Origin of the sequence: Nocardia sp. NPDC051321, from assembly GCF_044455225.1 — a bacterium.
Classification (GTDB): Bacteria; Actinomycetota; Actinomycetes; order Mycobacteriales; family Mycobacteriaceae; genus Nocardia.
The window spans coordinates 1-113630 of the sequence record NZ_JBITEM010000016.1 but is presented as its reverse complement, the minus strand read 5'-3'; the positions used below and the strand labels follow the sequence as shown (position 1 = coordinate 113630).

General features: G+C 66.1%; 108 protein-coding genes (1 of these 108 running past the window's edge). 59 read left to right on the top strand and 49 right to left on the bottom strand.

From position 1 onward, the window contains the following. From ACIA8C_RS34115 to ACIA8C_RS34105, 3 genes are all read right to left on the bottom strand, one after another. Positions 1-234, bottom strand: partial view of a germacradienol/geosmin synthase gene (locus ACIA8C_RS34115; protein ID WP_397141915.1) — the 5' portion only. Its footprint begins 2076 nt before the window's first position; only the first 234 of its 2310 coding nucleotides appear in the window; it begins with the start codon at positions 232-234; its stop codon lies off the left edge, out of view. 29 nt (positions 235-263) lie between these two features. After that, positions 264-1286 carry a polyprenyl synthetase family protein gene (locus tag ACIA8C_RS34110; protein ID WP_397141913.1) on the bottom strand — a complete coding sequence of 341 codons (1023 nt, stop codon included), beginning with the start codon at positions 1284-1286 and terminating at the stop codon, positions 264-266. A 131-nt stretch (positions 1287-1417) separates the two neighbouring features. Continuing rightward, the gene (locus ACIA8C_RS34105) at positions 1418-2854 is read right to left on the bottom strand and encodes a family 2B encapsulin nanocompartment shell protein (protein WP_397141911.1); all 1437 of its coding nucleotides are present in this window, start codon (positions 2852-2854) and stop codon (positions 1418-1420) included. A 400-nt stretch (positions 2855-3254) separates the two neighbouring features. On the opposite strand from ACIA8C_RS34105, the gene ACIA8C_RS34100 reads away from it, so the two are divergent. The 8 genes from ACIA8C_RS34100 to ACIA8C_RS34065 all read left to right on the top strand — a co-directional run bounded on the left by ACIA8C_RS34100 (position 3255) and on the right by ACIA8C_RS34065 (position 10436). Continuing rightward, the gene (locus ACIA8C_RS34100; protein WP_397141909.1) at positions 3255-3536 is read left to right on the top strand and encodes a DUF2277 domain-containing protein; all 282 of its coding nucleotides are present in this window, start codon (positions 3255-3257) and stop codon (positions 3534-3536) included. A gap of 86 nt (positions 3537-3622) precedes the next feature. Further along, a complete protein-coding gene (locus ACIA8C_RS34095; protein WP_397142151.1) occupies positions 3623-4207 on the top strand; it encodes a biotin transporter BioY in 585 nt (194 codons plus the stop codon). Beyond that, positions 4200-5315: a class I adenylate-forming enzyme family protein gene (locus ACIA8C_RS34090; RefSeq protein WP_397141907.1), complete on the top strand. Its 1116-nt coding sequence runs from the start codon at positions 4200-4202 to the stop codon at positions 5313-5315. The genes ACIA8C_RS34095 and ACIA8C_RS34090 overlap by 8 nt, the downstream gene beginning before the upstream one ends. After that, positions 5312-6439, top strand: coding sequence for a thiolase family protein (locus ACIA8C_RS34085; protein ID WP_397141905.1), 1128 nt, complete (start codon positions 5312-5314; stop codon positions 6437-6439). Before ACIA8C_RS34090 ends, ACIA8C_RS34085 begins: the two co-directional genes overlap by 4 nt. Before the next feature lie 76 nt (positions 6440-6515). Beyond that, entirely contained in the window at positions 6516-7196 is a 681-nt protein-coding gene (locus tag ACIA8C_RS34080; RefSeq protein WP_397141903.1) for an energy-coupling factor ABC transporter ATP-binding protein, read from the top strand. After that, positions 7193-7795, top strand: coding sequence for an energy-coupling factor transporter transmembrane component T family protein (locus tag ACIA8C_RS34075; RefSeq protein ID WP_397141901.1), 603 nt, complete (start codon positions 7193-7195; stop codon positions 7793-7795). The genes ACIA8C_RS34080 and ACIA8C_RS34075 overlap by 4 nt, the downstream gene beginning before the upstream one ends. Continuing rightward, positions 7788-9209, top strand: coding sequence for a class I adenylate-forming enzyme family protein (locus ACIA8C_RS34070; RefSeq protein ID WP_397141899.1), 1422 nt, complete (start codon positions 7788-7790; stop codon positions 9207-9209). The genes ACIA8C_RS34075 and ACIA8C_RS34070 overlap by 8 nt, the downstream gene beginning before the upstream one ends. Before the next feature lie 99 nt (positions 9210-9308). Next, entirely contained in the window at positions 9309-10436 is a 1128-nt protein-coding gene (locus ACIA8C_RS34065; RefSeq protein ID WP_397141897.1) for a serine hydrolase domain-containing protein, read from the top strand. A 26-nt stretch (positions 10437-10462) separates the two neighbouring features. Here the strand turns inward: ACIA8C_RS34065 and ACIA8C_RS34060 are convergent, their stop codons facing one another. After that, positions 10463-11689 carry a lipase family protein gene (locus tag ACIA8C_RS34060; protein ID WP_397141895.1) on the bottom strand — a complete coding sequence of 409 codons (1227 nt, stop codon included), beginning with the start codon at positions 11687-11689 and terminating at the stop codon, positions 10463-10465. Positions 11690-11821: 132 nt separating this feature from the next. Between ACIA8C_RS34060 and ACIA8C_RS34055 the strand changes: the two genes are divergently transcribed. The 4 genes from ACIA8C_RS34055 to ACIA8C_RS34040 all read left to right on the top strand — a co-directional run bounded on the left by ACIA8C_RS34055 (position 11822) and on the right by ACIA8C_RS34040 (position 16417). After that, positions 11822-12151: an ArsR/SmtB family transcription factor gene (locus ACIA8C_RS34055; RefSeq protein WP_397141893.1), complete on the top strand. Its 330-nt coding sequence runs from the start codon at positions 11822-11824 to the stop codon at positions 12149-12151. Then, positions 12151-12834, top strand: coding sequence for a cation transporter (locus ACIA8C_RS34050; protein ID WP_397141891.1), 684 nt, complete (start codon positions 12151-12153; stop codon positions 12832-12834). Before ACIA8C_RS34055 ends, ACIA8C_RS34050 begins: the two co-directional genes overlap by 1 nt. A gap of 116 nt (positions 12835-12950) precedes the next feature. Further along, entirely contained in the window at positions 12951-14657 is a 1707-nt protein-coding gene (gene ilvD / locus ACIA8C_RS34045) for a dihydroxy-acid dehydratase (protein WP_397141889.1), read from the top strand. Positions 14658-14716: 59 nt separating this feature from the next. Then, positions 14717-16417: a DUF885 domain-containing protein gene (locus ACIA8C_RS34040; protein ID WP_397141887.1), complete on the top strand. Its 1701-nt coding sequence runs from the start codon at positions 14717-14719 to the stop codon at positions 16415-16417. A gap of 36 nt (positions 16418-16453) precedes the next feature. Here ACIA8C_RS34040 and ACIA8C_RS34035 read toward each other — a convergent pair whose 3' ends face one another. From ACIA8C_RS34035 to ACIA8C_RS34025, 3 genes are all read right to left on the bottom strand, one after another. Then, positions 16454-17893 carry a wax ester/triacylglycerol synthase family O-acyltransferase gene (locus ACIA8C_RS34035; RefSeq protein WP_397141885.1) on the bottom strand — a complete coding sequence of 480 codons (1440 nt, stop codon included), beginning with the start codon at positions 17891-17893 and terminating at the stop codon, positions 16454-16456. 72 nt (positions 17894-17965) lie between these two features. Beyond that, positions 17966-19339 (bottom strand): DUF5933 domain-containing protein, encoded by a 1374-nt coding sequence (locus tag ACIA8C_RS34030; RefSeq protein WP_397141883.1) that lies wholly within the window; start codon positions 19337-19339, stop codon positions 17966-17968. An 83-nt stretch (positions 19340-19422) separates the two neighbouring features. Next, positions 19423-19593, bottom strand: coding sequence for a hypothetical protein (locus ACIA8C_RS34025; RefSeq protein ID WP_397141881.1), 171 nt, complete (start codon positions 19591-19593; stop codon positions 19423-19425). A gap of 292 nt (positions 19594-19885) precedes the next feature. On the opposite strand from ACIA8C_RS34025, the gene ACIA8C_RS34020 reads away from it, so the two are divergent. Further along, positions 19886-20398, top strand: coding sequence for a hypothetical protein (locus ACIA8C_RS34020; RefSeq protein ID WP_397141879.1), 513 nt, complete (start codon positions 19886-19888; stop codon positions 20396-20398). Between the two features lie 24 nt (positions 20399-20422). Here the strand turns inward: ACIA8C_RS34020 and ACIA8C_RS34015 are convergent, their stop codons facing one another. Continuing rightward, positions 20423-21181 (bottom strand): DeoR/GlpR family DNA-binding transcription regulator, encoded by a 759-nt coding sequence (locus tag ACIA8C_RS34015; protein WP_397141877.1) that lies wholly within the window; start codon positions 21179-21181, stop codon positions 20423-20425. Positions 21182-21255: 74 nt separating this feature from the next. On the opposite strand from ACIA8C_RS34015, the gene ACIA8C_RS34010 reads away from it, so the two are divergent. Continuing rightward, positions 21256-22458 (top strand): MFS transporter, encoded by a 1203-nt coding sequence (locus ACIA8C_RS34010; protein WP_397141875.1) that lies wholly within the window; start codon positions 21256-21258, stop codon positions 22456-22458. A 105-nt stretch (positions 22459-22563) separates the two neighbouring features. After that, entirely contained in the window at positions 22564-23448 is an 885-nt protein-coding gene (locus ACIA8C_RS34005; protein ID WP_397141873.1) for an SDR family NAD(P)-dependent oxidoreductase, read from the top strand. 7 nt (positions 23449-23455) lie between these two features. Here the strand turns inward: ACIA8C_RS34005 and murJ are convergent, their stop codons facing one another. Next, the gene (gene murJ / locus ACIA8C_RS34000) at positions 23456-25099 is read right to left on the bottom strand and encodes a murein biosynthesis integral membrane protein MurJ (RefSeq protein ID WP_397141871.1); all 1644 of its coding nucleotides are present in this window, start codon (positions 25097-25099) and stop codon (positions 23456-23458) included. Positions 25100-25414: 315 nt separating this feature from the next. Here murJ and ACIA8C_RS33995 point away from each other — a divergent pair, with 315 nt between their 5' ends. After that, positions 25415-25618 carry a cold-shock protein gene (locus tag ACIA8C_RS33995; RefSeq protein ID WP_107655522.1) on the top strand — a complete coding sequence of 68 codons (204 nt, stop codon included), beginning with the start codon at positions 25415-25417 and terminating at the stop codon, positions 25616-25618. A 68-nt stretch (positions 25619-25686) separates the two neighbouring features. Here ACIA8C_RS33995 and ACIA8C_RS33990 read toward each other — a convergent pair whose 3' ends face one another. After that, complete coding sequence (locus tag ACIA8C_RS33990) at positions 25687-26505, bottom strand: SDR family oxidoreductase (RefSeq protein WP_397141869.1); 819 nt, start codon at positions 26503-26505, stop codon at positions 25687-25689. Positions 26506-26680: 175 nt separating this feature from the next. On the opposite strand from ACIA8C_RS33990, the gene ACIA8C_RS33985 reads away from it, so the two are divergent. Together ACIA8C_RS33985 and ACIA8C_RS33980 are read left to right on the top strand one after the other, a co-directional pair. Continuing rightward, positions 26681-26875 (top strand): hypothetical protein, encoded by a 195-nt coding sequence (locus tag ACIA8C_RS33985; protein ID WP_397141867.1) that lies wholly within the window; start codon positions 26681-26683, stop codon positions 26873-26875. Positions 26876-27028: 153 nt separating this feature from the next. After that, positions 27029-28432 (top strand): amidase, encoded by a 1404-nt coding sequence (locus ACIA8C_RS33980; protein ID WP_397141865.1) that lies wholly within the window; start codon positions 27029-27031, stop codon positions 28430-28432. On the opposite strand, the gene ACIA8C_RS33975 is transcribed toward ACIA8C_RS33980, so the two are convergent. Continuing rightward, positions 28422-30473 (bottom strand): phosphocholine-specific phospholipase C, encoded by a 2052-nt coding sequence (locus tag ACIA8C_RS33975; protein WP_397141863.1) that lies wholly within the window; start codon positions 30471-30473, stop codon positions 28422-28424. The genes ACIA8C_RS33980 and ACIA8C_RS33975 overlap by 11 nt on opposite strands. 159 nt (positions 30474-30632) lie before the next feature. Next, positions 30633-31463 (bottom strand): LLM class F420-dependent oxidoreductase, encoded by an 831-nt coding sequence (locus ACIA8C_RS33970; RefSeq protein ID WP_397141861.1) that lies wholly within the window; start codon positions 31461-31463, stop codon positions 30633-30635. Positions 31464-31762: 299 nt separating this feature from the next. Between ACIA8C_RS33970 and ACIA8C_RS33965 the strand changes: the two genes are divergently transcribed. Then, the gene (locus tag ACIA8C_RS33965; RefSeq protein WP_397141859.1) at positions 31763-32470 is read left to right on the top strand and encodes a LuxR C-terminal-related transcriptional regulator; all 708 of its coding nucleotides are present in this window, start codon (positions 31763-31765) and stop codon (positions 32468-32470) included. A gap of 147 nt (positions 32471-32617) precedes the next feature. Next, a complete protein-coding gene (locus tag ACIA8C_RS33960; RefSeq protein WP_397141857.1) occupies positions 32618-32950 on the top strand; it encodes a hypothetical protein in 333 nt (110 codons plus the stop codon). A gap of 69 nt (positions 32951-33019) precedes the next feature. On the opposite strand, the gene ACIA8C_RS33955 is transcribed toward ACIA8C_RS33960, so the two are convergent. After that, entirely contained in the window at positions 33020-33355 is a 336-nt protein-coding gene (locus ACIA8C_RS33955; protein ID WP_397141855.1) for an Lsr2 family protein, read from the bottom strand. A gap of 135 nt (positions 33356-33490) precedes the next feature. Between ACIA8C_RS33955 and ACIA8C_RS33950 the strand changes: the two genes are divergently transcribed. After that, positions 33491-34552 (top strand): threonine aldolase family protein, encoded by a 1062-nt coding sequence (locus ACIA8C_RS33950; RefSeq protein ID WP_397142149.1) that lies wholly within the window; start codon positions 33491-33493, stop codon positions 34550-34552. A 4-nt stretch (positions 34553-34556) separates the two neighbouring features. On the opposite strand, the gene ACIA8C_RS33945 is transcribed toward ACIA8C_RS33950, so the two are convergent. Next, on the bottom strand, positions 34557-35021 hold the full coding sequence (locus ACIA8C_RS33945) for a DoxX family protein (protein ID WP_397141853.1): 465 nt from the start codon (positions 35019-35021) through the stop codon (positions 34557-34559). A 209-nt stretch (positions 35022-35230) separates the two neighbouring features. Between ACIA8C_RS33945 and ACIA8C_RS33940 the strand changes: the two genes are divergently transcribed. Together ACIA8C_RS33940 and ACIA8C_RS33935 are read left to right on the top strand one after the other, a co-directional pair. Further along, on the top strand, positions 35231-35842 hold the full coding sequence (locus ACIA8C_RS33940; RefSeq protein WP_397141851.1) for a GNAT family N-acetyltransferase: 612 nt from the start codon (positions 35231-35233) through the stop codon (positions 35840-35842). Positions 35843-35892: 50 nt separating this feature from the next. Next, the gene (locus ACIA8C_RS33935; protein ID WP_397141849.1) at positions 35893-37137 is read left to right on the top strand and encodes an FAD-dependent monooxygenase; all 1245 of its coding nucleotides are present in this window, start codon (positions 35893-35895) and stop codon (positions 37135-37137) included. Positions 37138-37147: 10 nt separating this feature from the next. Here ACIA8C_RS33935 and ACIA8C_RS33930 read toward each other — a convergent pair whose 3' ends face one another. The 5 genes from ACIA8C_RS33930 to ACIA8C_RS33910 all read right to left on the bottom strand — a co-directional run bounded on the left by ACIA8C_RS33930 (position 37148) and on the right by ACIA8C_RS33910 (position 42839). Further along, entirely contained in the window at positions 37148-38686 is a 1539-nt protein-coding gene (locus tag ACIA8C_RS33930; RefSeq protein WP_397141847.1) for a flavin monoamine oxidase family protein, read from the bottom strand. A 392-nt stretch (positions 38687-39078) separates the two neighbouring features. Continuing rightward, a complete protein-coding gene (locus ACIA8C_RS33925) occupies positions 39079-40305 on the bottom strand; it encodes a hypothetical protein (protein ID WP_397141845.1) in 1227 nt (408 codons plus the stop codon). A 256-nt stretch (positions 40306-40561) separates the two neighbouring features. Then, the gene (locus ACIA8C_RS33920) at positions 40562-41245 is read right to left on the bottom strand and encodes a hypothetical protein (protein WP_397141843.1); all 684 of its coding nucleotides are present in this window, start codon (positions 41243-41245) and stop codon (positions 40562-40564) included. Positions 41246-41392: 147 nt separating this feature from the next. Then, the gene (locus tag ACIA8C_RS33915; protein ID WP_397141841.1) at positions 41393-42286 is read right to left on the bottom strand and encodes an NADP-dependent oxidoreductase; all 894 of its coding nucleotides are present in this window, start codon (positions 42284-42286) and stop codon (positions 41393-41395) included. A gap of 115 nt (positions 42287-42401) precedes the next feature. Further along, positions 42402-42839 (bottom strand): hypothetical protein, encoded by a 438-nt coding sequence (locus ACIA8C_RS33910; RefSeq protein ID WP_397141839.1) that lies wholly within the window; start codon positions 42837-42839, stop codon positions 42402-42404. A gap of 118 nt (positions 42840-42957) precedes the next feature. Here ACIA8C_RS33910 and ACIA8C_RS33905 point away from each other — a divergent pair, with 118 nt between their 5' ends. After that, positions 42958-43653 carry a TetR/AcrR family transcriptional regulator gene (locus ACIA8C_RS33905; protein ID WP_397141837.1) on the top strand — a complete coding sequence of 232 codons (696 nt, stop codon included), beginning with the start codon at positions 42958-42960 and terminating at the stop codon, positions 43651-43653. Between the two features lie 6 nt (positions 43654-43659). Here ACIA8C_RS33905 and ACIA8C_RS33900 read toward each other — a convergent pair whose 3' ends face one another. Further along, complete coding sequence (locus tag ACIA8C_RS33900; protein WP_397141835.1) at positions 43660-44511, bottom strand: LysR family transcriptional regulator; 852 nt, start codon at positions 44509-44511, stop codon at positions 43660-43662. A gap of 103 nt (positions 44512-44614) precedes the next feature. Between ACIA8C_RS33900 and ACIA8C_RS33895 the strand changes: the two genes are divergently transcribed. Then, on the top strand, positions 44615-45382 hold the full coding sequence (locus ACIA8C_RS33895) for an NAD(P)H-dependent flavin oxidoreductase (RefSeq protein WP_397141833.1): 768 nt from the start codon (positions 44615-44617) through the stop codon (positions 45380-45382). Next, complete coding sequence (locus ACIA8C_RS33890; protein ID WP_397141831.1) at positions 45375-46049, top strand: pyridoxamine 5'-phosphate oxidase family protein; 675 nt, start codon at positions 45375-45377, stop codon at positions 46047-46049. Before ACIA8C_RS33895 ends, ACIA8C_RS33890 begins: the two co-directional genes overlap by 8 nt. Positions 46050-46057: 8 nt before the next feature. Here the strand turns inward: ACIA8C_RS33890 and ACIA8C_RS33885 are convergent, their stop codons facing one another. The 3 genes from ACIA8C_RS33885 to ACIA8C_RS33875 are packed head-to-tail and all read right to left on the bottom strand — an operon-like array spanning position 46058 to position 47373. After that, complete coding sequence (locus ACIA8C_RS33885) at positions 46058-46639, bottom strand: carboxymuconolactone decarboxylase family protein (RefSeq protein ID WP_397141829.1); 582 nt, start codon at positions 46637-46639, stop codon at positions 46058-46060. Next, positions 46639-46959, bottom strand: coding sequence for a hypothetical protein (locus tag ACIA8C_RS33880; protein ID WP_397141827.1), 321 nt, complete (start codon positions 46957-46959; stop codon positions 46639-46641). Before ACIA8C_RS33880 ends, ACIA8C_RS33885 begins: the two co-directional genes overlap by 1 nt. A gap of 15 nt (positions 46960-46974) precedes the next feature. After that, a complete protein-coding gene (locus tag ACIA8C_RS33875; protein WP_397141825.1) occupies positions 46975-47373 on the bottom strand; it encodes a DUF4440 domain-containing protein in 399 nt (132 codons plus the stop codon). Positions 47374-47522: 149 nt separating this feature from the next. On the opposite strand from ACIA8C_RS33875, the gene ACIA8C_RS33870 reads away from it, so the two are divergent. Then, positions 47523-48158 carry a hypothetical protein gene (locus ACIA8C_RS33870; RefSeq protein ID WP_397141823.1) on the top strand — a complete coding sequence of 212 codons (636 nt, stop codon included), beginning with the start codon at positions 47523-47525 and terminating at the stop codon, positions 48156-48158. 46 nt (positions 48159-48204) lie between these two features. On the opposite strand, the gene ACIA8C_RS33865 is transcribed toward ACIA8C_RS33870, so the two are convergent. After that, positions 48205-49140 (bottom strand): hypothetical protein, encoded by a 936-nt coding sequence (locus ACIA8C_RS33865; RefSeq protein WP_397141821.1) that lies wholly within the window; start codon positions 49138-49140, stop codon positions 48205-48207. Positions 49141-49533: 393 nt separating this feature from the next. On the opposite strand from ACIA8C_RS33865, the gene ACIA8C_RS33860 reads away from it, so the two are divergent. Further along, on the top strand, positions 49534-51036 hold the full coding sequence (locus ACIA8C_RS33860; protein WP_397141819.1) for a hypothetical protein: 1503 nt from the start codon (positions 49534-49536) through the stop codon (positions 51034-51036). Between the two features lie 25 nt (positions 51037-51061). Further along, positions 51062-52468, top strand: a complete 1407-nt coding sequence (locus tag ACIA8C_RS33855; RefSeq protein ID WP_397141817.1) for an FAD-binding protein — start codon at positions 51062-51064, stop codon at positions 52466-52468. Between the two features lie 49 nt (positions 52469-52517). Here ACIA8C_RS33855 and ACIA8C_RS33850 read toward each other — a convergent pair whose 3' ends face one another. From ACIA8C_RS33850 to ACIA8C_RS33840, 3 genes are all read right to left on the bottom strand, one after another. Next, positions 52518-52727: a hypothetical protein gene (locus ACIA8C_RS33850; RefSeq protein WP_397141816.1), complete on the bottom strand. Its 210-nt coding sequence runs from the start codon at positions 52725-52727 to the stop codon at positions 52518-52520. Between the two features lie 61 nt (positions 52728-52788). Further along, positions 52789-53331: a YaeQ family protein gene (locus ACIA8C_RS33845; protein ID WP_397141814.1), complete on the bottom strand. Its 543-nt coding sequence runs from the start codon at positions 53329-53331 to the stop codon at positions 52789-52791. A gap of 47 nt (positions 53332-53378) precedes the next feature. After that, positions 53379-54629 (bottom strand): alpha/beta hydrolase family protein, encoded by a 1251-nt coding sequence (locus tag ACIA8C_RS33840; RefSeq protein WP_397141812.1) that lies wholly within the window; start codon positions 54627-54629, stop codon positions 53379-53381. 199 nt (positions 54630-54828) lie between these two features. Here ACIA8C_RS33840 and ACIA8C_RS33835 point away from each other — a divergent pair, with 199 nt between their 5' ends. Next, on the top strand, positions 54829-54975 hold the full coding sequence (locus ACIA8C_RS33835; protein ID WP_396996290.1) for a DUF1059 domain-containing protein: 147 nt from the start codon (positions 54829-54831) through the stop codon (positions 54973-54975). 5 nt (positions 54976-54980) lie between these two features. On the opposite strand, the gene ACIA8C_RS33830 is transcribed toward ACIA8C_RS33835, so the two are convergent. Then, entirely contained in the window at positions 54981-55547 is a 567-nt protein-coding gene (locus ACIA8C_RS33830) for a hypothetical protein (protein WP_397141810.1), read from the bottom strand. A gap of 1052 nt (positions 55548-56599) precedes the next feature. On the opposite strand from ACIA8C_RS33830, the gene ACIA8C_RS33825 reads away from it, so the two are divergent. After that, positions 56600-57451 (top strand): ParB/RepB/Spo0J family partition protein, encoded by an 852-nt coding sequence (locus tag ACIA8C_RS33825; protein WP_397141808.1) that lies wholly within the window; start codon positions 56600-56602, stop codon positions 57449-57451. 425 nt (positions 57452-57876) lie between these two features. Here the strand turns inward: ACIA8C_RS33825 and ACIA8C_RS33820 are convergent, their stop codons facing one another. Continuing rightward, positions 57877-58275 carry a hypothetical protein gene (locus ACIA8C_RS33820; protein ID WP_397141806.1) on the bottom strand — a complete coding sequence of 133 codons (399 nt, stop codon included), beginning with the start codon at positions 58273-58275 and terminating at the stop codon, positions 57877-57879. Between ACIA8C_RS33820 and ACIA8C_RS33815 the strand changes: the two genes are divergently transcribed. The 5 genes from ACIA8C_RS33815 (at position 58274) to ACIA8C_RS33795 (ending at position 62944) form a co-directional block, all read left to right on the top strand. Then, the gene (locus tag ACIA8C_RS33815; RefSeq protein WP_397141804.1) at positions 58274-58870 is read left to right on the top strand and encodes a hypothetical protein; all 597 of its coding nucleotides are present in this window, start codon (positions 58274-58276) and stop codon (positions 58868-58870) included. The genes ACIA8C_RS33820 and ACIA8C_RS33815 overlap by 2 nt on opposite strands. Before the next feature lie 195 nt (positions 58871-59065). Beyond that, a complete protein-coding gene (locus ACIA8C_RS33810) occupies positions 59066-60622 on the top strand; it encodes a M1 family metallopeptidase (RefSeq protein WP_397141802.1) in 1557 nt (518 codons plus the stop codon). Next, positions 60619-60888, top strand: coding sequence for a hypothetical protein (locus ACIA8C_RS33805; protein ID WP_397141800.1), 270 nt, complete (start codon positions 60619-60621; stop codon positions 60886-60888). The genes ACIA8C_RS33810 and ACIA8C_RS33805 overlap by 4 nt, the downstream gene beginning before the upstream one ends. A gap of 406 nt (positions 60889-61294) precedes the next feature. Next, the gene (locus ACIA8C_RS33800; protein WP_397142147.1) at positions 61295-62041 is read left to right on the top strand and encodes a DUF1460 domain-containing protein; all 747 of its coding nucleotides are present in this window, start codon (positions 61295-61297) and stop codon (positions 62039-62041) included. Between the two features lie 66 nt (positions 62042-62107). Next, the gene (locus tag ACIA8C_RS33795) at positions 62108-62944 is read left to right on the top strand and encodes an SMP-30/gluconolactonase/LRE family protein (RefSeq protein ID WP_397141798.1); all 837 of its coding nucleotides are present in this window, start codon (positions 62108-62110) and stop codon (positions 62942-62944) included. 74 nt (positions 62945-63018) lie between these two features. On the opposite strand, the gene ACIA8C_RS33790 is transcribed toward ACIA8C_RS33795, so the two are convergent. From ACIA8C_RS33790 to ACIA8C_RS33780, 3 genes are all read right to left on the bottom strand, one after another. Beyond that, a complete protein-coding gene (locus tag ACIA8C_RS33790; protein ID WP_397141796.1) occupies positions 63019-63258 on the bottom strand; it encodes a hypothetical protein in 240 nt (79 codons plus the stop codon). Positions 63259-63409: 151 nt separating this feature from the next. Next, complete coding sequence (locus tag ACIA8C_RS33785) at positions 63410-64174, bottom strand: alpha/beta fold hydrolase (protein ID WP_397141794.1); 765 nt, start codon at positions 64172-64174, stop codon at positions 63410-63412. A gap of 88 nt (positions 64175-64262) precedes the next feature. Beyond that, a complete protein-coding gene (locus ACIA8C_RS33780; protein ID WP_397141792.1) occupies positions 64263-66032 on the bottom strand; it encodes a lytic transglycosylase domain-containing protein in 1770 nt (589 codons plus the stop codon). Between the two features lie 602 nt (positions 66033-66634). Here ACIA8C_RS33780 and ACIA8C_RS33775 point away from each other — a divergent pair. Together ACIA8C_RS33775 and ACIA8C_RS33770 are read left to right on the top strand one after the other, a co-directional pair. After that, a complete protein-coding gene (locus ACIA8C_RS33775; protein ID WP_397141790.1) occupies positions 66635-68158 on the top strand; it encodes a beta-N-acetylhexosaminidase in 1524 nt (507 codons plus the stop codon). Between the two features lie 73 nt (positions 68159-68231). Then, complete coding sequence (locus ACIA8C_RS33770; RefSeq protein ID WP_397141788.1) at positions 68232-69383, top strand: hypothetical protein; 1152 nt, start codon at positions 68232-68234, stop codon at positions 69381-69383. Between the two features lie 68 nt (positions 69384-69451). Here the strand turns inward: ACIA8C_RS33770 and ACIA8C_RS33765 are convergent, their stop codons facing one another. Both ACIA8C_RS33765 and ACIA8C_RS33760 read right to left on the bottom strand, forming a co-directional pair. After that, a complete protein-coding gene (locus ACIA8C_RS33765) occupies positions 69452-69733 on the bottom strand; it encodes a hypothetical protein (RefSeq protein ID WP_396996312.1) in 282 nt (93 codons plus the stop codon). 31 nt (positions 69734-69764) lie between these two features. Next, entirely contained in the window at positions 69765-70784 is a 1020-nt protein-coding gene (locus tag ACIA8C_RS33760; protein ID WP_397141786.1) for an LGFP repeat-containing protein, read from the bottom strand. A 577-nt stretch (positions 70785-71361) separates the two neighbouring features. Between ACIA8C_RS33760 and ACIA8C_RS33755 the strand changes: the two genes are divergently transcribed. The 3 genes from ACIA8C_RS33755 to ACIA8C_RS33745 all read left to right on the top strand — a co-directional run bounded on the left by ACIA8C_RS33755 (position 71362) and on the right by ACIA8C_RS33745 (position 74312). Next, a complete protein-coding gene (locus ACIA8C_RS33755; RefSeq protein ID WP_397141784.1) occupies positions 71362-71514 on the top strand; it encodes a hypothetical protein in 153 nt (50 codons plus the stop codon). A gap of 120 nt (positions 71515-71634) precedes the next feature. Continuing rightward, entirely contained in the window at positions 71635-72840 is a 1206-nt protein-coding gene (locus tag ACIA8C_RS33750; protein WP_397141782.1) for a PucR family transcriptional regulator, read from the top strand. 161 nt (positions 72841-73001) lie between these two features. Beyond that, positions 73002-74312 (top strand): lipase family protein, encoded by a 1311-nt coding sequence (locus ACIA8C_RS33745; protein ID WP_397141780.1) that lies wholly within the window; start codon positions 73002-73004, stop codon positions 74310-74312. A gap of 170 nt (positions 74313-74482) precedes the next feature. Here ACIA8C_RS33745 and ACIA8C_RS33740 read toward each other — a convergent pair whose 3' ends face one another. Further along, positions 74483-75361, bottom strand: a complete 879-nt coding sequence (locus ACIA8C_RS33740) for an esterase/lipase family protein (protein ID WP_397141778.1) — start codon at positions 75359-75361, stop codon at positions 74483-74485. Between the two features lie 327 nt (positions 75362-75688). Here ACIA8C_RS33740 and ACIA8C_RS33735 point away from each other — a divergent pair, with 327 nt between their 5' ends. After that, positions 75689-76117, top strand: a complete 429-nt coding sequence (locus ACIA8C_RS33735) for a TIGR03618 family F420-dependent PPOX class oxidoreductase (RefSeq protein WP_397141776.1) — start codon at positions 75689-75691, stop codon at positions 76115-76117. A 22-nt stretch (positions 76118-76139) separates the two neighbouring features. On the opposite strand, the gene ACIA8C_RS33730 is transcribed toward ACIA8C_RS33735, so the two are convergent. Continuing rightward, positions 76140-76304, bottom strand: a complete 165-nt coding sequence (locus tag ACIA8C_RS33730; RefSeq protein WP_397141775.1) for a hypothetical protein — start codon at positions 76302-76304, stop codon at positions 76140-76142. A 60-nt stretch (positions 76305-76364) separates the two neighbouring features. Here ACIA8C_RS33730 and ACIA8C_RS33725 point away from each other — a divergent pair, with 60 nt between their 5' ends. Next, entirely contained in the window at positions 76365-76625 is a 261-nt protein-coding gene (locus ACIA8C_RS33725) for a pentapeptide repeat-containing protein (protein ID WP_397141773.1), read from the top strand. 633 nt (positions 76626-77258) lie between these two features. On the opposite strand, the gene ACIA8C_RS33720 is transcribed toward ACIA8C_RS33725, so the two are convergent. Then, positions 77259-77678: a hypothetical protein gene (locus tag ACIA8C_RS33720; protein WP_397141771.1), complete on the bottom strand. Its 420-nt coding sequence runs from the start codon at positions 77676-77678 to the stop codon at positions 77259-77261. 330 nt (positions 77679-78008) lie between these two features. On the opposite strand from ACIA8C_RS33720, the gene ACIA8C_RS33715 reads away from it, so the two are divergent. Continuing rightward, complete coding sequence (locus ACIA8C_RS33715) at positions 78009-79202, top strand: MFS transporter (protein WP_397141769.1); 1194 nt, start codon at positions 78009-78011, stop codon at positions 79200-79202. 947 nt (positions 79203-80149) lie between these two features. Here ACIA8C_RS33715 and ACIA8C_RS33710 read toward each other — a convergent pair. After that, positions 80150-83299 (bottom strand): FAD-dependent oxidoreductase, encoded by a 3150-nt coding sequence (locus ACIA8C_RS33710; protein WP_397141767.1) that lies wholly within the window; start codon positions 83297-83299, stop codon positions 80150-80152. Positions 83300-84022: 723 nt separating this feature from the next. On the opposite strand from ACIA8C_RS33710, the gene ACIA8C_RS33705 reads away from it, so the two are divergent. Together ACIA8C_RS33705 and ACIA8C_RS33700 are read left to right on the top strand one after the other, a co-directional pair. After that, positions 84023-85963, top strand: a complete 1941-nt coding sequence (locus ACIA8C_RS33705) for a potassium transporter Kup (protein ID WP_397141765.1) — start codon at positions 84023-84025, stop codon at positions 85961-85963. 137 nt (positions 85964-86100) lie between these two features. Beyond that, the gene (locus ACIA8C_RS33700; protein WP_397141763.1) at positions 86101-87912 is read left to right on the top strand and encodes a CHAT domain-containing protein; all 1812 of its coding nucleotides are present in this window, start codon (positions 86101-86103) and stop codon (positions 87910-87912) included. A gap of 117 nt (positions 87913-88029) precedes the next feature. Here the strand turns inward: ACIA8C_RS33700 and katG are convergent, their stop codons facing one another. Together katG and ACIA8C_RS33690 are read right to left on the bottom strand one after the other, a co-directional pair. Further along, entirely contained in the window at positions 88030-90264 is a 2235-nt protein-coding gene (gene katG / locus ACIA8C_RS33695; RefSeq protein ID WP_397141761.1) for a catalase/peroxidase HPI, read from the bottom strand. Between the two features lie 37 nt (positions 90265-90301). Continuing rightward, a complete protein-coding gene (locus ACIA8C_RS33690; RefSeq protein WP_397142145.1) occupies positions 90302-90718 on the bottom strand; it encodes a Fur family transcriptional regulator in 417 nt (138 codons plus the stop codon). A gap of 148 nt (positions 90719-90866) precedes the next feature. Between ACIA8C_RS33690 and ACIA8C_RS33685 the strand changes: the two genes are divergently transcribed. The 3 genes from ACIA8C_RS33685 to ACIA8C_RS33675 all read left to right on the top strand — a co-directional run bounded on the left by ACIA8C_RS33685 (position 90867) and on the right by ACIA8C_RS33675 (position 93106). After that, complete coding sequence (locus ACIA8C_RS33685) at positions 90867-91436, top strand: TetR/AcrR family transcriptional regulator (protein ID WP_397141759.1); 570 nt, start codon at positions 90867-90869, stop codon at positions 91434-91436. Between the two features lie 165 nt (positions 91437-91601). Then, positions 91602-92603 (top strand): UDP-glucose 4-epimerase GalE, encoded by a 1002-nt coding sequence (gene galE / locus ACIA8C_RS33680; RefSeq protein WP_397141757.1) that lies wholly within the window; start codon positions 91602-91604, stop codon positions 92601-92603. Beyond that, positions 92600-93106: a hypothetical protein gene (locus ACIA8C_RS33675; RefSeq protein ID WP_397141755.1), complete on the top strand. Its 507-nt coding sequence runs from the start codon at positions 92600-92602 to the stop codon at positions 93104-93106. The genes galE and ACIA8C_RS33675 overlap by 4 nt, the downstream gene beginning before the upstream one ends. A gap of 46 nt (positions 93107-93152) precedes the next feature. Here the strand turns inward: ACIA8C_RS33675 and ACIA8C_RS33670 are convergent, their stop codons facing one another. Next, positions 93153-94313 (bottom strand): FAD-dependent oxidoreductase, encoded by a 1161-nt coding sequence (locus ACIA8C_RS33670; RefSeq protein ID WP_397141753.1) that lies wholly within the window; start codon positions 94311-94313, stop codon positions 93153-93155. A 373-nt stretch (positions 94314-94686) separates the two neighbouring features. On the opposite strand from ACIA8C_RS33670, the gene ACIA8C_RS33665 reads away from it, so the two are divergent. Continuing rightward, positions 94687-95622 carry an HNH endonuclease gene (locus ACIA8C_RS33665; RefSeq protein WP_397142143.1) on the top strand — a complete coding sequence of 312 codons (936 nt, stop codon included), beginning with the start codon at positions 94687-94689 and terminating at the stop codon, positions 95620-95622. Positions 95623-96160: 538 nt separating this feature from the next. After that, positions 96161-96895, top strand: coding sequence for an alpha/beta hydrolase (locus tag ACIA8C_RS33660; RefSeq protein ID WP_397141751.1), 735 nt, complete (start codon positions 96161-96163; stop codon positions 96893-96895). Positions 96896-97015: 120 nt separating this feature from the next. On the opposite strand, the gene ACIA8C_RS33655 is transcribed toward ACIA8C_RS33660, so the two are convergent. After that, positions 97016-97387 carry a hypothetical protein gene (locus ACIA8C_RS33655; RefSeq protein WP_397141749.1) on the bottom strand — a complete coding sequence of 124 codons (372 nt, stop codon included), beginning with the start codon at positions 97385-97387 and terminating at the stop codon, positions 97016-97018. Between the two features lie 127 nt (positions 97388-97514). On the opposite strand from ACIA8C_RS33655, the gene ACIA8C_RS33650 reads away from it, so the two are divergent. Then, complete coding sequence (locus ACIA8C_RS33650; RefSeq protein ID WP_397141747.1) at positions 97515-99239, top strand: MFS transporter; 1725 nt, start codon at positions 97515-97517, stop codon at positions 99237-99239. A gap of 95 nt (positions 99240-99334) precedes the next feature. On the opposite strand, the gene ACIA8C_RS33645 is transcribed toward ACIA8C_RS33650, so the two are convergent. Next, complete coding sequence (locus ACIA8C_RS33645) at positions 99335-100213, bottom strand: LysR family transcriptional regulator (RefSeq protein WP_397142141.1); 879 nt, start codon at positions 100211-100213, stop codon at positions 99335-99337. A 116-nt stretch (positions 100214-100329) separates the two neighbouring features. Here ACIA8C_RS33645 and ACIA8C_RS33640 point away from each other — a divergent pair, with 116 nt between their 5' ends. Then, complete coding sequence (locus ACIA8C_RS33640; protein ID WP_397141745.1) at positions 100330-101064, top strand: SDR family oxidoreductase; 735 nt, start codon at positions 100330-100332, stop codon at positions 101062-101064. 64 nt (positions 101065-101128) lie between these two features. On the opposite strand, the gene ACIA8C_RS33635 is transcribed toward ACIA8C_RS33640, so the two are convergent. Next, positions 101129-101875, bottom strand: a complete 747-nt coding sequence (locus tag ACIA8C_RS33635; RefSeq protein WP_397142139.1) for a GNAT family N-acetyltransferase — start codon at positions 101873-101875, stop codon at positions 101129-101131. A gap of 200 nt (positions 101876-102075) precedes the next feature. Here ACIA8C_RS33635 and ACIA8C_RS33630 point away from each other — a divergent pair, with 200 nt between their 5' ends. Further along, the gene (locus tag ACIA8C_RS33630; RefSeq protein ID WP_397141743.1) at positions 102076-102681 is read left to right on the top strand and encodes a dihydrofolate reductase family protein; all 606 of its coding nucleotides are present in this window, start codon (positions 102076-102078) and stop codon (positions 102679-102681) included. Between the two features lie 99 nt (positions 102682-102780). Here ACIA8C_RS33630 and ACIA8C_RS33625 read toward each other — a convergent pair whose 3' ends face one another. Beyond that, a complete protein-coding gene (locus ACIA8C_RS33625) occupies positions 102781-106416 on the bottom strand; it encodes a tetratricopeptide repeat protein (RefSeq protein WP_397141741.1) in 3636 nt (1211 codons plus the stop codon). Next, the gene (locus tag ACIA8C_RS33620; RefSeq protein WP_397141739.1) at positions 106413-106928 is read right to left on the bottom strand and encodes a hypothetical protein; all 516 of its coding nucleotides are present in this window, start codon (positions 106926-106928) and stop codon (positions 106413-106415) included. Before ACIA8C_RS33620 ends, ACIA8C_RS33625 begins: the two co-directional genes overlap by 4 nt. 164 nt (positions 106929-107092) lie before the next feature. Between ACIA8C_RS33620 and ACIA8C_RS33615 the strand changes: the two genes are divergently transcribed. The 4 genes from ACIA8C_RS33615 (at position 107093) to ACIA8C_RS33600 (ending at position 109663) form a co-directional block, all read left to right on the top strand. After that, positions 107093-107551, top strand: coding sequence for a hypothetical protein (locus ACIA8C_RS33615; protein WP_397141737.1), 459 nt, complete (start codon positions 107093-107095; stop codon positions 107549-107551). A 66-nt stretch (positions 107552-107617) separates the two neighbouring features. Continuing rightward, positions 107618-108145 (top strand): EF-hand domain-containing protein, encoded by a 528-nt coding sequence (locus ACIA8C_RS33610; RefSeq protein ID WP_397141735.1) that lies wholly within the window; start codon positions 107618-107620, stop codon positions 108143-108145. Then, positions 108142-109281: a 4-hydroxyphenylpyruvate dioxygenase gene (hppD, locus tag ACIA8C_RS33605; protein ID WP_397141733.1), complete on the top strand. Its 1140-nt coding sequence runs from the start codon at positions 108142-108144 to the stop codon at positions 109279-109281. The genes ACIA8C_RS33610 and hppD overlap by 4 nt, the downstream gene beginning before the upstream one ends. 55 nt (positions 109282-109336) lie before the next feature. Then, complete coding sequence (locus tag ACIA8C_RS33600) at positions 109337-109663, top strand: hypothetical protein (protein ID WP_397141731.1); 327 nt, start codon at positions 109337-109339, stop codon at positions 109661-109663. A gap of 51 nt (positions 109664-109714) precedes the next feature. Here the strand turns inward: ACIA8C_RS33600 and ACIA8C_RS33595 are convergent, their stop codons facing one another. Together ACIA8C_RS33595 and ACIA8C_RS33590 are read right to left on the bottom strand one after the other, a co-directional pair. Next, positions 109715-110089, bottom strand: a complete 375-nt coding sequence (locus tag ACIA8C_RS33595) for a hypothetical protein (RefSeq protein ID WP_397141729.1) — start codon at positions 110087-110089, stop codon at positions 109715-109717. A 111-nt stretch (positions 110090-110200) separates the two neighbouring features. Next, positions 110201-110512 carry an EthD family reductase gene (locus ACIA8C_RS33590; protein WP_397141727.1) on the bottom strand — a complete coding sequence of 104 codons (312 nt, stop codon included), beginning with the start codon at positions 110510-110512 and terminating at the stop codon, positions 110201-110203. Between the two features lie 150 nt (positions 110513-110662). Here ACIA8C_RS33590 and ACIA8C_RS33585 point away from each other — a divergent pair, with 150 nt between their 5' ends. Continuing rightward, positions 110663-111565 (top strand): LysR family transcriptional regulator, encoded by a 903-nt coding sequence (locus ACIA8C_RS33585; RefSeq protein WP_397141725.1) that lies wholly within the window; start codon positions 110663-110665, stop codon positions 111563-111565. Positions 111566-111739: 174 nt separating this feature from the next. Here the strand turns inward: ACIA8C_RS33585 and ACIA8C_RS33580 are convergent, their stop codons facing one another. Further along, complete coding sequence (locus ACIA8C_RS33580) at positions 111740-113347, bottom strand: SMI1/KNR4 family protein (RefSeq protein WP_397141723.1); 1608 nt, start codon at positions 113345-113347, stop codon at positions 111740-111742. Positions 113348-113630: the final 283 nt, after the last annotated feature.

Here is a 113630-nt window from a genome sequence, read left to right as displayed (position 1 = left end):
GTCGGTAATGAGAGACAATTCCGCGCTGTCACAGTCGGGATGGGTGTAAGCGCACAGTAGGCCGTAATCGTGCTTTTCGAGATCGCTCTCGTCCCAAATGTGGTGTCCCTGTTCTGGTTCGAAGAAACCCATCTCGTCGGCCCAGATCCTGGTGTGCGCCCGTGCGCTGTCCACGTGCGGATTGAGCCTGGCCGGGTAGGGCATGTAGAAATCGGGAAGTTCGAAGGGCTGCATGTCATCTCCTTACGGTCGACACTCGCGGCTCAGTGGTTCCGGCGCGACACCATGCCTGCCAGCACCACCAGGTCCGCGGCTGCGGCGGGATCGGCCAGCGCCGCGATGGCCGCACGCACCCGGCGGTCGGCGAGCTGCTGGGTGCACTCGCGCCCGCCCGCCGACTCGACAAGGGCGGTGGCCCGAGCGATATCCATCGAGTCCGGATCGCGGCCGTACATCGTCGCCAGCTCCGCGGCCGCCGCGGTGCCGGAGCCGAGGGCCGACACCACCGGCAGCGACATCGTCTGGCGGGCAAGGTCATTCGTTGGTTTGCCGCTGACCGACGGGTCTCCCCAGATGCCGATCAGATCGTCGACGAACTGGAAGGCCATGCCAAGTTCACGCCCGAACGTGTCCATCGCCGTCACGGTGGGCAGATCCGCCTGCGCGCACACGGCCCCGAGCGCGCAGGCACAGCCCATCAACGCCCCGGTCTTGCCCATGGCCATCCGCGCGTATTCCTCGACATCGACCGGCCCGACCGAGCGGAACCGGCAGTCCTTGTGCTGACCGTGGCACATCTCGATGACCGCCGATTCGAGCCTGGCGATCGCCGCTGTGGCGGTCCGACCCGGTAGACCGGTCACCAGCACCCGGGCCGCCAAGCTGTGCAACGCGTCCCCGAGCAGCATCGCGTCGGGCACGCCCCAGATCGTCCAGACGGCGGGCCTGCCCCGCCTGATCTGATCGACATCCATGATGTCGTCGTGCAGGAGCGTGAAATTGTGCACCAGCTCCACCGCGGCGGCCGCGGCGAGCGCGGCCCGCGGGGTGGCGCCGCACGCGACGGCCGAGCAGACGGTCAGCGCGGGCCGCAGCGCCTTCCCGCCCGGTTGCGGCGTCGCGGTGCCTTCGGCATCCCACCAGCCGAAGTGGTAGCCGCCCATCAGGCACAGCGGCTCGGGTAACGACGAAACCGCCTCGCGCAGCAGCGGATCACACATCGTGCGGGCGCTGGACAGGATCTCTCTTGCTCGGTGGCTGGTCGCCGCCGAGGTGCTCTCGACCATCAGCACATACACCTTCCCTTGCGGTGCCGCCGACGCCGGAATCTGGTCGCCGACGACCTGGGAACGCCGCGGCCGCTTGATGTTTCATGGCCGCCGCGGCGTCGAAGACATCGAGGTCGCTGATCGTCTCGTCAGTCGGTCTGGCGTGCGACAAGGACGTTGTCGAGGATGCCGAGCGCGTCGGGGACGAGGATCGCCGCCGAGTAATAACAACTCACCAGGTAGGAGATGATGGATTGGTCGTCGATGCCCTTGAAGCGGACGTTGAGACTCGGCTCGTATTCGTCGGGGAGCCCGACGGTGTGCAGGCCGATGACGCCCTGATCCTTCTCGCCGAGGCGCATGGCGAGAATGGACGTGGTCTGGGTGCCGCTGACCGCGATCTTGGCGCAGGGGAAGATCGGTACCCCGCGCCAGGCGGGTACCCGGTGGCCGTCGACGTCGACGGGATCCGGATACAGGCCGCGCTTGCTGCATTCGCGACCGAACGCGGCGATCGCTTTCGGGTGCGCGATAAAGAGATTGGTGCTGCGTCGCATGCTGAGCAGCTCATCCATGTCGTCCGGGGTGGGCGGGCCGGACTCGGTGTAGATGCGCTGCTTCAGATCACAGTTGTTCAGCAGTCCGAAGTCGGGGCTGTTGACGAGGTCGTACTCGCGGCGTTCGTAGAGCGCCTCGATGGTCAGCCGCAACTGCTGCTGGGTCTGGTTCATCGGATCGTTGAACAGATCGGCGACGCGGGTGTGCACCCGAAGGACGCTCTGCGCCAGGCTGAGTTCGTATTCGCGTGGGCTGGCGTCGTAGTCGACGAAGGTGCCGTCCAGGAGGGGTTCACCCTCGTGGCCGGAATGGATCTGGATCGCCGCCTCGCCCTGCTTGTTCTGTGGTTGCGCGGCGGCCGCCGCCACCTGCGAGAGTTGTTCCCGCAGCGCGGGAGCGTTGTCGAGTACTTCCTCGAACGCCTGCCGGGTCATCACCAGCATGGTGGTTTTGGTGACCGCCTTGACGGTGACCGGCCAAATGGCGGAGTCGTCGGTGATGCATTCGTCGCCGAAGAAGTTGCCGCCGGCGAGCATGCCGAGCTTGGTCTGCTCGCCGTATTCACCGGAACCTATCTTGGCCAATTTTCCGTGCACGATGAGCATGATCTGGTTCATCGGGTTGCCGAATTCGGCGACGACGGTGCCCGGTTCGAGGTCGCGCTGTTCGAATCGTTGCGCGAGTGCCCGCAGTACTTCCTCGTCGTCGACGTCGTGCAGCGCGCGCAGCTCGCGCAGTTCCTCGGGGATGACCTGGGCGTGTGAGCCGTCGATGACGAACTCGATCTCGCCGTTGCCCAGGGTGTGGGTGAGGCGGCGGTTCACCCGGTAGATACCGCCGTTGACCTGTGTCCATGGCAGCATGCGGGTCAGCCAGCGTGAGCTGATGCCCTGCATCTGGGGTTCGGATTTGGTGGTGGTCGCCAACTGGTGCGCGGCCGCGGTACTGAGACTCTTGCGGCCATTGCCATTGCCGTTGCCATTGCCGTTGCCATTGGTTTCGGTGGAAACTGGCATTTCGATTGTCATATTTGATCCTCACCTCGAAATGGTCGCCTCGGACGATGTGTTACGAATGTCCGAATAGGCGATCGTTCAGATTCGACGGTTGTGCGCGGCAGGTCGGCAGGCGCCGAGTTGCCCGCAGGAGCAGAACGCTAGAGTGAATGTTGGTATATGACAGTGCATTTCAACGATGTAGATCGTAAGCCGCGGAACCTGTTGGGCGCACGCAAACTTCGAATATTAGTCGTTATTATTCGGATGGTTACGACACGTGTTCGATTGGGACACCGGCGGATTACGCTTTGGCGCGAATCGTGAAAGTCCGGACAGATCGCCGATGAGTAGCTATCTTCCGACCGCGGCCGCTGCGGCCCGTTGCTCGCGGACTCGGGCGCTTGTCGTACCGGGGGATTAGCCTCGCAGTATGTGTCGAAACATCACTGCCCTGCGCGGGCTAGAGCCCGCGGCGACGCCGGAAGAGATCCAGGCCGCCGCGTTGCAGTACGTACGTAAGGTCGGCGGGCTGTCCAGCATCTCGGCCGCGACCAAGCCCGCCGTCGATGCCGCCGTCGCGGACATCGCGGCGATCACGACCAGGCTGCTGGACCAACTGCCGGATCGGAAGGTTCCGCCGAAGTCGATTCCGCCGCTGCGCAGGCCCGAGGTGCAGGCGCGGATCCAGGCCAGGGCCCACTCGCACGACTGATCCCGCGCCGCTGTGCGGCTGAAGTCGGCCACCACGTGCCTGCTATCTTGAACGTCGTTCAAGCTGGGTAGTTGGAGGAAGTCGTCGTGGACGGTGTCGAGAACTCTCGGGGGTCGAGAGCCGCCTTTTCCGCGCGGGATATCGCGCAGGTCGCGGTGTTCGCCGCGCTGATCGCGGCGATGGGGCTGCCCGGTGCCATCACGGTCGGTTTCAGCGGTGTGCCGATCACGGTGCAGACGCTCGGCGTCATCCTGGCCGGGGCGGTCCTTGGTGCCCGCAAAGGGACGGCCGCGGTGCTGGTGTTCCTCGCGTTGACGTTGATCGGTCTGCCGCTGCTGTCGGGTGGTCGAACCGGACTGACGGCGATGGCCGGGCCGAGTGCTGGATACCTGGTCGGTTGGGTGCCCGCGGCGCTGGTCATCGGCCTGCTGACCGCCCGGATTCTGCCCAAGTATGCGCTGGTACTCGGTCTGCTGATCAACGCGCTCGGCGGGCTCGTGGTCATCTATCTCTTCGGCACGCTCGGGTTGCTGCTGCGCACCGATCTGGACATCGCGCATGCGATCAGCACCAACTTCGCGTTCATCCCCGGCGACTTGGCGAAGGTTGTCGTCGCGACGGTGGTCGCCAAGGGTGTGCACCGCGCGTACCCCGGTTTGATTCGTGCGTAGTCCGGAGCTGGGCGGCTCCTGGGATCGGCTCGCCATCGAATTCGACGGTCGCGCTTACACTTACGGCCAACTCGACCTGGCGATCGAGCAATGGATCGCACGGGATGCCGCGCCCGTCTACGACGCCTCGACGCTGTCGGTTCCCGACGCGTTGATCTGTGTCTGCGCCGCCGCGCGACGGGGAGTGCCGGTGCTCGTCGAGAATCCCGCGGCGCGTCCGGATCGCCCGAGCATTCCGCCTTCGGCGTTCCTGTTGGTGACGACCTCGGGCTCCACCGGTCGTCCACGACCGCTCGCGCGCACCGCGGCCTCTTGGTTCGACAGCTTCCCGGCCTTCACCGCCATCACCGGGGTCGAGGCCACGGACCGGGTGCTCATCACCGGTCCCTTGCACGCGACGATGCACCTCTTCGGTGCGCTGCACGCACTGTGGCGCGGTGCGTGCGTCACCGACGATCCGGCGCGAGCGACGGTCGTGCACGCGGTGCCCGCCGTGCTGCGCGACGTGGTGCGTAAGGCACCGAAGCTGCGCACAGCGATCGTCGCGGGCATTGCCCTGGACGACGGTGCCCGTGCGGCAGCGGACGATCTCGAGATCGTCGAGTACTACGGGTCCGCGGAGGTCTCGCTCGTCGCGGCACGGCGGGTGCCCGAGCCGCTTCGCCTGCTCGACGAGGTCGAGGCCGATATCCGCGATGGGCTGCTCTTTGTCCGGACCCCGTACAGCGTGCTCGGCGCCCCCGAATGGTTCGGCGTCGGTGACCTCGCCGAGCTCGGGGCGAACGGTGAGCTCACGGTCCGGGGCCGGGGTGAATCCGCGATCAATGTCGGCGGCACGACGGTCGTCGCCGAGGATGTCGAACGCGTCCTCGGCACCCTCGACGGTGTCGCGGCGGTCGCGGTGGTCGGCTCGCCGCACGCGGTGTTCGGTGAGATCGTCACGGCCGCAGTGCAACTCGACGGCGTCGGGATCGGCGCGGTCCGTGCGCAGGCCCGCGGGCTGCTGCGGAAAGAGGCCATGCCGCGTCGCTGGGTCCCGCTGCCGACGCTGCCACGGACCGCCAGCGGGAAGGTGGCCAGAGGTCAGCTGAAAGACTTGCTGGCATGAACTCGGTCCCCGTGCTGGTAGCGCCGCGTCGAACGCCGATCGGCAATGCCGGGCACGGGTTCGCGGAGCTGACGACCACCGACCTGGCCGCGCCGGTGTTGCGCGAGGTGCTGTCGACATTGCGCGGCGCGGGCGTCGCCGCCGAGGTGGACGACGTCGTCCTCGGCAACTGCTTGGGGCCGGGCGGGGATCCGGCGCGGATCGCGGCGTTGCGGGCCGGTTTCGGCGTGCGAGTTCCCGGTGTCACGGTCGATCGGCAATGCGGGTCAGGGCTGGACGCGGTGATGCAGGCGGCGACGCGGGTGCGCAGCGGGGCCGATGAGCTCATTCTGGCGGGCGGTGTCGAGTCGGCGAGTACCGCGCCGTGGCGGTTCTGGCCGCCGGTCGCGGGGGCCGAGCCGACGCGGTACACGCGCGCTCCCTTTGCGCCGCACGGCTTTCCGGACCCCGACATGGGGGTGGCGGCCGACGATCTCGCGCGGGTTAGCGGGATCAGCCGGGAGCGGCAGGACGCCTATGCCGCGCGTTCGCACACCCTGGCCGCCGCGGCCGACTTCGCCGCGGAGATCGTGCCGATCGGGGAGGTGCGTCGCGACGAACGCATCCGTTCCGGCCTGACCGAGGCGCGGCTCGCCCGGCTGCGACCCAGCTTCGGTGCCGACGGTACGGCGACCGCGGGTAATTCGTGTGGCATCTCCGACGGGGCCGCGGTGGTCGCGGTGACGAGCGAGTCGTTGGCCGCGGGACTGCCCGCGTTGCGGATACTCGGTGCGGCGGTGGCCGGTTCGGATCCCGCGTACCCGGGGCTCGGGCCGGTTCCGGCGATACGGAAGCTGCTGTGGCGCACGGGTGTTGAGGTTGCGGAGCTGGGGATCGTGGAGATCACCGAGGCTTTCGCGTCCGTGGTGCTTGCGGTGTCGGATGAGCTCGGCTTGGACGAATCCACGATCTGCCCGCAGGGCGGGGCGATCGCGATGGGTCATCCGTGGGGTGCTTCGGGAGCTATTTTGCTGGTGCGGTTGGCAAGTCAGATGCTGCGCGCGGACGGGCCCGCGCTGGGGCTCGCGGCGTGTGCCATCGGTGGTGGTCAAGGTATTGCCATGCTCGTGGAGCGTATTTCGTGAGTGAGCGTCAGCGAGCGAACCGAAGACACAGTGTGCCCTCGCGCGCGACGGAGCCGAGCGCTAGCGAGGCGGAGTCGTGAGTGAGATCGTTTTTTCTTCGGTCAGTCATCGCTTCGGTGAGCGAAAGGTATTGCGCGGCATCGATCTTCGGATCACCGAGCGGCGCGTCGGCATCATCGGGGCCAACGGCTCCGGGAAGTCGACCCTAGCGCGCATGATCAACGGATTGCTGGCGCCGACCTCGGGCACCGTCACGGTGGACGGCATCGATGCGGCGCGCAAGGGTGGGCAGGTGCGGCGCAAGGTCGGGTTCGTGTTCACCGACCCCGACACCCAGATCGTGATGCCAACGGTCGCAGAGGATCTCGCCTTCTCGCTGCGCCGGACCGGGTTGACCAAGCAAGAGGTCGCGGCGCGGGTCGAGGAGATGCTCGTCCGGTTCCGGCTGCACGAGCACGGCGACCATCCCTCGCATCTGTTGTCCGGCGGGCAGAAACAATTGCTCGCCATCGGCGCGGTCCTCATCCGCAGGCCCGAGGTGATCGTCGCCGACGAGCCGACCACCCTGCTGGATCTGCGCAACGCCCGCGTCGTCGCCGACGCGCTGGACGCGATGGACCAGCAGGTGATCGTCGTGACGCATCAGCTGGCGCTGCTGGACAGTTTCGAGCGGGTCATCGTGATCGATGACGGCCTGGTGGCATTCGACGGAACCCCGGACGACGCCGTACCGGCCTACCGGGAACTGGTCGAATGATCGGGCTGTACCGCCCGGGCGACTCGCTGCTGCACCGGATGCCTGCCGGAGCGAAGCTGTTGCTGCTGATCGTGTCGATCGTCGCGGCAACGGTGTTCGTGCGCAACCCGATCGAGGTCGGGATTGTGGCGGCGGCGGTGGCTGGATTGTTCGCGTTTGCCCGCATTCCCGTCGAAGTCGCTGTGGCGCAACTGCGTCCGATGGTGTGGATGCTGCTGATCATCGCCGTGTTCCAGGTGCTGATCAGCACGCCCGCGCGGGCGGTTGTGGTGTGCGGCGTGCTGCTGATCTCGGTGGCGCTCGCGGCCTTGGTCACGTTGACCACCCGCGTGACCGACCTGCTCGACACGGTGACCCGCGCGCTCGGGCCGTTGCGCAGGTTCGGCGTCGACCCGGATCGCGTCGGTTTGCTACTGGCGCTTGCCATTCGGTGCGTTCCGCTGCTGGCAGGCATCGTGCACGATGTCGCGGAGGCGCGCCGGGCCCGCGGCCTGCAATGGTCGATGACGGCGCTGGCGACACCGGTGCTGGTGCGCGCGTTGCGGACGGCGGACGCGATGGGTGACGCGCTCGCCGCGAGAGGAGTCGATGATGAGTGAGTTGCTGGCCGAGCGCATCGCCCGGTGCGCCGCCGAGTATCCGGACGCGACCGCCGTCCTGTCCCCTCGCGAGCACGTCGGCTATCGCGACTTCTGGTCGCGCGTCACCCGCACCGCGGCCGGACTCGACGGCATGAATCGCGTTGCGGTGTTGCCGACTTCGGACATCGAATCATTGGTCGTCGTCGCGGCGGCCATGTATGCCGGTGTCAGCATCGTGCTGCTGCATCGGCACCTCATGCCGGAGCAACTGACCCGTGTCCTCGAACTCGCGAAACCAAGTGCCGTCGTCGCCTCGCCGCAGCAGCACCGGCGACTGCGGAAGATCGGATACGACGGCGCGATCCACACTGCCGCCGGGCTGGAATCGGAGGGTTCGCCCGCCCGGGCTCTCCCCGAGACCGAGCTGTTGGTCGGCATCACCTCCGGTACCGCCGGCGAACCAAAGCTGTTCGTACGCAACCAGCAATCCTGGGCCGCCACCCTCGACCGTTCCGATGCCACCTTCGATATCGGCGCCCGCGACCGCGTCTCGACCCCCGGCGTCCTCGACCACACCCATTTCCTGTACGGCGCACTGCATGCGCTGACCCGAGGCGCGACCGTGGACCTGCGCCCGGTCGTCGAGTCGCTCGAAGACGGTGCGACACAACTGTATTCGGTGCCGACCATCGCCTGGGACATAGTCCGGTCCGGCACCGGCCCGTTTCCCGCTGTCCGCGAGGTGCTCTCCTCGGCGGCCCGCTGGCCGCGCACGGGAAGGCAAGCGCTGCAAGCGATGCTGCCGAACGCCTCGCTAGTACATTTCTACGGCGCCTCCGAACTGAGCTTCGTCTCCTTCGACCGAGGACTCGGCGACACCGACGAGAACGCGGCAGGCGAACTGTTCGACGGAGTCGAGGTGGACATCCGAGACGGCCTGGTCTTCGTCCGCAGCAATATGCTCTTCGACGGCTACCTCACCGACCACGGCATCGCGGACGGTCCCGTCGACGGCTGGATGTCGGTGGGGGACAGGGGCCGAGCGCTCGGCAACCAACTTCAACTCTTCGGCCGCGCCAGCGAAATGCTCATCCGAGCCGGACTGAACGTAGAGCCCGCTGCCATCGAAGCCGCCCTCACCGCGATCCCCGGCATCGCCGAAGCCGCCTGCATCGCCATCCCCGACCCCCGCATGGGCCAAGCCCCCGCCGCCGCGATCGTGGTCGACGAAACCGCGCCCGCCACCGACGAAATCTGGCGCCACCTGCGCACAACCCTGCCGAGCCCGAGCATCCCGGTCCAGCTCCGCACCCTGCCCACCCTCCCGCGCACCCCCCGCGGAAAACTCGACCGCCAAGCCCTCGCCGCACTCCTCGCCGGTGATCGTGGCACCGGCCAGCGGGCGGATGCCGAGGACCAGCTCGAACGCTAGAACCTTTCGACGGTCCGTGGCCTCTGGTACTCCAGACCGATGTGCCTGTAGTACCGCAGTCCAATGTGACTGCGGGTCTGGGGTTTTTACCGTCGGATCATGCGTATTTCAGCTTTTGCTCTCTCGATCGGCACGGTGGCCGTGCTGTTGACCGGCTGTGCGACGGACTCGGTCGAGGCGGCCGCGCGGCCGTTGGACGGTGCCCGGGTGGACACGGTCAGTCGCGACCTCGACGCGTTGACCCGTTCCGGTGCTGTCGGCGCCCTTGCCACGCTCACCGACAACGGTGTCACGACGGTCCTGACCGCCGGGCTCGCCGATGTCGCCGCTCGTACCCCGATCACTACCGATCGTGGCGAACACGTCCGGATCGGCAGCATCACCAAGTCCTTCACCGCCGCGATCGTGCTGCAATTGGCGGCGGAGCAGCGGATCGATCTCGACCAGCCGATCGACAGGTATCTGCCGGGTCTGCTCGTCGGTGACGGCATCGATGGGCGCATTATCACCGTCCGCCAGATACTGGGACATCGAAGTGGCCTGCCTGAGGCGGTCGAGCCCACGGGGTTGAACGAGCACGAGGCGGCACGCGTCGGCCGCACCTACACCCCCGCGCAGGAGATCGCCTTAGCCCTACAGCATCCGGCGCAGTTCGCTCCCGGCACCGGCTTCGCGTACTCCAACACCAATTACCTCGTCGCAGGCGTGTTGATCGAGGCGGTGACCGGGCACCGGTACGCCGATGAACTGCGCGACCGAATCCTTACTCCGCTGAGCCTGTCGGACACCTACCTCCCCGCCACCGGCGAAACCGGTCTGCGCGATCCGCACCTGACCGGGTACGCCACGGTCGACGGCGTGGTGGCCGACCAGACGCTGATGGAACCGTCGCAGCCATGGACTTCGGGTGCGCTGGTCAGCACCGGTGCCGACCTGAACCGATTCTTCACCGCGCTGCTGGCCGGGCAGGTGGTGCCGCAGGCCCAGTTGCACCAGATGCTCGACGGTGTCGACATGGGCAGCGGTGACGGCATGTCCTACGGGCTCGGCATCGGATACACCCAACTACCTTGCGGCACAAAGTGGGTCGGTCACGTAGGCGGTGTCCAGGGCTTCTCCGCCATCTCCGGTGCCACCGCGTCCGGACAGGCCGTCACCTTCTCCTACACCGGCACAGTGGCCGACACGGACATCGGTGGCATGCTCACGCACGCACTGTGTGGGTGAGCATTTCACCGAACACATGCTGTTCGTCAGCAGGTGCTGGGGGCGGGCTTTCCAGCGAAGCGGTCGGCGAGGTAGGTCAGGGCGGTGGGCAGGCCCACCGCGGCCTCGCTGCCGTGCTCGCCGCTCGGATTCTCTGTGCGTTGCACCGGAGTTCCAGCGGCACAATACTTCTCGGCGAGTGCTCGCGCGGCGCCGACGGGGGCGAATTCGTCGGCGACCGCGTGGTAGAGCAGCACCGGGGCGCTGGGCGCGCCGTCGCGGAAGAGGGGGCTTGCCATGTCGACGAACCTGCTGAGCGCGGCGTTGTTCGTGATCGAGCCCGGCCACGCCTCGAGTTCCGCCGCACGGAGGAAGGGGTGCGCGAGTGCTGCGTCGTGCAGGCAATCCGTCTGGCCTGCGGCCAGCATCGCGCGGCCGGATTCGTTGAGGTACTGGAGCACGTTGGCCTCGGGATAGGACCGGTTCAAGCCGGCTAGGCCGACAACGACAGCGCCGCCTGCGATCCCGCCGCTGAAGCCCGACAATGTCGCCCCTAGGTCGGCAACCACACCGCCGAGTGCCGCCGCTGTCAAGGGCAGTTCCGGGGCGTAGGCACTGTGCATTTGGGCCGCGACAGCGGTGGCCTGCGCCCCGCCGGAGTAGCCCCACAGGCCGATCGGCGCGGCGGATTCGACAGCCGCAGGGGCGAACGCTCTGGCGGCGCGAATGCCGTCCAGTACACCGTGGGCGTAGCCGTCGGCGCCGGCGAAGTCGGAGTCGGGTCCTTGATAGTCCGGCACCACCAGGGCCCAACCTTGTTGGAGCGCAAGACGAATCACGCCGGTCTCGGAGAACGCGTTACTCGGACCGCCGCCGAGCCCGCCGCGCAACGCGTAGGAGGGCGCGCATTTGGCGCCGACACCGTCTTCGGCGACCTGATATGACACCAGGGGCCGCGGGCCGGTGCCGGTCCATTCTTGCTGCGGCACAAGAATTGTGGCGACGTAGGCGCTGGGCCGACCGTGATTGTCGATCGTCTTGTACTGCATCTGCCACGCGTCCGCGGGCAGGCGCTGCAGGAAGGACTGCGCCTCGATCGGCCGGGACGCGAGCACGGTGCCGTCGGGCAGGCCCGCGATACCGGGAGGTGCGGCGTAGAACGAGTCCTGGTCCGGCAGTGGCACCGCCGTTGCCCAGCAGGCACACGTCGTCACCAGCCCGAAGACCACGGCGATGACCGCGGCCCGCAACAGTACGATCCACGCTGTCCGCATCGCGCAAGCCCCTCCCCATGGAACATGTTCTAGTTCGGCAGCGTAGCGCACTGCGCGGTCGCCCCGATGCCTCTCGCGCAGTCGCTGTTGTACAGATTGACATGAATACAGCAAAATCTGTACCGTCCAAGTATGGCCACGTTGGTGCACAGTGACGCGCTGTCCCGCTTCGGATACGCGCTGTCGGACTCGACGCGATCGCAGATCCTGCTGGCGCTGCGGACAGCGCCGAGTTATCCGTCGGAGCTTGCCGATCGGATCGGTGTTTCGCGGCAGATCCTGTCCAACCACCTTGCCTGCCTGCGCGGCTGCGGACTGGTTGTCGCGGTTCCGGAGGGGCGACGGAGCCGGTACGAGCTGGCGGACGCGCGGATCGGTCGCGCGCTCGATGACCTGGTCGGCCTGGTGCTGGCGGTCGATCCGGCCTGCTGTCCTGACGCCGGCTCGCATGGGTGCTGCTGATGGCCTCGGACCTGGTGCTCGGCGCTCCGGCTTCGGCACGGCGGCAAGTACTTTCGCGGCGGATCCGGTTGTTCGTCGCGGCGACGATCGCCTACAACGTGATCGAAGCGGTGATCGCGTTGACCGAAGGCGCCCGGGTGTCCTCGACTGCGTTGATCGGCTTCGGACTCGACTCGGTGATCGAGGTGTCCTCCGCGGCGGCGGTGGCGTGGCAGTTCTCCGGCAAGGACCCCGAGGCGCGCGAACGGGTAACGCTGCGGATCATCGCGTTCTCGTTCTTCGCGCTGGCCCTCTATGTCACGGTCGACGCGATCAGCTCACTGCTCGGGGTCGCCGAGGCGCGGCAATCGCCGATCGGAATTGCTTTGGCCGCAGTAAGTTTGGCTGTTATGCCGGTGTTGTCGTTGGCGCAACGGCGGGCGGGGCGTGAACTCGGTTCGCTGACGGCGGTCGCCGATTCGAAGCAGACCCTGCTGTGCACGTACCTCTCAGCGGTCCTGCTGGTCGGGCTGTTGCTGAACAGCTTGTTCGGCTTGTCATGGGCCGATCCGATCGCGGCACTGGTCATCGCGATCATCGCGGTCAAGGAGGGCCGCAATGCGTGGCGTGGCGACACGTGCTGCGCCACACCGGCCGCGGCTGGCCGATCCGAAGTCGCTGGATCCGACTGCGAGTGCTGCTGAGGCGGACCTGCGCGCGGCACGGGGCAAGTGCCAAGAGATACGGCATCGACCGGTCGAACCTCCGACAAACGTGGGCACCGCGGCTTTCGGATCCGACAAGAGGATGATGGACAACCGTGCCCACTGATCCGAACGCCACCGATATCAAGCCCCGCAGCCGCGACGTCACCGACGGCCTGGAGAAAACGGCCGCCCGCGGGATGCTGCGCGCGGTCGGCATGGGCGACGACGACTGGGAGAAGCCGCAGATCGGGGTGGCTTCCTCGTGGAACGAGATCACCCCCTGCAACCTCTCCCTCGACCGGCTGGCCAGGGCCTCGAAGGACGGCGTGTTCGCCGGCGGCGGGTTCCCGATGCAGTTCGGCACCATCTCGGTGTCCGACGGCATCTCCATGGGCCACGAGGGCATGCACTTCTCGCTGGTGTCGCGCGAGGTGATCGCCGACAGCGTCGAGACGGTGATGCAGGCCGAGCGGCTTGACGGCTCGGTACTGCTCGCGGGCTGCGACAAGTCGCTGCCCGGGATGCTGATGGCGGCCGCCCGGCTGAACCTGGCAAGTGTCTTCCTCTACGCCGGTTCGATCCTGCCCGGCATCGCGAAGATGTCCGACGGCAGCGAACGCGAGGTGACGATCATCGACGCGTTCGAGGCGGTCGGCGCGTGCTCGCGCGGGCTGATGAGCCGCGCGGACGTGGACGCCATCGAACGGGCCATCTGTCCGGGCGAGGGCGCCTGCGGCGGCATGTACACCGCCAACACCATGGCCAGCGCCGCCGAGGCGATGGGCATGTCGCTGCCAGGCAGCGCGGCACCGCCCGCGACCGACCGCCGCCGCGACGGTTACGCCAGGCACAGCGGCGAAGCGGTGGTGGAACTGCTCCGCCGCGGCATCACCACCTCGGACATCCTGACCAAGGAAGCCTTCGAGAACGCGATCGCCGTGGTGATGGCGTTCGGTGGCTCCACCAACGCCGTGCTGCACCTGCTCGCCATCGCGCACGAGGCGAACGTCGACCTGAAGCTGGCCGATTTCGCGCGCATCGGTCGCACGGTGCCGCACCTCGCCGACGTGAAACCCTTTGGGCAGCATGTGATGACGGACGTCGACCGGGTCGGTGGCGTGCCAGTGATGATGAAGGCATTGCTCGATGCCGGTCTGCTGCACGGGGATTGCCTGACCGTGACGGGCCGGACGGTGGCGCAGAACCTGGCCGAGATCGCGCCGCCGGACCCGGACGGCAAGGTGGTCCGGGCGATGACCTCGCCGATCCATCCGACCGGCGGCATCACCATTCTGGAGGGCACCCTCGCCCCCGGCGGCGCGGTGGTCAAGTCGGCGGGCTTCGACTCCGACGTATTCATTGGCACGGCACGGGTTTTCGATCGCGAGCGGGCGGCGATGGACGCGCTGGAGGACGGCACCATCGCGGCGGGCGACGTGGTGGTCATCCGCTACGAAGGACCCAAGGGCGGACCGGGGATGCGCGAGATGCTCGCGATCACCGCGGCCATCAAGGGCGCCGGACTCGGCAAGGACGTCTTGCTGCTCACCGACGGACGGTTCTCCGGCGGCACCACCGGGCTGTGCGTTGGGCACGTCGCGCCGGAGGCGGTCGACGGCGGCCCGATCGCGTTCGTGCGCGACGGCGACCAGATCCGGCTCGATGTCGGCAAGGGCACTCTCGACCTGCTGATCGATGCGGGGGAGCTCGCCAGCCGTGCCGAGGGCTGGGCGCCGCTGCCGCCCCGCTACACCCGCGGCGTGCTCGCGAAGTATTCGAAGCTGGTTGGGTCGGCGTCCTACGGTGCCGTCTGCGGCTGAGCCCCTACGGCACGGCGGCCCCCTTGCCACCGGCGGTGACTTCCAGCAGAGTCGACGAAATGGATGAGACCACAACCGATTCGACTCCTGTGCGCACGGCGCGCGGCATCGCGGACGCGTATGTCGACGCCTTGGTCGAGCTCGACCCGCTGATCGCGGTCGAACTCGGACGCAACCTCGATGACGACCGACTTCCCGACCTGTCTCCGGCCGGTCTGGAAGCAACGGCCGCACTTGCTCGCGCCACCCTCGCCGAGCTCGATGCCGCCGAGCCCACCGGCGGCTATCCGGACGCGCCCGAGCGGCGCTGTGCCAGACTGCTGCGCGAGCGACTCACGGCCGAACTGGCCGTGCACGACGCGGGCGAGCCTTTCCGCGCGCTCCGCAACCTGAACTCTCCGCTGCATTTCGTCCGCGACGTGTTCACCCTGCTGCCGACCGATACCGAGGCACAGTGGCAGGCGATCGGCCGCCGACTGAACAGGGTGCCCGTCGCGCTCGCCCAGTACCGGTCCACGCTGGCCGAGGGCGTCGATCGCGGTCTGCTGGCCGGACCTCGGCAAGTCAGCGCCGTAGTGCAGCAATTGGACGAGTGGATCGCGGGCGACAATCCCGGAGGCTGGTTCGGCGTTTTCGTCACCCCGGCCCCGGAATCGGTTCGCGCCGAACTGGATTCGGCTGCCATCAGCGCCACGGCGGCCTTGGCGGAATTGCGGGAATGGCTACGAGATATATACGGCCCGAAGACAATCGATACTCCCGACACGGTCGGCCGAGAGCGCTACCTACGATGGGTCCGCTATTGGAGCGGTGCCGACCTCGACCTCGACGAGGCCTACAGCTGGGCGTGGGAGCAGCTCCGTGAGGTCGACACGCAGATGCGCGCCGAAGCCGAAAAGGTGCTGCCGGGTTCGACACCGATCCAGGCCATGGAGTGGTTGGAGCGGCAGGGTCCGGCGCTCGACAGCCCGGCGGATGCTCGCCGCTATCTACAGGACCTGATGGACCGAGCCATCAACGATCTGCAAGGCACCCATTTCGATCTCGCCGAGCCGCTGCGGCAGGTCGAATCGATGATCGCGCCGCCGGGTAGTGCGGCCGCGCCCTACTACACCGCGCCGTCATTGGACTTCGCCCGACCGGGCCGCACCTGGCTGCCGGTGCTCGACCCGGCCCGAATTCCGGTGTGGAGTCTGATTTCCACTTGGTATCACGAGGGCGTCCCCGGCCACCACCTCCAACTCGCCCAGTGGACCTACCTGGCCGACCAGCTGTCCGCCTATCAGGTCAGCATCGGCGCGGTGAGCGCCAACCTGGAGGGCTGGGCGCTGTACGCCGAACGCCTCATGGACGAACTCGGCTATCTCACCGATCCCGGCCACCGGCTCGGCTACCTCAACGCGCAAATGCTGCGGGTGCTCCGGGTGATCCTCGATATCGGCCTGCACGTCGGCCTCGACTATCCGTCCGACTCGCCGTACCGGCCCGGCGAGCGGCTGGAACCGGACAACGCCAGGGAGTTCTTCGCCCGGTATTGCGGACTGCCACCCGAACACCTCGACAGCGAGCTCGTTCGCTATCTCGGCTGGCCCGGGCAGGCGATCGGCTACAAGCTCGGCGAGCGCGCGTGGCTGCGTGGCCGGGCCGCCGCGGCCGCCGCGCACGGCGAAGCCTTCGACCTGAAGGCATGGCACATGGCCGCGCTGTCGCAGGGCTCGCTCGGCCTGGATGACCTCGTCGCCGAGCTGTCCGCGCTCTGAAAGCCCGCCTGCCCCTGGATAATTCGGCAGGCGGGCCTACCGGTCATCGGCCTGCTCGGCGGCGCGGAGCAACTCCGCCAGTTCGGTGACGAGATAGCCTGCGATGACGTCGATATCGGGGACCAGCTCGCGACAGCCGAGCAGCCCGAAGTGCAGCCGCCCGCCGGAACTGCTGACGGTGATGTTCAAGCCCTGGCCGTCCATGACGACCGAAAGTGGGTAGCTGGCAACCATTTTCGCGCCGCCGAGGTACACATCGATGTTCGGGCCCGGCACGTTGGAGATCACCAGGTTGAACGGCGGGATCCGGTGTGGCAGGCCCATCGCGAAGGCGACGCGGGCCGCGCGGGCCACCAGTGCGGGCGGCGCGAAGTCGGTGACGTTCTCGACGAGGCCCGGCGGGATCGCCGCCTGCTGTGCCTTCGCGATCTTCGTGGCTCGGTGCACGGCGATGAGCCGCTCGACGGGATCGTCGAGATGGGTCGGCAGGGAGGCCAGCATCGCCGACACCTTGTTGCCCAGCTTCGACCTGCTGGCCTCGTCGCGCACCGAGACCGGGATCATCGAGACGAGCGGTACCGCGGGCAACGCGTCATGGTCGATCAGCCACTGCCGCAACGCCCCCGCGGACATGGCCATCACGACATCGTTGACCGACATGCCGAAGACGTTCTTGACCGTCTTCGCCTCGCCGAGATCGACGCTGCGGAAGGCGAATCGCCGGTGCGGGGTGATCTCGCGGTTGAACGGCGTCTTCGGCGCGAGCCCGACCGCGCTGGCGATCACCGCGCCGTCGTCGTGGTCGCGGCCGAGTATCGCACCCACATACGGCGTCAGATAGCTGCCGACGAGTGGCAGCGAACGGCCGAGATCGCCGGCGATCCGCGCGGCCTGTAAAGGCCTGCCTGCCAACGACACCGCCGCGCGGGTGAGCATTGTTCGCCTGCTCGGCTTCGGCTCCGGCGGGAAAGCCGAGGGCAGCGTTGATAATCGACCCTCCGGCGTCAGGTCGAGCAGGATCGTCATCAGTTCCGCGCCGGAGACGCCGTCGATCGCCGCGTGATGCATCTTGGTGTACACCGCGAGTCGTCCGTCGGCGATCCCGGAGATGAGGTACGCCTCCCACAGCGGCCTGCGCCGATCGAGCGGCCGCGCGTGCAACCTGCTGACCTGTTCGGTCAGCTGCGCGTCCGAACCCGGTGCGGGCAGCGAGATCTCGCGGACGTGATACTCGATGTCGAAATTCTCGTCATCGATCCAATAGGGCTGATCCAGGCCGAGCGGTACATAGGTCAGCCGCTGGTGCAGCAGCGGGATCAACGGTGCCCGTTCGCTGAGCAGACGGGTCAGCGCGGCGAGGTCGAGGACGGTCGGTGAGTCGCTCGGGTCGAGCACGCACAATCCGCCGACATGCCCGGTGGAGTTGTGGGTTTCGAGCGACAAGAACGCGGCGTCGAGCCCGGAGAGTTGCTTCATCGTTGATCCTCTGTTGCTCCTGAGGATCTGAGCATCGCACCTTCGGTTCGCCCAGTCTCCGAAACGAACTCGTCAGCGAGCAATCCGATCGTCGAGGGGGATGCGTTCGGCTGTCTGCGCCGCGGATTTCCGCGGGCGGGTCGGCGCGAACCAGGTCAGGTAGAACAGGATGGCCAGGGCGGCAAGCAGACCGAGTAGGCCGACGCCGGACACGAAGGGATGGTCGGCCATCGTCGGAGCGAGGTAGCGAACGGACAGCAGCGTGGTCGCGAAAGTGACGACGCCCAAGGCGACTACGCGGATGCGGGAGTGGTCCCAGCCTCGGTCCGGGTCGCGCAGCGCGGATTCGACGGTCAGGCACAGGGCGGCACCGGCGACCAGGTCGACGCCGTAATGCGCGCCGAGGCCAAGCGTCGCGATGAGCGTGCAGACCAACCAGAACGCGCCGCCCGCGCGCAGCCACATCGGTCCGCGCCGGGAGTGGATGAACAGCGACAGCGCCCAGGCGGTGTGCAGCGACGGCATGCAGTTGCGCGGGGTGATGCCGTCGAACGCCATCGGTTCGACGGAGAACGGCAGCGGCGGAACGATATTCGGCCAGACGTCGGCGAGCTCCATGCCGTGTCCCTGCGGTCCGAAGGCGAGGATCGGGCCGACCACCGGGAAGACCACATAGAAGAGCGGGCCGATCAGGCCGAGGGTGAGGAAGGTGCGCACCAGATGGTGGCGGGGCCACCGGCCGGTGGTCACGCCGCGCAGCTGCCAGACGGCGACGACGATGGCCGCGACCGGGAGCTCGAAATACACCCAGCGCACCACGCCGAGCGGCACCGGTCCCGCCACGTCGAGCAGGTGACCGATGAACCAGGAGGGGTTGCCGAGCGCGTGGTCGGCGACTTCCGCGTACGGATCGAGGACGGTCGGGCGGGCCCACGCGGTGACGTCCAGCCAGATCTCGCCGACCTTGGTCGCCAGGATCAGCAGTGCGCCGAAAGTGATGGCGCGCAGCGCGGTTCGGCGTCGCTCGCCGGACCAACGCCAGGCGGCGAAGACCGCGAGCGCGGTGAGCACGATGGTCGGACCGTTGCCGACGGTGAACAGCCTGCCCTCGACCGCCCGGATCACCACGAAGATCAGGTCGATGGCGATCGCCGCGGCCAGTGCGGCCACCCGGACGCGCGTGGTGACGCCGACCAGCGCGAGCAGAAAGCCCGCCCACGAGGTGGTCGCCGACTTCGGCCTGCCGACGTAGTCGCGGAACAGACTCGTCAGCGGACCGAGCGCGTGGATGTGCGCGGCCATGAGTTCGCCGGCCACCAGCACGAGCACCGCGGCGCCGATACCGAACCAGACGGCCAACGGTCGAACGCGACGATCCCGCGGCCGCGCGGCACCCGGGTGCTCGGCGGGTGGGGGCGAGCTTCCCGGCGCGTCCTGAATAAGCATTCGGACATCGTAAACACGATGTGAACATGACCATGCGACGCGGTGAACACGCACCGGTGGCGCGAAGGTGCGAGCCTAGCGGCTCATAGCACGAGGACCAGCGCCGAGATGATGCCGAGGCTCGCCGTCGCGGTGGCCGCGACTGAGTTGATGAGCACAACTCCGGCGGTGGCGAGCGCGCTTCGCGACGACCCGAACGATGCGGTGTCCTGCTCCGAACGCGACTCCTGGGCGCGATGTGTTCTCGCAGTCATGGGCCCGAGCTACCCGGCGATAGCGCGCTCAAACGGGGACAACCGCGGGGCGCGCCTGGCCCCAGTCGCCGTCCTTGCGCAATGTGTATGCGGTGCGGACCATTTCGCCGTAGGTATGCCAGCCGACGACCGGGCCGGAGACCGAGGCGTCGGCGTGCGGACCACCCGGTGGCGTTCAGCGCGTGCTCGCCCCAACTGGGGACGACTGGGGATGGTCGTTCCCTGTGGTCCCCGCCGTCCGCGCATGGCTATCCTGACCTGGTTCAAGGCTTGATGATCAAGGTGGGTAGATATGCGGAGTAGGGACATTGAGCTGGCGGCTCGATGGTGGCAGTGGGCCTCGGCGATTCCCACCGCCAGGAATCCGGTCAGCGACGAGACCGGAAAGTTCGCGGCCGAAGGCCAGGCCGCGGATGTCTGGTTCCTCGCGGGCACGTTCGGTGGCAAGGTCAGCAGAAAATGCTCCGTGCCGCACGGCCGTCCGGTCTTCTTCCCCGCGTTCAATCTCCTCCAGCGAGCGTCGCTGTTCGGCAGGCGCGTTCCGGTGGTGCCCACCGCGAGCGGGCACGCGGAGCTCAACGGCGTGTCCTTGCCGCTGCGCGAAGTCGCCAACCGCAGCCCGTTCCTGATCGATGCGCATCCCGACGGACCATTCGGCCCGCCGGGCCGCTACCGGGCGAATGCCTGGGGCCTGTGGTGCGGCCTTGACGATCTCAGCCGCGGCGACTACATCCTCACCCTCGGCGGCGAGTACGAGCCGGGCGGGTTCTGGACCGAGGTCACCTACGACCTCGAAGTTGTCTGAGGTAGTCGCGGAGTAGAAGCCTATTCACGCGCGTCGCACGGTGACGCCCGCGGCTGCCAGCGCGGCGGTGTCGTCGGGCGCGGCCGACTCGTCGGTGACGACGACGTGTAAGGCGGCGACCGGGGCGACGAAGGCGAGGGCGGTGCGGGAAAGTTTGGCGGCTTCGGTGACGGCGATGACCCGGCGGGACGAGGCGATCGCGGCGCGTTTTATGGCGGCGTCGTCGAGGTCGTAGGCGGTGAGTCCGTCGGTGGCGGTGAGGCCGCAGCAGCCTAGGATCGCGGTGTCGAAACGCAAAGCCGCCAGCGAGGCCAAGGTGAGCGGGCCGGTCAATGCCAGCTCACCTTGGCGCGGGTTGCCGCCGGGCACCAACAGGGTGAGTAGCGGTGCGCCGGTGAGCGCGTTGACCGCGTGCAGTGACAGGGGGAACACGGTCAGGCGGCGGTGTTCGAGCGCGCGGGCGACCTCGAGGCAGGTGGTGCCGCTGTCGAGGATGATCGACTCGCCATCGGCGATCAGTCCGGCGACCTCGGCGGCGAGGCGTCGCTTGATCTCCAGTCCCTCTGTGGCGCGCATGCCGAAAGGTGGTTCGTCGCCGCGCAACAGCAGGGTGCGCGCGCCGCCGCGATAACGCTCCAGCACGCCCTGGCCGGCCAGGGTCTCGAGATCGCGGCGGATGGTCATCTCCGAGGCGCCGGTGCGTTCGGCCAGTTCCGCCACCCCGATCTGGCCTGCCGCACGCACGGCATCGATGATCAATTTCAGCCGGTCTACGCTCGCCACGCCCGCAATGGAACGCCTTTTGTGTTCAAAAGTCAATGTTTCGAACACCAAATATGTCCGATATGTTCGGAGTCATGCAGAGTTCGCTACGGGCCGCGCGACTGGCCACGTTCGTGTTTTTCGCGTTGAACGGCTTTCTGATCGGGATCTGGGTCGTCCACATCCCGGCCGTCGAGCGTCGCGTCGGGGTCGGTCATCCGACGCTCGGCTGGTTGTTGCTGCTGCTCGGCGCGGGGGCCTTCGTCGGCATGCGGCTGGTGGGTCCGCTCGCCGATCGGTTCGGCGCGCGGATTGTCGTTCCGGTCAGCGCGGCGTTGTGCGCGGCTGCCGTCGTACTGCCCGGTTTATCCGTGAATATCTGGACGCTCGGGGTGTCGCTGCTCGCGCTCGGCTTCGGCAACGGTTGTCTGGATGTCGCGATGAACGCGCATGCGGTGCAGGTCGAACACGGGTACCAACGGTCGGTGATGTCCGCGTTCCACGCCACCTATTCCCTCGGTGGTGTGCTCGCGGCACTCGTCGGCGCGCGCACGCTGAGCTGGGGTTGGCGTCCGGCGGCCGCACTCGGCATGGCGGCGCTGCTCGGCCTGGTCGGCGCGGCGCTGGCCGCGCCCGCGTTGCTGCGGCCCGAAAAGCCGCACCCCGCAGCGGTTTCCGAGCCGGGCGTCCGGCGAGCGGCGCCGCGACGTATCTGGTTGCTTGCCGGTCTCGCGCTGCTGCTGATGCTGTGCGAAGGCGTGGCCAACGACTGGAGCGCGCTGCACCTGCGTGATGTGCTCGCGGCCCCCGCCGCTACCGCGGCCTTGGCCTACGGCGTTTTCGCCACCGCCATGACCGCCGGCAGGTTGCTCGCCGACCGCGTCGCCACCCGGTTCGGACCGGTCGCCATCCTCCGCTATGGGGCTGGACTGGCGGCTCTCGGCCTGATGATCGCGGCACTGTCGCCGTGGATCCCGCTGGCTCTGGTCGGCTGGACCGTGTTCGGCGCCGGGCTGTCCGGCTGCGTCCCGCAGCTGTTCAGTGCCGCGGGCCATGCGGACCGAAATGCCGCGGGCGCCAACGTCGCCCGCGTTGCCGGGCTCGGCTACCTCGGCGTGCTCGCCGGGCCCGCCATCATCGGACCGCTGACTCACCTGGCACCACTGAACATCGTCCTGTTGCTGCCCGTGTCGTTCTGTGTCATCGCCGCGGGCGCGGCCAACGTCCTACGCCCGCAGCCTTCTTCGCCTGCCTCGCAATCCGGCACTGCGGACAGTCGTGGTGCGCTACGGTCGTGACCATCGCTGTTATCTGTAACTTGTGGTGACTCCTGCCCGCTTGGCCACAACGACCGTGCCGACCATCCGCGTCGTCGCCACCGGATCACGAAGGGCTGATTTTCCATGGGCAGCAACGACATCGACGTCACCGGCAAGCGGATCGTCATCACCGGCGCCACCAACGGCATCGGCAAGGAGATCGCGCGGGCACTGGCGCGCCGTGGCGCGAACCTGACACTGGTGGCCCGCAACGAAACCAAGGCGGCGGCGACCGCCGACGAACTCCAGCGCGAACCGGGCGCGCGGGGCCGCCCCGACATCGTCAGCGGCGATCTGTCCGACCTGGCCTCGGTCCGCCGCGCGGGCGAGCAGATCCGCACCCGCTACGCAGGCATCGACGTGCTCATCAACAACGCGGGCATCCACGCGCTGTTCGCGCGCACCACCGTGGACGGCTTCGAATCCATGACGGCGACAAACCATCTCGGGCCGTTCTTGCTGACCAACCTGCTGCTTGATCAACTCATCGCCGCGGCACCGTCCCGGATCGTCGTCACCGCCTCCGAGGCCCACCGCAACGGCGGCCGCCCCGACCTCGACCACCTCGGCGAGCCACGCGGCTTCGGGCCGGTCGGCTCCTTCCGCGCCTACGGGCAGTCCAAGCTGATGAACATCCTGTTCACCCAGGAACTCGCCCGGCGACTCGACGGCAGCGGCGTCACCGTGAACTGCTTCTGCCCTGGCGCCAACGCCACCGGCCTCATCGGCGCGGACCGGCTCATCGCGGTCCCGATGAAGGCGCTGGCGCGCACCCGAATCATCCGGCGACCCGAGGTGGGCGCGAAGACCGGCATCGATCTGAGCATAGACCCGGAACTGGAATCCACGACAGGCCAGTTCATTACCTCTACCCCCGGCTTGCGCCTGCTGCCGCCGGTCGCCATTCGCCGCGACGCCGACTACCAACGCAGCCTGTGGCTCCGAAGCGCCGAACTCGTCGGCCTATAGCCCTTCGTCAAGCAGCCAGCAATGCGCGAGCGTTGCGCACCTCCGGTATCCCGATTGCCTTGGCTGCCAGGAGGAATGCCGCGACGCCGATCAGTGCCCCGGCGGCGAGGGTGACGAGGTGCTCGACGCGTGGATCGGGCACCATGTGGCGCGTGACGGCCATGATCGCCAGGCACGCCCAGCCCGCGGTCGCGGTGGCCCAGATGACGCGCGTGAATGTCACCGCGACGCTGGAAAATCCGAGCAGGCCGTGCCGGCGGCGCAGCAGCACGTGTCCCATGATCGCGCCGACCACGTAGGACAGCGAGCTGGAGACGCTGAGCATCACCACGACGACACGGTCGGGAAAGACGTTGACGGAGAGGACGACCACGGCGACCTTCGTGGCCACCATGGCCACGTTGATGAGGGTCGGCGTGCGAGTGTTATTGTTCGCGTAGAAGACTCGCATCTGCAGCATCACCAGCGCGAACGGTGCCAAGCCGAACGCGGACGACGCGATGGCCGTGCCGATCAATCCGGCCGCGTGCGCGTCGACGCGGCCGGTGAAAACAACCGCGGCCAGCACCGGGCCGAGCAGACCCATGGCCATGGTCATCGGGACGAGCGCGACCGTGAGATAGCGCGCGCCGCGCCCGAGATCGGCGATCACGGCGGCCTGATCGCCCGCGGCGGCCGAGCGGGAGATGCGCGGCATCAGCACCGTCAGCAGCGAGGCGGCGAGGATGCCGTACGGAACTTGGAACAGTAGGTCGGCCAAGTTGTAGACGGATACCCCGTTGTGGGAGAACGCCACTCGCATCGTCACGACGACACCGACCTGACTGATCGCGGCGTAGGTGAGAATCCACCCGAGCACGGGCATGCCTGCGCGCACCGGCCGCCAGGTGTACGGGAAGGGGCGAACCCGCCATTTCCACTGGAACCCATTGCGGCGCAACGCGAAAACTACCCACACCGCCTGCCCGACGATCCCAAGGGTGGTGCCGATTCCGATCGTGAGCACCTGCGCCGACGTCATCGAGGTGGGCGTCAACGTGACCGGCCCCGGGAGCAGCACGAAGATCCCGCACGTCAGCAACACGATCACGTTGTTGACCACCGGCGCCCAGGCGGCCGCGGCGAAACTGTCGCGAACGTTCAGCACGGCCGTCAGCAAGACGGTCACACCATAGAAGAAGACCTCTGGCAGCAGTAGATACGCGAACAAGGTGGTGAGCTGCCGCTGGTCGGAATCGCCTACCAGGAAACGCACGATCAGCGGTGCACAGAGCACGGCGACTACGGTGACCGCGCCAAGGCCGAGCAAGGACGCCACCATCACCCGCTGGGTGAATTCGCGAGAGTGCTTGCGCCCGTGCCGCCTTGCCCTCGTCAGCAGCGGCACCACGGCACTGGCGAACACGCTGCCGAGCAACAACTCGTAGACCATGTTCGGCAGACTGTTCGACCCGGTGTAGGCATCGCCGACCGCCGCGGTGCCGAGCAAGGCCGCCAGCAGAATCGTGCGGGTGAACCCGGTCAACCGGCTCACCACACCGGCCAGCGCGACGTGCCCACCGGCTCGCGCGAGCGCGGAACCCCGTTCGCGCGGCCGTACCCCCTTCAGCCGTGGTGCTTCCCGTGCCTGCCAGTTCGTCCCGAGTGGCAAGGGCTGCGTGGGTAAATTGCCGTAGTCGGTCATCGTCCTCGCTCGCGTCAGCGGGAGCCAGCTCGGCCGCTCGGCCCCCTCGGACAGTCTCGATTCATGATGCCAGCGTGCCGTAAAACGTTGGTGTGCACCATGATCGGGCGCGATCCGAGTCGAGTGCCAGCAGCGCTCAGCGCACCGGGCGAGTGTCGGTTAGCTCACATACCGGGATATTTCGTAGTGATTGCCACCGATCCATGACATGGTAGTCCAGTGAGATCAAGCTTATCGACGTGATTCGTTTGGCTCATCTACAGAAAAGAAGAAGTAAAAGTAATGGCTCAAGGCAGTGTGAAGTGGTTCAACAGCGAAAAGGGCTTCGGCTTTATCGCACAAGATGGTGGCGGCGCTGACGTGTTCGTTCACTACTCCGCCGTGTCCGGCTCGGGATTCAAGTCCCTTGAAGAAGGACAGCGCGTGGAGTTCGAGGTCGGACAGGGACAGAAGGGGCCGCAGGCCCAGGACGTCCGCGCTATCTGATAGACATAGCGTGAAAGAGCCCCGCACCCTTTGGGTGCGGGGCTTTTGCGTTGCCGGCTGCGGAACCGTCAATTCCCCTGTGCGGCAGCGGAGATCGGCTGCCACTTGCGCCACAGCTCCAGCCGGGACTCGTAGTCCCTGGTGGCTATCGTCAGCGGGATCTCGCCGAGGAAGATGCGCAACGGCGGCTCGTCCGCGTCGACCACGGCCAGAATCGCGTCGCCGGTAGCGGCCGGATCGCCGCTGCGCATCTCCTTGCGCTGCTGGTTGCGTGCTTCTCTGGCCGGGTCGTACGCCGGGTTCGGGGTGGCGTGCTTCGATGATGGGCCCGCCCAGTCGGTGCCGTACCCGCCGGGCTCGACCAGCGTCACGTGCACACCGAACGTCGCGACTTCCTGCGCGAGCGACTGCGTGAACCCCTCCAGCGCCCACTTCGACGCGTGATAGGCGCCCAGATTCGGGAACGCGGAGATGCCGCCGATGCTGGAGACCTGGACGATGTGACCGCTGCCCTGCTCGCGCAGGATCGGCAGCGCCGCCTGGGTGACCCACAACGCGCCGAAAACATTGGTCTCGAATTGCGCGCGCAATTCGTCCTCGGTGAGTTCCTCGATCATGCCGAACTGCCCGTAGCCCGCGTTGTTGATGACCACGTCGAGCCGCCCGAACCGCTCGGCCGCCTGCTGTACCGCGGCGAAATCGGCCGCCCGATCGGTGACGTCCAGCCGGATCGGCTGAAAAGTGCTGGGGTACTTGGCAACCAGATCGTCGAGCGTGCTCAGGTCGCGTGCCGTGCCTGCGACACTGTCGCCGCGCTCCAGGGCGGCGAGCGCCCATTCGCGCCCGAATCCTCGGGAAACGCCGGTGATGAACCAAATTTTGCTCATGCGACCACGGTAGTCACCTGGAGTGCGCTCCAAGCAAGCATTGTGGCGTGCGATTGTCCCGCTGTGTGAGCCAGTCCACACGATTATCGTCCGCGCCGCGCGACGCGCCGGTATCGTCCGTGACCTGAGGCTATGCCCCCTGCTCAGACCCGCTTTCCCCGCCGAGGAGGTCGCAATGCGGCGACGAGTCTCACTCCATCCGCTGTGGCGCCACGTGCTGCGCGGCCTGATCCTGTGCGGCGCGTGCGTCGGCGGATCGGCCCGCTGCTACGTCGAATGGGAGCGCGAAAACCCGGTCGACCGGCCGCCCGCGGACTGCTGGGACTGGTCCGTGCCACACCAGTGGTACGACTCGGCGCATCGTCACTGACGAACGCCGACCTGCGCCGGGACCGCTGGGATGGAAGAATCCCGTTGTCCCGGTGGCTGTCTCGCTGAGTACGCCAACACACCGTTCGCGAGTGCGCACAGTGCCGTGTCTCGGCGTCCGCGCGCGGGACGGTAGCGCGCGAGAGGAGTCCGCATGACCGACCCCGCCGACCTACCCGCCACCGCACTGCTGGCGGGCTACCGCGATGGGACCCTTTCGCCGGTCGAGGTCATCGATGCGGTGCTGACCCGGATCGAGCAGTGGGAACCGCACCTCAACGCCCTCTACACCAGCTATGCCGAGCAAGCACGCGCCGAGGCGGCGGCGAGCGCCGATCGCTGGCGGCGCGGGGAGCCGGCCGGCGCACTCGACGGCATCCCGCTCACCGTGAAGGAGAACATCGCGACCGCGGGCTGCCCGACACCGCTCGGCACCGCCGCCACGGAGCTCACGCCCGCGGCGGCGAACAGTCCCACCGCCGACCGGATCCGCGAGGCCGCGGGCATCCTGGTCGGCAAGACCACGATGCCCGACTACGGGATGTCGTCGAGCGGCCTGTCGAGTTTCCATGGCATCACCCGCAATCCATGGAATCTCGCGCGTAATCCGGGCGGCTCGAGCTCCGGCGCGGGTGCGGCGGCCGCGGCAGGATATGGGCCGATCCACTACGGCTCCGATATCGGCGGGTCGATCCGGCTGCCCGCGGCCTGGTGCGGCGTGGTCGGTTTCAAGCCGAGTTTCGGGCGTATTCCGGTCGTTCCGCCGTACCTCGGTCGCACCATCGGACCGCTCACCAGGACGGTGGCCGACGCTGCGCTCGCGACATCGGTTGCGGCGGTACCGGATTGGCGCGATCACACCGCCGCACCGGAACTCCGCACCGAGTGGACCGCCGCGGCCAGGCCGCTCGCGCTCGCGGGCGTCCGGATCGGCCTGATGACCGAGGCGGGTGCCGGGTGGCCGGTGGAGCCCGTCGTCAGCGGCGCGGTGCACAGCGTCGCCGAACTGCTGGAATCCCTTGGCGCACAGGTCGACAAGGTCGAGCCGATCATGACCGACGAAATGCTGTCCGGGCTGAACGATTTCTGGCGGGTCCGGTTCTGGTCGGAGGTCCGGGCATTGCCCGCATCGCGCAGCGCGAAAATCCTGCCGTACATCCACGACTGGATCGCCGGGGCCGAAACACTGACCGGCGCCGAGGTTTTCGACGGCTACTCACAGTTCGACGCCATGTCCGTCGCCACCGACCGCAGGCTCGACACGGTCGACTTCCTCATTTCACCGACCTCCCCGATCACCGCCTGGCCGGTGGAACAGACCGCGCCGGACGGTGACCCGACCCTGCCGTTCCGGCACATCGGGTTCACCGTCCCATTCAACGCGGGCGGACATCCGGCCATCTCGATGAACTGCGGCCAGGCCGCCGACGGCACCGCGATCGGCGTCCAATTCATCGGCCGTCGCTTCGACGACGTCCGGCTGCTCCAGCTGGCCGCAGCCTTCGAGCAGGCCCGGCCGGAGCTGGCGCCCTGGCCGGAGCCGCCGGTCAGGCGGTGACGCTCGGCTGGCCGTTCTCGATGTGGCCGCGGAAGTGGCGCTGGTAGACCGGGTCGATGTCGACGGTCAGTGACAGGTCGTACCAGCCTTTGCCGTAGCTGAGGGCGTTCCACGTGTCGGTGGTGGTTTTGCCGGGCGCGATCTTGTAGGTCCACGGTCCGTCGGTGCGGTAACTGTTGGCTTTTACCGTGACGACGGCGGGTGCTGTGCCCTTGTTCGTCATCGACAACTGCAGTTTGTTGTCGGTGGAGTAGGCGGCGGTCACTTCGAGCGGTGAGGTGGAGGTTCCGGTCATCCGCCAGAGGAACCGATTGGCGCCGTGAATGGCGATGCCGTATTTCTTGTCGGGATAGCTCTGCACGTTCCAGGTATCGGTGACCGTTGCCCCCGACTTCACGTCGTAGCGCCACGGTCCGTCGGTACGTCCATCGTTGCGATAGGCGGCCAATTGCAGGTCGGCGGCGCCGGTGTTGCGGAATGTGGTGGTCAGCGCGCCACCGGCGGCCAGGGTCGCGTTCGCCACGGGGGCATAGGGCACCGGACGGGCGGGTCTGGTGCCCGATTCCTGTTCCGGCGGCCGCTGACTACCCGCGGCGGGCGGAGCGGGTTTCGGCAGCGTGCGCTGAGTCGCATCGGCTTCTGCCCGAAGGGCATTGGCGTCCGGCAGCACCGGCACCGAGGTGGTCGTCTTGCCGAAATCGAAGCAGCCGGTCAGGTCGCCGCAGATGGAGCGGCGCCAGGCGGAGATGTTGGGTTCGGCGACGCCGGTCCACTTCTCCAGGAAGCGGATCACCGAAGTGTGATCGTGCACTTGCGAGTTCACCCAGCCGCCGCGACTCCACGGCGAGATCACCAGCATCGGCACGCGGGGGCCGAGACCGATGGGCTGACCGTTCACGTATTCGCCCGGCGTGCCCGGGGGCGCCATCGGCGGCGGCACATGGTCGAAGAAGCCGTCGTTCTCGTCGAAGTTGATCAGCAGGGCGGTCGAGTTCCACAGGTTCTGATTGCCCCACAACGCCTTCAGCACGGCCTGGGTGTAGGCGGCACCGTCGACCGGGCGGGCGGCCGGGTGTTCGGAGTACCCGTAGGGAGCCACCACCCAGGAGACCTGGGGGAGTCGGTTACCGGAGCAGTCGGCGATGAAGTCGGCGAGTACGTGGTCGACCTGCTTGCCATGCCCGGAGTCGGGCTTCCAATTGTTGGCACCGAATACCTTTGCCCGCGAGGCGAGTTCAGTGTTCTTCGGATCGTGATAGGCGTCGAACAGCCACAGCGGATTGTCGCCGTAGTCGCCGACGAACGGGTGGCCGCCGTCGTCACCCACCTCGTCGTTGGCGTAGACCTTCCAGCTGATCCCCTTGTCCTGCAATCGTTCCGGATAGGTGGTCCAGCGGTAAACCGGCTTGTAGTCGGCCGGGTTGCTGATCGCCGGGCCGCCGAATTGTCCTGCGGCATCGATGGTTCCGGTCCAGTGGTAGAGCCGGTTGGGTGTAGTCGGCCCGAGCACCGAACAGTAGTAGTGGTCGCAGACGGTGAACGCGTCGGCGAGCGCGCGATGGAACGGGATGTCGGCCTCGGTGAAATAGCCCATGGCCATCTCGCCTTTCGCCGCGGTCCAGCCGTCGCTCCACCCGCCGCGCACCGCGCGATGCTGATCGTCCCAGCCGTGCGGCAGATCGCCGAGATCCTGGCCGTCGACCACCTTGGTGTCGACGTGGAAGGGCAAAAGGTAGCCGCCGTCGGACCGTCCCGGATCCGGCTGGTAGTAGACATTGCGGCCGTCCGCCTTGATTACCGCGCTCGCGTCGGCGAGCCCGCGTACTCCGCGCATCGTGCCGAAGTAGTGGTCGAACGAGCGGTTCTCCTGCATCAGGATCACCACATGTTCGACATCACTCAACGTCCCTTTGCGGCTGGGCGCCGCGAGGGATTCGGCCATCCCGGCGGGCAGCATTTGCAGCCCACCACCCAACGCCGCCGCGCCGAGCGCCCCACCGATGAATCGCCGCCTTGGAAAACCCGAACCTATGTGGGGCACAGCATTCCTCTCGATACGACATGTAGCTGACGTGCAGAGTAAAGAATGTTCGCTTGCTATAACCACTGCGATGGTGTGGGTCGGAGGCAACTGGGCTATGAACATGCCGTAACTGGGAACGGAACTGGCGGGAGCCAAGCGGTACAGGCAAAATCCTGGTTAATCGGGAGTGGACAGATAGCTATCGGCGATTTTCGCGAACTCGTCGAGTTTGGCGAGGGTCTCCGATTCGGGGAGCGTCGGCAGCGAGAAGGTGAGGCGCTCCACCCCCGCCGCGGCGTAGGCATCGAGGATGGCCGGGTCGGGCCCGGCGCCGACCACCGACACCGGCAGATCATGCCCGTCGAGCAGGGCCAGCTGGGCCGGTATCGCGGCGGGGTCGGCCACGGCGAGGGGAATCCAACCGACGCCGTGCCGGATCGCGCGCTGTGCCGCGGCCGCGCCACCACCGACGAAGATCGGCGGATGTGGCCGCTGCACGGGCTTGGGCCACGCGTAGACCGGGTCGAAATCGACGAAACGGCCATGGTATTCGGCAAGATCCTTGGTCCAGATCTCGCGGATGGCGGCGATCTGCTCGTCGAGCAGCGCGCCGCGGGTGCGCGGGTCGGTGCCGTGATTGGCCATCTCTTCGCGATTCCAGCCCGCGCCGACACCGAACAGCAAGCGGCCGTTCGAGATTCGGTCGAGCGTCGCGGCCTGCTTGGCGGTGTGGAAGACGTCACGCTGGATCAGCAGGGTGACACCGGTGCCGATGATCAACGTCTGGGTGACGGCCGCGACGGCGGCGAGGGTGACGTACGGATCCTCCGCGCGGTAGTAGATGCGCGGCAGGTCGCCGCCGCCTGGGTAGGGGGTATCCCGGCTCGCGGGGATGTGCGAATGCTCGGCCAGCAGCAGCGACTCGAACCCCCGCTCCTCGAGTGCCGTGCCGAGCTTCGGGCCGCTGATGCCTTCGTCGGTGACGAAGGTGTTGATACCGATCTGCATGTGCTGAACCAACCGACGACCTGCCGCCGGATATTCCGCGTAGATGTGCGTGATGTGGCAGGTGGAATCCTCGGCCGCGGATCGGGAGCACAGCTCAGCGCAGCCGCACGATCGACTCCTGGTTCGCCCATGATCGCGGCGCAGGAACCTTTCCCGGACGGCTGGGCAGTCGAGCGTCTCGGCGCAGGTTCGGTCAGCGGTCCGCAATCTTCCGGTACGGAGCTGGTCAGCGCATTCTCATCGGGGAAGCCGTCGCGAAACCGGCGGGGAGCGAAACCAAGACTGTGCGAGGGGGTTCGATGACCGCGGTCGATCAGCGAAGCTTTCGGCCGGATCTTTCGGTCATCGACGGTATCGGCGCATCGCTGACCGGAACGCGTCCGTTGACCGTGGTGCTCGCCGACGACCACGCGGTGGTCCGGGCCGGGCTGCGGGCGCTGCTCGGCTCCGTCGACTGGATCACCGTCGTCGCCGAGACGAGCGCCGGCGGCGCGTTGCGCGAGGCGGTGCTGAATCGGCCGGATGTGCTGATCCTCGGTCAGTGGCGACAACCCGAAAGCGGTGCCGTCATCAGCGAATTGACCCGCTCCGCGCCGGGCGTCGCGGTGCTGGTGTTCAGCGTCGCCGAGGACGACGAGTCGGTGTTCGCCGCGATCCGGGCCGGCGCGGGCGGCTACCTGCGCAACGCCGCGGACCGCGACGACATCCTGCGCGCGATCTGCGCGGTCTCCGCCGGGTGGGTGGTGCTCAGCCCGCACATCGGCAGCAGGCTCGCCACCATGCTGGCAGGCCCCGCCCAGCACGCCCGCCCGTTTCCGGAATTGACTACCCGGGAATTCGACGTGCTCACCCTGGTTGCCGCGGGGCTGCCGAATGCCGCGATCGCGACCGAATTACGGCTGGCGCCGAAGACCATCAGCAACTACCTCTCCCGCATCTTCAGCAAACTCGGTGTCGCCGATCGCGCCAATGCGATCGTCCGTGCCAAGGACGCGGGCCTGGGATGAGTACTCGACTGCCGCGACCGCCTGTCGGTTGTTCGACCGACATCCGGGTCTGCGGTATGTATTTCGGTGTAGAGTTCAACTACTTTCGTCGGGTCCCGAAGCGCGGCTCGCTGCGTATTGGGGCCGTCTCTGGAGTTGTGCATGCCGATGAGTAGCGATAAGACCGATGTGCGCCCGGCGCGCAAACGTTCGGAATACGGGCCGATTACGGCCGCCCCCAGCCTTGGCGGGGAGTCGGGCAAGCTCGCACCGGATCTGGTATGGCAGTGGGTGAAGTCGATGACGGCCAGTCGGATCACCGCTCAGCGACTGGGCGGGGAATTCCCCACGGTGTCGCCCAATGTAATCCAGGCCGCCGTCGCGCAGGCCCGCGCCGAACTGCACCCGCTCTTGGCCGACTCGCTCACCGAAATGACCGAATTGCTTGCGCGCGAACGAATCCGGCGAATTACCCGATCGGTGAACGGTCGACTGCGCTAGAAAACCGCGGGCTCGGCAGGGCAGATCCAGCTCTGCACGGCCGAGCCCGACTCGGCGTTCGGTGTGGAGTTACATGCTCGCCTTCTTGTAGGCGTCCACCACCTCGGCCGAAATCCGCCCGCGGCTCGATACGTCAATACCCTTCTGGCGTGCCCATTCACGGATGACACCGGTCTGCTCCCGCCCAGCCGACGGCTGCGAGCGAGTGCTCGTGCCGCGCGGCGCGCGACCCACCTTGCGGGCGGTCGCGGTCCACTCCGCGAAAATGCCGCGGAGTTGCTTGGCGTTCAATGCCGACAGATCCATCTCGTAGGCCACGCCATCCAAGGTGAAGTGCACTGTTTCTTCGGCCTGGGACTTGCCGTCATAGTCGTCGACCAGTGTCACAACGACCTTGCGTGCCATGGAGTTTCCCCTTCGTAGATGCTCGAATGTGTAGAAGCGACAATCGTAGACCTTCCGAACAAACGCGCGGACTTCGCGGTGCGCGAGTCCGAACAATCGAACTGGATAGGAAGCTGATCTGTGACCGACACTCCGATGACCGACGCAGTCCGCAGGCATGATCCAGCCGTGCGCGGATTCGCCAGCGACAACAACGCCGGGATGCACCCCGAGGTGCTTGCCGCACTGGCGCTGGCCAATGGCGGCCACCAGATCGCCTACGGCGGGGACGATTACACCGCCCACCTCCAGCACGTCTTCGCAGGGCATTTCGGCGAGCGGGCGACGGCCTATCCGGTCTTCAACGGCACCGGCGCGAATGTCGTCGCGTTGCAGGCACTGCTGCCGCGATGGGGTGCGGTGAACGCGGCCGAATCCGCGCATATCACCGTGGACGAGTGCGGTGCGCCGGAGAAGCTCGCCGGAATAAAGATCCACACCGTACCGACCCCGGACGGCAAGTTGACCCCTCAGCTGATCGACCGCCAGGCCTACGGGTGGGGCGACGAGCACCGGGCCCAGCCGCTGGCCGTGTCGATCACGCAGAGCACCGAACTCGGCACCGTGTACACCGCCGACGAGATCCGCGCGATCTGCGATCATGCCCACGAGCGCGGCATGCTGGTGCACGTCGACGGTTCCCGGCTGGCGAACGCGGCGGCATCGCTTGGCGTGCCGTTGCGTGAGTTCACTACGGACGCCGGGGTGGACGTGCTGTCGTTCGGTGGCACCAAAAATGGTCTGCTGCTCGGCGAGTGCGTCGTCGTGCTCAACCCGGATGCGGTCCGTGACCTGCGCTACCTGCGCAAGATGTCGATGCAGCTCGCCTCGAAGATGCGTTTCGTCTCGGTGCAGTTCGAGGCGCTGCTCGGTGGTGATCTCTGGTTGCGTAGTGCCGCACACGCCAATGCCATGGCGCGGCGGCTCGAGGCCGTCGTACGCGGCATCGACGGTGTGCGGCTGGTGCGTCCGGTCCAGGCCAACGCGGTGTTCGCGATCCTGCCCCGCCCGGTGACCGAGCGGCTGCAGAAGCGGTTTCGCTTCTACCTCTGGGACGAGCACACCGGCGAGGTCCGTTGGATGTGTGCGTTCGACACCACCGAGGACGACATCGACGAATTCGCCGAGGCGATCGCGGACGAAATGAGCCGCGCCTGACCGATCAGCGGCGAGTGGGCGCTACGTCTGCCGGGGCGGAGCGCCGCTGTGCGCGGCCGGGGACCAAGGCGTCCAGTGCGAACGCGCCGTGGCCGAGAACGGCGACGAGGAAGAACGACCAGCAGAACAGGACGGCGGGCTCGCCGCCGTTCTGGATCGGCAAAATACCGGACTTCAAATGCACGAACAGGAACGCGTACGCCATCGAACCCGAGCAGAGCAGCGCGGCGATCCTGGTGCCGATGCCGAGCGTCACGAACCCGCCCGCGACCAGTTGGATCACCGAGGCCCACCAGCTCGGCCAGCTGCCGAACGTCGCGACATGGCCACCGTGCGGTGCCACCGGCCAGGCGAACAGTCCGGAAAGACCGTGGATGGTGAAGGAGAGGCCGACGAGAATACGGAACAGACCGAGCACCACCGCACCGCGGCCGCCGGGTGCTGGCCCGGCATTTCCTTCGGAAGACAACAGATGCATGACAACCTCGAATCCGGGAAGTTCGGATGATCGCCAACCGCCACCCGTATCCATCACTACGATCCGCAGCGGTGAATTGTTCAGCAACTGGCGACGAGGGCAATACGTACTCCGCGGTCTCCCCACTTGAATCGCCGCCGTCCGGGACCCCGATTTTGCGGGCGAACTGGCGGTACCGGCGGCCGCTATAGTCGGAAATCGTGCTGCATCCGGATCTGCCGATCACTACCGAGCGACTCCTGCTCCGCCCCGCGACTCCGGCGGATATCGACGCCATGTTCGCCTACAAATCGCAACCGGACGTGTGCCGCTATCTGCCGTACGAACCCATGTCCCGCGCACAGGTCGCCGAGCGCATCGCGGGGGTGTGGTCGAGGACCGAACTGACCGAGGTGGGTCAGGGGCTCAATCTGTGTGTCGAGGAGAAGGCGACCGGGCGGTTGCTCGGCGACGTCGTGCTGTTCTGGCGTGATGCCGAAAACCGCACCGGCGAAATCGGATACGTGTTCTCGCCCGATGTCGCGGGCCACGGTTACGCGACCGAGGCGGCGCGCGCGTTGCTGCGGCTCGGCTTCGACGGACTGTCGCTGCACCGCATCACCGCACACCTGGATCCACGCAACCACGCGTCGGCGCGCGTGCTGGAGCGCCTCGGCATGCGCCGCGAAGCGGTCCACCTGCAAGACCTGTGGTTCAAGGGCGAGTGGGGCGACACCCTGATCTACGCGATGCTGGAACAGGAATGGCGCGGCGAGAGTGCGCGGCAGCCCGCGCCCGGCCCGCGCGATCTCGGTGCCGTCGACATCAGCTGATTCCGTGAAACACTGTTTTGACCGAGGGGCGTCGCATGGGGAGGGGCATTATGTCCGGATCGATTCGGGTGCTGGTCTGCGGCGGCGGTATCGCGGGTAACGCGGTCGCGCTGCAATTGCTGCGCGCGGGCATCGACACCACCGTGGTGGAACGGGCGCCCGCGGCGCGTCCCGGCGGCCAAGCCGTCGACCTGCGCGGGCCGAGCCGCAAGGTGGCCGAGCGGATGGGTCTGCTGCCGGGGATCCGGCGACGTCAGCTCGACGAGCGCGGCATGGTGTTCATCGACGACCGCGGTCGCCAGCTGGCCAGGATGCCCGCCGAGATGTTCGGGGGAGCGGGGTTGGTCGCCGAGATCGAGATCACCCGCGGCGACCTCAACGAGGTGTTGCTCGACGAAATCGCCGCGCTCCCTGCGGAATCCGGTGCACTCGACTACCGCTACGGTGACTGGGCCGAGGCCTTCGACCAAGACGCCGACGCGGTGCGGGTACGTTTCGCCGCCGGCGCCGAGGCGGAGTTCGATCTCGTGATCGGTGCGGACGGACTGCATTCGGCCACGCGTGCACAAGTATTCGGCCCGCACGAGCAGTTCACCGAATACCTCGGCGCCTACATCGGCTTCTTCACCATCCCGACGCCACCGCGGACCATGCTGGAAACCGGTTGGGTGGGGGTGTATCCCGTGCCGGGCAGCACTGTCGCGGTGCGGCCCGACGCGGACCCGGCGACCTCGATGGCGATCATCTCCACCCGCATCCCCGCCGACGACGCGCTGCGCGGGGACACCGCGGCGCAGCAGCGGCTGATCCGCGATCGGCTGGCCGGACACGGCTGGGTGGTTCCGGCGATTCTGGACACCATGGCCGAGGCGCCGGACTTCTACTTCGACGAGGTGTCCCGGGTCCGGATGCCGAGCTGGTCGCGGGGGCGAGTGGTACTGCTCGGCGACGCCGCCTACTGCGGATCGCCGATGACCGGCATGGGCACCGCGCTCGCCCTCATCGGCGCGTACCTGCTCGCCGGTGAAATTGCCGAGACGCCAACCGATTCGGCGCGTGCGTTCGATCGCTACGAGGAACTGCTGCGGCCGCTGGTGACCGAAGTGCAGAAGGGTACCGAGGTTTCGGTGCGAATGCGTCATCCCGATACCCGCCGCGGCGTCGCCTTCGCGCTCATCCTCATGCGGGTGCTGGTGTCGCGACCGTTGTCCCCGTTGCGGGCCTTGCTCACTCGACTGATCGGCGCGCAAGCCGAGTATCCGTTGCCGGAGTATTCGAGCGCCGCCGTCCGCTGATCCGCGGGCGTCAGCGCCGATGGACCTCGACCGCGGCGCGGACTCCGCTTTCCAAGGCACCCTCGATCCAGGCGGTGTTGAGGCTGGTGTGATCGCCGGCGAAATGTACTCGGCCTTCGACGGATCGGGTCGCGATGTGGTGGTCGTGTAGCTGGCCGGGGGTCGGCATGGCGGCTTCGCCGAGGGCGTAGCGGGCGCGCACCCAGCTCTGCGTGATGCCGACGCCGGCGAATTCGGAATCGACTCGCTCGCCGAACAATTCGCGCATGCCGGCCAGGGCGAAGTGGACGCGTTCGCCGTCGGTGAGGGAGTCCCAGCGCATCGCGTCGTCGGCGAACGTGTAGGCGGCCAGCACTACGCCGCCACCGGAATCCTCGACGTGCGAGGGGAAATAGAGGCAACGGTTGGGGGCATCGGTAACGCAGCGGCCGCCGCGGAACCCGGCCGGGCCCACCTCCCAGAAGCGACTCTTGAACTCCAGCAACACTTTTGTCGCGGCGTCGTGGTGCAGTTCGATGATTGCGCGTCGCTTGTCGTAGGACAGTGGCGGGTCGAAGGTGCAGAACCGGGCGGCGGTGAGCGGGATGGCAACGACCGCGTAGTCGGCGTCGAACGATTCGGCCGGTCCGGTCGGCTGACCGTCGGAACCTTCGTCGCCGGTCTCCCCGGTGGTCCAGATCCGCACGCCGTGCTCGGTCTGTTCCAGCTGGGTCATTCGCTTGCCCAGCAGGATGGCCGGGCCCAATCGCGCGGCCATGGCATCGGTGAGCGAGGCCATGCCGCCGGCCAGTTCCCAATAGGTGGCGTCGGCCGGGATCAGGGTGTGGTCGATGAGCGGGAAGATGACGCTGTGCCGCAGCCGGGCGGTGACGTTCTCCAGGGTGCCGACGGCCTCGATACGCTCCTTGGGCCATCCCTGGTCCATGAGATAGCCGCGCAGCGAATCGTTTTCGTAGGTGGCCAGCAACTCGGCCCAGCCCTCGACCTGGCGCTCGATCGACTTGCTCTGCAGCACTTCGGCTTTGTGCAGCGCGGTGTCGAGGAGCGCGTTACTCGGCGTCGCGAGGTCGCAGCCGAAGCCCGCATGGACCAGGCCCGGGTTCGCGGCGTATTCGCCACGGGTGACTGTGATTCCGTTGACCCTGATCAGGCCGCGCCCGGCGGCGGGCGGCGGAACGTACTGTTGCTTCGGCCCATTGGACCACTCCTCGCCGGTGCGCGCGCGGTAGTACACCGGGGGCGTCGGCGGTGTGCGAGTGTTCGCGAGCACGTCGGAGCTGTAGAACGGCCTGCGCCGCACACCGAGCTTGTCCGCAAGTGCCAGCGCCATCGGGTGCACGCTGGACAACCGCATCGCCCCGGCCTCGGCATAGAGGGCGGGATCGGTGAAGACGCCGCGAAACGTCTTGACCCGCCCGCCCGTTCGATTCCCGTTGGCCTCCAAGACGGTGACCTGATGTCCGGCGTCGGCGAGCAGGTTCGCGGCGCTCAACCCGGCCGGACCGGCCCCGACGACGATGACTTTCTTGCGCTCGTTCGTGGCGGGCAAACCGGTATCGATCAGGACCTTCAGGTAGTTCAGCGTGACGTCGGCGCCGTTCTCGTCGACCCCGAGCAGCTCCCGGGCAAGCGCCTCGCTGCGGTCGCCGGAACGATCGCCGGTGGTGCCTGGCGCACACCCGGTCGCCGCGATCGCGCCGGAGGCGACGGCTCCCGCGGCCAGGGTGCCGAGCAGGCGGCGCCGAGAAACCCTGCTGTCTGAAATCTCCCGAACCTCCCGAAACGAGGGGCAAGGGGCCCCATTTCGCCACGACGGCCGCAGACGGTACCCGAATTCTCGAAGCGCACTGGAGAACTCGGTGCACCGGCCGGTGGTGCGGGCGATTCGTGCTCGGGTTCGGTTGGTCTGCTAGGGGCGAACGCTGGTGGCCGCGGCGAGATTCAGGTTCTGGTCGAGTCCGCGGCGGTCAGCAGCAGGCCGGTGAGCTGGGTGATGATCGCATCGCGGTTGCCCTCGAACTCCGGACCGGTCAATCCGGCCTCGGGCAGACCCTCGAGTACCGGGGTGTGAATGTGCCCACCGGGCAGGCCGGTGCCCGCGACATCGCGCAATAGCGTTGCCCGATAGGCGCTTTCGTTGGAGAGGTAGCTGCCACCACCACCCGCCCACGCGGTCGAGTCCGGCGGCGGGCCGTCGGGCATGGGGACACCGGGTATGGCGGGAACGCGGCAATCGGTGATAACCGGCAGCGCGGGGAAGAAGGGCAGCAGCGCGGTGTCCACCGAGGTGCGCACCTTGACCGGGAACTGTCCGGGAACGGCGGCCATTTCGGGTAGTGGCAGGGTCGATCGGGTCCACTGTGGCGCCGCACCCGCGGCGGCGGTATTGGGCACGCTACCCAGGTAGCAGACGGATTCGTTGTCGGCCTTGCCGCCACGCCAGGCCCCGTTGGTCTGCTCCAGGTCGAATTCCCCTGGGCTGCCGACGCTGAGCGTGGCGAACATGTCCACCTGGTCGGCGCCGCCGGTCAGGAACGGCCGCAAGGTCTGTTCGACCACTCCATTGCCGAAGTCGCGCCAGCGGACCGGAAACATCGCGGTGGCGAATTCGACAGGGCCCTGGGCGGTTTGGATGGTCTTGCCGTTCAACGCCAAGGCTGTTGCGCCGGACGGGTTTCCGTTCCTGATCTCGGAGTCCAGCTTGTAGGGGTCGAAGCCGGTGATCAGGACATGCCGGGTGGTCGAGCGGGGTGTCGAGTAGGCAATGGCATCCTGGCCACGACCCGTTCGGTCGATCGCCCCGACGATGTCGGCGCGTTGCTGTGGTGATAATCCGAACGACGGCTGCCACTGCTGCACCGCGGCCACCTCGGCCAGGCGGGCCCAGTACACCGGCCGGTCGTCGCTCGCCGATAACGAGCCGCTCGCCTGCCTGCCCTGGGCGCGGTCCACCGCGTGCCGCCACAGTTTTTTCGCGTCGGTGGTGGCCAGCGCGACTGCCGAAGAGTAGTCCGCCGTCGCACAAAGTTCCGAGACGAATGACTGCACGAGGTCGGTGAAGCCACCGCCTTCGATCAAATCAGCTGGTTCCGGCCTGCCCAACCGTGCTTCCTCCGGACCGAGCGGAATCGACCGATTAATGCACTCGGCGGTCGGAATCCGTTCCATCCCAACGCTATTACTATCGCCGGGCGCCGCTGTCGCAGGCACCCCAACGACAGTCATCGCGGTCAACGCTATGGCAACAGCCACCGGAGCACTGGCAATCGCCGACCGCGACCTCTTCATCCGATTTCCTTCCGATTGGCAGAGACTACCGAGTGCCAGTCAGGTTAGGGCCGCACGGTCGACGCCACAAGGCGGCGATCCCCAAAGAGTTCATCCCCGCACCGGCTTCCGAAGATAGTCAGCGACGCGTTGCCGGTCAGGCGGGGTCGGTGATGAGGTGGTGGTAGGCGGTGTCGAGGGGAATGTCGACGGCGAACCAGGCCGCGGGGCGGTCGTCGTCGCGGGGGCACCAGGCGGTGGCGATGCAGAGGCGAGCGACTTCCGTGGTGGCCAGGCCGGGTAGCTGCCAGGCGATCCGGCCCGGATCCGTGTAGCGCACACCGTATTCGGTGGCGGCTCGCAGTGGTCGCGCCCAGCTGGTCGGCATCAGCCTGCCGTCCGCGGCCTGCATGGCGAGTAGTTCGGCATCCGGCCCGCCGATGGACACCATGAAGTGCTCGTTCTGCACGCTCACGGCCGCGAGGCATTCGCCCGAGTCCTGCCCGCCGTACGCGTCGGCGGGCAGGTCGGTCAGTTCGGCCGAGACGACCAGCCCCGGCACTTTGCCGCGCGCCCGCACCTGCCAGATGCCTGCCCAGATCGGGACCGGCGCGCCACCGTCCCAGGCCGGTTCGTCGACGCTGCCGATCAGCAGGTCGACCGTCGCGGTGCGATGCCGCCACCGGTGCAGATACGTCCCATTCGGCAAGCGCCACAAGGTATCCGGCTTGGCGGGTAGCGCGTCCGAGCCCAGCGCGACGGAGAACCCGAGCGTGCCGAGCGGCGTATCGATCACGGCTGGACGACGGTCTGCCTGGGCCAGGTGGTCGGTGGGAAGCATCCGCCCATCATGCAGGGTCGCGGTCGGCGGCGGATGGGCCCGGGTGACGGCGAACTCCGCGCCCGCACTGTCACGGGCCTGGTTTGCGCCGCGCGGAGCCCACCGCCGCCGCGGCAGTCGGCTTGCCAGGGCGCGTGCGGGAAACGCTCAGATCACCATGACGCGACGCCCGCGCGTGTGACCGGTATGGCTGTCGATGTGCGCCGCCGCGGCCTCGGCGAGCGGGTACGACTTCTCGACCGGGATGTGCAGCCTGCCCCGTGCGATGAGGTCGGCGGCCTCGGCGAGCGCGTCCGGCACGCTGCCGGCCACTCCGGAGAACCGGACCCCGAGATCCGGCGCATCGAGATCGGCGATGGAGAGCACCTTCGCCGGATCCCCGGTGAGCTCGACGAGTTCGCGGATCACGCCCGAGCCTGCCAGATCGAGCGCCGCGTCGACGGGCCCGAGCTGGCGCACCCGCTCGACCCAGCCCGCGCCGTACGTGGTGGCGACGGCTCCCAGGCTGCGCAGATAGTCCTGGTTCGCGGCCCCTGCCGTGCCGATCACCGCGATGCCGCGGTCACGGGCGATCTGCAACACCGCCGATCCGACTCCGCCGGAGGCGCCGCTGACCAGCAGCGTCTGCCCGGGCTGGACGCCGACCTCGCGGAGCACGCGCAGCGCGGTCTCCACCACGGACGGATACCCGGCCGCCTCTTCGAACGTCAGCCCCTCGGGCATCCTGGCCCAGGCCGACAGCACGGCGAACTCGGCATAGGTGCTCGAGCCTTCGCCGAACACGTTGTCGCCGACGGAGATCCCGTCGACGCCAGCGCCGACTTCATCGACCACCCCGGCGGCATCGATCCCCACTCCCGCGGGCAACTCGATCGGGTGGGCCTGCAGGATCTGGCCTTCCCGTACCCGCCAGTCGACCGGGTTCACGCCCGCCGCCCGCACGGCGACGCGTATCTGACCGGGGCCCGCGTGCGGCTCCTCGGCGTCTAGAAGTTGCAGCACGTCCGGGCCGCCGAACTCGGCAAAGCTCACTCTCTTCATGCGATCGAACATAACACTAACCGTTAGCCTTTAACAACAGGTATGTTTTAACACTCGATAGCATCAAGTGGTAGCTGAGCCGCCCGGGCCGATCGCCGCTCGCCGGGGCTGCGCGTCAGGCGCTGGCCGGCTGATCGTCGGGGCTGAGGTCCGCGACCAGCCGGGCGTAGCCTTCCCGGACCTCGCCGAGGTGCATCCAGGCCGCGTGCTGTACGTGTTGGTCGGCGGGGTGCAGGACCGTCCACCTGGCATGGGCGTAGGTGCGGGCGACCTGGCTGAGGACTTCACCCAGGGAGTGGGTATTGTTGCGTGCGTTAGGGTTTCGTGGCACATGCGATGACGCCCACGCGTCGATCGCGGCGACGATGCGCGCGATTTGGGCGCGCACGACAGCCGCGTCGAAGTCGTTCGGGCCCCGCCGCGGGTCCGGTATCAGAGTCGCGTGCAGGTTGCCGAGTGCTCGCGCCCAGGCGACCAGCGGTGCCGTCGAGTCGAGGTGGCCGGAGATCGCGGCCAGCAGCGCCTCCGGCGAAAGCACCGCCGCGGGATCCACGTCCTGACCTCGTCCGTGCTGAGGCTGGGCCGGCGTCGACCATCGGTTGCGCATGTCACCCCAGATTCATAACAGTGTTATGCCCGTAGAATAACGCCGTTATGGAGCAGGGGCAAGAGTGAACGCGGAATCGGACCAGCCCGCGCCGAACAGGCGCGCGCAGCTGATCGAGGCAGGCATCCAGCTACTGGAGGAGGTGGGGCCGGAAGGGTTGCGGGCACGCACGGTCGCCGCGGAAATCGGGGTGTCGACGATGGCGGTGTACACGCATTTCGGTGGCATGAACGAACTGCTGGAGGCGGTCGCGGCCGAGGCGTTCGCCCGCTTCGGTGCCGTACTGGCCGTGCCCGACACCGACGATCCGGTCGCCGACTTCTTCGTCGCCGGCGCTGCGTATTACAGCTACGCCCTTGCCAATCCGCAGCGCTACCGGCTGATGTTCGGCCTGGTCTCGCCGCAGACCACGCGCCCGGCGGCACGAAACCTGAGCACTCCGACCGCACCCGCCGAATTCGCCTCCAGCACCGCATCTTTCGATCAGATGTTGCACGTCGTCGAGCGGATGGTCGAGGCGGGCCGCATCCGCGCGGATCCGGTCGCCGATGTCGCGGGGCGGATTTGGAGTTTGATGCACGGCATGGTGCTCCTCGAAATCACCGGCTACCTCGGCGGCGAGGGGCAGGCCGTCACCAACATCCTCGGCCCCGCCACCGCCGACCTGCTCGTCGGCATGGGTGACGAACGCAGTCGCGTCGAACAGTCGAGAGTCCGTGCGACCCAGCGAATTGCCGAGCAGGCATCGGGCACTCTGTAGCCCGGCTCAAGGGCGGGCCTCGGCCAGCGCGGCATCGAGGAAACGCCGGACCGAACGTGGTGGTGGCGGCGTGCGCCGCCAGCCGAGATAGAGCGTGGAAGCGGGGATATCGGGCAGTTCGCGGTAGACCACATCGGGGTGCGGTGCACGGTGGGTGGCGATGTCGGGCACCGCGCCGATGCCGCGGTCGGCGGCGACGAGTTCGATCCATTCGTCGAAGTTGCCGCAGGTGACGATCTCCCGGGTGGGGTCGGGGTCGGGCCAGCAGTCCGGCGTGGTGGTGCCCGACTGGGTGTTGACGACCAAGGGGTGATGGGCGAGGTCGGCCCAGCGCAGCCCGTCCGCGTGCGCCAACTCCGAGCGCGCGGACACCGCGAGTACCCGCTGCTCGGTGCCGATTCGACGCCAGGTGATGGCGGCGGTGGGCTGCGTGGCGTTGCGGGCGATGGCGATATCGATGGTGCCCTGATGCAGCGCCGCGGCGGGATTGTCGTTGCGGTGCAAGGTGATCTGGCCGCCGAGTGTGTCGTAGCGCGCGCGGGTGGCGGCGAACCAGTCACTGGGCAGCAGCCACGCGAAGCCAACGCGGACCTCGCTGCGCGTGCGCATCTCCGCTTGCAGCTCGTTCACCTCGGTCAGGATGTTGCGGCTTCGTGCCAAGAACAGCTCACCGTTGGCGGTGAGTTCGAGCCCACGCGACGGGCGCGTGACCAGATCGCATTCGAGGATCCGCTCCAGGTCTTGAATCGCGCGGGTCAGCGACGGTTGAGCGATATGCAGGCGGGCCGCGGCGCGCGTATAGGTGCCCTCCTCGCACAACGTGACGAACGCGGTGAGGTGACGCAACTGCATGTCCATAGTTTCAGCGTATACCGCATGCTGAGTGAGCATTTTACGGCCGATTCTGCGGCTCGTAGCGTGAGTGGGGTCCCCTCCGCTTCACCTCAGGAAGTGAGCAGCGATGTTCGATTTCCGATCCTTGACCGTCCCCGTGGTCGGCGCCCCGATGGCTGGTGGGCCGTCGACCCCGGAACTGGTGGCCGCGGTGGGCGCCGCCGGCGGATTCGGGTTCCTGGCCACCGGCTACGCCACCGCGGCGAAGGTCGGCCGCGAAATCGCCGAGCTGCGGCAGCGTACCGACGCGCTGTGTGTGCAGGGACCCGAGGCCGGTGGGCATCGTGGCACCTTCCACATCGCCGACACTCCGAGCGAGACGCCGCTGGATCAACTGCTGGAACAGGTGCGCGCGGTGACCGAGCTGCCGTTGATCGCCAGCGGCGGCATCGCCACCGCCGACCGTGCGGGCGCGCTGCTGGCCCTCGGGGCGGACGCCGTGCAGGTGGGTACGTTGTTGCTGCGCACGCCGGAGGCCGGGACCAAACCCGCGCACAAAGCTGCCCTGGCGGACCCTCGGTTCAGCGAAACCGTGCTCACCCGTGCGTTTTCCGGCCGCCCGGCCCGCGCGCTGCGCAATTCGTTCGTCGACGAGTTCTCCGCCGCCGCGCCCGCGGCCTATCCGTACGTCAACACCCTCACTACGGCGTTACGCAAGGCCGCCGCAGCCGATCCGGATACGTTGAACCTCTGGGCCGGAACCGGATACCGCCACGCGGGCACCGAACCCGCCGCCGTCGTCATCGCCCGACTCGGTGCGCGGATCGCCGAACGCCGCTGCACACCATCGCATTCCGGCCTGACCAAGACCTCGCATCGGACCGCCGGTGAATAGGACCACCCGCTACGGTGCGATCGCGTTCTCCGACGCAAGCGCCGCCCGCCAGCGCGCGACCGGAAGCATCAACTGGTACGGGCACCAACGGGCCGACGGCGAAAACCTGGGCGTGCCAGAAGAACTCGATGGGCCGACCGCGGCGCTCATCCGCTCGACCGACTCGTTCTTCATCGCCACCGTGACCCCCTCGGGCTGGCCCTACCTCCAGCATCGCGGCGGCCCCGCGGGTTTCGTGCACGTGCTGAACCCGTCGACGATCGCGCTCGGCGACTACTCCGGAAACCAGCAGTTCGTCACCCTGGGCAACCTCGACCGTGACGACCGTGTCGCCTTGTTTTTCGTCGACTACCCCACCCGCACGCGCGTGAAAGTGTTCGGCCGCGCCGAAATCATCGAGCGCTCCGACGATCCCGAACTCATCGACCGCTTGCTCCACACGCCGGAGGGCATCGTACGTACCCGCTGCGACCGAGCGTTGCACATCCACGTCGAAGCCCTGGATCGCAACTGCCTCAAAAACATTCCGGTCAAATACAGCAGCGAACGCATGGCCGAATCATTGCGCCTGGCCCGCGCACCGCTCACCGACGAGATCGAACGGCTGCGTCGACGCAATCACGAACTCGAACAACAGATCACCAGCATGCAGGGGCTGTCCTCATGAGCTCATCCCTACCGGTAGCCGCGTTTGAGCAGGAACTTGGCACCTGCCGCGAAGCCTGCGGGGCTGAGGAATTCGAAGTCGAAGGCATCGGCGAGGTGGTCGGTTGTGTTGAATGCCGCGCAGACCGCCAAGGCGTCTTTGATCTGCTGGGGTGTGACGCCCGTGGACAGCACCTCTCGCATGTCCCCGGCGTCCACGGTTCCGCTCTTGGTCAGCTTGGCGAGCATCCGCAGTGTTGCCCGCAGGCCCTCCTCGATGGGAGCCGAGTCCACATCGGCCAGTACCGCTTGGACCTTCGTCTCGTCCCGGTAGGCCTGGCCCGCGGTCGCGGTGTGTGCGCCGACGCAGAACGCACACTCGTTGACCTGGGACACGAAGGCTGCCATCAACTCTCGGTCGCCCACCGACCAGTCCGACGGTCCCCGCATCGCCTCGTGGGTGAACTTCTTCGCAAACGAACCGTAGAAGTCGGGCCGATAGAAGACCAACTTCGCCGCGTCCGGTAGCGGATGCCCGGAGAACACCCGGATGAGCGTGAACAGCACTTTGGTCCCGGGTCGGTACCCGTTGTTCAGGATGTCGAGACGCATCAGCTGACCTCTCCGACCGCTTCGGCCAAGGCCGCCAGCCCCGTGTCGTACAGCCGGGCGGACTGGCCGACCGCAGCAGACACCACCAACTCGAACAGCTGGTCCTCGCTGAAACCCGCTGCCTCGGCCGCCGCGAAATCCGCGTCGGTGAGCTGCGTCGGCCGCGTGACGACCTTGTCGATCAGCCCCCGCAGCGGTGCGGGAACGTCCACGTTGCGGAAGGCACTCGCGCGCTGGTCAACGGTCGCCGTGCCCTTTCCGTGCAGAACGCGGTCCACCAATGCGTGGTGTGCTGCTTGCTTTTCGTCCTCAGCCGTCATGTTCGCCTCCGGTGGCTATTCTGCTGGGGGAGCGGTTGTTTCGTGTAGCCAGCGCCATAGGTATCCGTGGTCGGTGTTGAGCAGGATCGCGGTGACCAGGCGACGGCTTCGGGTGTCGCCCTGTTGATTCTCGGCGGTGAAGCGCACGGTGAGCAGGCTGCCGCTCTGCGCGATTTCCTCGATGTCGGCGATCTCGATGGTAAATCCAGGCTGCGCGTTTCGGGCCGACCACACACCGGCCAGCAGCGTGTCGCGGTCGATGATCTGCCCGACCGTGGTGACCGAGGAGAACTCATCGTGCAGCGCGTTGGCGAACCGGTCGAACACCTTGGGTGGCGCGTTCGAGCCCATCCATTCGGCCAGGTCCGAGTGCAGGGCCTCGACCACATCGGCCAGGTCGGGGTGTGCAGGCATAGCGGCAATCTCGATCTCGGTCAGCGTGGTCGGCCCGTGCCGAAGATCATATCCAGCATGCGGCCGCTGCCGGCGACGAGTTGGCCGGGCGCACGGCGGCGGTCGTGGCCGAAGACGTCGTATCCGGGCGAAATAGGCGGTCCACCAATATGATCGTCGAGGTGGTGGGAGACGAAGCAAACAACGGCATGACCAACCGGCGTGCGGTGATAGCCGGTACCGCGGCGGCCGTGGCTGGTGTCGGGGTCGGGGTGGCTGCCGGACGAGTCACCGAGGCGGATGCGGACACGTCGACCGTTGCGGGTTCGTTCACGGTGGTCGATCGGCGCGGTAAGCAGCGGTTCCTGCTGGCGACGCGGAAACCACCGATCATTCTCGGCGGCAAGACCTATCCCGCGCAGACGCGGGGCGGCCCGGACGACGTCACGTCCCTGATCTTCAACGATGAGAACGGTGACGAGAAGGGCGGCATCGTCGCGGGCAGCGACGGCGCACTTGTCTCGCTGGACTATCCCAATGGCGACGCCATTCATTTGCAGACCAGCTGGCAGGACAAAGTGGGCGGTGCCGCGCTGACCATGACGCATATCGGAGATCCGGCGACGCCGATCGACGAAGCGAAACATCCACTTGGCGTGCAACTGTTCGCCGACACCGAGAACGGAACCGGCCTGACGCTGTGTGATCCGCAGGGGCGCCCGCGAATTCAGTTGCGCGTCGCGATGGACGGCACGCCCTCTATCGCGATCCTCGACGAAAAGGGCGCGGTCGTCAAACAGCTCTGAGCGGGATCGCCGCCGGCGGACGGCAATCCCGCTCGGCTACCGAATATCAAGCAGTGCAGTTCTTTTGGGCATCGGTGCGAACCTTGCGTCCGGTGAACTCCTGGACAATGGAGATGTTCTCCGGTGCGTAGTTCTTCTCGGTGATCTTGTCGGCATTCGGGCCGCCGAGCTTGCCGGAGTACGGCGCGGACTTCTCCAACCAGTAAGCGGTACGCAGGAATTGGGTCAGCACCAGGTCGCGCAGCTTGGGCTCGTTCTTGATCTTGGCCCAGTAGTCGGGGTGCTTGTCCTTGGCCACGCGCAAATAGAGCAGCAGGTACCGCAGATTGGTCGCGGCGATATCCCTGGCATTGCTCGCGCCGATGCCCTTGATGTACTCCTGCACTACGGTGACCGCGGGCAGGCCCATTAGGCCGGCGTTCAATTCCGCTGTCACGCCTTGCAGGTGATAGTCACCCTGCTCCCGATCGCGCAGGTAGATGCCGTCCATGTCGTCGCTGAGCTTGTCCTTGATCAACGGCAGGATTTCCTTGCGCGGAAAACCGTCGTACAGCGGGATGTTCGTCATCTGCTGGGTGGCGTTGATCCACGACGCGGTGTACTTGTCCCACTCGGTGCGCGACCCATCGAGGTCCCACATGTGCGTTTCCTCGTGGATCGCCACCATCATCGACTCGGCGAATGCCTCGAAACTGCTCGTGTCCACGAACTGATTCCAGTACTGATCCTTGGCCTGGGCGATCGCCAATTTCTGCCCGCTCGGCCAGCGCCGCTGATACATGGCCTGCAGGGTCGGCATCCAGTTCGAGCGGTTGAAGCGTGCTTTGAGGTCGCTGATATCGGCCGTCGGGGTGGAAGGTTCCTCATAACAGAAGGGCGCCGCTACGGGATCGGCGGCCGGGGCCGCTACCGCTACGGAGCCGGGGCCAAGCGACAGGACTAAGCATGCGGTGACTATGGGTAAAAGACGTTTGCGGTTCATGCGGGTCTCACTTCGGACAGAATGTGCAGGGGTGGGGCGCTGAACAGTCAGACGAGCCCATTACCGCTGGCGCTGGGGACTTTCCCATTGCTCGCCGCGAGCGGTCGCCGCAGGGTATAGCCGAACGAAAACCGAGAACTGTTGCGCGAGAGGATGTCCCAGTCGACGGCTGCGGGGCACGCCGTCATTTCTGAACAACTGTTTGAATAGTGACATGAAAGACATGCTGGGGATCTCCCCAGTAGAAGTGGGGATAATTGAAAGCATTATCTGGTGAATTATTGAAATCGTGCGGTTGCATCCTGGCGAACGAGCTGCCATCCTCGTAGCCATGATCACTGACGGAAAGGGCGTCCTGCGCCCGGGCTGTTGAGCCCCCGCGAGGCCACCTTCGTGGCCCACGCACTCTCTCTCGCCGCTCTGCACGGTCCAGGCCCCTGGCCGCACGACGGGTATCCGCTTCCGGACGAAGAACCCCGCAAGACAGGCGAATTCATCCTGCCAAGCGTCGTCTACGACGGCGTCAGCACCCACCACTTCGGTCCGGGATCCCAGCCGGTCGCCGAACTGGCCGATCGAATCCTGCGGCACCTGGACGATCCGGCGTACTTGCTCGAGGTCTTCGCCGGGGTGCAAGCCGTTCGAGTCGCCGACGATCTGGTCGGCGAATTGCGATCCCGCCCGGTGCCGCGCGAAAAGCTGCGTACGGCAGCAAGATTCATCGCGGAGCGGGCCACCCGGCGCGAGGTCGCCAAACTCGGCATCGTGCTGCTCGGCATGAGCGGCGACGAACGGGACCGCGAACTGCTGCAACTGCTTGGAACACTCGACGAATTCGCGCTCTTCGCCGTCGTCGCGCTGATGAACACTCAACCCGACGGGCAGCGTGCGGTTTTCGTGCTCGCGCAGCGCCTCGACGGCTGGGGACGCATTCACGCGGTCGAACGCCTGAAATGCTGCCCCGACCCGGACATCAAAGCGTGGTTGCTGCGCAGCGGTTTTCGCAACGGCGTGATGAACGAGTACCTGGCCCACCTCGCCGCCACCACCGGCGGTCTCTACGAAGCACTACTGGAACCCGATGTCGACGACACCCTGCTCGCCGGCGCGGCGGGCATCCTGAAAGCCCTCGCGAACGGCGGCCCCGCGGAAGACATGCACGACTACGAAGACGCGATACCCGCCATGCACCGCTTCGCCGAACTCGTCGTGCTGGCCGAACCGACGCTCGATCTACTGGACGCGGCGATCACCCTCGAAAGGTTGGTCTTCGACGACGATGTCGACTGGCCCGACGGTGAGCCCGCGCGGCTTCGCGCCCGGTATGCGGCCTTGATCGCGCAGCCGCGGTGGCACGATGTGGTGCTGCGCGAACTCGTGTCCCGCGGCGAAGTCGCCGACACCGACGGGCCGCGGTCCGTCGCGTTCGCGGTGGCGCTGTCCTGTGCGGGACGACTCGGTGTGGACGCGCTGCCCCATGCCCTCGCGCGCTTGCGCATCGACAACGGCAACGCCTACATCTGGCAGTGGGCGATGCGGCATGCCGATGAGGTCTCCGTCGAGCAGGTCGTCGATCTCGCCGAGGAACTCCTTCCGCTCGCGGAGTTGGCGTCGGGCCCGTCCGAATCGCTAGGTCTCGGAAGGGGTTTCCAGCCGGATATGGTGCTGCGGACCGTTGTGGCGAATGTGCGCGAGTACCCCGGTGTCGGTGTGCGGTTGCTGCCGGTCGCCCTTGCCAACCGGGTCACCGGATGCCGCAGGATCGCCCTCGACGTCCTGGACTCGTGGCCGGAGCACTCGCGCCCGGCCGCGACGCGCGATTGGATCACGGCGGCCGCGGCGTGCGAGCCCAACGCCGAACTCCGCCAGGACATGCTGGCCTTTCTGGCGAGGTGAGCAACAGTCGGTCTACGGTGGCTTGGTGAATTTCGGAGATGGGGGCTCGGTGATTGATCAGCGTCCACTGACCGGCTGGAGCCGGACAGCGTCGACGGTCGCGCGGGTGTTGCGCACGCCGGACATCGATCTGGTGGCGAAGAGCGTTCGGGAGGCGGGGCCGCGCGGGGTTATCGCGCGCGGCCTCGGCCGCAGCTACGGCGATCCGGCGCAGAACGGCGGCGGACTCGTCGTCGATATGACGGTGTTCGACCGCGTGCACAGCATCGATCCGGACAGCGGTGTGGTCGATGTCGACGCCGGTGTCAGTCTCGACGCGCTGATGCGGGCGGTGCTGCCGTCCGGTCTGTGGGTTCCGGTGTTGCCGGGCACTCGGCAGGTGACGGTCGGCGGGGCGATCGCCTCCGATATCCATGGCAAGAACCATCATTCGCACGGCAGTTTCGGCAATCACGTGGTGTCGATGGAGCTGCTGACCGCGGACGGATCGGTACGCACGATCACGCCGGAAGGTGCTGACGCGCAGCTGTTCTGGGCCACGGTCGGCGGAATGGGGTTGACCGGCATCATCGTTCGGGCTCGGGTGCGGATGAAGCACACCGAGACCGCGTATTTCCTGGTGGACAACGATCGCACCAACAACCTCGACGAAACGATGGAACTGCTGACCGGCGGTTCGGACGAGGGCTACGAGTACTCGATGTCGGTGCCCGACACGATCAGTACCGGCGCGAAAGCCGGTCGCGCGGCGTTCAGCCGCGGTTCGCTGGCCACCCTCGACCAGCTGCCGCTGAAATTGCGCCGAGATCCACTGAAATTCGATGCCCCGCAGCTGTTTACCGTGCCCGATATCTTTCCGAACGGCATGGTCAACAATGTCACCTCCCGGATCGCGGCCGAGGCCGCCTATCGGGTGTATCCGCGGCGAGCGCGCGGCCGGATCCAGAACCTGACGCAGTTCTATCACCCACTGGATCTGCTCGGGGAATGGAACCGCGCCTACGGTCGCCGCGGTTTCATGCAGTACCAGTTCTCGATGCCGTTCGGGGCCGAGCAGCAGCTCGCCGACGCGGTACGCGCGATCGCGCACTCGGGGCACCGGTCGTTCCTGAATGTGTTCAAGCGCATGGGCCCCGGCAACCAGGCGCCACTGTCCTGGCCGCACCCCGGCTTCATGCTCAGCCTGGACTTTCCGCTCAAGACCGGACTCGGCGAATTCTGCGCTGAGCTCGATCAGCGCGTGCTGGCCGCGGGCGGACGCCTCTACTTCGCCAAGGATTCGCGGACGACGCCGGACATGGTCCGCGCGATGTACCCGCGGCTCGACGAGTGGCGGCGGGTTCGCGATGCCGCCGATCCGGAGCGGATCTTCGTCTCCGACTTGGCCCGGCGGCTGCGGCTGGTCAGCGACGAGTTCGCCGTCAGCCGTTGACCCCTCAGCCGGGCGAGCGGAACGCATACCGCTCGCCCGGCCGGGTGAATTACGGGTGCCCCGAACCGCTCTCCAGGAATTCACGGATGAAGCAGAGCGGGCAAATCGGGTCGAACGGGGCGGTGACCTGGGTCGCGGCGTTGGTCACTGGCTCGAGCGCAGGCGCGGCCGTGGCGAACGCGGGCTGCAGGGCGATCGCCAGAGAGATAGCTCCGGCGGCAACAACATTCAGCATGGAACGGTTCAACAGATCCTCCACGTGGATGAGATGAGCCGTGAGGGTAGCAAGGTCCGCCGTGATGATGCCCCGAATCGCGGACCTAGCCGAGCGCGTGCTCTTCGACCGGTGCGCTCAGATTCGTGCCGTTGAGATCCAGGTACAGCGAGCGTTCGGTGATCGACAGGGTCGCGGTGTTGCGTCGGTCGATCGCGGCGACGGCGGCATCGATGAAGTCGCGATCGAAGCTGTAGAGGGGGATGGCCTCGGCGCGATGGATGCGCTTGCCCGCGAGCTGGGCCAGCACTTTGGCCGGATCGCGATGGGTGTAGATGGCGGCTCGTCCGGCCAGCTTGCTGCCGCGGTGCAGGCGTTCGGCGTCGGGCGCGCCGACCTCGATCCAGGCGGTGAGTCGTCCGGTCAGGTCCCGGACCAAGACGGCGGGCTCGTCGGTGGACGAGACACCGCCCTCGCTGAACGCGATCCCCTCCTGATATTCGAGGCAGTAGGCCAGCAGGCGGGTCACCATGAACTCGGCGGTCTCGGACGGGTGGCGCGCAATCCGCAACTCCAGGTCCTGGTACACGTCGCGGTCGACATCGGCCAGTTGGACGGCGAAGTTGTGCAGTGTTGCGGGAAGGGCCATAAGACCAGCAGCTTAGGTGAACGTCGCCGATGGTCCTGCGCCCGGCGTCAGGGGATGAACCTGGTATCCGGGTAGCGCGGATTGTTCCCGTCGAACAGGTCGGTGGCGAGGTGTTTCAGGTGCAGGTCGAAGAACGCCGCGAGGTAGTCCTGCTGTGCGCTCACCGAGCGGGCCGGGTGGATCGTGCCGACCGCGCGTTGCCGCGTCTGCTCGGTCAGCAGGCTGGCACACTGCGGCACCGCGACCTGGAGATCGGTGAAGCTCATATGGGCAGCGCCGTCGAAGTGCAGGTCCCGTTTCCAGGCCTGTTGATTGGTCCAGAACTGGTGCCAGCTCGGGTCGAAGTCGTCCACGTGGGAGTGCTCGAACTCGCGCCCCGTCGCCGGGTTCACGCCGTCGGCGCCTACCAGCATGAACGGACGGTCCACGCCGTGCTGCACGATCTCGCCGACTTTGCCGACGCTCATGCCGCCGTCGAGATTGATGCCAGCGCCGATGCGCTGGTCCTGATACATCGCCTCGCCCGCCGCGAAGCCGCCCAGCGAATGGCCGAACATGCCGACCTTCGACAGGTCCAGCGTGCCCGCCAATCCCTGAGGGAGCGTGCGATTTTCGGCGTCCGGGTTCTCACCCTTGTGCAAGCGGGTCAGCTGGTCGAGCACGAACCTGGCGTCGGCGACGCGGGCATCGACCGAGGTCGCGAGGTACGCCGGATCCGGGTGCGCAGCGCTGGTGACCAACCGTCCGCCGGGGAACTCGACCACGCTCGCGTCGTAGGTATGGGAGATGGACACGACGACGTAGCCGTGACTGGCCAGGTCGTCGGTGCGGACCGAGTTGAGCTCGCGTTCCACCCCGAAGCCGTGCGAGAACAGCACGACCGGCCAGGCGCCGCCGGTACGGTCCACCTCGGCCGAGATGCTCGCCTGGCGTTTGGTGCCCGCCCAGTCGATCGTGCCGGGTTTGAGGCCGTCCTCGGACGCACTGGCCGCGCTCCGGTCGACGGCGGCCGCCACGCCCGGCGACATCCAGGCGGCGCGTTCACCGGTGCGTTGCGCGGGGTAAGTCACGGTGACCATCAGCTCTCGCTTGTCGGCCGGATGCCACGGGTCCGGTCGTGTGTCGACAAGGTGCAGGTCGGTCGTGCCGACCGGGTAGCGGCCGCTCAGCGGCGGCAGCGTGATCTTCGCCGGCGCCGTGCTGGTCGGCTCGGGCGCGTCCTGCCCGCACGCGGTGAGCAGGACGGTCGCGGCCATGGCAGCGGTCAGCGCCAGCGCGCAGCTGCGCAATGTGATCACTTCGGTGGTCCTCCTCGACGTTCGGCTCGACGTCATGATGGCAAAGGTTCCATCGTGAGCGCGTCGGCCAGGCGGACTACTCCGGGTACCCCGGGATGCGTAGGGGACTACCCCCATGGGGCCAGTCCTGATGGACCGGGAACCTCAGGGTCCAGTTGCCCGTCCGCTTAGACTGTCTAACGAGAGGGAAGGACACCTGATGAAGCGAAACCTGAACTGCCCCTGCGGAGAAGCCATCGTCGGCATCGACGAGGACGATCTTGTCGAGAAGACAACGGCCCACCTGGCCGAGAATCATCCGGGTCACGAGTACTCGCGCGACGAGATCTTGTTCATCGCTTACTGATTCGGCTATCGGGCCGGTTCCGGCCAGATCACCTGGTCGGGCGGGCACAGGCTGGCCGAGCGGGTGGTCGGTACCGGGCCGGTGCCCGGGGTGAAGGTCCACTGGGAGATCGGTCCGGCCGCCTTCCAGCGCAGGGCGCCGTTCGCGTCGGAGACCACCTCGTACACCGACTCGCTGCCGTCGACGAGCTGAGTGCCAACGCAGTAGTCGTTGTACTCGGTGCCCGGCTGCTGCGCTCCGGCACTGAAACTGCCCGCGGGCGCGGCGGTGGCGCCGGGTTCGGTGACGGTGCTCGGTGTGCGGACGTCCGCACCCCGCTGCCAGTGCGGCGCGCCGAGTTGATCTGTCGCACAGGTGAAAGCACGGCCACCGGCGACGACGGTCGTGCCCTGCGCATGGCTGGTGCCCGCCCACAGGCAGCCTCCGGCAGGTGCGGCGCCCGCGCTGCCGGTCGCCGCGCCGACTAGGCCGGCGGTGGCGACCGCCGCCACGGTGAGGGCGAGTGCGCTGCGCAGCCGGGTGCTGCCGCGAGGTGCGTCATGAGCAACTGAATCGGGTTCGACGTTGAGCATGCCCCGACCATAGAAATCGACGACCCGACCGAGCATCACGCCGCAGCGCTATTTGCCGTCAATACCGCAGTGCTAGGGGTGATCTCGCATCGCGTGGGGTGCCGAACTCAGGGTGGGTACTACGTAAGATCGCACCCCCGCCGCCTGTCCGATCAGGCCAGCGAAGCCGGGTGTCACAAGGACGCCGATTCCGTGCTCCCCGGCAGCGCCTGTTTGAAACCACCGAGATGTCGGCGACTGGACACTCGATAAGTTCTTCGGTGTCGCCTCCCGGATACACCGAAACATGTTCTCCTGTATGGACTCTCGGAGGGCGAACGGACCCGGGGTTTTTCGTTCTTCGCGCTGCTCGGCGTGAGGTCCGATGATAGGATGGATCGGAACTGAGGGATGTTCGGGCAGAAAAGTTCCTCAGGTGAAATCGTTTGGAACAAGGCGCAACCCGCCTTGTTCTTCGTGTGCGAGAGGGGCCTTGAACACGAACGCGCAATGGGTGTGCCTGCGGCACGTGGTGTAGGTCGAGCGGTAATTCCATTCGGTCGGAATACCGTCGTTTTGTTGTGTCTTGATCCGAATGGTTCGGGATTATTGTTGTCGCGGCGCTCAGGGTGATCGTCGCGCTCGGAGCTTTGTACCGCCATATATTGTGGCGTACAACCATGTCCGTCACCGCCGTCGCGGCCCGACGGACAAGTCCAACTCTTAAGCGTATCCACGCTGACTGCGGTTTCGGGCTGGAACTGGTAGTTTCCGAAATGTTTCCGAAAGGTGGAGTGGGGGATCTTCGGGTTAACACCATTCACAAATAACGCCGGCGAATCACGCTGGCGATCCGCAGATTGCGAATGCAGGGTCGTTTCGACACCGTATCGTTGCCGTAACTCTGCCAATGTGAAATATTGCTGTCCGCGCTAGTTAGTCACCGCTGACCCGGCACAGCGCCGTGCCTACCGCATCGATTCGTCCCGCTTGTTGTGGTGGTTCGGATCGGTACTGGACGCGGGGCGAAGTGTGCTACGGAATGATCTCGGCTTCGACGCAGGAGTACCGCCGTGAGTGAACACAGGTTGAACGTGGACGACGATGCGAGAGTCGGAGTTGCCGACGTAGTCATCGAGATTCCTATCGAGTCGATAGACATCAGTGGCGCACTGCGCGTGCGCGCTGAGGACTCGGCGCATACGCAGGTGCTAGCGACGACGGAGGCGGAACTGCCGCCGATCCTGGTGCATCGAGAAACCATGCGGCTGATCGACGGCGTACACCGTCTCAAGGCCGCGAAATTGAAGGGGGACAACGTCATCCGGGCGCAATTCTTCGACGGCACCGAGGAAGAGGCGTTCGTTCTCGCGGTGCAGGCCAACATCGCGCACGGCCTGCCACTGTCGATTCTCGATCGCAAAGCCGCCTCGCTGCGCATTATGCGGATGTACCCGCTGTGGTCGGACCGCAAGGTGGCCGAAGTCGCTGGGCTGGACCACAAGACGGTCGGTGCGGTGCGCAGGCAGTCGTCTGGGGAGGTTCCCCAGACGAGGCACCGATTAGGGCGCGACGGCCGGATGCGCCGAGTGCGCCGCCCGGACGTCGAACACCAGCGCAGGAAGAAGCCGTGCGACGGCACCGAGGGCACGCCGCTCGCGCCCGATCCGGCACCGCCGGAGCGGGTTTGCCCCTCGTCGGTATTGCAGAGCCTGCGCCGCGATCCGTCGCTGCGTCTCACCGAAACCGGGCGCACGGTATTGCGCTGGCTCGACGCCAGCCCGCGCACCCCGACGCAGTCACTCGATCTGGCCGATCGCATCCCGGAACACTGTTTGAATCTCGTGCTCGATATGGCTCGGCAGAACGCGGCCAACTGGCAGGACTTCGCCACCCGAATCGGCGATCGACTACACAGTAAATGACCGTGCATTTTACCTCGCGATACGGTGCGTGACTTGCGAATCGAACTTTGTCCGTAGGTTGCGCGTCGGCGAGCCTTCGGTGCCGCGACCCACCGCGTACCCGCCTGTGGCGTCGGCGCTATTCGGCACGGAGCAGACGTTGCTCCGCGGTGCCGAGTCGATCGCGGCACCGAAGGTCCGTCGGAGGACACCGTCGCGCCGCGGCGTCATCGGGCTGCCGGACCGGCTAGGTGGCTTGATATTTCGTCGCACTTGCGCCGAAAGTGCTGCCACCGGACCGCAAGTAAGGGACACTTCGCCGAATTGCCGCGCGGGGAAAGTTAATTAAGTCGTAATACGAACTCCCCAGTGCGTCCCCAGTCGAAAATAACGTCCGTGGTGTGGTTCTACTTGGATATGAATTACCCACATCGAAGGGCGGCGCGCTACACCGCTACCGTGGTGTTCGTTTTAGCGGCAACGGTTTTCACGACCAGCTCCGGTGCGCTCGCCCAGCCCTCGTCAACCCCAACGCCGACCACCCCTTCGACGTCCGCGCCGACGACCTCGTCGCCGACGACCGAATCAACGCCGACGACCGACGCCACCACGTCGGCCGAATCCACGACGTTCTTGCCGACGACGACCGATCCGACGACCACGGCACCGACGACCACGCCGTCACCGTCGACCGATCCGACGACGTTGTCGCCCACCACCGCACCGTCGCCGACCACCACGTCGGCACCGACGACCACCACCCCGCCGACGACCACCAAGCCGGGCATTTTCGAGCTCCCCACCTTGCCGAGAAATGTCTTCACCGATCCCGACGGAATCGTCATGCGGGTGATCTTCAAGAACCCGCTGCCGATCCCGCCGGGCACGCAGGCCGAGGCCCCGGCCATCGCCCAGGCTCAGGCGCAGACCGTCCAGCAGGTCTTCGGTGCGGGATCGGTCGGCAACCTCGTCGTCGACTCGGCGTCTCCGGCCGACCAGCAGACCCCGGCAGACCAGGGCACCACGGTCCGGCTGCGCCAGGAGATCGACTCGGTGCCGGTCTTCGGTGCGTCGGTGGCGCAGAAACTGGCCACCGACGGTTCGCTCATCTCGGCCAGCGGCGCACTGTCGCAGCAGGCGAAAGGTAAATACCCGGCCGAGGCGAAGACGCCGCCCGCCGCGGTGGCGGCCACCGCACTGCGTGCGCTCGCCGAGCTGACCAAGCAGCCGCGCGACAAGTTCGCCGTCTCCGCGACGACCGCCACGTGGTACGACCCGAAGCTGGCCACCAAGAACTCGAAGGCGCCAAGCGTGGCGGTCCCCGCGTATCAGGTCGCGGTCAAAGGCGCTGCCACACAAGGCAAGCAACCCGTGCAGTGGGTCGTGTTCATCGACGCCAACAACACCGGACGCGTGCTCGGCGGCTGGAGCGGTCGCTGAACGTTGCCGCCAAGCGGCACCTCGCTTTACGGGGAATAGGCCTGGTCGCTCCGAGCGAGCGGCCAGGCCCCAACCCGGCAGAACCTGCAGATTGCCGCGGTGGCATTTGCTGCAGTCGATGACAGATCTGAAGGGCAACGACACGTTCGCGCGACCGCTCGCTCACCGGATCGCCTACTAAAGAGGTTGTGCACCATGCGAATTCACAAGTGGTCAGACAAAGGCACGCCGATCCCCGCCGCGCTGAGAGCGCGGCCGGTCGCGGTGTCCGCGTTGGCTCTCGCGTTGAGTCTGTCGGCCGGCGTCGCCGCGGTGGCCGCGCCGCCGCCGGATTCGCCGAACGGTGCGGCCGCCAGCGCGGCCGACCCGACGCCGGGCTCGGACGGTCTCGGTGACCCGTACTACCCGAAGGACGGCAACGGCGGTTACGACGCGATCCACTACGACGTCGCCATCGACTACACACCGTCGTCGCACAACCTCGAGGGCAAGGCCACCATCACGGCCAACGCCACCCAGAACCTGTCCGCGTTCGACCTCGACTATGCCGGTCCCGCAGTCGGTTCCGTCGCCGTCAACGGCCAGCCGGCGCAGTTCAAGCGGACCGGCGAGCACGAACTCGTGGTGACCCCGAAGACGGCATTGCCGCTGGGACAACCGTTTACGGTCGTCGTCGATTACGCGGGCACGGTCCCCGACAGCAACGGCAACGGCTGGACCTATTCGCCCTCCGGTGGCGCCTTCGCGGCGGGCGAACCGCATTCGGCGACAACGTGGTACCCACTCAACGACACTCCGCTGGACAAGGTCACCTTGAGCGTGAAAGCCACCGTGCCGACCGGCTGGGATGTGGCATCGAACGGCATCCGCACCTCGGACGTGGCCGCCGGGACGGGCAAGCACACCGTCACCTGGGAGGCCAAGGATCCGATCATCGGATACCTTTCGACGATCGCCATCGACAAGTTCACCCGGCTGGACCAGAAGGCCGGCAATACGCCGCTGGAAAGTTTCTTCGCGCCGGGTAATGCCCAGCAGAAGAGGGATCTGGAAAAGAAGCTGCCCAGCGTGCTCGCCTTCGAAGAGCAGCTGTACGGTCCGTATCCGCACGAAGCGGGCGGCGGCATCTATGTCGATACCGACCTGCAATTCTCGCTGGAGACCCAGACCCGGCCGATCTACGCGCCGTGGACGGATTTGAACACGCTGATCCACGAGAACGCCCATCAGTGGTGGGGTGATTCGGTGTCGGTCAAGGATTGGCGCGATGTCTGCTTGAACGAGTGCTTCGCCAGTTACACCGCCGACATCCTGTACCCGGAACGGGTCAATCACCAGAACGCCGACGCGATCTATCGCCGGGCCCTCGCCAGTGCCGATCGGCAGAACGTCTGGGCGACACCGCTCTACAACCCCGGCAAGGGCAACGAATTCACCACCGTTTACACCCGTGGCCCGCTGTTCCTGCACGCACTGCGCCGCTACATCGGTGACGACGTATTCTTCACCGCCGTCAAAGATTTCGCGCAGGGGCACAAGCACGGGAACGCGTCGATCCCCGAGTTCCGTCAGTTCGTGCAGTCCCGCACCACCAAGAAGCTGGACGGCTTCTTCGACGCGTGGCTGAACGGCAAGAGGCGGCCCGCCAGCGAATACCTGTACCCGGGCAGCCTCAGCAGCCAGGGCATGCAGGAAGCGCCCGAGGCGCCGGGTACCGACGCGTGGCCGTTCGGCCGCGGCGACCGGAAATGACACCCGTCCCTTCGATACCGGCACTGCCGCGGTCGATACGGACCTTCGTCACGGCGGCCACCATCGCGCCGTTCATAGTGGCCGCGCTGCACGCGGTTCCGGATGATCAGGCGTCCTCGCCTTCCGGTGCTACGGCCCGGTGTGCGCGGGCAGTGGTGTGCGGCCCGATCAACTATGCGCCGCAGAGTGGGCAAGGAGCCGAGATGGTGACTCCGGTCGGCATCAAAGGTGTCTTCAAGAAGAAGCCAGCGTATCTAGTGGCGTGACGATATTCGGTGGGCCGCTGCGTGTTTCGCGCAGCGGCCCACTGTCGTGTGCGGGTTGTCGCCGCCGGCTGCGAGAAGCGCCGCTGATCCCCTCCACCCGCGGCGCTCCACACACCAGCTCGGACCGGGAACAGTGCGTCGTCGCACGCGTTCACTGGTCAACCGGTGCGTTGCCATCATCACCGCAGGCGGCGGCATGCGGCTTGGACAAACCTGCTGCGTTCTGATCCGGCGGTATCCACCTTCACACCCCTAGCGGACAGAAGCGGTCCGCTATTTTCAGGTTGACCGTCGGGCTACCGTGGGGGTTGTTCTTCGAGTGATCGTGCACCGTGTTGGAGGCTCCTTGCGCATCTTGGCCCGACTACTGCTCGTCCTGCTGGTGCTCGCCGGTGGCACGGCGTCGATGGTGCCCGCGGCGCTCGCCGAGCCGGTTGACGTCGATGGCGTCACGGCGGGGAAGATCGATGCGCTGCTGGCGTTGCGGGCCGGTGCGCCCGCGGGGCAGAGCAAGGGCGAATTGATCGAGCTGTTGTCGCGGCAGTTTCTCGGTACGCCATATGGTGCCGACATGCTCGTCGGGTCCGCGACGCAGCGGGAACAACTCGTCATCGACTTTCGCCGGGTGGATTGCTTCACCTATCTCGATTATGTCGAAGCGCTGAGCCGGTCCGCCGATCGCCCTCAATTCGACGCGAACCTGATCGACACGCGGTATGCCGGTGGGCGCGTCGATTTCTTGCAGCGCAAGCACTTCTTCAGCGACTGGGTGAATACGCCGAGAATCGCGGCGACCGATGTCACCGGCGCGCTGAGTACCGCCGCGGTAGCAGTTACCAAGCATCTCAATGCCAAGGCGGATGGCGGGACATACCTGCCCGGGCTGCCGGTGGTCGATCGCAACATCACCTTCATTCCCAGCGATGCCGTGCGTGACGGTGTCATCGGCGGACTCCGGACGGGCGATTACATCGGTGCCTACACCGGTCAAGCGGGGTTGGACGTGACCCACGTCGGGATCTTCGTGATGACGCCGAGCGGCCCTGTTTTCCGCAATGCGTCCTCCCTGGCGGAGAACAACAAGGTGGTCGACTCGCCCTTCGCCGACTATGTCCGGTCGGTGCCGGGCATCGTGGTGTACCGCTCGCAATAACCGGCCGATGAGTTTTCGCGGCTCGCCACGTCAGATTCTGTACCGACTACAGAAGGACATCGCGACATGACCAAGCCCGAAATTCTGCTGGAAGGAATCGTGTTCGGTGAGTCCCCGCGCTGGCACGACGGCCGGCTCTGGTTCTCCGATTGGGGAGCCAACCAGGTGATCGCGCTCGGCGCGGACCACCGGCCCGAGGTGATCGTCAAGATCCCGTCGTTCCCGATGTGCATCGACTTTCTGCCGGACGGGCGACTGCTGGTCGTGGATTCCGCGCAGCGCAGGCTGCTGCGGCGCGAGGCCGACGGGTCGCTCGTTACGCACGGCGATCTGTCCGCCGTGTCGAACAAGCCGTGGAACGACATCGTGGTCGACGATCGCGGCAACGCCTACGTCAACAGCATCGGCTTCGACTTTCCCGGTGGTGAATTCACGCCGGGCCCGATCGCGCTCGTCACGCCGGAGGGCAGCGTCCGGCGGGTCGCCGACGGTCTCGCCTTCCCGAACGGGATGGCGATCACCGCGGACGGCGCGACCCTGATCGTCGCCGAGTCCTACGCCAACCAGCTCACCGCGTACGACATCGAATCCGATGGCGGGCTTGCCAATCGCCACGTGTGGGCGCGGACACCGGGCGATCATCCGGACGGGATCTGCGTCGACGCCGAGGGTGCGGTGTGGTACGCCGACGTGGGCAACCGGCATTGCGTGCGAGTCGCCGAAGGCGGAAAAGTATTGGCCACAGTAGAACTCGACCGCGGCGCGTTCGCCTGCGTGCTCAGCCGCGGGGAAGATCCGAAACTGTATGTCGTCGGCCAGAATTGGGGAGGTCCCGAGTCATCGGCGCCCAGTGGACAGGTGGTGGCGTTTCCAGCGCCCACGCCGGGTGCTGGCAGGCCATGACCTGATAGCCGAAATATCCTGTGCGGCAGGACCCGCGTGCGGAAGAGGCGCGTTGTGGGAGGGCTCGACCCGGACTAGGGGTCCAGAGTGGTGTCGTCGGGATTTTGTCGTTCCAGCTCGTCGCGTGCTCGACGGGCGCCATGGAATGCTCCGAACGCGGCGAGGCCGGCGAGCACAGCGCCGACGAACAGGTAGATCGTCACGCCCCCAGGGCTTTTGGTCGATAGGCGGGCCAGGGTCAGGCCCGCCGCGATCATCGCGAGGACGGTGGTTTCGAGGATCAGAACGTATCGCGGCGTCGAAGGTCGGCGCATCCAGGTCCTCCTGGTGGGTATGGACGGTGAGTTCCTGGGTTGGGTGGACGGCTGCGTTGATGTAGCTGATGGATAGCTGATAGTGGAAACCTAGCAAGCAGCGGTCAATCTGACAAGACGTCTTACCGGATTGAATTATTGCATTGTCAACTCAGTTGGCCGGGATCGTTTTCCGTAGAAAGGCGATCAGCGCTGCCGTTGTCTCGACGGGACGCTCCAGATTGGGGAGATGGCCCGCGCCAGAGAGCTCCAGGTGACGAGCGTGGGCCAGCTGGTCGGGGAGCCGGGCGGCGATCTGGCGGAAGTCCGGCAGATCGTGCTCGCCGGAGACGGCAAGTACCGGAGCGCTGATCGCGGACAGGTCGAATTCGACCTGTCTCCGGCCGGGTGCGTCGTCGGCGGCCAGTTGCAGCTCGAAGGCGCGGCGCTGCATCCGCCGCACGGCTTCCCGCATCTCGGCATCCGCGTCCGGTCCAAGCCAGGTCGCAACATTGAGTTCCACCGCGCCCGCGATGTCCCCGGCGTCGAGCAGGGCTTCCTCACGTGCATCGAACGCCCGCAACTCCGGACTGGGATGGTGTTCGGGCACAGCGGTACACAGCAACGCCAAGGCAGTGCTGCGCTGCGGCCATCGCGCAGCGATCTGCAGGGCGACCTTCCCGCCGTAGGAGGAGGCGATGAGTGCCGCACGCCCGATGCTGAGTAGGTCCAGGAGGGCAAGGACGTCCTCGGCATCATTGAACAGGTGCGGCGGCACCGGACTCTGCCCGAAACCCCGGAAATCACAACGCACAACGCGATACCCCGCATCGATCAGCGCAGACCACTGAGGATCCCACATCCGCCGGTCACACACACCCGCATGCAGCAGGACCACCGGCGGCCCGCCGCCCGCGACATCGTAGGAAAGGAGCATCGCTCGGACGCTAGTCGGCAGGTAATGGACGCGCATCCGAATATCACGGTGGCCGGGTCCACGCTGCCGGTCTCGGGGGTGGTGCCGCTCAGGGGTGTGGAGCGGGTGGTACGGGGGGAGTGGTTGGTTGTGCTGGTGCGGGTTTCGGTGCTGGGTTGGGTGGCTTCTGGTTGGGAGCCGGGGTGGCTGGTTGCGGCTTGGGGGCCGGAGCTGGAGCCTGGGTTGCGGGCTGTTGCTTCGGAGCTGGAGCTGGTGCCGGGGCCGGAGCGGCTGGTTGTTGCTTTGGTGCGGGGGTTGTGGGAGCTGGTGTGGCCGGAGCCGGAGCCGGAGCCGGAGCCGGTGCGGCTGGTTGCTGCTTTGGTGCGGGGGTTGCGGGAGCAGGTGCGGGGGCCGGGGCTGGTGCGGCTGATTGTTGCGCAGGCGCTGGTGCGGCTGGCTGTTGGTTGGATGCCGGGGTGGTTGGTGTTGGCATCTGCGGTTGTTTGGGTGCGGGGGTGGCCGGAGCTGCTGGCTGCTGACTGGTGGGTTGGGCCTGCGGGGTTTGGCTGGGGGTGGGCTGCGGGGCCGGGGGTTTCGGTGGAGTGGTCGTGGTCGGTGTCGCTGGCTTGGGGGTTGTTGTTGCGGTGGGTGTTTGGGGCTTTTGTTCGGTGGGTGTGGGAGCCGGTGCGGCTGGCTGTTGGTTGTTGGCCTGTGGCGGTATCGACGGGCTGGATGTGATCGAGGCGGGTGTCGGCGGGGTGGTGGTTGTCGGCGCGACGGTGGTGGTTGTCGGGGTGGGTGTCGTCGACGGGGTTGGTATCGGGGACGTTGTCGTGTCTGGCGGTGTGGTCGTGGTGGGGAGTGGTGTGGTTGTTTGCGGGATGGTGGGCACGTTCGGCAAGGGGGACGGGCAGAAGACGCCGCACGGGATCGGTGCGCGGCCGGGGATGTTGATCATCACCTGGATTTTGAGTACCAGAGTGCCCGTGGGGTTTTGGGGGTCGGTTGGGAGCGCGTCCGTCGTGGGGGTGGGGTTCGGATCCGTTGTTGTGTCCGGGGCGGGGGTGTCCGGCGAAGTGGCGGGATCCGCGATGACGGCTGTTTCGCCTGCGCTCATGCTCGAGCCCGCACCGTCCGGCATGCCGCCGTTGGGAAGGGTGTCGGGGATGGGGGCGAGTTCGCCTTGGGGTGGTGCGCCGCCGGTTTTGTAGGCGTTGGACCAGCTGAGTACCTTCGACGCGTAGTCGAGCGAGTTGTTGTATCGCAGGACCGCGCGGGTCTCCTGCTTCGGATCGCGCATGTCCAGGTTGCCGGAGCAGAGGTATTTGCCCGCGCCGAGGACGGCGTCGAAGATGTTGTTGGGGTCGGATTTGTTGTCGCCGTTGCCATCCGCGGCGTAGAGGGTCCAGGTGCCGGGAAGGAACTGCATGGGTCCTACGGCGCGCACGTAGCCGCCTTCGGCGGCCTTGATTACCTCGTTGCCGGGCAGGGTGCCGTCCAGCGCCGGGCCGTAGATGATGCCGCGGGTGGTGCCGTCGGGTTCGGTGCGCCCGTTGCCCGCGTGGTTGGATTCGATCTTGCCGATGCCGGCCAGCAGGTGCCACGGCATGCCGCAGTTGGGTGTTGAGGCCTGCAGGGACAGTTCGGCGTTGCGGTAGGCGGCTAGCGCGATCTCCGGAATGCCCCGGGTCGGCACGTTGGGCAGGGCGACGTCGTGGATCGGGACCGTGGCATCCGGCCCCGGATCCTGCGGCGGATTTGCTTGCAACCGAAGCGATTCGGCGGAGGTCGGCAGCACCGATCGGTCGGCCGCCGAATTCGGCGCACCGGTGGGTGACATCGCGGCGGCCAGCACACCCTCGGGCACTTTGCTTGCCACGGAACCGGAAATCAGCAGCCCGGCAAATACGAGCGCGGATGCGGTAATCGGACCGGATATTCGCATCGGCTTACCAATCGTTCGTCGACGTCGACGGCCACTTGCGCGGTACCGCCACCATTTTCGATACCCTTCACCGACGGAAGTCTCCGTCGGGCCGAGAAAATCCATACCGGGCTCACGAATCATCCACCTCGACATCTATTTCCCGTTGCTCGCTGCGAGACGACGCCGAACGACGCACTCAGCGGGCATGAGAGCTGTTGGACAAGTGGATATCTCATGAGAGCTGTTGGACAAGCGGATGTCTCAGTCAACGGGCAGCCTGCTGGCCGCCGTGTCCCGAGCAACCGGCGCAAGCATGACATGAACGAGCCGCACGGAGATCCCCAGTAGAAGTGGGGAATTCGGCATGTTCTTGTTCCGCCACGGATCGATGATCGGTAAAACGCGCATATCCCCAGTTGAGAAGGTCCCCACTCATATCTTGCACGCTGATCCATACTTCTGGATGCCCCCTAAAGTTGTACCGGAGGTACGCTATGCGAAAGCTTCTATACCCCTTTGCATTCGGCGCAGCCGTGGCTCTCACCACGCTTGTCATGCCCGGTTTAACCGGTAACGCAGCCGACAACCAACAATCCATCGAGCGCGCGGTCACCGATATCGTGCCCATCCCCGTCGAGGCCAAGTCCGACGCCGGGGCGAACTTCAAGTTGACCGCCGCCAGCGTGATCCGCGCCGAGCACCAGGCCAAGGACGTCGGAGAGTACTTGGGTGGGCTGCTCCGGCCCGCCACGGGCTTCCCGCTGCCGGTGGTGGAGCGGTATGACCTGGCCAAGCCCGGTATCACCCTCGAGCTCGGCGACGCGGGCAACCGCGTCGGCGACCAGGGCTACCAGCTCACCGTCGCCAAGTCCGGAATCACGCTGAAGGCGAACACCACCGACGGATTGTTCGGCGGCGTGCAGTCGCTGCGCCAGCTGTTCCCCGCGGCGATCAACAAAACGACGGTGCAGCACCAGGATTGGCCGGTCGCCGGCGGCAAGGTGGTCGACTACCCGCGCTTCCGTCAGCGCGGCGCGATGCTCGACGTGGCCCGCCACTTCTTCAAGCCCGATCAGGTCAAGCGTTACATCGACCAGATCGCCCAGTACAAGGTCAACACCCTGCACCTGCACCTGACCGACGATCAGGGCTGGCGCATCGAGATCAAGAGCTGGCCGAAGCTGGCCGAGATCGGCGGGCAGACCGCGGTGGGCGGTGACCCGGGTGGCTACTACACCCAGGCGCAGTACGCCGACATCGTGAAATACGCTGCCTCCCGGCATATCACGGTGATTCCCGAGGTCGACATGCCCGGCCACACCAACGCCGCGCAGGCGTCGTATGGCGAGTTGAACTGTGACGGCAAGCCGGTGCCGCCGCGCACCGACATCGAGGTGGGCTACAGCTCGCTGTGCATCGCAAGCCCGACCACCTACAAGTTCGTCGAGGATGTCATCCGCGAGCTGTCCGCGATCACCCCGGGCAAGTACATCGACATCGGCGGTGACGAGGCACATTCCACCTCGGCAGCCGACTACAAGACCTTCTACGACAAGGTGACGCCGATGCTGGCCACCTACGACAAGAAGGCCACCGGCTGGCACAACATCGTCGTCACCAACCCGCCCACATCGGCCATTCCGCAGTACTGGGATACCGCCAACACCAATGCCGATGTCGCGGCCGCGGCCAAGCGCGGCAACAAGATCCTGATGTCGCCGGCCAACAAGGCGTACCTGGATATGCAGTACAACAAGGATTCACCGCTCGGCCTGCACTGGGCGGGCTATGTCGAGGTGCGGGATTCCTACAACTGGGATCCGGCCACCTTCTTGCAGGGCGTCTCGGAGAATCAACTCGCCGGTGTCGAGGCACCGCTGTGGTCGGAGACCCTGCGGACCAGCGCCGATATCGAGTACATGGCCTTCCCGCGGCTGGCGGGAATCGCCGAAATCGGCTGGTCACCGGCCGCGACGCACAACTGGGACAAGTATCGGGAGCGCCTGGCCAAGCAGGGCCCGATCTGGGCCGCGCAGGGCATCAATTTCTATCGCTCCCCGCAGGTCGACTGGAAATAGCCGGCGCTGCGTCATCACAAAGTTCGTCCGAAATAGCAGGATCGTCCCCCATACGATCCGGAAGGAGTCCGAGGTGTCGCCTTACCGAAAAACTCTTATCGCCACCTTCGCGCTACTAACCGGGCTGGGGGCTTTCCTGACCCCGGTTACCGCCGCAGCTCAACCGGAGGCCGCCCTGGTCGACAGCGACGGTGACGGATTGCCCGACGTATGGGAGATCAATGGATACGACGCCAACGGCGACGGGAAGATCGACGTGGATCTGCCCAAGATGGGCGCGGATCCGAAGCACAAGGACCTGTTCGTCGAGATGGACTACATGAACGGGCGCTTGCCGACCACCGCTGCGCTCGATCGGGTCACCGGGGTATTCGCCGCCGCCCCGGTGACCAATCCGGACGGCCGCAACGGGATCAATATTCATCTGGACGCGGGCAACGCCAGAGGCACCAAATATGATCTCGGTGGCGGCAATCAGGTGCCCTACGACAGCAATTTGTCCCCGGTGGACGATCAGGTCGCGGCGATCAAGCGAACCAACTTCGCCTCCGCCCGCTCCCATATCTTCCACTACATGATCTGGGCGGACTCCTACGACAACGGGTGCAGCAGCGGCATTTCGCTGGGCATCCCGGCGGACACCTTCGTCGTCGCACTCGGCCCCCAGTGCAACTGGAATCCCGGCGACGACGGCAATGTCGGCACGTTCATCCACGAACTGGGGCACAACCTCGGCCTGAAGCACGGCGGCACCGACCACGTCAACTACAAGCCGAACTACCTCAGCGTGATGAACTACAGCTTCCAGTTCTCGGGTGTACCGAAGACCGACGGCAGTGCGAACTTCGGTTACTCGAACGTGAACCCTCCTGCGTTGAACGAGAATTCGCTGCAGGAGCGCCAGGGACTCGGGGCGGTGGCAGCGGGGTGGAGGACCGTGTACTTCTGCCCGGATAACACCCGCAGGAAGACCGCGGGCTCGGCGGACCAGCCCATCGACTGGAACTGCAATGGCTCGATCCAGTCCGGCACCGTTCGGACCAGCGTGAACAACGACCGTAACTACACCACGCTGCAAGCCCAGAACAATTGGGCCTCAGTGGTATTCGACGGCGGAAACGTTGGCCCGGTCGGCGTCGAATCGCGGCAGCTGCCGGAGCGGTCGCCGGAAGAAATGACGAAGCAGGAGTTCGACCGGCTGCAGTCGAGTCTGCGCGAGAACTAGCGGAAACACTTCCCGGCGGTGCGTCTCGGAAACGGACGCACCGCCGGGAATGTTTGTGTTACAAGGGATCAGCGGTGATCGACGGTCTCGCGCCGGTCGGCCGTCCCGCGATTCTTCGCGAACATGGCCAGCACCGCGGTCAGCACCGCGCCGACCACACCACCGCCCGCGACCTGACCGATGACCTGCCCGAGATCGAGACCCGAGCCGGTTGCCGCCTGAATGATCGCGCCGGTGACGCCGCCACCGACCGCGCCTGCCGCACTATTTCCGGCCAGACCGAAACCCTTACCCGCGCCGGCCATGTTGCCGCCGACCAGCCCACCTAGTACGCCCAACAGCCATTCCATTGTCGTTCCTTTCCGTGGTCGTTTGTGCTGATCAGCCGCGAGTGCGCGGTGCGTCGCGGTGCATCTCGTGTGCACCGGCGACATTCCCCGCGCCACGCTGTGCGGCACCGGCACCGGCCGCAGCGGTGGCGTCGGTGCGCGGCGGCACGAACCCTTGTCGATCGCCCGTCGTGGTGCGTGCGCTGGGGGCGACCGGCGCCCGGGTCGTACGCGTTGTGGTCGGGGTCGGGTCCGACCGTCGACGACCGAGCATGCCGAGCAGTCCACCGACCACAGCCGTGATGGCCAAACCGATGGGGATGCCCCACCACCTGTTGATTCCGGAGTTGCCGGAGTCATTGGTCGCGTCGACGCCGGGGTTCGGCACCGCGACATCGGGTGAGTTCGCGCGGAATCCCGGTAGGGTCGCGGCTAGCTCAGGCGGTAGCGTCGCCAGGCCGTCGCTGTCGGACCACTTGATTTCGGTGCCGCCGGGGCCCTCGAAGTTGGCCGTCGCGACACCGTTGTCGACGGTCATATCCGAGCGCGGGTAGCCGAAAGGCCCGGTGATGCCGCCACTTTCACGCCAAGCGTCGAGCACCTTGCCCTTGATCGCCCATGCGCCCGTTTCTGGCTTCCAGTAGATCGCGGCTCCGCCAGGCTCGGCGAAATCGTTGAAGCGGCCCACGGAATCGCCCGCACCGGTCTCATCGTTGGTGGGGAAGCTCAGCGGTCCGCTCGGGCCGCCGAGGGACTTGTACTTCACCAGAATCTCGCCGTACACGGCCTTCGCGCCGGTATTCGGCGAGAAGTAGATGACGCCGCCCTGGTAGGCGCGTTCGGCGCCACCGGCAACGTCGGTGGCCGGTCCGAGCGGCGCGCCGAGGAACGACCCCGACCCGCCGAAGTCGGCATAGTGCGCGTCGATCGCATTGGTCGCCTCGGCCGACGGATCGGCCACTGCGGACGGCGCTGTGGCCAGCAGCCCGGAAGCGAGCAGAGCCACCGCGCCGACGGTGAGTGACGTGCGACGCCGGGTCTTTCCTCGATGGGTATCCAATATTTCAGGCATGGTCTCCTCGATTCGTCAGTGCGATGCGCGAGCCGACATAGCGCGGCCAGTTCACCGCTTACCGCGCGGCGATTCGGTCCTTGGTGCCTTCGGCCTGGACGTGATCGGTGAAAGGGGTCGCGCTTGCCTGAAACTCCCGGCGCGGCGGCCCCGGGTAATGGCTGAGTCTGGCTGTCATCTCGTCCTGGTCGAACTCGGACTGTCTGTTGGCGATATCAGCGTTGCGCTCCTGTTTCGCAGTTGATCACCGCCGCGAACAGGCACGGTCGATCAGCTACAGGCGGGCAATTCCCCGGATCCGCGGCAATCAAACGTGACTTTTCGCTGGAAATCGGCAGTCGGTGGGCAGCTGCGCCGGAAATCGCGGATCGAATGCCGGTGGGCCAGCTACTCCAGGGTTGCGAACGGGCGATCGATCGCTGACCGGGCGCTGTCGGACGTTCGGCGGATACCCCTGCCGCCCTCCGGCGGCCAGCATGGCTGCATGGCTAGACCACGCAATGACGCGAATTTCCACAATCGTTTCGAGCTACCACCCGCGCGGCGCTCGATTCCGGTACGGGGAGTGTGACTTTCGATGGATGTACTGGTAACCCTCGTCGCGCTGGTGATCGGAGCGATCGCCGTCTGGGGCACCGTCAGTTTCTGGACCGAGGACTCCTACAAACAGAACAGCCCGGACCCCACCCTGCGCGGGTGTCGCGGCGACGACGACCGCGGCGACCGATAGCGGTATCGGTGGATCCTATCGGTGGCTGAGACGGTCTGCTAGATTCGCGTCACCTTCGGTACCAGGTTCCTGAAATCGGGCATCGACGGGCGGTACCAGACATCGTCGTTGGGAGTTGCCGTGACCACAGCAGGCACCGTTGCCGCGTTCGATCGCAGCACCCGCCGGGCCGCCACGATCGAGCGATTGCTGTCGGATGCGCTCGCGTTGGTCGATGGCTTCTCGACGCAATCTCCGGTCTACGACGGGGTGCCCAGCTCACTGGTCGACGCGGACTTCGTGCCTGCCGCCGAGCTGAATGTGCGGTTGTTCTTCCAGTTCTGGCTCGACAGTAGCGAGCCGACCGAGGAAGCTACCCGTCCGCTGGTCGAGCGCGCGGTGTCGCTGGTGCACGACGGGATGCCGCTGGACGACGTGCTCGGCAACTATCGGGCGGGCGTCGACTTCCTCTGGTCTCAGCTGCCGACCACGGCATCTCCGGCCGGTCGGGCGGCACTGGCGGAGATCGGCCGCCCGCTCTCGGAGTATCTCTCGCTCATGACGGCCCGCATCGCGGTGGCCTGTGTCGAGGATGCCAGGCGGCGGCCGTGGGACGAGCTGGAACGGCGGCGCGGCATCGTGGACGCACTGCTGGCCGGGCGCGATCCGGTCGATTGGGTGGGTGATCCCGCGGTGCCGGTCGCGGAGGCGTTCGTGGTCGCGGTGATCCGCCCCGGCGACCCAGGCCCGGGCACACTGACCGATCTGCGGCGTCGAATCCACGATCTCCCCGGTGCGTTCCTGCGCCGCGACATCAGTGGTTGGACGGCGTTGATTCCGATCGATGCGCGCGACGAGAGCGCGGTCATCGAGAACCTGTCCAGCCGATTGGCACCCGGAATCGGCACGGGCGCAGCGCCTGTGCTGTGGATCGGCGTCTCGCCCGCGTTGACGCGGGCGGCCATACCGGCGTCGTTCGCGGAGGCGCGGGTGGTCGCGGAACTCGGTCGATGCCTGTCGCGCGGTGAGGTGATCTGCCGTCGGCAGGACCTGCGGTTGGAGTACGCGGTGGCGGTCGACGGGTCGGTGCGCAAGGAGCTGGCCTCGGTGCTGGAGCCGCTCGCGGATCAGCCGGTGCTCGCGGAGACGCTCGGGGTGTTCTTCGCGAACGAGTGCAATCAAAACGCCGCGGCCAGACTGTTGTTCGTGCACCGCAACACCATCACCTATCGGTTGGCGCGGATCGCCGAACTCACGGGTTACGACCCGCAGCGGCCGACCGAGGCGATGACGCTGTCGGCGGCGCGGACCGCGCAGCTGTTGGAATCGAAGGGGTTCTCTGCCTGACTTCGGGCGGACCCGCCGCGGATCGAATTCTATGGATGTGCACAACTGTCCCAGAGACGACTCTGTTGGTTTGTCGATAGCGGACGTTCTCGCGCGCGGGGTGTACTGACACCAGTTCGGTCTTCGCATAATGCCGATCACACGTGACGAGATGAGGGTGCATGTTCGGGGAGAGATTCACATGGGCGGCGGTGCCATTGACGGCGCTCTGCCTCGCGGTGTCCAGCGCCGGACTCGCGGCAGCCGATCCGTATCCGGCATTCCCGCCGGATCAGAATCAATTGCCACAGTTGCCCGCCGAACCGCAGATCTACGACCTGCTGCCCATCCCGGTGCCCGCCGAGGACCCGTGGTACGCCGATCCGGAAGACCTGGACTCCTACGCGCCGGGGCAGATCATTCGATCGCGCACCGTGCAGACCCGAATAATCGGCATACTGTTCCCCGTCGACACCAGGCAGTTGTTGTTTCGCAGCAACGACATTCACGATAACCCGATCGCGACCGCGACCTCGGTGATCACGCCAGGGATTCCGTGGACGGGCGGCCCGCGGCCGGTGGTTTCCTTCCAGGAGGCGATCGACTCGACCAACTCGGCGTGCAACCCGTCCTACACGCTGCAGGTCGGGACCATGAAGGAAGCCGCGCTGGCGGTGGGGTGGCTGGCGCAGGGTTTCGCGATCAACGTGCCCGACTTCGACGGTAAGTTCAATACTTTCAACACCTTCGACGAGGGCAAGATGGTGTTGGACAGCCTACGGGCCATGAAAAATGAAGCGTCGCTGGGCCTTTCGGATTCCGGAATTGCCACGTACGGCTATTCCGGTGGCGGTTCCGGGTCGATCCGCGCGGCCGAACTGCGCGAAAGTTACGCTCCCGACGTTCGTTTGCTCGGTACGGCCATCGGCGGCACGCCCGGTGACCTGCGCCTGCAAGCGCGGTACGCGACCGAACAGCGGCCCGGCCTCACCGGAATCAGCAACTTCACCATGTGGCTCGGCTTCGCCGGGTTGTCCCGTGAGTTTCCCGAACAGTTCGATGCGGCGAAGCTGCTGAACAAGGAAGGCCAGGCGATCCTGCAGGACATGCAGAGTCGTTGTGTGTACACGGTGGCGTTGTCGGGGATGTATCGGCCGATCAGTGACTACTTCAATCCCGGGATGACGTTGGAAAACGCGCCGGGGGTGATGCAGGTGCTGCAGGAACAGAGCCTGGGGCAACACATTCCGGACAGTCCGATCTTCTGGTACCACGGGATCTGGGATGAGTTGATTCCCGCGTCCGTGGTGTTGCCCGCGGTGAACGACTACTGGAACCGGGGTGCGGACCTGCGGTTCTACACGATGCCGCTGCCCGAACACGTCGTCAATGCGGTGGCGGTGTGGCCGCCCGCGGTGGCCTGGATCAGCGCCGCGCTGCGCGGGCTGCCGCCGGGGCCGCGTTTCAAGGCCGACTTCCAGCTTCCCGGCTAGTCGCCGGCGAACGATCGGCTATCGCAGGCGACCGCCGTGATAGCCGATCGCTCGCGGTGCTAGCGGCCGGAGCCGCCAGGCGGCGAGGGGAGCCGCCGGTCGCGAGGCTATCGGCGATGCGGACATTGTGGACAGACCCGGGAACATGCGCCACCGGAATTGGGGGCCCGCTATTTCGCGTGTATCGATCCGATGCCGCAGGGAATCGGAGCCTTGTGTTCCGGGTCTAATGCGTTGAGTACCAATTGGATTGTGGCGGGGTCGGATGTCATCGCCATGTGTTCGGCGAAATCTCCGGGGCAGACGTCTTGCAGGGTGATGTTGTCGACGTCGGGGCCGTTGAGGAAACCGGTGGTGTACGGCGTCGCGAACTCGTCGAACTTGGACGCGATGACGGTATAGCTGACGCCGGGTTGCGTTTCGCCGCCGCTATTGAGTTGGGTGATGAAGTCGGAGGTCGGCAGCTGTTCTGTGCAGGACGGGCACACCAGATCGGTTGCCGGTGGCACGAGGGTGATCGGCAGGCCGATCAAGCCCCATTCGGTGCCGTGATTGTCGGGCGCGAGGCCGACGAGGGTATGCACCTTCGGTGTGCCGCCGAGGTTTTTCAGATAGTACCGAGGCAGCACGCCGCCCTGCGAATGGCCGACGATATCCACCTGCTGCGCTCCGGTTGTCGTGAGCACTCGGTCGACGAAATCCGTGATCTGCTGCGCGGATTCGCGCATCGGCCCGAGGCCGGACACCGTGCCGCCGAGGCCGAGGCCGAAGTCGAGCGCGTACACGCAGTAGCCCGCCGCCGCGAGTCTCGGTGACATCGCGAACCAATTATCCAGGCGGTTCTCGAAGGTGCCGTGCGCCAGCACAATTGGGCGCGGATGCGCGGCACTAGGCCGGCAGGACCAGTCGTTCGCGCCCGGCGGCGGCGGTACGACGTCCACGTCGGACGAACCCTGGACCGGCACGGGCTCATCGGCGAAGGCGGTAGCCGACAGGCAGGTGAGCGCGAGAACGCTCAGGCCCGCCGCACATAATCTGAAACCACGCACAAAAGCTCCTCATATCCGGTTCGACGAGATGCAGCGCTGCCCGCTTGTCTCTGTGGTGAAATCCTTATGCGCGGATATCAATATGACAGACAACGTGGGGGTTTTCGGCGTCAATATTCTGTTTGGAATAAGGCATCGGATAATTACGCGGTGTCGAGCCTAACGCACCTCGCATATCCCGGCATGCCGTCCGCCGGGATCCACTTCACACACAACTTCAGATCGGGTCGGTGCACAGTTTCTCGCCGCGGGATTGGGCACTGTCACATGGTGGGCGCCGCCGCGTGACACGGGAATAACGCCGCCGATCTGGGTGTTCGATGTCACATGCCGAGACCCTTCACTGAGTCCGAAAGTCAGGAATTCCTCGCAGGCAAGCACATCGCCGTGCTGTCGGTAGCCGCGAACGACGGCCGCCCACCAACAAGCGTCCCCATCTGGTACGACTACACCCCCGGCGGTGACATCAGGGTCAACACCGGTGCCGAGCGCCGCAAGGCCAGGCTCATCCGCGAAGCCGGCGTCGTCACCCTCACCGTCCAGCGCGAAGAACTGCCCTACCAGTACGTCATCGTCGAGGGCACCGTCACCGACGCCGTCACTCCTTCCCCGCAGGACGTGCGGGAGGCGATTGCCGTTCGCTACCTCGGTCCGGAGCAGGGTCGCGACTTTGCCGCCAACATGGACGGCACCCAGTCCGTTCTGTTCACCATCCGCCCCGACCGCTGGATCAGCCAGGACTACTCCACCGTCTGACGAAGTCCCACACTCCCGCCGATTATGAACTGAGCCTGATCTTTTCGGCGGGATCGGCGTTGCTCACGCATTCCTGATACGGGTTGACCTGCCCTTGCCGTTGCTGGCAGGTCCACGCGACACCGCTGACGGTGACCGTCTGCACGCCCTCGGGGGCGGGTTGCCGGTCGTAGTACTTATTGGTCACCTCAACGGCATTGGCGCATGCGCCGCTGCCCTTGGTGGTGATGGCGATGACCGCGAGGCCGTGGACGCCCGGACCGCAGTGGACCGGGACCGGGTCGTTGGTCGGGGCCGCCGAGGGCTGCGCGCTGCTCGACTGCGCCGTGCTCGACTGCGCGGTGCTCGACTGCGCCGTGCTCGACTGCGCGGCTGTCGAGGTGGCCGAGATCGTCGCGGCGGAATCGGTCGAGTTATCGCTACACCCACTCACGCCCAACGCAATAGCGACAACGACCGCAGCAAGCGGGATCGAACCGGCGATTCGCAAGGCGCACTCCTGATTTGAGATTTCGGCATCGAGCCGGTTTCGCTCGCGACAGCCGCCCCGAGCGACTCCGAGTTGCCCAATCCTCACGCACCGATTCCACTCCCGCGAGCCCCCAGTTCGACCGGCACGTCAACGGTTCGATCTTGTAGGGTGACCACCGGGAAGCCACGCCGCTCGGCGGTCAGCTTGCTCTGGAGAGCTACCTCACGGAAGTCGTTGTACCGCAAGATAGTTAGGCACTCGCGCCCAGCCATAGCCGCCGAGATGAGCCTGCTCGAACATGCGGCGATGTCCGATCCTACTGAACTCGCCGGGAATGGACGACACCACCGGCTGGAGTACCGCGCAAGTCGAAGACCTCGCGAGTCATGGTTATGTCGTGGTCGCCATCAACGACACGCACGAGGCGTTTGCCGTCGAATTCCCAGACGGCCGTGTGGAACGTACTGCCGCAACTCGCGGCGGCCGGTCTTCTTCCGGCAGACGTGACAGTGCGAACGGTCGGCACCAACGGCGCGAACCGCTCGATCGACCTGCAGCGCACCTAGTTCGATGCGGTGTTCGGTCGAAGCGGTGGTGACATCGTCGAAACGATCAGGAATCTGGCGCAGCCCGAGGTCTTTCCACGCCTCGGTAACTAAGGCGGGTAGATCACAGGTTGTCCAGGGTGATGTTTCGGGCCTTGTCATTCCAAGGGATGTCGTACATCTGGGTGATCGCGTCGGGGTGGATCAGGCCTGACGGGTGTGGTTGTTGGAACCAGGCAACCATCATGTCGCTGTAGAGCCAGTCGTCGGTTCTGTTGGTGCACGGGCCGCGGAAGTGACCGATGCATTGGACCGGGGGGAGTAGTTCCCTTTCGTTGTCCATAGTCCGGATCGGTTGAACTAGGTGCCAGTGTGCGGCCCAACCCTGTTGCGGCCGCGCCAGATTCGCCACTAGGTAGTCATTGACCCGTTTGCCCGGGCCCCCTTCGATGAGATTCCCGTACGTCATGCTCAGCTCGACTGACGTCAATCGGAGCGTGCCGACCGCCACCTGTACAGAACAAAGCTCGAACGGAATCTTCACGTCTCCCCCTGGTGCGGTAATCGTGCCCAAATGCACTGTACCGCTGGCGGTTAGGAAGTTGGGGCGCCCGGTCGCTGATGATCTTGGCGCGGAGGATAGTCCGGCATGTCTGGGGCGGTGGCGTGCTGGAAGTCGGCGAGCGCTTTCACTGATTCGCGGGGGCGCAGCGCTGGGGGCGGTCGTCTGAGGCGGCGAGGACGCGGAAGGCCGTGAACCGGATCGGGCCGACGATATCGGGCTCTTCGCAGTTTTCAGGCGTTCTGCGCTGCCCGGAATAAACCTTAGCACTCAGTTACTTAACGTTGATGTTCTTAGTGAGGAGTGATTGACATGATGACGGTTTCCGATACCCCGGCGGTCGACGACACAGCGGAAAAGGTGCCGCTCCGAAGATGGTTCGCGGTTGCCGCGGTGGCACTCGGCACCTTCTCGGTGGTGACCTCCGAGCAGTTGCCCGTCGGCCTGCTCACCTCGGTGAGCGGCGCGCTCGGCGTCTCGCCGGGGACCGCGGGGTTGATGGTGACGGTGCCCGGGCTCGTCGCCTCCGCCACCGCGCCGATTTTGCCGGTGGCGATCGGGCGGTTGGACCGCCGCGTGGTGCTGCTCGGCCTGATCACCTTGATGGTGGTGGCGAATGTGCTTGCCGCTTTCGCGCCGAACTTCGGTCTGCTGCTTGCCGCTCGGTTCCTGGTCGGCATCGCCATCGGTGGGTTCTGGGCGCTCGCCGCCGGGATCGCGGTGCGCATGGTGCCCGCGAAGCATGTTCCGCAGGCCACGGCGATCGCGTTCGGCGGCGCCACCGCGGCCAACGTGCTCGGCATCCCGGCCGGAACACTGATCGGTGAGCTGACCGACTGGCGAATCGCGTTCGGCCTGCTCGGCGGGTTGGGTCTGCTGGTGGTTGTCGCGCTGCTGTGGTTGCTACCGCGGATGCCCGCAACCGAACCGGTGCGCCTGCGCACCCTCGGCGAACAGTTTCGCAATCCGGTGGTCCGTGCCGGTGTGCTGGTGACCTTCCTGATGGTGAGCGGCCACTTCGCCGCCTTCACCTTCGTGAGCCCGATCCTGCAGTCCGTTGCGGGTATCGATAAGTCGATGGTCGGCCCGGCATTGCTGGCATTCGGTGTCGCAGGCATCGCGGGCAACTTCATCACCGGGGTAGCGGCGGGCCGCAACATCCGCACGACGCTCATCACCATCAGCACGGTGCTCGCCGTAGTGCTCGCGCTGGTCGCGCTCGTCGGCGGCACCCCGATCACCGGCCTGGCGCTGCTGATCGTCTGGGGTCTCGCCTTCGGCGGTATCCCGGTAGGTGTGCAGACCTGGATCCTGCAGGCCGCACCCGGCTCCACCGAAGCGGCCACCGCGCTGAACACCGCGATGTTCAACCTGGCGATCGCACTGGGCGCCCTCTTCGGCGGCATCATCGCCGACAACGTGGTGCTCTCAGCAGTCCTCTGGTTCGGCGCCGCCCTCAGTATCCTTGCGTCCCTGGTCGTTTCGTTCACCCGGACCTCGCGCTGACACAGGCTTTGTCGGATCCCAGCGGGATGGGCTGGGTGCCGCCCACCAGCAGGTGCGCAAAAGTTCAAGCACGTGCAACAACCACAGCCACCCCCCGCACCGCCACCCCCGTCGCGGTGGCGCGCATCGACGTGAGTCAAATGGTCGCTTAACGATCTTCGATAGCGACCATTTGACTCACGTCAATGCATTCCCAGGCCTGCCGTTCATCGAGGTGAGTCTTATGGTGGCTTAACGATCTTCGATCGCGACCATTCGACTCGCGTCAATGCGGACCTGGGCCGGGGCGTTCATCGAGGTGAGTCATGTGGTGGTTCAACGGTCTTGGGTGGCAACCATTTGGCTCGGTTGATCTTGAAATGTTCGAGACGTCACCACAGCCAAGTGGCCATCTCGGGAACGTGAGGGCGTGCGCCTACAGTCGGGTACGGCACACGAGGTGACCACATTACTCACGGGAAAACCTGGGTAGGTCTTCAGCTTTGCGGGCTGGTCAGGTTGGGTCGTCCTTCGTTGTGGTGATCCGGATATGTCCACGCATCGAGTCCTTCGGTGTGCTGATCCGGTAGGTGCACATGGCCCAGGGAATGATCGGGTGGTGCTGGGCGCGTCGCCTGCCGTACCCGGCTGTAGTTATCGGTTGATCATGGGGGTGGGGGTTCCAGCGTGGTCATCTGGCTGTGGTGGCGTTTCGAGAGGGGGGTATCGAGCGTATGTCTTGTTCCAGCGGGGTGGAAGGCAGGGTGCACACCCAGTACGTGAGGGCGCACACCGACAGTGTGAGCCGCACACCGAGTGTACTGAGGGTGCGGCTTACACAGTCGGTGTGCGGTTGGTTCTGGCCCAGGGCTTTGGCTGCTTCCGGTGCGTTGGTGGAGCGAAACATGTTGGTGTATAGGGAGTTACAGGGCTTGTATCTAGGTGCCTCTGTCCGAAGGGCGGGGCGCCTACGGTGTTCGAATCGGTTGTGCGGTGGTCAGATCGATGGTTTCGGTGGGTGTCAGTACCGACCAATCTCCGGCGTACAGGGCGGCTCGCGCGGTGACCGGTACCGGCAGGCGACTGATCATCGCCTGCTGTGCGGCTGCGAGATCGGCGGGGTGGTGGCCGAGCACGGTCGCGCCGGCGACTCGTCCGTGTGACAGGATCAATCGCCGGTAGGAGTCGGGGCGATCGATGACGATCTCTTCGTCGCCGAACTCCGGTTCCACCTTTCCGGTCGAGAATAGTTCCAGTCCAACGCCTTTCAGGATCATGGCGGGCATGGCAGCGGCGAGCGGACGGTCGAAGCCGAGTGCGTTCACGGCGGCGACCTGCGCCTGCTCGGCGGCGACCGGCCACAGCCCGGATACCTGTCCGTCGAGTTCGGCGACGTCGCCTGCGGCGTAGACGTCGGGGACGTGCGTGCGCATCCGATCGTCTACCAGGACACCGCGTTCGACGGGCACGCCGGCGCTGCGGGCCAGGTCGATATTCGGCCGGATACCGGTGGCGGTCAGGAAGAGGTCACCTTCGATTTCACGACCGTCTCGCAGGATTACCCGGCGAACCGCAGGATCACCGGTGACGCGCACGGTTTCGGCATGCCGCAGCACCTGTATTCCGGTCCTGGTGAAGTGGTCGAGCACCAATTGCGAGCACCGAGAGTCGATCTGCTTGGCCAGTAACCGATCACCCCGAGCCAGCACGGTGACCTGAAGGCCGAGCAGGTGCAGCGCGTGCGCGGCCTCCAGCCCGAGCAGCCCGCCACCGGCGACTACCGCGGTGGCGCAACGGAATTGCTGGGCGTAGGAGCGGATCCAGATCGCGTCGCTGGCCTCGCGGAGCACGAAACAGCCTGGCCGCGAGAGCCCTTCGATGGGTGGCAGTGCGCTGCTCGCACCCATGGCGAGGATCAAGCGGTCGTAGGGCAGCGCCTCGCCGGTGCCGAGGAAGACCCGCCGTCCCGCGAGATCGATGCTGGTGGCGAGGGTGTTCAGCCAGGTGGTGATCTGATGGTCGTCGTACCACTGCTCGGGAAGTAGGTGCAGGCCCTGCATTGCCGAGCGGCCGTACACCAGACGCGAGATACCCATGCGGTTGTACAGCGGATGCGATTCGCGGCCGACGAGATGTATTTCGCAGTCGGGATGGTTGCGTCGGAGGAAGTCCGCGGCGGTCACTCCCGCGATGCCGTTACCGATAACGGCGACGCTGACGATGGACCGGTCGAAGCGCGTCGGACGCAGTCTGTTCGCGTTGCCGGGTTCCGGCGTCAGTGACACCTCGACGCTGCCGGTATCGATCCGTGCGCAGCAGGCCATCCGGGTGTTGCCGGCGAAACCGAGGCGGCGCAGGGTGTTCCGTTCGTCCTGACTGGGCGGCGACAGGCACGACATACCGTCGAGCACCGCGACCGGGTCGGCCCCGCACACCCCCATCCGGCAGCCTGCCTCGATCGGCTGCTTGCCTCGTTCGGCGATGTCGAGCAGGCTCATCCCGCTATCGGCGGCCACCTGGACGCCGTCGATGGTCACCGAAGCCGCAGGCGTGCTGGGCTTTTCCGGGTCTCGCGGTCGTACTTTCGGAAGTGCCAGCAAGACCGGTTCGGTGCGGGTTCCGGTGCTGAGCGCGAATTGCAGTTCGACGACGCGGGTCCTGGCGATCCATACGATCGTGGTAAGCAGAATCGTGGCGCTGATCGGCCAGTGCAGCCACGGTGCGCTGATCCCGGTGATCGTCGCGAACGACCGGGCCAGCGTCGCTCCGGCGAACCAGTAGAAAATGTTGAGCGCCAGCGCCGAATACCCGACGCTGATGGTCGAGACACTGAGCGGCGTCATCGCCTCCAGGGCGAAGAACAGGCCGACCGCGACGATCATGAACAGCCCGAGCGCCGAATAGCGCTGCACCAGACTGGTTTCGGTCTTCCCGGCCAGGGTGAAGAAGCCGAGGACGAAGCCGGGTAGCGTGGCCGCGAACAGTTTTCGCGGCGCGCTCCAGGCCAGTGCCGGATCGGTGAGATCCGATTGGTAGGCGGCCCGCGGTTTCAGGTCGAAGCAGTTCTTGGCGCAGCCGACACACGGTTCGCAATGGCTGTTGGGCACCGTGACGAACGGGGTCTGGCCGTACGCGCGTTGTAGCGGGAACAACGGGCAGATGCTGCTGCACCAGCCGCTCTTGCCTTTGAACAGCACGCCGCCGGTGAAAGCGGCGATGGCGACCAGCAATAACACGACGCCAGCGGCGGCACCGTTGCGATCCAATCCCGCCAGTCTGGCACCCGCGATACCGAAGAACAGTGTGGTCGCCCCGAGATAGCCTCGGGCGTATAGCCAATCGGGTGGATTCTTGCCGCGGGTGAAGCGTAGGACCCGAGGGATCTGGTTCGTCGCGGCCAGTGGGCAACTGTTCCGCCATAGCCCCGGCGCGATCAAGAATAGTCCCGGTAGCAGCGGAACCACCACGCCGAAGAAGACGAACAACCCGCCCGCGGGTCTGACGAACATCGCGACGATCATTTCGAAGTAGACGGCCATGCTGGCGATTCGCACGAGGTGCCACATTTTCCGCGGCATCCGGGTGGGTAGTTCGGTGGCGGCGGGGAACAGATTTCGGTTCCCGGTGGGATCGATACCCAGCATCCGATTGGCCAGCGTGACAAGTCTGGACGGCGGGGGATCGACCGGCGGTGCGGGGGCGGGTGGCGCACTCGGCGCGTCTTCGTCGATGCGAGCGAGTGGTTCGGTAACCGGCTCGTACAGCACGACGATTTCGGTGTCACCGAGCTGAACGGTGTCGCCGGTGGTCAGCGCGGTACGTCCGGTGAGCGGGACACCGTTGACCGTGGTGCCGTTGCGACTGCCGAGGTCGACCACCGAGAGCGCCGTGGGGCTGGGCACCAGCCGGAGGTGTCGTGGCGAAATGGTGGCGTCGCGCAATTGTTCGTTGTCGCCGTTGCGGCCGAAGGTCACCGGGCCGCTCAGCATCAGCCGCCGGGCGGCTCGGCCCGGTTCCCTGATCTCGATCAGCGGCGGACCGCTCAGCATCCCGGTTCGGCCGCCGAATCTTCGGAACCCGTTGTGCCAGTTGGCTGTTCTATCGGGCGGCGCGCTCATGCCGCACCTCCGCGCGGCAGCACGCTATGCCCGCGGCCCTGCTCCCCAACTGACCGGCGGCACGCGTCGACGCGTGTTTGTACCTCTATGCACATCCGGTGTGACCTCGATCGTCAGGTAAGTCAGGTGTCAGCGCGCACGCATGCGAACAGCGCTGACTACCTGTTATCCAATGGTGATGAACTAGCGACCGATCCGCGATGGGACTTAGGTATAAGAGTACGTGAATTCATATGTCAATGCTGTGAATTCGCCACCGGTTCAAGTGTTATGGCTTGCGGCCCACTCGGGCTCGCCCGTGGACCGCCTCGCGAAGCCGGTGCGGGTGACCCGCTCTCGCTTCTGATCAACGGTGCTGTCGGATATGCGGACCTGGGCCGATGCCGCACTGGGTTCGGCTGCGCGCCAGGGCTTCTCGACCCTGCCCAGGGTCGGGTCTTGGTCGCCGAGCCGTCAAGGGGGATCGCCATTTGCCAGCGAGTTGTCGTAGCGTGTCCGGCGGAATGTCCGGAATGGGCGAATACCGGCTCGGTATTAGTGATGACGTCGTCGGCCGAATTCGATTACCGCACCTTCATCTCTTATAGCGATGTGCATCTCTTATAACGATGAGCGCGATCGGGCGCTTTCCCGCTGGGCGAGAACGCCGCACGCGGCGTGGTTACAGTGACGTGGCGGCAAACCACGGCACGATGGGTACGGGCCGCGCAGTGAGGAGGCGTCATGGATACAGGGGTCGAGGTGACTCCATCGGTTCCCGCGACGGGCGGGGATCGGACGGCGCGGACCGCTGTCGTGGTCGGGGCGCTCGGCGTGGTATTCGGTGATATCGGGACGAGCCCGATCTACACGATCCAGACGGTGTTCAACCCGGACGATCCGCATCCGGTGCCGATCGGCACGGACAACGTGTACGGCATTGTGTCGCTGATCTTCTGGTCGGTGATGGTCATCGTCACCTTCACCTACATCTCGCTGGTGATGCGGGTGAACAACGACGGTGAGGGCGGCATCATGGCGCTCATCACGCTGCTGCGGCGGCTGGGCGGCGGGCGCGGCGGCCGGGCCGCCACGGTGCTGGCCGGGGTCGGGATCTTCGGTGCCGCGCTGTTTTTCGGCGACAGCATGATCACTCCGGCGATTTCGGTGTTGTCCGCGGTGGAGGGTCTGAAGATCGTTCAACCGGGTCTGGACGACCTGATCGTGCCGATCACCGCGGTGATCATCATCGTGCTGTTCACGGTGCAGCGGCGCGGCACGGCGGCGGTCGGCCGCCTGTTCGGGCCGGTGATGATCCTCTGGTTCGGGTCGATCGGGGCGCTCGGAATTTCGGGCATCACACGGCATCCGGAAATCCTGAAGGCGCTGTCGCCGACTTATGCGGTGGGATTCATGGTCGGGCACTTCGGCATTGCCTTCTTCGCGTTGGCCGCGATCGTGCTCGCCATCACCGGCGCCGAGGCGGTGTACGCCGACATGGGGCACTTCGGCCGGAAGGCGATCACCCGCGCCTGGCTCGGGCTGGTGTTGCCCGCCTGTGTGCTGAGCTACTTCGGACAGGGTGCGCTGATTCTGGGCGACGAAAGCAAGGTCGGCAGTCCGTTCTTCTTGCTCGCCCCCGGCTGGGCCCGGCTCCCACTGGTGTTACTGGCGACCGCCGCGACGGTGATCGCCTCGCAGGCGGTGATCACCGGCGCCTATTCGGTGGCGTCGCAGTCCGCGCAGCTCGGTTACCTACCGCGACTGCGGATCGCGCACACCTCGGAGTCGACCATCGGGCAGATCTACGTGCCGTGGATCAACTGGGTGCTGATGTTCTCGGTGCTGACGCTGGTGTTCGCCTTCCGCAGTTCGGCGGCGCTTGCCTACGCGTTCGGCATGGCGGTGACCGGGACGATCTCCATCACGACGCTGGTGTTCTTCTATCTCGCCCGGATCAAATGGAACACCCCGCTCTGGCTCGTCCTGCTCGGCGCGATCCCCTTGCTCGCGGTCGACGCGATGTTCTGGGCGGCGAACATGACCAAGCTCGTGCACGGCGCCTGGCTGCCGCTACTGATCGGGCTCACCGCCTTCACGGTGATGAGTACCTGGGCACGCGGCCGGGACGTGGTCACCCGCGCACGCGAGGCGAAGGAAGGCCCGCTGCGTCAGTTCGTCGACGAATTGCAGGACCATCAGCCGCCTTTGGTGCGGGTGCCCGGCACGGCGGTGTTCCTCAACCGCGGCATGGAAACCGCGCCGCTGGCCATGCGGGCCAACGTCGAGCACAATCACGTGCTGCACGAGCATGTGGTGATCATGTCGATCGACACCCTGCCGGTGCCGCGGGTACCCGACGGGCAACGCACCGAGATCGACGCGCTCGGCTACGCCGATGACGGAATCATCCATGTGACAGCACATTTCGGCTATATGGAGACGCCGAACATCCCGGCGACCCTGCGCCTGCTCGACCCATCGCAGACCGAAGGGCGGATCTCGATCGACGACGCCTCCTACTTTCTGTCGAAGATCGAGCTGAAGCGCGGATCCGAACCGACCATGGCGGCATGGCGTAAACGTCTGTTCATCGCCACGTCCTACATCACCGCCGACGCCGCCGAATACTTCGGGTTGCCGGGGCAGCGGACCGTGATCATGGGGGAGCGGGTCGAGGTGTAGCGCACAGCTGTTTCCGGTCGGCGCTATAGGTCGTTTGGTGGACACCGCGTTCCGGTGGGCATCGATAAACTGTTGTCACGCAGAATCTTTCGTGATTCGCGGAGACTGGTGATCCGGAAATTGACGTGTTCGACGGAATGACGAATCGGCTCGACCCGACGCTGACGCAGCGGGTCGAGCACCTCAAACAGCGCGTCACGGCCGCCGAGGAGTCGCGTTCGCCCGGCGAGGTGCGTGCGGTCCTCGCCGAGTTGAATTTGTTCATCGTGGAATTCGTGCCGGCGATGGGTACCGATCTCGACCAGGCGTTGCTCGGTACGGATGTGTTCCGCTGGGCGATAGTACTGGAATCGCAACTGCCGGAATGTAATTGGTATCGGGTCGCGCTGAACGCGACGATACACGCCGGCGCCTACGCGCATGCGGTGGCCCAGTTCTGGCAGAACGACGAGACTCAGATGCCGCTGCGCGCGGCCAACCAGATCGCCTTCGAGCTCGGCGCATACGCTAATCACCGTTGCGCGATGCCCGCGTTCGCGCCGCTGCTGCTGGAAAACGTCTCGGGCAGCCTGTATCTAGCGACGCAAGTGATGACCGCCCTGCGCGCGTACGATCCCGACCCGAGGCAGCTCATCGACCTCTCACGGGCGGGTAGGCGATGGGGCGACCGCATCAAGTCGGAGGAATACCGGGAGCCCGGTGATCGTGACCCCCGGATGATCAACCGGCGGTTAGAGGAGTTTCGCGCCCGTCAGGTGAAACTGGTGGAGGCGGCGCCCGCCCACCGCATAACGCTCGAAGCGCAAGCCCGGCACTGTGTTACGGAGCTCGCGGCGATGCGCTCGGGTCGCGACATCATCTATGTCGTCGCTACGGCGTTGGGGGGTGTCGCGTTTCGTACCTATGGGGACAGCGCACGCATCGGCCGAACCGTCAGCATCGACCTGCCTCGCTTCACCAGCCAGCGGGTGCGGGAGTGGCAGACCCGCATCAGCGACCTCTATCGTCGGCGCGAGACCGAGAGCCTGAGTGCGGCTGGCTTACACCACGAACTCAGCGTGATCCTGACCGAACTCGGCGAGGCAACCCTGGCGGTCATCCGGGTGCAATGGCCCGGCCTGAAAGCCTTCGCGCTCGCCCCGGTCGGTGCGGCAGGCACGCTGCCGCTCGGCGGCGCGCTGGTGGACGAGCGGCCCGCCCAGGTGCAGTTCGATATGACCGTCATCCCCAACGCGAGCATCTTCCTTTCCGCCACCTTGCCGCCGAGGCCGACCTCTCGTGCCGCGGTGGTCGCGGTGGACCCGTCGACCGGTGCCGACTTCCTGCCCGAAGTCGGGCCGGAGGGCGACGCGATCGCCGCGATACACGGGACTCGGCCGATGAACCTGCGGCCGAACAGCGCAAGCCTGCACGCGGACAGTACATTTCGCATTCGGGTGATGGCACCGAGCAGGCGAGGCGAAATCGCCGATGAGCTCGCCCTTTGCCCGTCGGTGCCGCATCCGGACGGCCGCATCCTCGACGCCATCGAACGCGCCGCCGTCGTGCATTTCGCGTGCCATGACGTGCTGGTGGAGCAGACCGTGTTCAATTCGGTCCTGCTGCTCGGCGAGAATTGGCTCTCGCTCAGCGAATTCCTTATCCGCCCGGTGGCACCGGGCGGCGTGATCGTCCTGTCGGCCTGCCATGTCGGGGCAGTGGTGACGAGCCTGCCGAACCAACTGCTCGGCTTCCCGGCGGTGTTCCTGTCGGCCGGCGCACGCACCGTAATCGCTTCTGCGCTACCGGTTATCGATTCCCGCGCGACGATCGCGTTTCTGGAAGACCTGCACCGCGGACTACAGACCGGAGTGGCAGGCCACGTCGCGCTCAGAGCGGCCATCGCGGCGTCGTATGACCGCGGCGACCACAGTTTCACCTGGGCCGGATTCACCGCCTACGGCGCTTGACGCGTATTGCGTTCGGGCGCAACGTCTTTCTCCGGCGTGCTGGTCGATATAGCACGGCACCCCGCGAACTGGCTCAGTTCGCGGGGTGCCGCACATGCCGACCGGCTCGAGCAGTGATCAGGCCAGGTCGAACCGGTCGAGGTTCATGACCTTGTCCCATGCGGAGACGAAGTCCTGCACGAACTTCTCCTTCGCGTCATCGGTGGCGTAGACCTCCGCTAGCGCGCGCAGCTGCGAGTTGGACCCGAAGACCAGATCGACGCGGCTGCCGGTCCAGGTGGTCGCGCCGGTGCCGCGATCCTTGCCCGCGTAGGTGCCCTCGTCGGCCGACGTCGGCTCCCACTTCGTGCCCATGTCGAGCAGGTTCACGAAGAAGTCGTTGGTCAACGTCCCCGGGGTATCGGTGAAAACACCCAGCGCGGACTCGTGGTAGTTCGCGCCGAGCACGCGCAGGCCACCGACCAGAACGGTCAGCTCGGGAGCGCTCAGGGTGAGCAGGTTCGCCTTGTCGACCAGCAGGTACTCGGCCGGCAGCTGGTTGCCCTTGCCGAGGTAGTTGCGGAAGCCGTCGGCGCTCGGCTCCATCGCGGCGAACGACTCCACGTCGGTCTGTTCCTGGGTGGCATCGGTCCGGCCCGGGGTGAACGGCACCTCGATGTCGAAACCGGCGGCCTTCGCGGCCTGCTCGACCGCCGCGACGCCGCCGAGCACCACGAGATCGGCGAAGGACACCCGCGTGTTCCCGGTCTGCGCCGAGTTGAACGCCTCCTGAATGCCTTCCAGCACGGGCAACACCAGCGTGAGCTGGTCGGGCTCGTTGACGTCCCACCCTCGCTGCGGCTGCAGCCGGAGGCGACCACCGTTGGCACCGCCGCGCTTATCGCTGCCACGGAACGAGGAAGCCGCCGCCCACGCGGTCGAAACAAGTTGCGGCACAGTCAGACCCGAAGCCAGCAGCTGGCTCTTGAGGGTGGCGATATCGGCCGCCCCGATGAGGTCGTGCGTCACCGCGGGGACCGGGTCCTGCCAGAGCAGCGTCTCCTGCGGGACCAGCGGGCCGAGGTAGCGGACGATCGGACCCATGTCCCGGTGGGTCAGCTTGTACCAAGCCTTCGAGAACTCTTGCGCGAGCTCCTCGGGATGGTCGAGCCAGCGCCGGGTGATCTGCTCGTAGATGGGGTCCACCCGCAGCGAGAGATCCGTGGTCAGCATGACGGGGGTGTGCGACTTCGCGGCGTCGTGCGCGTCGGGCACGGTGCCGGCGCCGCCGCCGTTCTTCGGGATCCACTGCCACGCGCCCGCGGGGCTCTTCGTCTTCTCCCACTCGTAGCCGTAGAGGGTCTCGACGAAGCTGTTGTCCCAGGTCCTCGGGGTCGGCGTCCAGGCGCCCTCCAGACCACTGGTGATCGCGTCTTTGCCGACGCCGGTGTTGAACGAGCTGCGCCAGCCGAGGCCCTGCTCCTCCAGCGGGGCGGCCTCTGGCTCGGGGCCGACGTGATCGGCCGGGCCCGCGCCGTGCGTCTTGCCGAAGGTGTGGCCGCCCGCGATCAGCGCCGCGGTCTCGATGTCGTTCATCGCCATCCGGCGGAACGTCTCCCGGATGTCGGTGGCCGCGAGCAGCGGATCCGGATTGCCGTTCGGCCCTTCCGGATTCACGTAGATCAGGCCCATTTGCACTGCGGCAAGCGGGTTTTCGAGGTCACGCTGGCCGGTGTAGCGCTCATCGCCGCCGAGCCAGGTGTGCTCGGGACCCCAGTAGACGTCCTCCTCGGGCTCCCACTGGTCGACGCGACCGCCGCCGAAGCCGAAGGTCTCGAAGCCCATCGATTCGAGCGCAACATTGCCCGTGTAGACGATCAGGTCGGCCCAGGAAAGCTTCTTGCCGTACTTCTTCTTGACCGGCCAGAGCAGGCGGCGGGCCTTGTCCAGGCTCGCGTTGTCGGGCCAGCTGTTGAGCGGAGCGAACCGCTGCATGCCTGCACCGGCGCCACCGCGACCGTCGCTGATGCGGTAGGTGCCCGCCGCATGCCAGGCCATCCGGATGAAGAACGGTCCGTAGTGGCCGTAGTCGGCGGGCCACCAGTCCTGCGAGGTCGTCATCACGGCCTCGATGTCCTGCTTCACGGCGGCGAGATCGAGCGTCTTGAATTCCGCGGCGTAGTCGTAGTCCGCGTCCATCGGGTTGGCGACGGCGGGATTCTTCTGCAGGATCTTCAGATTGAGCTGGTTCGGCCACCAGTCACGGGTGCTGCCGCCCTCGGTCGGGTACTTGAGGCGGGCAGACATTACGGGGCAACCGCTTTGCGCGGGCTCCGTGTTGGCCTCTCCGATGGGCGGGTGGTCCTCGGGCACGGCAATTCCTTTCAGGGGGTGGTGAATTGGGCTGTGTTCAAGGGTTGGGCAGCGGCGCCGGTAGCGCCGCGCAGTCCGGGCATAGGCCCCAGTAGAGGACCTCGGCCTCGTCGAGGACGAAACCGTTGTCGTCAGCGGCGGTCAGGCAGGGGGCCTCGCCGACCGCGCACGCGACGTCGACGATGGCGCCGCACGACCGGCAGACCAGGTGGTGGTGGTTGTCGCCGACGCGCGTCTCATAACGCGCCACCGTGCCCATCGGCTGGATGCGGCGGAGCAGTTTCGCGGCGGTCAGTGCCCGGAGCACGTCGTATACCGCCTGGTGGGAAACCGCGCCGAGGGTCTGGCGCACCTGGCCGAGAATGGTGTCCGTGTCGGAGTGGGGATGTTGATACACCGCGGTGAGCACCGCTAATCGCGGTGCTGTCACGCGCAGTGCCGCGCCGCGCAGCATCCGCTCGAATTCGACTGGTTTGGACACATTCAGAAGTATTACTCATTCAAGTCTTGGCGGTGGCGGTTTCGGAAAATTTGTTCCGAGGTATGGGTTTGCGCAGGTGGGCTCGTGGGACAGATGTCTAAGACGCTGGTACTCTATGGTGATGGGAAATCGCGAAGACCTGCTGGCCGGAGCGCGCAAGGCCGTGCTCGAGCGTGGCCTGGCCAAGACCACCGCGCGCGATATCGCGGGTGCCGCCGGGGTCAGCCTGGCCGCCATCGGCTACCACTTCGGCTCGAAGGATCGGCTGATCACCGAGGCGATCGCCGAGGGGCTCGGCGGCGAGGTCGGCGACGGCATGGAGGCCGCGATCCGGGCCGGCGGAGCGGGTCGATCGCTGCGGGAGTCGGTGGGGCCCACCTGGACCGGGCTGCTCGAGGTGATCCGCACCAACCACGAAGCGCTGCTGCTGAGCGCGGAGAACGCCCTGCTTGTCGCCCGATCGGCGGAGTCGCAGGAGTTCATGGCCCAGGCCACCGAGGTTGCGTTCGGCGATCTCGCCGACGTCTTGCGCGAGACGCACCCCGCTCTGTCCGCCGAGCAGGCGCGGGCCGTCGTCACGCTCTATTTCCTGCTCTTCCAGGGACTCGCGATGACTCAACTGATCGCGCCTACCGCCGAGGTGGACGGCGAGCAACTCGCCCTCGCCGTGGAAACGTTGTGCGCCATGTGATTACGCGGCCCTGGCGAGCTGGGCACGGCCGCTACGCTCCCTGCCTGGGGCGTCGCTGGTTCGCCGCCTAACTCGGTCAAGACTGGCGTGGCATGACCCCGAGGGATATATCGTCGCCACGGCCATCGTTTGAACAGTGCTGCTACCGAGGAGGGCTCGACCCCTGTGAAGTTGCTCGTTACCGGCGGTGCCGGATATATCGGCTCCGTCGTCGCCCACCGGCTCGTCGATGCCGGACACGAGGTCGAGATCGTCGACAACCTCTCCACCGGCTTCGCGTCCAACCTGCCCGCGGGCGCACGATTCCACGAGATGTCTGTGCATCGCGTCGCAGACGTCCTCACTCCCACCGCAGGCTTCGACGGGGTGCTGCATTTCGCCGCAAGCATCGAAGTCGCCGAATCGGTGCGTAACCCAGAAAAGTACTGGCACAACAATATCGAAGGCTCGCTGGCGTTGCTCCGCGCGATCCGTGCCGCGAGGGTCCCGCGGCTCATCTTCTCCTCGACCGGCTCGTTGTATACCGGCGACGGAACTTCCGCCTTCGACGAGACCGCTGAGATTCGACCCCAAAACCCCTACGCCGCAACCAAAGCCACGGTCGATCAACTCATCGCGGGCGAGTGCGGAGCCTCCGACATCCTCGGCGCGGCAACCCTGCGTTACTTCAACGCCTCCGGTGCCGTCCGCACCGCCGATGGGGCGCACCTGGGCGAGCGCCACGACCCTGAATCACACCTCATACCGATACTGCTCCAAGCCGCGGGTGGGCAACGAGATACCTTCACCCTGTTCGGAACCGACTATCCAACTCCGGACGGCACCTGCATCCGCGACTACATTCACGTATCCGATCTCGCTGCCGCGCACCTGCTCGCCCTCGACGCCGTCGAACCCGGCCGCCACGGCATCTTCAATCTCGGTAACGGGCAAGGACATTCGAACCGGCAAGTGCTCGACACCGTCCGTGCGGTCACCGGCGTCGACTTCCCCGTCCGCATCCAAGGCCGTCGACCCGGCGACCCGGCGGTATGCATCGCTTCCAGCGAGAAAGCGCACCGCGAACTCGGCTGGAAACCGCAGCGCCCCGATCTGGCCGACATCGTCGCCGACGCTTGGGGATTTCACCAGGCCGCGGCCGAGGACGACCTTCGCACCCAAAGATGAACACCCTGGTCACTATTCGGGGCAACTCCGCATCGGGTAAATCGACCGTCGCCAACGCCGTGCAGCTGCGCTTCGACCGCAGCCGATGTGTCGTAGTGCCACAGGATGTCGTGCGTCGACAGATGCTGCGCGAGTTCGACGAACCCGGAGCGTTCAATATCACGCTGATCGAACAGATCGCGCTGACCTGTCTTGCCAGCGGTGGTCTCGTGCTTGTCGAAGGGATTCTCGACGCGCAACGGTATGGGCCGATGCTGCACCGGCTAGCCGCCGTGGCGCCCCGATCCTTGCACTATGGCTTCGATCTCACCCTCGCGGAGACCTTGGTTCGACACGCGGGGAGGCCACTGGCCGCGACGGTCCCGGAACCGTTGCTGGCGCGGTGGTATCACGGCTGGCAACCGCTGGCTGATATCGAGGAGGTGCGAATTGACGCCACGTGGACAGTGGAACAGATCGTCGATCGGATCCACCGCGATATCCTCGCCGCTCATTCATCGTGACGAGCTGTGTCCAGCCTCTATCACCTACTACTCGGACCTGCGCGGTTCAGACCGGGCGTTGGGCCAGCACGTTCGCGGTCCCGGTCGCCGACCTGCGGACAGCCTCGAAGCCGTAGTCGAGCATCGCCTTCTCGTAGCGGGCGATGCCGTCGAGACCGTACTCCAATTCGGTAGCGAGCAGGGCCGCATCCCTGATGGCGGTGTTGGCGCCTGAGCCCTGAAACGGGCTCATGGCGTGGATCGCGTCGCCGAGCAAGGTGACGTTGGTCGTCGGCCACGGCTCGAGCGGGACCGAGGTACGCAGCCGCAGGCGGGACATCTGTGTCGGATCGCCATCGGCGATCAACTGCTGTACCCCTGGATGCCATTCCAGGAGTGCACTATTCAGGTCGTCGGGTAGCTCGCCGGTCGGCGTCAGCAGCCCCCAGAACACGTAGCTACGGCCCGCATCCGGCGGAAATAGCATGTGCCCGAACATCAGGTTCCGTCGCTGCGGCCCGTAGGCCATACCGAGATGGTTCGTCAACTCCGGAGTCAGCCAAGGGCCCGTGGCGGCATCGACCCACGAACGACAGACGATCGCATCCATCGGGAGTGCCTCGATTCGGGCCTCCGGCAGAAGTTGTTGGCGTACCAGCGAATTGATCCCGTCCGCACCCACCAGCAGGCCCACCGCGGCTGTCTCGCCGTTAGCAAAATCGGCGAAAACCTCGCCGCCGGTCGATTGCCGGTATCCGGTCAAAGCATGCCCGAACCGCACATCCAGACCGGTGAGGAGCACCTTCTTGAACGTCGAACGGTCAACGCTGCGCGCAGTGATTGCCAACGACTTCTGTACGGCGAGTTGATGATCCATGAAGTCCAGGCCACCGACGATCCCGCTACTGCGGTCGAACAACTCGTAAACGTCGTCGGGCAGGCAGCCACGCAATACCGTCTCGGTGTCACGAAGCGTCAGCCGATAACCCTGCGCCCGACCCACCGGGCTCGAATCCTGTTCGAAAACAACAACTTCGATACCACGCCGCCGCAGATGCTGGGCCAGGCACAGCCCACCGATGCCGGCACCCACAATCCCCACCTGCGACTTCAGCACCACCGAAGTACATCGGATACGAGCAACAGCGGCAACTGTTTTTGGGAACGCTTGCTCACCCCAACCCTGCGCCGATACTTCACGCCCACACGCTATTGCCGCCGACCACATGGCTCGAAGCGGACACGCGCTCACTCGAAGATCAACGGGGGAGATTCTTTCGGCACGTTGGAGTGCACGCAAATAGCCGATACGCGTGCGATGGGTGGGCTTGGGCATCGATGTTGGTTCGGTTGTGGTGGTGTGGGTTGTTCGGATGACTGTGCCGGGGGCCGGTCGTCCCTAGGCTTGCTTTTGTCCTTGTCGGGTCGGTCGCCAGGCCTGTTTTTCGTTGAGAGGTTGCCGTGGGGGATTCCGCTACCGTCAGAAGGCGCACAGTGAGCACTCCCCGGGGAGGGCGATCTAGTTGCCAGTAATCGCGGGTCTGATAGTCGTAGGGCTGATCCTGTTGGCCATCGAGTGGGCAGCAGCGAATTGGCTACCGATCGCAGCGATCGTCAGCGTCCTGCTCGGGACGTGGGGTCTGGTGCTGTTGATCCGGCACATACGCATGACACGGTATTTCGCCAGCGACGAGTTTTTGGCCCACAAGGCCGCGGTCGCCTCCTTCGTCGCTGAGCACAACGAGCTCGCGCAGTACGTCGGTGAGATACGCAGTCGGGGCACGTTCGCGCTCGGTGGGTCGTCCACTGGAGCGCAGGCGCACCTGGCAACTTTCCAGAACACCAGTCGGCACAGGTACCGGCGCGACCGCAACGTTGCCACCTATCAGACGCCGTTCGTGCACAACTGCTCTTTGCAGGTCGCCCGCGCCGCGAGTGCCGATCCGATCAAGTACGTCATGAAGTACTTCAACATCAAGCACACCGAGACCGACCTGGCTGATGTAGAGAACCTTGGCGATGGCATCACCCGCCTCGAAGAGGCCGTCACCAATCTTGGGCAGCGCGAGGCCAGCATCACCCAGTCGATCAGCCCGCCCAAGTTCATCATGAAGTACTACGCAGGCGAGTTCATGAAGCACGTCGGGGTCGAGTTGTCGCCCATCACGGTGCCTTACCCGGTGTACGTGTTCGAGTACGTCAGCGCTGGTGGGAATAGTTCGCAGCGCACGACTGTCAAGCTCAACCGAGAGACGATCGACGCGATGATCGAGACGATGTCGGAGAGGATCAAGTTCCGTAGGAGCGCAGCGGGTCAGCGGGCGTTGATGACCTCCAAGCTGCGGACGATGATCAAGGAGCGTGACCGCTACACCTGTCGATACTGTTCTACCTCGCTCGCAGCTGAGCCTCACCTGCTGCTCGAAGTAGACCACATCATGCCGGTGTCGAAGGGCGGGCTGACCGCGCCCGATAACCTTCAGACCTTGTGCTGGCGGTGCAACCGCACCAAGTCGAACAAGGTCGTTGCCAGCTGATCACCTCGCGGTCGGACGGTGTCAGTGTTGACCAACCCGCGCTGCCGGCATCGACACTCAAAACCGCGTTGGGCGCAGCCAGGCTTTCGCTGCCCACTGCTGGTCAGATGATCAGGGGGAGCCAGTGTCGATATCGGCCGAGAGGTCAACTACCTCAGTTCCTCCTGATCGATTGTCCAGCAGCATATCTCGGGCGTTGCCGGACCAGTGCACACTCAGGTCCTCACTCGCATGTTCGACCGTGTGGTCGGGGCGTAGCGCCGGAACTGTTGCGGCCCTGATTCCTTGCTGGGCAATGTCTCCTGCATCTCGGCGGTAGGCGGTAGCCGACTTGCGGGCGTTCAGCCAGGAAGTCACGGCAAAACCTGTTGGCGACCTGGGGGGGACCGCTGCTACTTTGTCGGGGACCGTGCAAGAGAACGAGGAGGTGGTACCCGTGAACGCAGTATCGACATGGGTGCTCCTCTTCGGGGTCATGGTCGGGCGATAGGGGTCGTCCGGGAGCGCCGTTCATGAGCACTCCCGAAAGGCACGACCAATGCAATTCACTTCTGAACAGCGCTTCGATGATGGCGTCCTCGAACGCGAATTCACCCTCGGCGAGATCCACGGCATCCTGTGGACGCCCACATCCGCCGCCACGCCGACTCCGCTGATCCTGATCGGCCCTCCTCCGCTGGGGCTGCGGAAGGTGTACCCGCGACTGCTGGCCAGGGCCCGGCACACCGTGGCGGAGGGCTACTCCGCGGCCACTATCGAGCTCCCCGGCAGCGGTGATCGACCCCGAAACGTCGTGGTCGACCAGGCCATCGCCGACCTGCATCGGGCGCTGGCGGCCGGTGAGCCGGTCACCGACGACATCGTCGACCGGCTCATCCTCCCGCTGCTCGACCCGGCGGTGTCGGAATGGCGGGCCACCCTGGACGCCATCCTCGCGCTACCCGAAATCGGCGGCCCGGTCGGGTATTCGGGCGGGGTGATCTCCATCGGCACCCGGCTGGCGGTGGTCGAGCCGCGCATCGAAGCCGCCGTTCTGTTCGCCGGAAGTTACGTGCCCCGCGCCATTTTCGAGGAGGCCAGGCAGGTCACCATTCCGCTGCATGTGCTGCTGCAGTGGAACGACGAAGGAAACGACCGGCAGATGGCCCTGGACCTGTTCGATGCCTTCGGGTCCAAGGAAAAGACGTTGCACGCCAATATGGGTGGGCACACCGGCGTCCCGCAGTACGCGGGGGAGGAGGCGAACCGGTTCTTCGCCCGGCACCTGAAGTGAGGCCGGGCCGTCAGGTGAGCTGCCGACACTAGAGCCGTCGGCCAGCAACCGCTATCGCGGACAGATCTCGGCTGTCCTCGATAGCGGTTGCCGCCGTCAACCGGTCGCTCGCTTCGAATATCACCGGGGCGCAATGGGTTCGGTTGTTATTGCTCCGATCAGCGGCCGGGTGGACTCGTCGGCCGTCCGAAGCGGTTGAGTAACAAGGCTTTCCAGCGCACATGTCGATGAGCGGAAATCAGCCTTGGCGCGTCGAATGGTCAGGTCGCCGATTTCGACGTCGGCGGGTTGGTCGATCGCGAAGGCGATCGCCCGTGCCACTGCTGCGGGGTCGATACGAAGCCGGCCATGCGCTGCGCGGTTTTGCCGATCACTGTTGCCGTCGCGATCGTAGTAGCCGGCCCGGTCCGGGACTTGTACGCCGGAACCCCTTTGTTGCAGGTGCTCTGGCGATACCGGGGGCGACTCGAGCACCCGGTGCGGCCCCGGCATGGGGGCGTCCGCGCAGGCGAATCCCGACGATCACCGACGTTGAAACTCCGCCATAGGGCATAAAATCAATTCAGTGGCAACTGATTGGACGACAATTCCAGGAATTGCCGGAAATCCGCCATAGGCCATGAAATCCATTCAACCGCAAGGGATTCAACAAAGAAATCATGAATTGACTCGGGCGTCGCACTTGCATACGGTCCAATCGTCAGGTTTTCGCCGGTTGCATCCGAAGGTGTTCATGACCACGTCCCCAGCGTTGCCGAAGTTCAAGCAGCAGTTGATCCTTGCCGTTCTTATGTTCTCCCAGTTGGTGATCTGGGTGGACAACACGATCCTCAGTGTCACCTTGGAAACTCTTACAGACCCGATCAGCGGACTGGGCGCCAGCCCGGCTGAGCTTCAATGGGCTACCGGCGCATACACTCTGGTCTTCGCCACACTGATGTTCACCGCAGGCGCACTGGGCGATAGCTTCGGCCACCGGGCTGTGCTCGCAACCGGAGTGGTGGTCTTCGGCGGGGCCTCGATATGGGCGGCCTACGCAGGTGACCCAAGCCAAATTATTGCCGCCCGAGCCGTTATGGGAATAGGCGCGGCGCTGATCATGCCTGCCAATTTCGCCATCCTTTTGTGGACCTTCACCGGCCCCGCGCGGGCCACCGCGATCGCCATTTCCTCGACAGCCGCCGGTGTCGGAATGGCTGCGGGTCCGGTGTTGGCGGGGATCCTTCTCGGCCATTTCTGGTGGGGCTCGGTCTTTCTCGTCAACGTCCCGATTGTGGTGCTGGCATTGGCCGGGATCGCCATGCTGGTCCCCAATTTCCGGAGCCCCACCGTGCGGCCGCTGGACCCGGCTGGCATGTTGCTGTCGATCAGCGGACTCGCGGCGTTGGCGTACGGGCTGATCCGTGCGGGGCAGGTGGTCGACTGGCGCTGTCCGGATGTCTGGGCGCCGATGGCCGTCGGACTTGCCTTGTTGGCAGCTTTCGTACTCGTCGAACTGCGAATCAAGGCGCCCAGTTTCGATCCCCGACTGCTCGCGCAACGGGTCTTCGGTGGCGGCAACGCGGCCATGGCATTGCTCTTCTTCTCTGTGGCCGCCATCACTTTTTACAATGCGTTTTATCTGCAAGGAGCACTTGGCTTCTCGCCGATGAAGGCAGGCTTGGCCAATATCCCGACCGCGGTCGGTGCGATCGTGGGTGCGCCCCTTGGCGCGCGCCTGGTTCGCCGATGGTCACTACGCTCTGTCACCGTGCCGGCGCTCACCGTGGCGGCGCTATTCATGGGCGCGTTCGGGTTGCTCGGACTGCAAACCCCATTCATCTGTATCGAGATCATATTGCTGGTCCAGGGCCTTTCGGTCGGCATGATGATGCCTGTGACGGGAGCAATGATCAGCGCCCTGCCGTTGGAACGGGCCGGTGCCGGGTCGGCCGTCACCCACACTGCGCGACAGACCGGCAGCGTGATCGGGATCGCGGTAGGCGGCACGATCATGTCGATCGTGTATCGGGGCGCGATCGAACCCTCGCTGAGCGATGTACCCGAGGCCGCACAGGAGCGAGTGCGGGTTTCCGCGGAACAGGCCCGGCATGTCGCCGCCGAGATCAACCAGCCCACTCTCGCGCAGGCTGCCGATCACGCGTTTATCCACGCTATGCACGTCGGCGCGGGCTGGATCATGCTCATCGCACTCTTCGGAGCAGCTGTGCTGGTAATTGCCTTGCGCCCAATCGGAAACCCCACGGGGACGGCACAAGAGCCGAACAACGGTCCAGAAGGCAGCCACTCCGCGACTGGGGACACCCTCCATTCAGGATCCGAACGTGCGGTGGCCGCCCGCTGATCGGTTGGCCACCATCGTCTCTGGAACATCCCATGGCCGATTAGCGAGCGTGTGCGGACACGTACTCGTACGACACGGAGCGGCTGATCACCTGCTCAACGTCCCCCTCGAGCGGCTGCGTCGGACGGCCAGGCGTTCAGGAAATCGTTGATAAGCGGATTAGCATCGGCCGTGCGGGTCGCCAGGACGATACGGACCGGGTCGATGCCCTCGATTGGCACGGTGGTCAGGCCGGGGCGCAGTTGGGGCCGACGGTCGCCGGCGGCCAGGATCAGAATCATCTGTGCCTCGGCCACGAGGTCGAGCTTGTCTTCGAACGATTCGTAGTCGATCGGCGCGCTGCGAGCCGCAACACCGTCCAGGCGGGGCTCCAGGCGAGCGAAGTCGCTCCACTGCGGGACCGCGTTCGGGCACTGCGGGAAAACCTCGTCGCCGAGGTCGTCGACGGTCACCGACTCCTTTCCGGCCAGGCGGTGGTCTATGGGGACAACCAGGACCCGTGGCTCGGCCCACAGCTCGGTGAGGCGCAGGTGGTCGACAGGGAAGGGCAGCGGGGCGCGGGCGACCAAAGCGTCCACGCGGCGGTCGGTGAGGGCGTTGGCGTCGTTCCAGTCCACGTGGCGAGAGCGGATGCGGGCCTTGGGGTTTCGGTGCCGCAGCTGGCGGAGGGCGGGCGTGATCACCAGGTCCTCGACGTACCCGATAGTGAACTCGGGTGGGGTGGCGGCGTCGCGGGCGGCGCGCTCGGCCTCATGGGCGGCACGGAGCAGCGCTTGGGCTTGCGGCAGAAAGGCGCGGCCGGCCTCGGTAAGGCGGCTGCCCTGCGGGGTCCGGTTGAACAGGCGCACGCCCAAATGTTGTTCCAGGCGCTGGATCTGGCGGCTCAAGGACGGTTGCGCGACGTGTAGCACCGCGGCGGCGCGGCCGAAGTTGGCGTGCTCCGCGACGACTGTGAAGTAGCCGACAAGCCGCATATCGAGGTCCGATCCGGGAACGCGCACACTTCGAGCGTACTGACATGCAGTGCGTGCATGACGGGTTGCAGATCAGGTCTTGGACGGCGCCGCCGGTCCGGGACTTGAATCGAGACATGGGAATATACGACGGAAAGCGCGCCCTGGTCACTGGTGGCAGCAACGGGATCGGCCTGTCGATCGCACGCCTGTTGGCCGCGCAGGGCGCTCGGGTGATGGTCACGGGGCGCACGCAGGCCACGCTCGACAAGGCGAGTGCGGAGGGTCTGATCGCGGTGCGCAGCGACACGACCGCACAGGCCGACATCGACGCCCTGGCGGGGAAGGTCCAGGAGGCGTTCGGTCACCTGGACGCGGTGTTCCTGAATGCGGGCATCACCGAAATGGAGCCGTTCGAGGCGATGACCGAGCAGGCGTACGACGCCATTTTCGCGGCCAACACCAAAGGGCCCTATTTCACTATGCAACGGCTGCTTCCGCTGCTCGCCGAGGGCAGCGGCGTGGTGCTGACCACCTCGGTCTCGAATGTGCTTGGGCAGCTGAACCATAGCGTCTACCCGGCGAGCAAGGCGGCCCTGCGGTCGATGGCGCGAACCTGGGCCCGTGAACTGCTGCCGCGCGGTGTACGGGTCAATGCGGTGAGCCCGGGGCCGATCGACACAGGCATTCTGCACAAGAAACTACCCGCCGAAGTGGCGGATGAAATGGTGGCGGGTTTCGCCGCCCAGATTCCGATGCTGCGGGTAGGAAACCCGGAGGAGGTCGCGCGGGCCGCCATTTTCCTCGCCTTCGACGCGACCTACACCACCGGCGCCGAGCTAGCGGTCGACGGTGGCGGCACCCAATTGTGACACTGCCGACTCGAGCACTGTTCAGGGCGGAGCGGGGTTCAAACTGGTTGGCTGGCAGAACTTTCTACGGTGTGCGCATTTCCTGATCGGTCGCACTGAGCCGCATTTGGATCTGCTCTTCGACGACCTCGTAGCCCAATCGCTGGTAGATGCCGTTGCTCGTGGGATTCGACCTGTCGGTGAACAGGAGGACCTCACGGTTTCCTGCGTCCAACGCGACTTGGGACATGTGGTGCGTCACCGCGGCCGCGTAGCCATGTCCGCGATGTTCCGGTGGGGTGGCCACCAGTCCGACCCGCACGATCCCGGCGACACTGCGCGAGAGCGAGGCGACCGATACCGGCTGTCCGTCGACCTCCCACAACCAGAAGCCGTGGTAGGACAGCCGCTCGCCGACCTCATCGAACGGCACCGAGGTGTCCTCATACGCGAATACCTTGGTGAAATCCTCGAGCACCTCCCGGTCGGAATGCTGAGCAAGCCGGGCTCGCCCGGTTGTCGGGCGTGGCGCAACCAGCGCACTCAACCGGTAGAGAAGCTGGTGGTCAACGACTTCGGATCCGCGCTGTGCGGCCTCGGCGAAGGCCTGCACGACGTCGACCGGGCCGTTGACGTAGTCGACTTCCCGCCCCTCGTTGTTCAGTACCGCGACCAACTCGGCCGTATCGGCAGCGGCAAGCCCGAACAAGCCCAGTGGGGCCGGCCGGGAATGCAGAATCGCTCCGCAAACCTGACCGTCGCGCGACAACCAGCCGAACAGCGGCGGATTCGGACGCCTTGGCGCATTACCAGCGGCAATGGTCGCGCTCACGGTCAACGCGACATTGTGTTCGGCAGGACGGGACCGCAGAAAATTTCCAGCTGCCCCCAGATACTGCTCAACATCTTCGGTGAAGCTCCAGCCCATGCACCTATGCTGCCGAAACGAGGCATGAGGCGCATCCCAATTGCCGATGAGTTTGTGGCTCCCGGCCGGTCAAAGCTCGTGACACCCTAGGAAAGGACACCGCCATGTCGGAGCTTCTCGTCGACTTCATCACCTCCCTCGACGGCTACGCATCGGGAGAGGGATGGCCCGGGTTCTGGGGCCTCGAGGGACCGGAGTACCTCGCATGGCTCGGCGAGCAGCCGGAGGCCACCCATCTGATGGGAGCGAACACCTACCGCCTGATGTCGGGATTCGCCGCCGGTGCGGTCCCGACTGGCCAAGACGAGTTCAGGCCCGAAGAAGAGGCGTCCGTCGACGAGCTCACGCAAGCGTCCAAGGTGGTGTTCTCCTCCTCCCTCGAGGAGCCACTGACGTGGGCCAATGCCACGCTCGTTCGCGGCGACGCCGTCGAGGCGGTCCGCGCCATGAAGTCGAGTGGCTCGGGGCTGCTCAGCACGATCGGCAGCCTGAGCCTGTGCCGGTCCCTGCTACGAGCCGGACTCGTCGACCGATTCCGGGTCGTGATGTTCCCGGTGATCACCGGTGCCACGGGCGCAGAACGCATCTACGACGGCTATCCGGACGTTGCCCTCGACATGATCGAGCACCGCACCTTCGACGGCCGCATCCAGCTGGTCGAGTACAAGCCCCGTGTGCTCGAGCACCCGCCGCTCGGCGCCCCTGCGTGAATCCGCGGCCGCCGGTGATTGTGCCGCTCACGGACACCAGGGTGTAGCTGGAAAGTAGTCGCAGGCGCAGAGGATGTAGAACCCGAAATCCTCTGCGCACTACTGCTCGTGGCCGCCGATCCATTCGACCCAGCGGTCCTGTCGCTTTTTAGCCTCCTCCTGCTCACGGACCCAGGCCCAATAGTGGTCGAAGTACCGGAGGATCGCCGTACGGGTGCTGATGGCCGCGTTCAGTTCCTCGTCGTATTCGCCGGCGTGATGCGCGTTGAGCGAACTGTAGATCGCGACCGACTCCCGGATGGCGGGGTGCACGTTCCCGACATGTCCAGTCAGCATGCCGACGTGTGCGATCTGATGCAGCATCGCAGCCACCCGAGCCAGATGGTCAGGATTCATTTCGCGCTTGGACAGGTTCCGGTAGGCGGCGAGGGCTTCGTTGAACGGGGCCATCGCCGCGAGCGGATCGCCTGATTGCACCGCCCACATACCCTGGTATTCTGCGGCGTGGGCGAAGCCGAGTTGATGCGTGTACGGATCGGCCTTGCTGAGATATCGATAGAGCGAAAGGGATTGGGCTGCCGCGGCTTGCGCATCCTGGAACTGCTCGTCGGCCGCATGTCCGATGGCCAGCTGTAACCAGGCTTCGGCCAGATGCGGCAGGTACGCGTCCGGCCGGTCGGCGACCAACTGCTGGTAAAGCCCAACAGCCTCGTCGCAGAGCGCCACCGACTCCGCAATACGTTGCTTCGCAAATAAATTCGTGCCGTGCACCAGTAACGCGTCGGCGAGTACGTCCGAGTCGATGCCGGCGTGTCCCGCCGCCAGCTGCCAACAAAGTTCGACGGCTTCCGCGCTCGCGGTTACCGCCTCTTCTTCATCGGTGGAATCTGCTGCGCGCCTGCCGATATTGGCCAGCGCCGCAACCAAGCCGGACCGGTGTACGGCATCCTTTTCGACCAGCCGGCGATACAGCGTCACCGTCTCCCGGAGCATCGGCAGGCCCTCGGCGCCACGGTCGAGACCCACCAGCACGGCGTCGTGTATCTCGAGCGCACCGGCATACGGAAGTCGGTAGGACACGTCCGATTCGGCCAAGCCACGATAGATCAGCACCGCCTCGCCAGCGAGCGGCTCGGCCTGCTCCATCCGTCCTGCCTGCGAAAGCCGCATCGCGACCGTCGCCAGACACGCTGCCAGAGCGGGCGACTCGGCCTCCGGCCCGGTCGCCTGGAACTGGCGCCGCAGACTCAACGCCTCCTCGGCCGCGAGCAGCGCCTCGGCCGAACGCTGCTGATCCGCCAGCAGGTCGCCGAGCAACTGCAACACCTCCGCGAGGGCGGAACTGTGCTGCACCGCACCCGATCCAACCAACGTACGCAGCCCCTGCACCGCCTGCTCGGCCGGCTCCACCGCATCCTCGCGCCGGTCGATATCCAGCAGCAGCCCCACCATCTGCCGACAAACGATGATCGAAGCCTCTTGGTAGACAGTCGGTTTGCGCTGGACCAGCACCTCCATGATCAGCATCGCCTCGCGCAGGCCCGCGAGCGCCCCGTCGGTCCGTCCAAGCCGGGCCAGCTGAATACTGAGCAGGCGCAGTGATTCGGCCAGGTCACCCAGATGGTCATAAGGTTTGGAGTGCACCAGATCCCGGCGCAACGCCACCGCTTCCTCGATCGCGGTCAGTGCCTCGGTATCGCGTCCCATGATCGACAGCTGATAGCCGAGATTGTGCAACGACGAGGCCAGCCCGGGCAGCAGGACATGCTGATCCGCACTGTCCCGGACCAGCGCGCGGCCGACCTCGACGGCGGTCTCGGTCATGGTCAGCGCCGTGCTGGTATCGCCCTCGCTCGCCAGCCAGGTGCCGTAGTTGTTGGCCAGCACCGCGATATCGTCCAGATGATCGTGCCGATCGCGGGAGGACAGGCCGAGGTACTGCGCCATCGCCTCGCGGGCGTTGCCGACCGCGTCGCCGGTGCGACCGAGCCGGAATTCGGCAATGCTCAGCTGGATCAGTGCCGCCGCGAGTTCGGCGGGGTCGACCGCCACCCTGCTCCGCAGGAGGCGGGCGGATTCGGTGGCGGCGGCACGGGCGGCCGAGTACGCACCGGCGTCGTTGAGCCGTTGCGCGTGGATGCGGTGGATCCGGGCCTGCCGCGCCGGATCCTGCTCCGCGGCAAGCCGATCCGGATAGGCCTTGGTGGAGATGAGCGCGACCGTCAGGGCGATGTCCAACTCGCGGCAGTGCTGGGGATAGCAGGATTCCATGGCTTCCAGAACCGCCAGGTCGATGCCGTCCAACCTGACGAAGCGCTCTACCGCGGCATCGCCTGCGGCGAGCAGCGCCTGTGGGTGGTTGCGAACCACCGGGAACAGTATCTCCGCAGCGACGTGCGGCCACCGGCGCGCGGTCTCCACCAGGTTCGTCATCACCTGCGGGGTCCACCAGGCCACCGGCGTCGCCTGCTCGGTCGCGGTGTCGAGCAACCGCTGCACCGCCGCACCGGTCCAAGGGTCCGGCACGATCATGTCCTGCGCCCCGTTAGGTGTCCGGCCCGGGATGGAGAGTGCGACGAAGTCCTCGCCGAGGCGGTCCGGATGCAGTCCCTCCAATACTGTGTGCGGGTCTTCCGATGGGTAGCAGCGCGAATGGTCATCCATCAGCTCGTGCGCCCGGTCCGAGGTGGACACCAGCCCAACGTGCCGAAGAATGCCGTCGGCCGGATGCGGCGTCACCGGACCGATCAACGTGGCCAGCCACACCACCCGGCGCATCACCTCGGGGCGGGCGGTGATGTGCCCGATCTCGAACAGCCGGGTCCAGTGCGTCTGTTCGCGGCGCAACAGATAGCCGGACAGTGCGGCCTGGTCATCAGGCAGATCGGCGCCATGCAACTGACTGTCGACTGTGACGAGGGCGGCGAGATGCAGCGAAAGCACCGACGTGAAACCGGGTTGCGCCAAATCGATCTCCGCGGGTGGAATCACGGGCCGGTCACCGTTGACGCCCATCGCGGCGGCGAAAGCCGTTGCCGCCGAACTGAAGACGGTGGCCCGGTCGAGCTGTGTGCCCAGCGGCGTCAGTTCGAGGGCGTCGGCAGCGATATCGAATCCGCCCTCCAGATCGTGGGCGAAGGTGGGCCACCAGTGGGTCGCCGAACGGGCCACCATGAGCACCCGCATCGAAATACCACGCTCCAGCGCGAGCACGTGCAGCTGGGCTACCAGCCTGCGCAGATGGGTCAGCAGCCACCGGTCGGCGTAGTCGACCAGCACGAGAACGCCGCTGCTGCCACCGAGTTCGACCGGATCTTGCGGGATATCGGAATCAGGCGCGTACAGCGCCCGCCACACCGCCCAGCCCGCGCGGGCGGATTGGGTGGCGTAGTGCGTCATCAGTCTGGTCTTGCCCTGCCCGCCACCGGCGTGGATCAGCCGGACCCCGAGTTGCTCGGGCTGGCTCATCCATTCGTCCAGCCTGGCGATCTCATCGTGCCTGCCGATAAACGGCACCGCCTCGTACCTGGAGTGCAGCAGCCGGGCGGGCTGGGCCCGTGCACGTTCCTTCGACACGGTCGCCGTGGCGGTAGGCAGATTCTCGATCCGGTAGTGCTGCTGCTGGTTTCCGGAGATCGTGACATTGCCGGAGCCGGCGATCTGGATCACGTCGCGGAAGACGACGGTGTTGCTGATCGACTGTCCCTTGCCGGACCGTCGCCACGGAAACTTCACCGATCCGCATCTAACTCGTCCGCGTCATGGATCTGGTCCACCGGCCCGGCGATCCGGCTGTGCGAAACCGATTGACCTGGTGGCGGATTCACCATAGACGGAGCCGGAACGGCACCGGGCGCGGAGGCGACGGCGGGACTTCCCCCGGCGCGGCGCAGCGTGACCTTGCCGCGCACCCGGCCCGCCTGGAGCACCCCGCCACCGACCGCAGAGTCGCTGACTCCCTGGGTGATATCGCCGGCGCTCGCCCGCCGGGCCAGCACCACGCCGTACACGGCGGCGGCAACCCCGACGGCAGCGAGGAAGAAACTGAGCACACTCGCCAGCTTGTCGGCCTCGTCTAGCCCGACCGCGACGAACAGCCAGATACTGCATCCGAGACCGATCAGACCAGCAAGACCGATCGCCCACCCCAGGAATCGTTGGATCACACCGCCATTATCGGCGCGACCGTCCGCCGACACACCGGTAATTCCGGCCGGGCGATAACGCACGGTCGAGGTGGCGAACACAGGCAGTCGAAGATTAAGCGCTGCAGCGTCTTTCGTCATCCCGAGAACGCTGCCGGTCCGACCGACACAAACGGCCATGGCGTCGTGCTTGGTCAAGACACCGGAAACTCGGCATCGCCAACTCCCGGCGCGGCGAGGTAGGTTCGCGCGAAACGACGAGGGGAATGGGTGTGCACGATCCGCACGATCAACCGGAGTTACTTGCGCCGGCCCCGCGCGGCGCGACCGCCGTCACCGCAGCCATCACCGCGCTGATTTTCGGTCCGCTCACCATAGTCGCCGGAATCATGTGGGTTCTCTACGTGCTTGTCTCGATCGAAGATTCCGCCCGCGAATATCGAAAGGTCGGCGGGCACACAGACCTGATCATCATGGGGATCGTCACCGTCGTCATCGGGCTGGCCTGGTCCGTCGGCGGATCCCTGCTGCTGGCGTACATGAAAACGGGTCGTTTCTTGTTGATCCTCGCGTCGGGGGTGGCACTGATCGTGAGCGTCGCACAGCTCTTCACCAGCGGTTTAACCCTCTTGTTCGTTCCGGCCATCGTGAGTCTGCTGATTCTCGTCCTGTGCGCGGCACCCGCAACCGGTCGCTGGATCGTGGCGGAGGGCAGTTGGCTATGATCGGGATTGCTGTGATCTGCTTCACTATCCTCAGGGAAGGCGATCGGAATCATGAGCAACCACGTTGTGAGCGATGCCGCGTTGAGCAGGATCCGTATACGGTTCGATCTTCTGGATGCCAATGGCAACGGTGTGCTGGACGAGTCGGATTTCCAGATGCTGGCCGAACGAATCATTACCGGCTTGGGCGAGCCGCCCAACTCCGCCAAGGCGCGGGCCGTCATGGCTTCGCATCAGGGATATTGGCAGGGTTTGCTGGCCCACGCCGATACGAACGGCGACGGGGTGGTGAGTATGGAGGAATACGTCGCCGCGATCACTGGCCCTGCGGCGAACATGGCCTATCTTCGGCCGTATGCGGAGTCGGTCGCGGCGATCTGTGATCGTAATGACGACGGCATGATCGACCGGGCCGAGTACGCCAACTACATGCGGCTGGTCGGGTTCGACGCCGACAAAGCCGACGCGATGTTCGACAAGCTCGACACCGCGGGTGTCGGCGAGATCGCCGCGACGGAGTGGGCCGACGTTATCTGCCGGTACTACACCAGCGCCGCCGAGGATCCGGTGGCCGACCTGCTCACAAACGCTTGAGCGCCCCGGACACCGTAGCTGCCCCGACCACAACCTCGAGCAGGCCGTTCGATGTACACGGCTTCGACGCGATCGTATTCGCGGTGGGCAATGCGTTCCAATCCGCGCATTTCTTCGCCAGCGCTTTCGGAATGTCCCCGGTCGCCTATCGGGGGCCGGAGACGGGCAGTCCGGCGGAATGCTCCTATGTGCTGCGTTCGGGCGCAGCCTGTTTCGTGGTTACCGGCGCTGCCCGTGCGGGCACCGAACTGGGTGAGTATGTCCATCACCATGGCGACGGGGTGGTCGACGTCGGTCTGCAGGTATCCGATGTCGGCGCCGCCTACGACCACGCGCTGGCCGAGGGTGCGCGGGGACTGGTCGAACCGCATCAGACCCGCGATGGGCACGGGACCGTGATGCTCGCGTCGATCGCGGCATATGGACAGGTCCGGCATACGTTCGTCGACCGGTCCAGCTATCGAGGCGTTCATCTACCCGGCTACGCAGCGACGACATTCGCGATGTCCGGTGCCGCGGTCCCGTATTTCCACTCGGTCGACCACTGTGTAGCAGCCGTGGAAGCGGGCCGAATGGATGAATGGGTGGACTTCTACCAGCGGGTTCTCGGCTTCGCCACGATGGCGGAATTCGTCGACGGGGAGATCGCCACGAAATATTCGGCGCTGCGCTCGCGCGTTGTCGCTGACTCGCGGTGCCAAGTGAAATTCCCGGTGGTGGAACCGGCGGAATCCGTTCGCAACAGCCAGGTCGAGGAGTTCCTGCAATTCTATGGCGGGCCCGGGGTGCAGCATGTCGCGCTGGCTACCGACGATATCCTGGCCGCGATCGATGGCATGCGGGCAGCGGGGGTGGAGTTTCTACCGACACCGGATACCTACTACGACGACACGGGTCTGCTCGACCGCATGGGTCCCATCACCACGCCGATCGCTGAACTCGCCAGGCGCGGCGCGTTGGTCGACCGCGACGAACACGGCCACCTCCTGCAAATCCTCACCCGCTCGCCGCAGGACCGGCCGACCGGCTTCTTCGAACTCATCGAACGGCACGGCTCACAAGGTTTCGGAGTCGGCAATTTCGCCGCGCTGTTCCAGGCGATCGAACGCGAACAGGACCGCCGCGGAAACCTGTAGACCCACCGCATCGATCGCCGGGCAGGCAAGCCAAGTCGGCGCTGGTTCGAGCCGATTGCCGAACGAGGTCGGCTCGACATCGGCGCCGCTCTCGGTGTGCCTGCCCGGCGCGAACTTCGCCCTGGACCTGGCCGTGCTGCGGCCGCGCGGCACCCAGGCCGACGCCGTGCTGAGTGCCGTGCTTCGAAATGAATTGGGGGCAGCGCTATTAATGATCCGTGTGCATCCAGAAGAGCTCGGTGCGCTCGCCCCCGCTTGGGCCGACATCGATTTCGATGGTCCACTCACTGCCGACCTGCACGGCGTGCAGCGTATGCAAACCAGGGGTGTGCGGCGTCCACGTGACCCGGTCCCGCTCGGTGTGAAAGTGCCGTCGCTCTAATCATGGGACTCGGCACTCGACCACATCGGGCCGCGATGGCGGGTGACCGCCCTAGATCGCCTGGCAGAAGCTGCCGGTGTTGATGCCGGTGCCGACGGTGAGCATCACGCTCTTGGAGTCGTTGCTCTGCGTGATCAGGATCTCGTGGGTGCCGACCGTAGTCGGAGTCCAGCTCGCCACCTGCGTGGTTTTGCCGCCCGGTGTGACGGCGAACCGAATACCGTTGTCGTAGAAATTCATTCCCTCGGGGTCGGTGCCGTTCGCGACGACGCTGTAGGTGCAGCTGGTGCCGTAACCGGTGCCGATGACACCGCTGGCGATCACGACCTGGATGCCGATGTCGGCGGACGCGGCGGGGGCGTTCCAGGCGACACCGACAGCGGCCAGCGCGATCGTGACCGACACAGAGCTATACAGATTTCGCATCGAGTACTGAATCCTTCGTTTGGTGATGAAACGCCAATTATTCCGCCACGCAACGGCCTTGACCGATAAGCGGCAATGTAGTGCGTTCGAGCTAGCGAGTACCGTCCTGCCTCAGTCGGTGCCGTCCTGCACCGGATAGTCGATGACGACCGCACCGCCGGTGGCGTAGTTGACGACATCGGCGGCCGCCCGCTGGCCGTACTGCGACGCCCGCGACGCGGCCAGGGCGGCGGCGTCAGCGAAGTCGGCTTCGAAGACCGCGAAATACGGTGATTCTCCGTTGCTCGCCGCCACGTCGAAGCTGTAGCGCCACGCAAGCAGGCCGGGCCAATTCATGACCAGTGGAAGGTGGTTGTTCACGTAGTAGTCGCGGAAGTGGTCAGGGTCGGCCGGCTTGGGATATAGGACTACCAACTTATGCACGACTGCCTCCCGGTGTGTGTGACTGCGGTGTCCAGTACCGCGGTCGGTCGAATCGTCATATGCGCAGGTTAGGGCTTGATGCGTGGTCGAGGGAAAGACCGGGACGGGATAGACTCAGAACAGATCGTTATCAATCGACCGGGAGGGCATGTGGCGCCGGATACGGTGAGTCTGCGGTACTTTCTGGTGCTGGCGCAGGAGTTGAACTTCACCCGGGCTGCCGCACGGATCGGTATCGCGCAGCCCGCACTCAGTGCCCGGATACGCCGATTGGAGGCGGAACTTGGTACGAGCCTGCTGGTTCGTAACACGCGTAGCGTCGTATTGACCACGGCCGGTGCGGCTTTGGCGGAGTCCGCGCCGCCCGCGCTGGCGGCGCTGGACCGGGCATGGGACACCGCCCGGAATGCGGGCGCCGGTGAACTGGGCACGCTGCGCATCGGATACAGCCTCAGCGCGGGGGCCGAGACGGCACCGGCCCTGGTGGACAGGCTGATTCGCGGCAGTCCGGGACTCGAGGTCAGCGCGGTCCCGATGGCGACACCGGAAATCTCCCCCGCGGTCGCCGACGGCCGCATCGATGCGGGGATCACCCGCGGTGAACAGCCGGGTCGTGGCGTGCGCCGGTTCCTGCTGCGGCGCTTGCGCGTCGGGGTCCAATTGGCACAGCATCATCCGCTGGCCGAACGCCCCGAGATCGAGATCGCCGATGCGGCAGCGTATCCGCTGCGACTTCCCGACCGTACGGCCAACCCCGTGATCCACGATCAGCTGGCCGCACTGTTCCGCGACACCCGACCACACCCCCGATTCCATACGCCCCCAGTCTCTTTCGACATGTCTCAGCGCGACCTACGCGACGGGCTCACCCTCGCCCCGGCCGGTGAAGCCGCGGTCTCGACACAACCGGCTGGTCTCACGTGGCGACCGCTGCGGGGCGCACCCGCCTTGACGATCCACCTGGTCCTGCCGCGCGTGCAGTCACCACTACACCGCCGCATCCGCACCGTCGCCAAAACCCTGGCACACGAGCTGCGCTGGCTGCCGGACTGACGCGCAGCAGGTCACGCGAGACCGACGTCGGCCGCCCGGCGTCCGGCCGGGCCGCCGTGACCTCGGAGGCACTGCCGGATGCTTTGTGCCGCAGTACTTCTCGCCTGCCGATCGCGCGATATGCGGCATGCGCGGACAGGTCACTACTCGTCGAACGAGATATCGAAGAACCCGTCAGAGCGTGCCGCGCACGACCGGCAGCGAAGCCGTGATGGGGTCGACGCCGAAGCTTGCGGCCCAAGTGATTTCGTCGTAGAAGGCGGCGTCGCCCGCCAGCTCCGCGGCAGCCAGTGCGGCGGGCACCGCGTCCCGGTCGCGCAGCAGCTGCCACTGCCGCATGGTGGCCACCAAGACCCGCAAGGCCGGCAGCGTGGCGACCACCTCGAGGTCGCTGACCTCGATCGCCGAGATGTCCAGGCGTTGCAGCGACGGCAGTGTCGCCAACGAGCCGATGTGCACCGGCTCGGTCGCTCCGGAGAGGGTGAGGTCCCACAGGGTCGGGTGGCCTGCCAGCGGCTCCACGTCGATGCGCGGCGCGTGCAACTGCAGCTGTTCCAGCGGAACCGTGTGAGGTACGGACACCTGTACCGATTCGACACCGCGCACCCGCAGCTCCCGCAGCAGGGGCAGCGACGCCAGTTCCGCTTCGTCGAACGAGTCACGGTCGTCGACCGTCAGCTTCTGCACGGCGATCGCACCGGGAAGCTCCGAGACCAATTCGCCCACACCGCGCAGGTATGCCGCATGCTTCGGATGGTCCTCGATTTGGGCGTTGTAGTACTCCAGCACCGACTCGCCCGCGCGCAGCGCCTCGACTGTTCGCCGCAGCACTGCGAGAACCGAGTCGTCCTGTCGGAAGGCGGCGTACCACCCATCGGGTTCGAACTTGATCACCTGCCCGGACACGCCGATCGGGCCGGGGTCGAGGTCGACGGCGGTCACATCGCGGTCGCTGGTGCCGATAATCACCCATTTCGGGCTGCGCGAGATTCGGCGCACCACGCCGTGGGGCCAGGATTCGAACACGATTTGATCGATGCCGGCGAATAGCGAGTCCTTCCAGGCCCCGATGGTGCCGTGGCCGTATTCCAGCTCCGCTGTCTCGGTGTCGTCGTTGAGGTGGGCGGCGGCGACGGTAGCCAAAGGCAGCAGCGCGGTGAACGCCAGCAGACCCCGATCGTCGTACTCATAGCCCACCACCCGATACAGCGCACGCAGCTCCTCCGGCAGCCGGAAACCGATCCGCGCCTCGGCTGCGGCGATCTCCGCTTCGGTGTTCCCGGCGCCCAACTGCGGTGCGCGGCCCTCTTGCCGAGTACGCAGCTCCACGTACTCGCGGACCAGGTCGGTCACGGTCTCGACCAACTCCGGATCGGTGGGCCGGTCATCGGGGGCGGCGTCGGTGCACGGAACCGGAAAAGCGTGGCACGGATAGCGGTAAGAGGGGTCGAGGACCACCTGCCGGGCCGACTCCCACTCGAACCAGTCGTAGTTGTAGTGATGCTGTGGCGCGCAACGGTACTGGAACTCATAGCTATCGCCCAGTAGCCGCAACCGCAGCTGCGCCAGATCGCCCGCGCCCGCGCCCAGTTCAGCACGCACTGCCGCCGATATGACCGCGGTGTCCGGCCATCCCGGCGCCAGCGCGCCGGTCACCACCACATCGCGAAACATCGTGCCGTAGCCGCCCATACCGTTGTGCAGCTCCATTGTTCCCGCTGTCGCGCCGAGCGCTGCCAGCTCTCGTGCCAGCTTCTCGATCTGCTCGATCAATTCAGTCATGTTGGTCCCCATTGCCGTTCGTGTCGTGGCCACCCTAGCCACCCACACCGACAAGGCCGGACTCCCGGCAACGGAAACCCGATGCGATGATTCGGCTTTGGGCCCCGGCGGACTTGGCACAGTTCATTGAGAACGCCTGTGCTGTCCGCCTGCCGGGCGGCCGAATTGGCGATCAGGCGATACCGTTACCGGTGGACCGTTGCCGGGTGACTTCGGCGACGCTCGCCCAGTCGAGGTCCGCGCCGATCTGCTCGACCGCGGTGGCGAACACGTCGTGCAGGAC

Excerpts from the sequence above, each read along its gene's own strand:
- ACIA8C_RS34110 (WP_397141913.1), bottom strand. The coding sequence starts at position 1,286 with ATGGTCGAGAGCACCTCGGCGGCGACCAGCCACCGAGCAAGAGAGATC.
- ACIA8C_RS34105 (WP_397141911.1), bottom strand. The coding sequence starts at position 2,854 with ATGACAATCGAAATGCCAGTTTCCACCGAAACCAATGGCAACGGCAAT.
- ACIA8C_RS34100 (WP_397141909.1), top strand. The coding sequence starts at position 3,255 with ATGTGTCGAAACATCACTGCCCTGCGCGGGCTAGAGCCCGCGGCGACG.
- ACIA8C_RS34085 (WP_397141905.1), top strand. The coding sequence starts at position 5,312 with ATGAACTCGGTCCCCGTGCTGGTAGCGCCGCGTCGAACGCCGATCGGC.
- ACIA8C_RS34075 (WP_397141901.1), top strand. The coding sequence starts at position 7,193 with ATGATCGGGCTGTACCGCCCGGGCGACTCGCTGCTGCACCGGATGCCT.
- ACIA8C_RS34070 (WP_397141899.1), top strand. The coding sequence starts at position 7,788 with ATGAGTGAGTTGCTGGCCGAGCGCATCGCCCGGTGCGCCGCCGAGTAT.
- ACIA8C_RS34065 (WP_397141897.1), top strand. The coding sequence starts at position 9,309 with ATGCGTATTTCAGCTTTTGCTCTCTCGATCGGCACGGTGGCCGTGCTG.
- ACIA8C_RS34060 (WP_397141895.1), bottom strand. The coding sequence starts at position 11,689 with ATGCGGACAGCGTGGATCGTACTGTTGCGGGCCGCGGTCATCGCCGTG.
- ACIA8C_RS34055 (WP_397141893.1), top strand. The coding sequence starts at position 11,822 with ATGGCCACGTTGGTGCACAGTGACGCGCTGTCCCGCTTCGGATACGCG.
- ACIA8C_RS34050 (WP_397141891.1), top strand. The coding sequence starts at position 12,151 with ATGGCCTCGGACCTGGTGCTCGGCGCTCCGGCTTCGGCACGGCGGCAA.
- ACIA8C_RS34040 (WP_397141887.1), top strand. The coding sequence starts at position 14,717 with ATGGATGAGACCACAACCGATTCGACTCCTGTGCGCACGGCGCGCGGC.
- ACIA8C_RS34035 (WP_397141885.1), bottom strand. The coding sequence starts at position 17,893 with ATGAAGCAACTCTCCGGGCTCGACGCCGCGTTCTTGTCGCTCGAAACC.
- ACIA8C_RS34030 (WP_397141883.1), bottom strand. The coding sequence starts at position 19,339 with ATGCTTATTCAGGACGCGCCGGGAAGCTCGCCCCCACCCGCCGAGCAC.
- ACIA8C_RS34025 (WP_397141881.1), bottom strand. The coding sequence starts at position 19,593 with ATGACTGCGAGAACACATCGCGCCCAGGAGTCGCGTTCGGAGCAGGAC.
- ACIA8C_RS34020 (WP_397141879.1), top strand. The coding sequence starts at position 19,886 with ATGCGGAGTAGGGACATTGAGCTGGCGGCTCGATGGTGGCAGTGGGCC.
- ACIA8C_RS34010 (WP_397141875.1), top strand. The coding sequence starts at position 21,256 with ATGCAGAGTTCGCTACGGGCCGCGCGACTGGCCACGTTCGTGTTTTTC.
- ACIA8C_RS34005 (WP_397141873.1), top strand. The coding sequence starts at position 22,564 with ATGGGCAGCAACGACATCGACGTCACCGGCAAGCGGATCGTCATCACC.
- ACIA8C_RS33995 (WP_107655522.1), top strand. The coding sequence starts at position 25,415 with ATGGCTCAAGGCAGTGTGAAGTGGTTCAACAGCGAAAAGGGCTTCGGC.
- ACIA8C_RS33990 (WP_397141869.1), bottom strand. The coding sequence starts at position 26,505 with ATGAGCAAAATTTGGTTCATCACCGGCGTTTCCCGAGGATTCGGGCGC.
- ACIA8C_RS33985 (WP_397141867.1), top strand. The coding sequence starts at position 26,681 with ATGCGGCGACGAGTCTCACTCCATCCGCTGTGGCGCCACGTGCTGCGC.
- ACIA8C_RS33980 (WP_397141865.1), top strand. The coding sequence starts at position 27,029 with ATGACCGACCCCGCCGACCTACCCGCCACCGCACTGCTGGCGGGCTAC.
- ACIA8C_RS33970 (WP_397141861.1), bottom strand. The coding sequence starts at position 31,463 with ATGCAGATCGGTATCAACACCTTCGTCACCGACGAAGGCATCAGCGGC.
- ACIA8C_RS33965 (WP_397141859.1), top strand. The coding sequence starts at position 31,763 with ATGACCGCGGTCGATCAGCGAAGCTTTCGGCCGGATCTTTCGGTCATC.
- ACIA8C_RS33960 (WP_397141857.1), top strand. The coding sequence starts at position 32,618 with ATGAGTAGCGATAAGACCGATGTGCGCCCGGCGCGCAAACGTTCGGAA.
- ACIA8C_RS33955 (WP_397141855.1), bottom strand. The coding sequence starts at position 33,355 with ATGGCACGCAAGGTCGTTGTGACACTGGTCGACGACTATGACGGCAAG.
- ACIA8C_RS33950 (WP_397142149.1), top strand. The coding sequence starts at position 33,491 with ATGACCGACGCAGTCCGCAGGCATGATCCAGCCGTGCGCGGATTCGCC.
- ACIA8C_RS33935 (WP_397141849.1), top strand. The coding sequence starts at position 35,893 with ATGTCCGGATCGATTCGGGTGCTGGTCTGCGGCGGCGGTATCGCGGGT.
- ACIA8C_RS33925 (WP_397141845.1), bottom strand. The coding sequence starts at position 40,305 with ATGGAACGGATTCCGACCGCCGAGTGCATTAATCGGTCGATTCCGCTC.
- ACIA8C_RS33920 (WP_397141843.1), bottom strand. The coding sequence starts at position 41,245 with ATGCTTCCCACCGACCACCTGGCCCAGGCAGACCGTCGTCCAGCCGTG.
- ACIA8C_RS33915 (WP_397141841.1), bottom strand. The coding sequence starts at position 42,286 with ATGAAGAGAGTGAGCTTTGCCGAGTTCGGCGGCCCGGACGTGCTGCAA.
- ACIA8C_RS33900 (WP_397141835.1), bottom strand. The coding sequence starts at position 44,511 with ATGGACATGCAGTTGCGTCACCTCACCGCGTTCGTCACGTTGTGCGAG.
- ACIA8C_RS33895 (WP_397141833.1), top strand. The coding sequence starts at position 44,615 with ATGTTCGATTTCCGATCCTTGACCGTCCCCGTGGTCGGCGCCCCGATG.
- ACIA8C_RS33885 (WP_397141829.1), bottom strand. The coding sequence starts at position 46,639 with ATGCGTCTCGACATCCTGAACAACGGGTACCGACCCGGGACCAAAGTG.
- ACIA8C_RS33880 (WP_397141827.1), bottom strand. The coding sequence starts at position 46,959 with ATGACGGCTGAGGACGAAAAGCAAGCAGCACACCACGCATTGGTGGAC.
- ACIA8C_RS33875 (WP_397141825.1), bottom strand. The coding sequence starts at position 47,373 with ATGCCTGCACACCCCGACCTGGCCGATGTGGTCGAGGCCCTGCACTCG.
- ACIA8C_RS33870 (WP_397141823.1), top strand. The coding sequence starts at position 47,523 with ATGATCGTCGAGGTGGTGGGAGACGAAGCAAACAACGGCATGACCAAC.
- ACIA8C_RS33865 (WP_397141821.1), bottom strand. The coding sequence starts at position 49,140 with ATGAACCGCAAACGTCTTTTACCCATAGTCACCGCATGCTTAGTCCTG.
- ACIA8C_RS33845 (WP_397141814.1), bottom strand. The coding sequence starts at position 53,331 with ATGGCCCTTCCCGCAACACTGCACAACTTCGCCGTCCAACTGGCCGAT.
- ACIA8C_RS33835 (WP_396996290.1), top strand. The coding sequence starts at position 54,829 with ATGAAGCGAAACCTGAACTGCCCCTGCGGAGAAGCCATCGTCGGCATC.
- ACIA8C_RS33830 (WP_397141810.1), bottom strand. The coding sequence starts at position 55,547 with ATGCTCAACGTCGAACCCGATTCAGTTGCTCATGACGCACCTCGCGGC.
- ACIA8C_RS33815 (WP_397141804.1), top strand. The coding sequence starts at position 58,274 with ATGCGGGTGATCTTCAAGAACCCGCTGCCGATCCCGCCGGGCACGCAG.
- ACIA8C_RS33820 (WP_397141806.1), bottom strand. The coding sequence starts at position 58,275 with ATGACGATTCCGTCGGGATCGGTGAAGACATTTCTCGGCAAGGTGGGG.
- ACIA8C_RS33810 (WP_397141802.1), top strand. The coding sequence starts at position 59,066 with ATGCGAATTCACAAGTGGTCAGACAAAGGCACGCCGATCCCCGCCGCG.
- ACIA8C_RS33805 (WP_397141800.1), top strand. The coding sequence starts at position 60,619 with ATGACACCCGTCCCTTCGATACCGGCACTGCCGCGGTCGATACGGACC.
- ACIA8C_RS33800 (WP_397142147.1), top strand. The coding sequence starts at position 61,295 with ATGGTGCCCGCGGCGCTCGCCGAGCCGGTTGACGTCGATGGCGTCACG.
- ACIA8C_RS33795 (WP_397141798.1), top strand. The coding sequence starts at position 62,108 with ATGACCAAGCCCGAAATTCTGCTGGAAGGAATCGTGTTCGGTGAGTCC.
- ACIA8C_RS33790 (WP_397141796.1), bottom strand. The coding sequence starts at position 63,258 with ATGCGCCGACCTTCGACGCCGCGATACGTTCTGATCCTCGAAACCACC.
- ACIA8C_RS33785 (WP_397141794.1), bottom strand. The coding sequence starts at position 64,174 with ATGCTCCTTTCCTACGATGTCGCGGGCGGCGGGCCGCCGGTGGTCCTG.
- ACIA8C_RS33775 (WP_397141790.1), top strand. The coding sequence starts at position 66,635 with ATGCCCGGTTTAACCGGTAACGCAGCCGACAACCAACAATCCATCGAG.
- ACIA8C_RS33765 (WP_396996312.1), bottom strand. The coding sequence starts at position 69,733 with ATGGAATGGCTGTTGGGCGTACTAGGTGGGCTGGTCGGCGGCAACATG.
- ACIA8C_RS33760 (WP_397141786.1), bottom strand. The coding sequence starts at position 70,784 with ATGCCTGAAATATTGGATACCCATCGAGGAAAGACCCGGCGTCGCACG.
- ACIA8C_RS33755 (WP_397141784.1), top strand. The coding sequence starts at position 71,362 with ATGGATGTACTGGTAACCCTCGTCGCGCTGGTGATCGGAGCGATCGCC.
- ACIA8C_RS33745 (WP_397141780.1), top strand. The coding sequence starts at position 73,002 with ATGTTCGGGGAGAGATTCACATGGGCGGCGGTGCCATTGACGGCGCTC.
- ACIA8C_RS33735 (WP_397141776.1), top strand. The coding sequence starts at position 75,689 with ATGCCGAGACCCTTCACTGAGTCCGAAAGTCAGGAATTCCTCGCAGGC.
- ACIA8C_RS33715 (WP_397141769.1), top strand. The coding sequence starts at position 78,009 with ATGATGACGGTTTCCGATACCCCGGCGGTCGACGACACAGCGGAAAAG.
- ACIA8C_RS33710 (WP_397141767.1), bottom strand. The coding sequence starts at position 83,299 with ATGAGCGCGCCGCCCGATAGAACAGCCAACTGGCACAACGGGTTCCGA.
- ACIA8C_RS33705 (WP_397141765.1), top strand. The coding sequence starts at position 84,023 with ATGGATACAGGGGTCGAGGTGACTCCATCGGTTCCCGCGACGGGCGGG.
- ACIA8C_RS33700 (WP_397141763.1), top strand. The coding sequence starts at position 86,101 with ATGACGAATCGGCTCGACCCGACGCTGACGCAGCGGGTCGAGCACCTC.
- ACIA8C_RS33690 (WP_397142145.1), bottom strand. The coding sequence starts at position 90,718 with ATGCTGCGCGGCGCGGCACTGCGCGTGACAGCACCGCGATTAGCGGTG.
- ACIA8C_RS33685 (WP_397141759.1), top strand. The coding sequence starts at position 90,867 with ATGGGAAATCGCGAAGACCTGCTGGCCGGAGCGCGCAAGGCCGTGCTC.
- ACIA8C_RS33675 (WP_397141755.1), top strand. The coding sequence starts at position 92,600 with ATGAACACCCTGGTCACTATTCGGGGCAACTCCGCATCGGGTAAATCG.
- ACIA8C_RS33670 (WP_397141753.1), bottom strand. The coding sequence starts at position 94,313 with ATGTGGTCGGCGGCAATAGCGTGTGGGCGTGAAGTATCGGCGCAGGGT.
- ACIA8C_RS33660 (WP_397141751.1), top strand. The coding sequence starts at position 96,161 with ATGCAATTCACTTCTGAACAGCGCTTCGATGATGGCGTCCTCGAACGC.
- ACIA8C_RS33655 (WP_397141749.1), bottom strand. The coding sequence starts at position 97,387 with ATGCCGGGGCCGCACCGGGTGCTCGAGTCGCCCCCGGTATCGCCAGAG.
- ACIA8C_RS33650 (WP_397141747.1), top strand. The coding sequence starts at position 97,515 with ATGAAATCCATTCAACCGCAAGGGATTCAACAAAGAAATCATGAATTG.
- ACIA8C_RS33645 (WP_397142141.1), bottom strand. The coding sequence starts at position 100,213 with ATGCGGCTTGTCGGCTACTTCACAGTCGTCGCGGAGCACGCCAACTTC.
- ACIA8C_RS33640 (WP_397141745.1), top strand. The coding sequence starts at position 100,330 with ATGGGAATATACGACGGAAAGCGCGCCCTGGTCACTGGTGGCAGCAAC.
- ACIA8C_RS33630 (WP_397141743.1), top strand. The coding sequence starts at position 102,076 with ATGTCGGAGCTTCTCGTCGACTTCATCACCTCCCTCGACGGCTACGCA.
- ACIA8C_RS33615 (WP_397141737.1), top strand. The coding sequence starts at position 107,093 with ATGGGTGTGCACGATCCGCACGATCAACCGGAGTTACTTGCGCCGGCC.
- ACIA8C_RS33595 (WP_397141729.1), bottom strand. The coding sequence starts at position 110,089 with ATGCGAAATCTGTATAGCTCTGTGTCGGTCACGATCGCGCTGGCCGCT.
- ACIA8C_RS33580 (WP_397141723.1), bottom strand. The coding sequence starts at position 113,347 with ATGACTGAATTGATCGAGCAGATCGAGAAGCTGGCACGAGAGCTGGCA.